This is a genomic window from Bradyrhizobium sp. 25ACV (assembly GCF_054863005.1).
This window is the reverse complement of sequence record NZ_JAVAYO010000004.1, coordinates 455876-571218: the sequence shown is the minus strand read 5'-3', so window position 1 is coordinate 571218 and position 115343 is coordinate 455876. Positions and strand designations below refer to the sequence as shown.

General features: G+C 65.2%; 104 protein-coding genes and 1 other RNA gene (2 of these 105 running past the window's edge). 41 read left to right on the top strand and 64 right to left on the bottom strand.

Annotated features, from left to right (window positions below):
• A protein-coding gene (locus RAD04_RS12695) for an ABC transporter substrate-binding protein (RefSeq protein ID WP_461624059.1) crosses the window boundary here: on the top strand, positions 1-303 show its end. Its footprint begins 678 nt before the window's first position; the window shows 303 of its 981 coding nt (coding positions 679-981); its start codon lies beyond the left edge, outside the window; the stop codon is at positions 301-303.
• Between the two features lie 351 nt (positions 304-654).
• On the opposite strand, the gene RAD04_RS12690 is transcribed toward RAD04_RS12695, so the two are convergent.
• The gene (locus RAD04_RS12690; RefSeq protein WP_461624058.1) at positions 655-1113 is read right to left on the bottom strand and encodes a hypothetical protein; all 459 of its coding nucleotides are present in this window, start codon (positions 1111-1113) and stop codon (positions 655-657) included.
• A 367-nt stretch (positions 1114-1480) separates the two neighbouring features.
• Between RAD04_RS12690 and glgC the strand changes: the two genes are divergently transcribed.
• From glgC to RAD04_RS12675, 3 genes are read left to right on the top strand one after another with little or no spacing between them, the layout of a single operon-like run.
• The gene (gene glgC, locus RAD04_RS12685) at positions 1481-2743 is read left to right on the top strand and encodes a glucose-1-phosphate adenylyltransferase (protein ID WP_461624057.1); all 1263 of its coding nucleotides are present in this window, start codon (positions 1481-1483) and stop codon (positions 2741-2743) included.
• Positions 2740-4194, top strand: a complete 1455-nt coding sequence (glgA, locus tag RAD04_RS12680) for a glycogen synthase GlgA (protein WP_461624056.1) — start codon at positions 2740-2742, stop codon at positions 4192-4194. The genes glgC and glgA overlap by 4 nt, the downstream gene beginning before the upstream one ends.
• 37 nt (positions 4195-4231) lie before the next feature.
• Complete coding sequence (locus RAD04_RS12675; RefSeq protein WP_028145410.1) at positions 4232-4492, top strand: SemiSWEET transporter; 261 nt, start codon at positions 4232-4234, stop codon at positions 4490-4492.
• A 121-nt stretch (positions 4493-4613) separates the two neighbouring features.
• Here RAD04_RS12675 and RAD04_RS12670 read toward each other — a convergent pair whose 3' ends face one another.
• Positions 4614-5408: a DODA-type extradiol aromatic ring-opening family dioxygenase gene (locus tag RAD04_RS12670; protein ID WP_461624055.1), complete on the bottom strand. Its 795-nt coding sequence runs from the start codon at positions 5406-5408 to the stop codon at positions 4614-4616.
• A 151-nt stretch (positions 5409-5559) separates the two neighbouring features.
• On the opposite strand from RAD04_RS12670, the gene RAD04_RS12665 reads away from it, so the two are divergent.
• Positions 5560-5739 (top strand): hypothetical protein, encoded by a 180-nt coding sequence (locus RAD04_RS12665; RefSeq protein WP_028145412.1) that lies wholly within the window; start codon positions 5560-5562, stop codon positions 5737-5739.
• 7 nt (positions 5740-5746) lie between these two features.
• Here RAD04_RS12665 and RAD04_RS12660 read toward each other — a convergent pair whose 3' ends face one another.
• Both RAD04_RS12660 and RAD04_RS12655 read right to left on the bottom strand, forming a co-directional pair.
• On the bottom strand, positions 5747-7249 hold the full coding sequence (locus RAD04_RS12660) for a carboxylesterase/lipase family protein (RefSeq protein WP_461624054.1): 1503 nt from the start codon (positions 7247-7249) through the stop codon (positions 5747-5749).
• An 81-nt stretch (positions 7250-7330) separates the two neighbouring features.
• Positions 7331-7540 (bottom strand): hypothetical protein, encoded by a 210-nt coding sequence (locus RAD04_RS12655; RefSeq protein ID WP_104463219.1) that lies wholly within the window; start codon positions 7538-7540, stop codon positions 7331-7333.
• A gap of 227 nt (positions 7541-7767) precedes the next feature.
• Between RAD04_RS12655 and RAD04_RS12650 the strand changes: the two genes are divergently transcribed.
• On the top strand, positions 7768-10455 hold the full coding sequence (locus RAD04_RS12650; RefSeq protein WP_461624053.1) for a flavin-containing monooxygenase: 2688 nt from the start codon (positions 7768-7770) through the stop codon (positions 10453-10455).
• A gap of 86 nt (positions 10456-10541) precedes the next feature.
• On the opposite strand, the gene RAD04_RS12645 is transcribed toward RAD04_RS12650, so the two are convergent.
• On the bottom strand, positions 10542-11930 hold the full coding sequence (locus tag RAD04_RS12645) for an MFS transporter (RefSeq protein ID WP_461624052.1): 1389 nt from the start codon (positions 11928-11930) through the stop codon (positions 10542-10544).
• Between the two features lie 81 nt (positions 11931-12011).
• Here RAD04_RS12645 and RAD04_RS12640 point away from each other — a divergent pair, with 81 nt between their 5' ends.
• The 3 genes from RAD04_RS12640 (at position 12012) to RAD04_RS12630 (ending at position 13798) form a co-directional block, all read left to right on the top strand.
• Complete coding sequence (locus RAD04_RS12640; RefSeq protein ID WP_461624051.1) at positions 12012-12956, top strand: LysR substrate-binding domain-containing protein; 945 nt, start codon at positions 12012-12014, stop codon at positions 12954-12956.
• 139 nt (positions 12957-13095) lie between these two features.
• Positions 13096-13368 carry a hypothetical protein gene (locus tag RAD04_RS12635; RefSeq protein ID WP_461624050.1) on the top strand — a complete coding sequence of 91 codons (273 nt, stop codon included), beginning with the start codon at positions 13096-13098 and terminating at the stop codon, positions 13366-13368.
• Between the two features lie 85 nt (positions 13369-13453).
• Positions 13454-13798, top strand: coding sequence for a hypothetical protein (locus tag RAD04_RS12630; protein ID WP_091961321.1), 345 nt, complete (start codon positions 13454-13456; stop codon positions 13796-13798).
• Here the strand turns inward: RAD04_RS12630 and RAD04_RS12625 are convergent.
• From RAD04_RS12625 to RAD04_RS12535, 19 genes are all read right to left on the bottom strand, one after another.
• Positions 13770-13925, bottom strand: coding sequence for a hypothetical protein (locus RAD04_RS12625; protein ID WP_177236955.1), 156 nt, complete (start codon positions 13923-13925; stop codon positions 13770-13772). The genes RAD04_RS12630 and RAD04_RS12625 overlap by 29 nt on opposite strands.
• A gap of 103 nt (positions 13926-14028) precedes the next feature.
• Complete coding sequence (locus tag RAD04_RS12620) at positions 14029-14547, bottom strand: septal ring lytic transglycosylase RlpA family protein (RefSeq protein WP_461624049.1); 519 nt, start codon at positions 14545-14547, stop codon at positions 14029-14031.
• 166 nt (positions 14548-14713) lie between these two features.
• On the bottom strand, positions 14714-15877 hold the full coding sequence (locus RAD04_RS12615; protein WP_461624048.1) for a serine hydrolase domain-containing protein: 1164 nt from the start codon (positions 15875-15877) through the stop codon (positions 14714-14716).
• 170 nt (positions 15878-16047) lie between these two features.
• The gene (locus RAD04_RS12610) at positions 16048-17298 is read right to left on the bottom strand and encodes a DUF1501 domain-containing protein (protein WP_461624047.1); all 1251 of its coding nucleotides are present in this window, start codon (positions 17296-17298) and stop codon (positions 16048-16050) included.
• 2 nt (positions 17299-17300) lie between these two features.
• The gene (locus tag RAD04_RS12605; RefSeq protein WP_461624046.1) at positions 17301-18773 is read right to left on the bottom strand and encodes a DUF1800 domain-containing protein; all 1473 of its coding nucleotides are present in this window, start codon (positions 18771-18773) and stop codon (positions 17301-17303) included.
• 144 nt (positions 18774-18917) lie between these two features.
• Positions 18918-21434 (bottom strand): M56 family metallopeptidase, encoded by a 2517-nt coding sequence (locus RAD04_RS12600; protein WP_461624045.1) that lies wholly within the window; start codon positions 21432-21434, stop codon positions 18918-18920.
• Complete coding sequence (locus RAD04_RS12595) at positions 21431-21823, bottom strand: BlaI/MecI/CopY family transcriptional regulator (protein WP_018319749.1); 393 nt, start codon at positions 21821-21823, stop codon at positions 21431-21433. The genes RAD04_RS12600 and RAD04_RS12595 overlap by 4 nt, the downstream gene beginning before the upstream one ends.
• A 290-nt stretch (positions 21824-22113) precedes the next feature.
• Positions 22114-23766 carry an NAD-dependent malic enzyme gene (locus RAD04_RS12590; protein WP_461624044.1) on the bottom strand — a complete coding sequence of 551 codons (1653 nt, stop codon included), beginning with the start codon at positions 23764-23766 and terminating at the stop codon, positions 22114-22116.
• Positions 23767-23928: 162 nt separating this feature from the next.
• Positions 23929-24921, bottom strand: coding sequence for a Bug family tripartite tricarboxylate transporter substrate binding protein (locus RAD04_RS12585; RefSeq protein ID WP_461624043.1), 993 nt, complete (start codon positions 24919-24921; stop codon positions 23929-23931).
• Positions 24922-25024: 103 nt separating this feature from the next.
• Positions 25025-27364 (bottom strand): mechanosensitive ion channel domain-containing protein, encoded by a 2340-nt coding sequence (locus RAD04_RS12580; RefSeq protein ID WP_461624042.1) that lies wholly within the window; start codon positions 27362-27364, stop codon positions 25025-25027.
• A gap of 803 nt (positions 27365-28167) precedes the next feature.
• Positions 28168-29205 (bottom strand): patatin-like phospholipase family protein, encoded by a 1038-nt coding sequence (locus tag RAD04_RS12575; RefSeq protein ID WP_461624041.1) that lies wholly within the window; start codon positions 29203-29205, stop codon positions 28168-28170.
• The gene (locus tag RAD04_RS12570) at positions 29202-30131 is read right to left on the bottom strand and encodes a polyphosphate kinase 2 family protein (RefSeq protein ID WP_461624040.1); all 930 of its coding nucleotides are present in this window, start codon (positions 30129-30131) and stop codon (positions 29202-29204) included. Before RAD04_RS12570 ends, RAD04_RS12575 begins: the two co-directional genes overlap by 4 nt.
• Positions 30091-31110: a branched-chain amino acid ABC transporter permease gene (locus RAD04_RS12565; RefSeq protein ID WP_461617853.1), complete on the bottom strand. Its 1020-nt coding sequence runs from the start codon at positions 31108-31110 to the stop codon at positions 30091-30093. The genes RAD04_RS12570 and RAD04_RS12565 overlap by 41 nt, the downstream gene beginning before the upstream one ends.
• Complete coding sequence (locus tag RAD04_RS12560; RefSeq protein ID WP_461624039.1) at positions 31107-31988, bottom strand: branched-chain amino acid ABC transporter permease; 882 nt, start codon at positions 31986-31988, stop codon at positions 31107-31109. The genes RAD04_RS12565 and RAD04_RS12560 overlap by 4 nt, the downstream gene beginning before the upstream one ends.
• Positions 31989-31993: 5 nt before the next feature.
• Positions 31994-32698 (bottom strand): ABC transporter ATP-binding protein, encoded by a 705-nt coding sequence (locus RAD04_RS12555; RefSeq protein WP_038971199.1) that lies wholly within the window; start codon positions 32696-32698, stop codon positions 31994-31996.
• Positions 32699-32700: 2 nt separating this feature from the next.
• The gene (locus RAD04_RS12550; RefSeq protein WP_461624038.1) at positions 32701-33468 is read right to left on the bottom strand and encodes an ABC transporter ATP-binding protein; all 768 of its coding nucleotides are present in this window, start codon (positions 33466-33468) and stop codon (positions 32701-32703) included.
• Positions 33469-33483: 15 nt separating this feature from the next.
• A complete protein-coding gene (locus tag RAD04_RS12545; protein WP_461624037.1) occupies positions 33484-34794 on the bottom strand; it encodes an ABC transporter substrate-binding protein in 1311 nt (436 codons plus the stop codon).
• A 93-nt stretch (positions 34795-34887) separates the two neighbouring features.
• On the bottom strand, positions 34888-35592 hold the full coding sequence (locus RAD04_RS12540; protein WP_461624036.1) for an NUDIX hydrolase: 705 nt from the start codon (positions 35590-35592) through the stop codon (positions 34888-34890).
• A 30-nt stretch (positions 35593-35622) separates the two neighbouring features.
• Positions 35623-36648, bottom strand: a complete 1026-nt coding sequence (locus tag RAD04_RS12535) for an ABC transporter substrate-binding protein (protein WP_461624035.1) — start codon at positions 36646-36648, stop codon at positions 35623-35625.
• A 138-nt stretch (positions 36649-36786) separates the two neighbouring features.
• On the opposite strand from RAD04_RS12535, the gene RAD04_RS12530 reads away from it, so the two are divergent.
• A complete protein-coding gene (locus RAD04_RS12530; RefSeq protein WP_091961381.1) occupies positions 36787-37236 on the top strand; it encodes a cupin domain-containing protein in 450 nt (149 codons plus the stop codon).
• Between the two features lie 47 nt (positions 37237-37283).
• Here the strand turns inward: RAD04_RS12530 and RAD04_RS12525 are convergent, their stop codons facing one another.
• Positions 37284-38072: an ABC transporter permease gene (locus RAD04_RS12525; RefSeq protein ID WP_461624034.1), complete on the bottom strand. Its 789-nt coding sequence runs from the start codon at positions 38070-38072 to the stop codon at positions 37284-37286.
• Positions 38072-38890, bottom strand: coding sequence for an ABC transporter ATP-binding protein (locus RAD04_RS12520; RefSeq protein ID WP_461624033.1), 819 nt, complete (start codon positions 38888-38890; stop codon positions 38072-38074). The genes RAD04_RS12525 and RAD04_RS12520 overlap by 1 nt, the downstream gene beginning before the upstream one ends.
• A gap of 280 nt (positions 38891-39170) precedes the next feature.
• Here RAD04_RS12520 and RAD04_RS12515 point away from each other — a divergent pair, with 280 nt between their 5' ends.
• Entirely contained in the window at positions 39171-39953 is a 783-nt protein-coding gene (locus RAD04_RS12515; RefSeq protein WP_461624032.1) for an ATP-binding cassette domain-containing protein, read from the top strand.
• The gene (locus RAD04_RS12510; protein WP_461624031.1) at positions 39950-41509 is read left to right on the top strand and encodes a glycine betaine ABC transporter substrate-binding protein; all 1560 of its coding nucleotides are present in this window, start codon (positions 39950-39952) and stop codon (positions 41507-41509) included. Before RAD04_RS12515 ends, RAD04_RS12510 begins: the two co-directional genes overlap by 4 nt.
• 158 nt (positions 41510-41667) lie before the next feature.
• Here RAD04_RS12510 and RAD04_RS12505 read toward each other — a convergent pair whose 3' ends face one another.
• The 10 genes from RAD04_RS12505 to miaA form a co-directional block, all read right to left on the bottom strand.
• Entirely contained in the window at positions 41668-43380 is a 1713-nt protein-coding gene (locus tag RAD04_RS12505; RefSeq protein ID WP_461624030.1) for a sulfatase-like hydrolase/transferase, read from the bottom strand.
• Positions 43381-43773: 393 nt separating this feature from the next.
• Positions 43774-44622: an SDR family oxidoreductase gene (locus RAD04_RS12500; protein WP_461624029.1), complete on the bottom strand. Its 849-nt coding sequence runs from the start codon at positions 44620-44622 to the stop codon at positions 43774-43776.
• A 146-nt stretch (positions 44623-44768) separates the two neighbouring features.
• Positions 44769-45788 (bottom strand): ketol-acid reductoisomerase, encoded by a 1020-nt coding sequence (gene ilvC / locus RAD04_RS12495; RefSeq protein WP_461624028.1) that lies wholly within the window; start codon positions 45786-45788, stop codon positions 44769-44771.
• Positions 45789-45922: 134 nt separating this feature from the next.
• A complete protein-coding gene (locus RAD04_RS12490) occupies positions 45923-46525 on the bottom strand; it encodes a LysE family translocator (RefSeq protein ID WP_461624027.1) in 603 nt (200 codons plus the stop codon).
• A gap of 7 nt (positions 46526-46532) precedes the next feature.
• Positions 46533-47423 (bottom strand): EamA family transporter, encoded by an 891-nt coding sequence (locus tag RAD04_RS12485; RefSeq protein WP_461624026.1) that lies wholly within the window; start codon positions 47421-47423, stop codon positions 46533-46535.
• Between the two features lie 46 nt (positions 47424-47469).
• Positions 47470-48165, bottom strand: coding sequence for a class I SAM-dependent methyltransferase (locus tag RAD04_RS12480; RefSeq protein WP_091961418.1), 696 nt, complete (start codon positions 48163-48165; stop codon positions 47470-47472).
• A gap of 3 nt (positions 48166-48168) precedes the next feature.
• Positions 48169-48711: an acetolactate synthase small subunit gene (gene ilvN, locus RAD04_RS12475; RefSeq protein WP_011089241.1), complete on the bottom strand. Its 543-nt coding sequence runs from the start codon at positions 48709-48711 to the stop codon at positions 48169-48171.
• A 23-nt stretch (positions 48712-48734) separates the two neighbouring features.
• Entirely contained in the window at positions 48735-49706 is a 972-nt protein-coding gene (locus RAD04_RS12470; RefSeq protein ID WP_461624025.1) for a threonine dehydratase, read from the bottom strand.
• A gap of 4 nt (positions 49707-49710) precedes the next feature.
• Positions 49711-51486 carry an acetolactate synthase 3 large subunit gene (locus RAD04_RS12465; protein ID WP_461624024.1) on the bottom strand — a complete coding sequence of 592 codons (1776 nt, stop codon included), beginning with the start codon at positions 51484-51486 and terminating at the stop codon, positions 49711-49713.
• 329 nt (positions 51487-51815) lie between these two features.
• Positions 51816-52772, bottom strand: a complete 957-nt coding sequence (gene miaA, locus RAD04_RS12460; RefSeq protein WP_461624023.1) for a tRNA (adenosine(37)-N6)-dimethylallyltransferase MiaA — start codon at positions 52770-52772, stop codon at positions 51816-51818.
• Positions 52773-52783: 11 nt separating this feature from the next.
• Between miaA and serB the strand changes: the two genes are divergently transcribed.
• Positions 52784-53689 (top strand): phosphoserine phosphatase SerB, encoded by a 906-nt coding sequence (gene serB, locus RAD04_RS12455; RefSeq protein WP_461617834.1) that lies wholly within the window; start codon positions 52784-52786, stop codon positions 53687-53689.
• A 95-nt stretch (positions 53690-53784) separates the two neighbouring features.
• Here the strand turns inward: serB and RAD04_RS12450 are convergent, their stop codons facing one another.
• From RAD04_RS12450 to RAD04_RS12395, 12 genes are all read right to left on the bottom strand, one after another.
• A complete protein-coding gene (locus tag RAD04_RS12450; protein ID WP_461624022.1) occupies positions 53785-55302 on the bottom strand; it encodes a Do family serine endopeptidase in 1518 nt (505 codons plus the stop codon).
• Positions 55303-55443: 141 nt separating this feature from the next.
• Entirely contained in the window at positions 55444-55650 is a 207-nt protein-coding gene (locus RAD04_RS12445) for a DUF2065 domain-containing protein (protein WP_028145452.1), read from the bottom strand.
• Positions 55651-55718: 68 nt separating this feature from the next.
• On the bottom strand, positions 55719-56615 hold the full coding sequence (gene hflC / locus RAD04_RS12440; protein WP_461617832.1) for a protease modulator HflC: 897 nt from the start codon (positions 56613-56615) through the stop codon (positions 55719-55721).
• Positions 56612-57748: an FtsH protease activity modulator HflK gene (hflK, locus tag RAD04_RS12435; RefSeq protein WP_018319714.1), complete on the bottom strand. Its 1137-nt coding sequence runs from the start codon at positions 57746-57748 to the stop codon at positions 56612-56614. The genes hflC and hflK overlap by 4 nt, the downstream gene beginning before the upstream one ends.
• A 152-nt stretch (positions 57749-57900) precedes the next feature.
• The gene (locus tag RAD04_RS12430) at positions 57901-58413 is read right to left on the bottom strand and encodes a dihydrofolate reductase (RefSeq protein ID WP_461624021.1); all 513 of its coding nucleotides are present in this window, start codon (positions 58411-58413) and stop codon (positions 57901-57903) included.
• Positions 58413-58898, bottom strand: a complete 486-nt coding sequence (locus RAD04_RS12425; protein WP_461624020.1) for a GNAT family N-acetyltransferase — start codon at positions 58896-58898, stop codon at positions 58413-58415. The genes RAD04_RS12430 and RAD04_RS12425 overlap by 1 nt, the downstream gene beginning before the upstream one ends.
• A 5-nt stretch (positions 58899-58903) precedes the next feature.
• Positions 58904-59698, bottom strand: a complete 795-nt coding sequence (locus RAD04_RS12420) for a thymidylate synthase (RefSeq protein ID WP_461617829.1) — start codon at positions 59696-59698, stop codon at positions 58904-58906.
• Between the two features lie 171 nt (positions 59699-59869).
• The gene (locus tag RAD04_RS12415) at positions 59870-60850 is read right to left on the bottom strand and encodes a tripartite tricarboxylate transporter substrate binding protein BugD (RefSeq protein ID WP_461624019.1); all 981 of its coding nucleotides are present in this window, start codon (positions 60848-60850) and stop codon (positions 59870-59872) included.
• Positions 60851-60993: 143 nt separating this feature from the next.
• Positions 60994-62508: a tripartite tricarboxylate transporter permease gene (locus RAD04_RS12410; RefSeq protein ID WP_461617827.1), complete on the bottom strand. Its 1515-nt coding sequence runs from the start codon at positions 62506-62508 to the stop codon at positions 60994-60996.
• Positions 62509-62515: 7 nt separating this feature from the next.
• Positions 62516-63277 (bottom strand): tripartite tricarboxylate transporter TctB family protein, encoded by a 762-nt coding sequence (locus tag RAD04_RS12405; RefSeq protein ID WP_461617826.1) that lies wholly within the window; start codon positions 63275-63277, stop codon positions 62516-62518.
• Between the two features lie 94 nt (positions 63278-63371).
• A complete protein-coding gene (locus tag RAD04_RS12400) occupies positions 63372-63902 on the bottom strand; it encodes a chromate transporter (protein ID WP_091961468.1) in 531 nt (176 codons plus the stop codon).
• A complete protein-coding gene (locus RAD04_RS12395) occupies positions 63899-64516 on the bottom strand; it encodes a chromate transporter (protein ID WP_461624018.1) in 618 nt (205 codons plus the stop codon). Before RAD04_RS12395 ends, RAD04_RS12400 begins: the two co-directional genes overlap by 4 nt.
• A gap of 96 nt (positions 64517-64612) precedes the next feature.
• Between RAD04_RS12395 and ssrA the strand changes: the two genes are divergently transcribed.
• From ssrA to RAD04_RS12355, 8 genes are all read left to right on the top strand, one after another.
• Positions 64613-64977: a transfer-messenger RNA gene (gene ssrA / locus RAD04_RS12390) on the top strand.
• A 115-nt stretch (positions 64978-65092) separates the two neighbouring features.
• Positions 65093-65611 (top strand): SspB family protein, encoded by a 519-nt coding sequence (locus tag RAD04_RS12385; protein ID WP_461624017.1) that lies wholly within the window; start codon positions 65093-65095, stop codon positions 65609-65611.
• 88 nt (positions 65612-65699) lie between these two features.
• Positions 65700-67148 carry a class II fumarate hydratase gene (gene fumC, locus RAD04_RS12380; protein ID WP_461624016.1) on the top strand — a complete coding sequence of 483 codons (1449 nt, stop codon included), beginning with the start codon at positions 65700-65702 and terminating at the stop codon, positions 67146-67148.
• A 281-nt stretch (positions 67149-67429) separates the two neighbouring features.
• Positions 67430-67618 (top strand): DUF4169 family protein, encoded by a 189-nt coding sequence (locus tag RAD04_RS12375; protein ID WP_461617823.1) that lies wholly within the window; start codon positions 67430-67432, stop codon positions 67616-67618.
• The gene (locus tag RAD04_RS12370) at positions 67615-67866 is read left to right on the top strand and encodes a ribbon-helix-helix domain-containing protein (protein ID WP_063202285.1); all 252 of its coding nucleotides are present in this window, start codon (positions 67615-67617) and stop codon (positions 67864-67866) included. Before RAD04_RS12375 ends, RAD04_RS12370 begins: the two co-directional genes overlap by 4 nt.
• Positions 67867-67981: 115 nt before the next feature.
• Positions 67982-68257: a FeoA family protein gene (locus tag RAD04_RS12365; protein ID WP_018319701.1), complete on the top strand. Its 276-nt coding sequence runs from the start codon at positions 67982-67984 to the stop codon at positions 68255-68257.
• A 37-nt stretch (positions 68258-68294) separates the two neighbouring features.
• Positions 68295-70166: a ferrous iron transporter B gene (gene feoB / locus RAD04_RS12360; protein WP_461624015.1), complete on the top strand. Its 1872-nt coding sequence runs from the start codon at positions 68295-68297 to the stop codon at positions 70164-70166.
• A 419-nt stretch (positions 70167-70585) separates the two neighbouring features.
• The gene (locus RAD04_RS12355; RefSeq protein WP_461624014.1) at positions 70586-71035 is read left to right on the top strand and encodes a hypothetical protein; all 450 of its coding nucleotides are present in this window, start codon (positions 70586-70588) and stop codon (positions 71033-71035) included.
• A 646-nt stretch (positions 71036-71681) separates the two neighbouring features.
• On the opposite strand, the gene RAD04_RS12350 is transcribed toward RAD04_RS12355, so the two are convergent.
• Positions 71682-72443: an outer membrane protein gene (locus RAD04_RS12350; protein ID WP_461624013.1), complete on the bottom strand. Its 762-nt coding sequence runs from the start codon at positions 72441-72443 to the stop codon at positions 71682-71684.
• A gap of 657 nt (positions 72444-73100) precedes the next feature.
• Here RAD04_RS12350 and RAD04_RS12345 point away from each other — a divergent pair.
• The 5 genes from RAD04_RS12345 (at position 73101) to RAD04_RS12325 (ending at position 78676) form a co-directional block, all read left to right on the top strand.
• Positions 73101-73382 carry a hypothetical protein gene (locus RAD04_RS12345; protein WP_461624012.1) on the top strand — a complete coding sequence of 94 codons (282 nt, stop codon included), beginning with the start codon at positions 73101-73103 and terminating at the stop codon, positions 73380-73382.
• Between the two features lie 94 nt (positions 73383-73476).
• On the top strand, positions 73477-74580 hold the full coding sequence (gene cax, locus RAD04_RS12340) for a calcium/proton exchanger (RefSeq protein WP_461624011.1): 1104 nt from the start codon (positions 73477-73479) through the stop codon (positions 74578-74580).
• 163 nt (positions 74581-74743) lie between these two features.
• Positions 74744-75241: a GNAT family N-acetyltransferase gene (locus RAD04_RS12335; RefSeq protein WP_461624010.1), complete on the top strand. Its 498-nt coding sequence runs from the start codon at positions 74744-74746 to the stop codon at positions 75239-75241.
• A 217-nt stretch (positions 75242-75458) separates the two neighbouring features.
• Complete coding sequence (locus tag RAD04_RS12330; protein ID WP_461624009.1) at positions 75459-76973, top strand: ATPase domain-containing protein; 1515 nt, start codon at positions 75459-75461, stop codon at positions 76971-76973.
• Positions 76970-78676 carry an ATP-binding protein gene (locus RAD04_RS12325; protein WP_461624008.1) on the top strand — a complete coding sequence of 569 codons (1707 nt, stop codon included), beginning with the start codon at positions 76970-76972 and terminating at the stop codon, positions 78674-78676. The genes RAD04_RS12330 and RAD04_RS12325 overlap by 4 nt, the downstream gene beginning before the upstream one ends.
• A gap of 40 nt (positions 78677-78716) precedes the next feature.
• Here the strand turns inward: RAD04_RS12325 and RAD04_RS12320 are convergent, their stop codons facing one another.
• The 4 genes from RAD04_RS12320 to RAD04_RS12305 all read right to left on the bottom strand — a co-directional run bounded on the left by RAD04_RS12320 (position 78717) and on the right by RAD04_RS12305 (position 85457).
• Complete coding sequence (locus RAD04_RS12320) at positions 78717-78959, bottom strand: hypothetical protein (RefSeq protein WP_092253357.1); 243 nt, start codon at positions 78957-78959, stop codon at positions 78717-78719.
• Positions 78960-78993: 34 nt separating this feature from the next.
• Positions 78994-80115, bottom strand: coding sequence for a DUF2336 domain-containing protein (locus RAD04_RS12315; RefSeq protein WP_461624007.1), 1122 nt, complete (start codon positions 80113-80115; stop codon positions 78994-78996).
• A gap of 361 nt (positions 80116-80476) precedes the next feature.
• On the bottom strand, positions 80477-84085 hold the full coding sequence (locus tag RAD04_RS12310; protein ID WP_461624006.1) for an AsmA family protein: 3609 nt from the start codon (positions 84083-84085) through the stop codon (positions 80477-80479).
• A gap of 142 nt (positions 84086-84227) precedes the next feature.
• A complete protein-coding gene (locus RAD04_RS12305) occupies positions 84228-85457 on the bottom strand; it encodes a cytochrome P450 (protein ID WP_461624005.1) in 1230 nt (409 codons plus the stop codon).
• A gap of 127 nt (positions 85458-85584) precedes the next feature.
• Between RAD04_RS12305 and RAD04_RS12300 the strand changes: the two genes are divergently transcribed.
• Both RAD04_RS12300 and RAD04_RS12295 read left to right on the top strand, forming a co-directional pair.
• Positions 85585-86211 carry a TetR/AcrR family transcriptional regulator gene (locus RAD04_RS12300; RefSeq protein WP_461624004.1) on the top strand — a complete coding sequence of 209 codons (627 nt, stop codon included), beginning with the start codon at positions 85585-85587 and terminating at the stop codon, positions 86209-86211.
• Positions 86212-86344: 133 nt separating this feature from the next.
• Complete coding sequence (locus RAD04_RS12295; RefSeq protein ID WP_461624083.1) at positions 86345-87268, top strand: catalase; 924 nt, start codon at positions 86345-86347, stop codon at positions 87266-87268.
• Positions 87269-87290: 22 nt separating this feature from the next.
• Here RAD04_RS12295 and RAD04_RS12290 read toward each other — a convergent pair whose 3' ends face one another.
• Complete coding sequence (locus RAD04_RS12290; RefSeq protein WP_461624082.1) at positions 87291-88223, bottom strand: helix-turn-helix domain-containing protein; 933 nt, start codon at positions 88221-88223, stop codon at positions 87291-87293.
• A gap of 423 nt (positions 88224-88646) precedes the next feature.
• On the opposite strand from RAD04_RS12290, the gene RAD04_RS12285 reads away from it, so the two are divergent.
• From RAD04_RS12285 to RAD04_RS12265, 5 genes are all read left to right on the top strand, one after another.
• Positions 88647-89585 (top strand): helix-turn-helix transcriptional regulator, encoded by a 939-nt coding sequence (locus RAD04_RS12285; protein ID WP_461624003.1) that lies wholly within the window; start codon positions 88647-88649, stop codon positions 89583-89585.
• Between the two features lie 32 nt (positions 89586-89617).
• Positions 89618-89941, top strand: coding sequence for a helix-turn-helix transcriptional regulator (locus RAD04_RS12280; protein WP_461624002.1), 324 nt, complete (start codon positions 89618-89620; stop codon positions 89939-89941).
• A 97-nt stretch (positions 89942-90038) separates the two neighbouring features.
• Positions 90039-90359 (top strand): hypothetical protein, encoded by a 321-nt coding sequence (locus RAD04_RS12275; protein ID WP_461624001.1) that lies wholly within the window; start codon positions 90039-90041, stop codon positions 90357-90359.
• A gap of 123 nt (positions 90360-90482) precedes the next feature.
• A complete protein-coding gene (locus RAD04_RS12270; protein ID WP_461624000.1) occupies positions 90483-91688 on the top strand; it encodes an NAD(P)/FAD-dependent oxidoreductase in 1206 nt (401 codons plus the stop codon).
• A gap of 75 nt (positions 91689-91763) precedes the next feature.
• Positions 91764-92717: an MBL fold metallo-hydrolase gene (locus RAD04_RS12265; protein ID WP_461624081.1), complete on the top strand. Its 954-nt coding sequence runs from the start codon at positions 91764-91766 to the stop codon at positions 92715-92717.
• A 77-nt stretch (positions 92718-92794) separates the two neighbouring features.
• Here RAD04_RS12265 and RAD04_RS12260 read toward each other — a convergent pair whose 3' ends face one another.
• The 3 genes from RAD04_RS12260 to RAD04_RS12250 all read right to left on the bottom strand — a co-directional run bounded on the left by RAD04_RS12260 (position 92795) and on the right by RAD04_RS12250 (position 99329).
• The gene (locus RAD04_RS12260) at positions 92795-95377 is read right to left on the bottom strand and encodes an EAL domain-containing protein (protein ID WP_461623999.1); all 2583 of its coding nucleotides are present in this window, start codon (positions 95375-95377) and stop codon (positions 92795-92797) included.
• Between the two features lie 157 nt (positions 95378-95534).
• Positions 95535-96836: an MFS transporter gene (locus RAD04_RS12255; protein WP_461624080.1), complete on the bottom strand. Its 1302-nt coding sequence runs from the start codon at positions 96834-96836 to the stop codon at positions 95535-95537.
• A gap of 102 nt (positions 96837-96938) precedes the next feature.
• Entirely contained in the window at positions 96939-99329 is a 2391-nt protein-coding gene (locus tag RAD04_RS12250) for a bifunctional diguanylate cyclase/phosphodiesterase (protein ID WP_461623998.1), read from the bottom strand.
• Positions 99330-99657: 328 nt separating this feature from the next.
• Between RAD04_RS12250 and RAD04_RS12245 the strand changes: the two genes are divergently transcribed.
• Complete coding sequence (locus tag RAD04_RS12245) at positions 99658-100824, top strand: ABC transporter substrate-binding protein (protein ID WP_461623997.1); 1167 nt, start codon at positions 99658-99660, stop codon at positions 100822-100824.
• 6 nt (positions 100825-100830) lie between these two features.
• Here RAD04_RS12245 and RAD04_RS12240 read toward each other — a convergent pair whose 3' ends face one another.
• The 3 genes from RAD04_RS12240 to RAD04_RS12230 are packed head-to-tail and all read right to left on the bottom strand — an operon-like array spanning position 100831 to position 104726.
• Entirely contained in the window at positions 100831-101808 is a 978-nt protein-coding gene (locus RAD04_RS12240) for an NAD(P)-dependent oxidoreductase (RefSeq protein ID WP_461623996.1), read from the bottom strand.
• A gap of 12 nt (positions 101809-101820) precedes the next feature.
• The gene (locus RAD04_RS12235) at positions 101821-103695 is read right to left on the bottom strand and encodes a TRAP transporter large permease (RefSeq protein ID WP_461623995.1); all 1875 of its coding nucleotides are present in this window, start codon (positions 103693-103695) and stop codon (positions 101821-101823) included.
• Positions 103695-104726, bottom strand: coding sequence for a TRAP transporter substrate-binding protein (locus RAD04_RS12230; protein WP_461623994.1), 1032 nt, complete (start codon positions 104724-104726; stop codon positions 103695-103697). Before RAD04_RS12230 ends, RAD04_RS12235 begins: the two co-directional genes overlap by 1 nt.
• A 427-nt stretch (positions 104727-105153) precedes the next feature.
• On the opposite strand from RAD04_RS12230, the gene RAD04_RS12225 reads away from it, so the two are divergent.
• Complete coding sequence (locus RAD04_RS12225) at positions 105154-106632, top strand: caspase family protein (protein WP_461623993.1); 1479 nt, start codon at positions 105154-105156, stop codon at positions 106630-106632.
• 52 nt (positions 106633-106684) lie between these two features.
• Here the strand turns inward: RAD04_RS12225 and RAD04_RS12220 are convergent, their stop codons facing one another.
• The 3 genes from RAD04_RS12220 to RAD04_RS12210 form a co-directional block, all read right to left on the bottom strand.
• Positions 106685-107056: a hypothetical protein gene (locus RAD04_RS12220; protein WP_461623992.1), complete on the bottom strand. Its 372-nt coding sequence runs from the start codon at positions 107054-107056 to the stop codon at positions 106685-106687.
• Positions 107057-107090: 34 nt separating this feature from the next.
• The gene (locus RAD04_RS12215; RefSeq protein ID WP_461623991.1) at positions 107091-108401 is read right to left on the bottom strand and encodes a Spy/CpxP family protein refolding chaperone; all 1311 of its coding nucleotides are present in this window, start codon (positions 108399-108401) and stop codon (positions 107091-107093) included.
• A gap of 133 nt (positions 108402-108534) precedes the next feature.
• Positions 108535-109959 carry an FAD-binding oxidoreductase gene (locus RAD04_RS12210; protein WP_461623990.1) on the bottom strand — a complete coding sequence of 475 codons (1425 nt, stop codon included), beginning with the start codon at positions 109957-109959 and terminating at the stop codon, positions 108535-108537.
• A gap of 84 nt (positions 109960-110043) precedes the next feature.
• Here RAD04_RS12210 and RAD04_RS12205 point away from each other — a divergent pair, with 84 nt between their 5' ends.
• Complete coding sequence (locus RAD04_RS12205) at positions 110044-110550, top strand: thioesterase family protein (RefSeq protein WP_461623989.1); 507 nt, start codon at positions 110044-110046, stop codon at positions 110548-110550.
• A gap of 16 nt (positions 110551-110566) precedes the next feature.
• Here the strand turns inward: RAD04_RS12205 and RAD04_RS12200 are convergent, their stop codons facing one another.
• A complete protein-coding gene (locus RAD04_RS12200) occupies positions 110567-110740 on the bottom strand; it encodes a DUF1328 domain-containing protein (RefSeq protein ID WP_018319670.1) in 174 nt (57 codons plus the stop codon).
• Positions 110741-110977: 237 nt separating this feature from the next.
• On the opposite strand from RAD04_RS12200, the gene RAD04_RS12195 reads away from it, so the two are divergent.
• The 5 genes from RAD04_RS12195 to RAD04_RS12175 all read left to right on the top strand — a co-directional run.
• Positions 110978-113590: an ATP-dependent helicase gene (locus RAD04_RS12195; protein WP_461623988.1), complete on the top strand. Its 2613-nt coding sequence runs from the start codon at positions 110978-110980 to the stop codon at positions 113588-113590.
• A gap of 9 nt (positions 113591-113599) precedes the next feature.
• Positions 113600-113887 (top strand): type II toxin-antitoxin system HicB family antitoxin, encoded by a 288-nt coding sequence (locus RAD04_RS12190; RefSeq protein ID WP_461623987.1) that lies wholly within the window; start codon positions 113600-113602, stop codon positions 113885-113887.
• An 88-nt stretch (positions 113888-113975) separates the two neighbouring features.
• Positions 113976-114392: a hypothetical protein gene (locus RAD04_RS12185; RefSeq protein WP_028145495.1), complete on the top strand. Its 417-nt coding sequence runs from the start codon at positions 113976-113978 to the stop codon at positions 114390-114392.
• Entirely contained in the window at positions 114392-115063 is a 672-nt protein-coding gene (locus RAD04_RS12180) for an OmpA family protein (protein WP_461623986.1), read from the top strand. The genes RAD04_RS12185 and RAD04_RS12180 overlap by 1 nt, the downstream gene beginning before the upstream one ends.
• Positions 115064-115235: 172 nt before the next feature.
• On the top strand, positions 115236-115343 hold the start of the coding sequence (locus RAD04_RS12175) for an Mpo1 family 2-hydroxy fatty acid dioxygenase (protein WP_461623985.1). It continues 411 nt past the right edge of the window; only the first 108 of its 519 coding nucleotides appear in the window; its start codon is at positions 115236-115238; its stop codon lies beyond the right edge, outside the window.

The following is a 115343-nucleotide window of genomic DNA, read 5'->3' as shown; positions in this document are numbered from 1 at the left end:
GCCACCAAGCGCGCGGCGGTGCAGGATCTGGTGCAGCGGCTGAACAAGGCGCGGCTGTGGTCGCTGGATCACGTTTCCGAATATGCCAAGAACACCGCCGAGCTGACCAAGCTGCCGGAAGACGTGCTGCTGTCAGCCTATACCGCGCAGCGTACCAGCCCGATCGTGATCGACGAGAACGTGGTGAAGGAGGTGCAGGAAGCCTCCGACCGCTCGACGCGTTACGGCATCCTGCCCAAGAAGCTCGACGTTAGCAAAGCCGTCGACCGCAGCTTCACCGCTGCGGCCGCCGGCTCGAATTGACTCCCCAATGGATGAACTCAACGCCCCAACAAAGGTGCGTTCCCTAACCCCTTGTGGGGGAGGGTTAGGGAGGGGGGTAGCCCAAGAAGAGGTGCGAGTGATGACGCACAGAGGACGGGCGCGACGGAGAGAATCCCCGTGTGGCACCCCCCTCCCTGCCCCTCCCCCTTGTGGGGGAGGGAACGGAGAGAGCGCTGCTGTTGTCCGAACTCAGTTCGACTTCGATCCTTCGCGCTCTAAACGCTGGCAGGCCTCGCTTCAAGCCCGGCCCGCTGCATCTCGCCGCGATCGTGCTCATGCATTTCGCCTGCATGAGCCTGATCGTGTGGCTCTCGCTCTAGCTTCGCGCGATCACCAATATCCGCGATAATAAGGCCTGTAGTACGCGCGAGGCCGGTAATAGCCATAGCGGTAGCCGTAGTACGGACGGGGACGGTAATAGGAACGATATCCATAACCGTAACCCGGACCATAGGCGTAACCCGGTCCATAGCCACCATAATAGGCAGGCGCATAACCATAGCCATAGCCGCCGTAATACGGGCCGCCGCCGTAATAGCCGTAGCCATAAGGCGCGCTGCTGGCGATGGCGCCGCCGATGATCGCGCCGGCCGCAAGGCCGCCAAGACCCCAGCCCCAGCCCCCGCCCCAGCCTCGGCCGCGCCAATGCACCTGCGCGACATCGTCACCAACAGCGGCCTTCATGGTCGCGACGTTGGTCGGCAGCGGGGCCGCTGCCGTCTGTTGAATTTGACCGGCGATGACCACACCGGCGACCGAACAGGCAATTGCCGTTTTCCAGATCCTCATCGACTTGCTCCCTGTCTGACGTCTTGCTTGGAAAAGGATCGCAGCGGCATGATCGGGCATCTTTGCGCCAAGTCAAAGCCCGGATTTTCAAAGCCCGGATTTGCGTGCGGCGCACAAGCCTCATCCATGCCTCGCTGCGAGCCGGCTGCCGGCCTGCGAGGCGGACCAACGCGCCCGCTCTGCCCGACGTGACACCGGCGCGATGCCGGAGCCCTGCGGCCAAGGCGAAGCATTAAGCTTCCCGCCCGCGCAACCAACAACCTACTTCACGATTGACTATTCGTACCGTTACTATCGGTTCCAATGGCGCGAGGCTTCTCGCGACAAATAGCCTCGGCCTGCGCCGGGTGGGAGTGGGAGGAATGACATGAGTGCCGCGAGACCCGAGCCGCTTGCCCGTCAGGCGCTGGCGTTCGTCCTGGCTGGCGGACGCGGCAGCCGGCTCCTGGAGCTGACCGATCGCCGCGCCAAGCCGGCCGTCTATTTCGGCGGCAAGTCCCGCATCATCGATTTCGCGCTGTCGAATGCCGTCAATTCGGGCATCCGCCGCATCGCAGTCGCCACCCAGTACAAGGCGCACAGCCTGATCCGGCACCTTCAGATGGGCTGGAACTTCTTCCGCCCGGAGCGAAACGAGAGCTTCGACATCCTCCCCGCGAGCCAGCGCGTCTCCGAGAACATGTGGTATGTCGGCACGGCGGATGCGGTCTACCAGAACATCGACATCATCGAATCCCACGCTTGCCGCTTCATCGTGGTGCTGGCCGGCGACCACATCTACAAGATGGATTATGAGGTGATGCTGCGCCAGCACGTCGACAGCGGCGCCGACGTCACGGTCGGTTGCCTGGAGATGCCGCGGACGGAATCCTCGGGCTTCGGCATCATGCATATCGACGAGAACGGCTGGATTAAGGAGTTCCTGGAGAAGCCGAAGGATCCGCCGCCGATGCCGGGCAAGCCGGACGTCTCGCTCGCCAGCATGGGCATCTACGTGTTCGACGCGAAGTTCCTGTTCGAGGAGCTCAAGCGCGACGCCGAGGACCCGAACTCGAACCACGATTTCGGCAAGGACATCATTCCCTACCTCGTCAAGAACGGCCGCGCGATGGCGCACCAATATTCCACCTCCTGCGTGCGTTCCGGCAGCGACCCGCGCGCCTATTGGCGCGACGTCGGCACGGTCGATGCCTATTGGGCCGCCAATATCGACCTCACCGACGTCGTGCCCGAGCTCGATTTGTTCGACAGCTCCTGGCCGATCTGGTCCTATGCGGAGATCACGCCCCCGGCGAAATTCGTTCATGACGAGGAGAGCCGGCGCGGCCAGGCCGTGAGCTCGCTGGTCTCGGGCGGCTGCATCATCTCCGGCGCCTCGCTGCGCCGGTCGCTGCTGTTCACCGGCGTGCGCATCAACTCCTATGCCAATGTCGAGAACGCCGTGATCATGCCCTATGTCAGTGTCGGCCGCGGCGCTCGCCTGAAGAACGTCGTGATCGACCGCGGTGTCGAGATTCCGGAAGGACTCGTGATCGGCGAGGACCCGGCGTTCGATGCCAAGCGCTTCCGCACCACCGAGCAGGGGATTTCGCTCGTCACTCAGCCGATGATCGACAGGCTCAATACATGAGGCCTGTTCGCGTCCTCGCGGTCGCTTCTGAAGTCTATCCCATCGTCAAGACCGGCGGCCTCGCGGATGTCGCCGGCGCGCTGCCGATCGCACTGAAGGCGCATGGCGTCGAGATGCGCACCTTGATGCCGGGCTATCCCGACGTGACGCGGATCGTATCGAACGCGGAGGAGATCCGGAGCTGGCCGGATTATTTCGGCGGGCCGGGCCGGCTGCTCGCGGGCTCCCATGACGGGCTCGACCTGTTCGTGCTCGACGTGCCGCATCTCTATGCGCGGCCGGGCAATCCCTATGTCACCACAGAGGGTGTCGACTGGCCGGACAATGGCGTGCGCTTCGCGGCGCTGTCGCGCATCGCCGCCGATATCGGCCACGGCCTCGTCCCCGCCTTCGTACCCGATGTCGTGCACGCCCATGACTGGCAGGCCGGGCTCGCGCCGGCCTATCTGCACTATGACAATCGCCCGCGACCCGGCACCGTGATGACCATCCATAACATGGCCTATCAGGGCAAGTTCGCTCCCGAGCTGATCGGTGCGATCGGCCTGCCCTGGCGCGCGTTCACCGTCAACGAGATCGAATATTTCGGCGGCATCAGCTTCTTGAAGGCGGGCCTGCAATTCGCCGATCGTATCACGACGGTGTCGCCGACCTACGCGCAGGAAATCCAGAGCGACGAAGGCGGCATGGGGTTCGGTGGCCTGCTGCGCGCACGCGCGAACGTGCTGAGCGGCATCCTCAACGGCATCGACATCTCGGTGTGGAATCCGCAGGACGATCCGCACATCGCCTACCGCTACGGCGCCGAGGACCTGACGTTCCGAGCCGCGAACAAGGCGGTGCTTCAGCAGCAGTTCAATCTCGATTCCTCCGACGAGGCGCCGCTGCTCGGCGTCATCAGCCGGCTGTCCTGGCAGAAGGGGCTCGATCTGCTGCTGGAGGCCATTCCGACCATTCTGGCCGAAGGCATGCAGCTCGCGCTGCTCGGCAGCGGCGACCGCGATCTCCAGGATCGCTATCAGGCCGCAGCCCGCGCCAATCCCGGCCGGATCGGCGTCGTGATCGGCTATGACGAGATTTTGGCGCACCTGCTCCAGGCCGGCTCGGACGCGCTGATCGTGCCCTCGCGCTTCGAGCCGTGCGGCCTGACCCAGCTCTGCGCGCTGCGCTACGGCGCCGTTCCGATCGTCTCACGCGTCGGCGGGCTCGAGGACACCATCGTCGATATCAGCGAGGCCGACGCCGCCGACCGCGATGCCACCGGTTTCAAGTTCGCACCCGTGACGGCGGAGGCCCTCGCCGGCACGCTGCGCAAGGCCAACACCGCCTTCCACGACAAGCCGACCTGGCGCCAACTGCAACGACACGGCCTTGCGACCGACGTCTCCTGGCGCAACCGCGCCGGCGACTATGCCTCGCTTTATCGTGGGCTCATGGCGGAGCGCGCCTGAGGCATGACCGTCGTCGAATCCATGCTATAGAGCCGGCATGGACCCGTTCGTGATCAAGCTGATCGGCTTTGCCGCCGCCACCTGCACCACCGTGGCTTATGCGCCGCAGGCCATCAAGGTGTGGAAGACCCGCTCCACCGGCGACATCTCGCTTGGCATGTTTCTGGTCATGGTGCTGGGCCTCGCGCTCTGGCTGATCTACGGCCTGCTCTCGGGCGATGCGCCGCTGGTCGCCGCCAACGCCATCACCATGCTGCTCGCCGGCGGCATTTTGTTCATGAAGCTGAAATACGGGTGAGCTTGCGCGATGCGTAGGGCGGATTAGCCCTTGGCTGCGCGAAGCGCAGTCCGCGGGCGTAATCCGCCACCTCTATTGCCGCACGATGGCGGATTACGCTTCGCTAATCCGCCCTACGAATTCATCCAAACACATACGACGCCATCGCGACGCCTGCGACCTCGTCGACGAAGACGCGCTTGCCAACATCACCGCCGGCGGCGCCGGCGGCCACCATCAGCGGCAGCAGATGGTCCTCGCGCGGATGCGCCAGGCGCGCGCTCGGTGCATTCTCCCAATCGACCAGCATCGCGTTGCGGCGGGCCGGATCGGGGTTGCTGATCGCCTCGTTCAGATAGGCCTCGAAGTCAACCGAGACCGGCTTGGACTCCGGCCGGTTGAAGCCGCGCATGTTGTGATAGGTCAGCCCGCTGCCGACGATCAGGATGCCTTCATCGCGGAGCGAGGCAATCGCCTCGCCGACCTTGACGTGCTCGGCGGCATCGTAAGCAGACTTCAGCGACAGCAGCACGATCGGCATGTCGGCGTTCGGATACATCAGGCCGAGCGGCACGAAGGTGCCGTGATCGAAACCCTGGTTGGGATCTTCCCGGCAATCGACGCCCGCGCCCCCGAGCAGCGTCTTCACTCTCGTCGCAAGCTCGGGCTTGCCCGGCGCCGGATATTTGAGGTGGTAGGTATGCTCGGGGAAACCGTAATAGTCGTACACCATCGGCGGCTGCGCCGAGGTCGACACCGTGAAGGCATCGGCCTCCCAATGGCCGGTGATGACGAGCACGGCCTTCGGCCTCTCCGGGAGAAGCTGCGGCAACCGGCCGAACTCTTCGGCGGTCCTGGCATATTGCACCCGCCGGTCCTCCATGAAGGGCCAGGGGCCGCCGCCATGCGACAGGAACAGGGTCGGAAATCGCGTCATGGGGCTCGTCTCATCGGCACTCTGCGCGCGTGCCCGCGCGTCCGGCGGCGAGCATAGGCAAACCGGCATGGTTAGCAAGTCGTTAACGATTTGCCGCCCAAAATCCCCGGCGTGGCCGAAGCAGTCGGCCTGAAGACAAGTGAGACGTGAGATGAAGAAGTTTGCGCTGGGGGACGTCGTCAACAGTGACAAGGGCCGCCGCGGCATCGTTCGCGCCGCCTTCAAGTCGCGCGAAGGCCAGCAGTTCTACGCCGTCGAGAAGGACGGCGCGATGGACTATCTGGAGGAAGGCCGGCTGACGCCGGCGCCCCGCGTCGAGCTCGCCGCTTAAGTCCAACTCATTTTTTGCTCTCGCCTGCGATCCGGTCGAGACGCTCCGACCAGGGGTCGTCTCCGCTCGCGATGTGATCGTTCGCGATCAGCAGCAGGCGATCGCCGCCCGCGGCTGCGTCCCAATGCGGCAGACCGGGACCGTTGGGATCGCCGCTTCTGGCGAAGTTGATCCAATAGGACCGCATGCGGCTTGCGACCTCGCGATCAGCCCGCGAGAAGATGCCCGCTCCCGGCACGCCTTCCGCACCGAAGATGAACTGCAGCTCGCGCCCGTGCCCGGGCCCGGGATTGGCGCGACGCGCCTCGGGCACATAGGCGAAGCGATAGCGAAAGGCCGCCGCGCCGCTTGGGGCATGCAGGCGCGCCAGCAGTCTTGCGGGCTCGGAAAAAACTTTGTCGGTGTAGAACCGTGCCGCAAGATCCGAAGGCTTGGCGAGAGAAGGCTTGTCGAGAGAAGGCTTGGCGAGATCAGGATAGAGCTTGCGCAGCTCATCGCTTGTGAGGCCTGACGCTTCAAGCTCCTCCTTGGCATCGAACTCGCCGTCGAAGCCGGTCTCGTCGTCGTTCGAGCCGATCATCAGGGGAATGCGGCTTTGATGTCCGGCCGCAAAGCCTGCAGCGATATCCTCGGTCGCCAGAGCTCCGTCCATCATCGGCGCGAAGCCCTGCCGCGATTGCTCCAGCAGACGGCTTTCGGCGGCAAGCAGGCGTCGCGGTCCGGCGGCACGCAAATCCGCCTGCGGTCCAAGCGCCGCCACGAACTGCCGGCCCATGGCCTGCGCATCCTGCACCGAGCGCAGGGGCGCGCGAGCGGGCACCGATTGCAGAATGGCCTTCTGGAACAGATCGCGCGACTGCGCAGACAGCATCAGAAGCGCGATCGATGTCGCGCCCGCGTCGCTGCCAAACAAGGTGACGTTGTGCGGATCACCGCCGAAGGCTGCGATGTTGTCATGAACCCAATGCAACGCGGCGATCTGGTCCATCAGGCCGTAATTGCCGGAACCGCCGTCCGTCAACGCGGGATCAGTGAGCCAGCCGAGCACGCCAAGGCGATAATTTGCGGTGACCACGATGAGGCCGGCCTGCGCCAGCCTGGCACCGTCGAACAGCCGCTCATTCGCGGTGCCACCGATGAAGCCGCCGCCATGGATAAACATCATCACCGGCAGCGGGCCGTCGACCCCGAAAGGGCGGAACACGTTCAGCGTCAGGCAATCCTCGCTCGCATCAGGCAAGGACGGCTGAAGGCACGGCGCGCCGTAATCGTAGGCGGTGTGCATCTCCGAACTTTCGGGCGTCGGCTGTGGCGGGCGCCAGCGCAATGCGCCGACCGGCGGCGCCGCATAGGCCAGTCCCTTGAACGAGGCCACCTCACCTTCGACGGCGCCGAGAATCTGTCCTTCACGCGTCAGCGCGAATGGAAACTGTCCGACCGGCTGCGCCACGGCCGAGCCGGCGCAACACAGGACAATGGAGGCCGCAAGAAGCGCGAGCAGGGATCGCATCTTCGGTGCATCTCGATGCGCGGAACGGTTTCCTGCAGGTTACGTCCGCCGCCGTCGGCGGGGCAAGCCTGCCGGCTCGCACTAACCGCGCTTTGCGAGAATCTCCGCCAGCGCGTGCCGCGCGACGATGCCGAGCTCGCCGAGCGTGGAGTGCCCGGCCCGCGCCGCTTCGATCAGGCGTTCGGCGATGAACCTGCGGCTGTCGTGATCGCCGCCATGCGGCAATTGCCGGCACGTCTGCTCCAGGACGACGTCCATGTTCGCTTTGGTCCGCTCACTCAACTCTGGCATGACGCTCGATCGTTACGCGTGGCTTGTAACCGCAAGCATACACAGGCGGATCGGGCATGATTAGCCCGGGCAATCACGGCCATTGTGCATCGCGGTGCGTGTAGTGCCGCAACATTCACGCGCCACGGTGACGCCGCAAACGCCTACCGAAGATTGCACTTGCTGTGATGACAAGCCGTGCATGTGGCGATAGCCTGCCGGCAAAACAAAACATACGGGAGGATGCCATGCCAGATGCGATGGTTGCCACACGTGCCTCGGATGAGCGCGGAACCGCTCAGCAGGTCGATGTCGCCGTGGTCGGCGCCGGCTTTGCCGGCCTCTATCTCCTTCATCGCCTGCGCAAGGCCGGCCTCTCGGCGGTCGGCCTCGAAGAGGCCGGCGACGTCGGCGGCACCTGGTACTGGAACCGCTATCCGGGCGCGCGCTGCGACATCCAGACCATCGACTACAGCTACACCTTCGATCCCGAGCTCGAGACGGCCTGGACCTGGTCGGAAAAATACGCGACCCAGCCCGAAATCCTGCGTTATCTCGGCTTCGTTGCGGACCGCTACGACCTCAGGGGCGACATCCGCTTCAGGACCAAGGTCACCGAAGCCAAATGGGACGAGAAGGCCGAGCGCTGGCAGCTGACCACGGACAATGGCGCGCCGGTCTCCTGCCGCCATTACATCATGGCCACCGGCTGCCTCTCGGCGCCGAAGCCGCCGGAGATCGACGGCGTCAAGGATTTCAAGGGCGAAGTCTATTTCACCGGACGCTGGCCGCATGGCGGCGTCAACCTCGCGGGAAAACGCGTCGCCGTGATCGGCACCGGCTCGTCGGCGATCCAGTCGATCCCGCTGATCGCCGAGCAGGCCGCGCATCTGACCGTGTTCCAGCGCACGCCGAACTTCGCACTGCCTGCCCATAACGGCCCGGCACCATCCGACCGCATGAGCCTGCTGCAGTCCGATCGCCCGGCCTATCGCGAGCAGGCGCGCCAGTCGATGGCCGGCGTGCCCTATCCGCAGCAGACGGTCGTGAGCTGGCAATTGAGCGATGCCGAGCGTCGCGAGCGGTTCGAGCGTGCCTGGGCCGCCGGCGACCTCGTCCACATCCTGACCCAGCTCTGGGCCGACCAGGCCGTCGACGTCGACGGCAACAAGATCGTCCAGGACCTGATCCGCGAGAAGATCCGGGCGGCAGTCAAGGATCCCGAGACAGCGGCTGCGCTCACGCCGCACGATCATCCCTTCGGCGCCAAGCGCCCCTGCCTCGACACCAATTATTACGCCACCTACAACCGGCCGAACGTCACGCTGGTCAATCTGCGCCAGGAGCCGATCAAGGCGATCACGGCGAGTGGCATCTCCACGAACGGCCGCAGCGTCGACGTCGACGTCATCGTGTTCGCGACCGGCTTCGACGCCATGACTGGCGCGATCCGCGCCGTGCACCCGATCACGGGGCGCGGCGGCAAATCGCTCACCGATGTGTGGGCCCACGGTCCGCAGACCTATCTCGGGCTCACGGTGGAAGGCTTCCCGAACTTCTTCATGATCACCGGACCCGGCAGCCCGTCGGTGCTGTCGAACATGGCGGTCTCGATCGAGCAGCATGTCGACTGGGTCGTCGACCGCCTCGCCGCGCTGCGCGATGCCGGCTTCACCACGATCGAGCCGACCGAGATGGCGCAGGCCGGCTGGAACAGGCACATGGCCGACTGCTCGATGCTGACGCTGCACCGGCTCGCCAACACCTGGTACACGGGCGCCAACGTCCCAGGCAAGGTGCAGGGCCTGATGCCCTATACCGGCGGCGTCGGCCCCTATCGCAGCATCTGCGACGAGGTGACGAGCCGCGGCATGCTCGGCTTCAAGCTCACCGGCCCCGGCGGTGCCGCGCAGTGCAATGACGGCGAGGTGGTGCGCCTGCAGCCGGACGTGCGGCTGGTGCTGAACCTCTTGGCCACGCTCAACCTGCCGCCGATCGAGTCGATGGGCGCGGCGGGCGCACGCGCCTTCGTCAACGAGTTCAACAAGGGCCGCCCCGCCGGACGCTTGATCGGCGAGATCGTCGACGGCACCCTGCCCGGCATCGACGGTCCGCTGCCCTATCGCATCTTCAAGCCTGCAACGCCCGGCCCGCATCCGGTCGTGGTCTACTTCCACGGCGGCGGCTGGGTGCTCGGCGACGAGCAGTCGGACGAGCCGTTCTGCCGCGACATGGTGCGCAGGACCGGCATGATGTTCGTCAGCGTCGGCTATCGCCACGCCCCCGAGCATCGCTTCCCGGCCGCGGCGGAAGACGGCTATGCGGCAACGCGCTGGATCGCCGAGCACGCCGCCGAGCTCGGCGGCAAGCCCGGGCCGGTGCTGGTCGCTGGCTGGAGCGCCGGCGGCAACATCGCCGCCGTCACCTGCCAGCTCGCGCGCGACCGGGGCGGGCCGGAGATTGCAGGCCAGCTCCTGATCTGCCCCGTCACCGACTGCACCTTCGACCGTCCCTCCTACAACGACAATGCGACCGGCTATTTCCTGACGCGGTCGCTGATGTACTGGTTCTGGGACCTCTATTGCTCACCGGCCGACCGCACCGACCCGCGCGTCTCGCCATTGCGCGGCAAGGTCGAGAAGCTGCCGCCGGCTTTCGTCGCCACCTGCGAGTTCGATCCGCTGCGCGGCGAAGGCATCGCCTATGCCGAGGCCATGGCGGCGGCGGGTGTCCCGGTCGAACAGTTGAAAGCGCACGGCCATTTCCACTCGTCCTTCACGATGGTGGACGTGGTGATCACCGGTGTGCAGGGCCGCGTGCAGATGGCCGAAGCCTTGCGGCGCTTCGCCGGGCTGCCGCCGGGGGTCAGCCGCGGTGACGAGGACAGTCACGGCGACGCCAGCCCGGGGAACAAAATCGCGGCGGCCGCGAGTTGAGCCGAAACGAAGCGGCCGGGAACCGTTTCCCGGCCGGCGTGGCGATTGGTGTGGCCCCGTCAGCCGGCTGTATCTGCCAGATACAGCTACGGCTGATGGTCAGGCAGCAACATCGATGCGGCGATGAGGCCGCCTGCTGATCCAAAAGCGGCAACAAGCCAGGGCCAGGCGTAATCGGCAGGCGTCCCTTCGTCCGATAGCATCGCACCGAGCGTTGCGATGCCGAGCGCAAATCCGGCCTGCCTCATGACCACGGTGACTGCCGAAGCCATACCCGTTTGGGCCGGAGGCACCAACGCAACGACAGCGCTCGACAGTTGCGGATGCGCGAGGACTGCGCCAATCCCGGTCAACAGCATTCCGGTTGCCGCCGCAGCGAGAACGACTTGCGCGTTCGGGAGCCAGCCGCTCGCCGCTAGCACCAGAATGAGATCGCCTGCCAGCAGCGCCAGCATCGCCGTCGCGAACAGCCGGCGCCAGCCCCAGCGTTTTGCCAGGCGAGCACCATAGGGCGGCAGCAGAAGCATCGGCAAGGTCGCGAAGAGCATTGCGAAGCCAACGGACGGGCCTGGCCAGCCGAACGCTGCACTCAGGAACGGAGGCAGATAGACGAGAACCGCCCAGTATCCAACAGAAACGGCAATCAGCAGCGAGGAAATGCCGACCATGACCGGCCGAATGAACACAGCGGGGTCGAAAATCGGCACGGGCCGGCGCCGCTGCTGCATCACGAAGATGGCGAGCAGACACGCGCTCAGCCCGAGGCCCGCTGCAATCCGGGCCGGCATTGCACCTCCCGTCAGCAGGCTCTCGATTGCAATACCAAGCGCAAACGTGAGAAGCACGACGCCGCTCCAGTCCAGCGGGCGGCCGGCAGGATCACGCGACTCTGCGACCAGCCGCGGAACGGCCAGAAGCGCGAGCAGACAAAGCGGGATATTGGCCAGGAAGATCCAGCGCCATCCGAACCAGGCCGAGACAAGTCCCCCGAGCGTTGGTCCGAGCGCCATGGCGATGCCTGAGAGCACACCCATGAACGCAAAGGCGCGGGCGCGCTCGTCAGGCCGAGCATAGGCACTCGCAAGCAGCGCAATGCCTCCAGTGATGACGAACGCCGCGCCAAGGCCTTGAATTGCACGCGCGGCCCACAGCATTGGACCGGCCGTCGCAAAGCCGCAAATGATCGATCCGACCAGAAACACGACGTTGCCGCCAAGCAGAGCGCGTCGACGTCCATATTTGTCGGCCAGCGCGCCGGCGGCGAGCAGCCCACCGGTAAATGCCAGACTATAGGCATCCATCACCCAGGCATAGGCAGCGCCGCCGAAACCGAGTTCGGCGGCCATAGCCGGCATCGCGACAACAACCGCGGTGACGTCGAATTGCGTCAGAAAGGCCGCCATGCCGAGCACCATCGCTGGCAGCGAGTCGTGCCAACGGCGTCGGGGCTGCATATCGGGTTCAGGCGTGATCATCGTTGTCCCATCGTGAAAGCGTCTGGTACCGATATGCATGCCAGGCCGAGGCCTGCGCCAATGCGATGTATTCACATCGGCATGAAAATATTTCATGATGATGCAATGCGCTCATTTCCTCCCTTCGACGGGCTGATTGCGTTCGAGGCCGCCTTGAGACATGCGAGCGTCACGCGCGCTTCCGCAGAGCTCGGGCTCACGCAGAGCGCGGTCAGTCATCGGCTTCGCAAACTCGAGGACTTCGTCGGGACGCCCCTCCTCATTCGGCAGCCGAGCGGCTTATGCGCCACGCCCGCCGGTACTGCCCTCTCGAACGAGTTGGCCGGTTTGCTCGACAGGATGGCGGATTTTCGTGCGCTCTGTCGCGCCGCTGCTCCGCCTCCGGCCTTGAAAGTCGGCGTCGGTGCAGCGCTTGCCGACTATTGGCTCGTGCGCCGCTTGCCCGATTTTGCGCAGACGCATCCCGGCATACCGGTTGAGCTGGCCGTACGTGAAGCCGACGCACACGCGAGGTCGAACGATCTTGACGTCGCGGTGCTGTGGCAACCAGCGGCGGGCTTGAGGCCAACGTCCACGCAACGTTTGCTATTTCGCGAGCATGTTTACCCCGTCTGCCACCCACGCCTGCTGCCTGGCCAGCGACCACTGACCGACGTGACGCGCCTCAAATCGTTGCCGCTCCTGCACAAGGGCCGGGCCGGCGAAGACCGTGGGGTCGAGTGGTCATGGAGCACCTGGTTCGAACGATTGGACCTCGGCCGCCCGCCACCCGCCGAGATACGTTTTGCAACGATAGCTACCGCCATAGCCGCCGCCCTCGCCGGCAACGGGATCGTGCTCGCGCGTTCGCTGCTGGTCCAGGATGCGCTCAAGGACGGGAGACTGGTTCGGGTGCTTCCGCAATCGTGGGACTTGCCGTCGAGCAAGGCTCAAATCGTGCGCTGGCCCCCGGCAATGGCCAAAGATCCCCGCGTGAAGGCGTTTGTCCGCTGGATATTGCAAACTCCGAAGATTCCCAACGATTGAGCCTTACGCCGTAGCGGATTAGCCGGGAACCATTTCCCGGTCATCGCGTTGGGTGCCTGTGGCATTGAGATGCAGCGACAGGTATGGGCCCCGGCACGCAAATCCGCGTGCTGGGGTGTTTTTTGCGTGAGGTGGGACGATGGGGGACGCGGTTGCGGATTCAAAAGTCGATTTCGATGCGCTTGCGGCCCTGCATAAATGGCCATCATTGGCAAATCAGCGCCGGCCGGACCGGGAATCCTACCCGATAAGGGAAGGTACCCTCGACGAGTGCATCTCGGCGTTCATGGGGAAGCCGGCGACGACCCGGCATCTCTATGAGATCCGGACAGCGGCGCAGCCGCCGCTCGTGACCGGCATTCTCTCGCCCGAACACGTCATCGAGCTCTCGCGCTGGAGAGAATTTCTCTGACGGCGCTTCACATGCAGGCGCGTAGGAACCTTCTGCCGGTTTTTCCCGTTGGTGGAGATCGGAAGTCAAGCCGCGAGTGCCTCACATGCTTGAAGCTGGCGTACCACCCCCGGTCGTGCCCTATGGCGCAGACCAGACCCTGTTCGTGGTGATCGATCGCCTCGACCAGGCGACGGAGATTCGCATTGAACGAAGCGATCTCGAAGCCACAATCGGCGAGCTCGTCGCCGGCTGCTTCAACGACCCCATCAAGGTGATTTCGTTCAACACGCTCGAACATTGGATGAAGGACATCTCGACCGATGTCGCCGGCGCGATAAAGGCACGCTGCGACATCTATGGCATAGAGCTACCCGACTATCTCAGCGACTTCATCGATAGCCATAGCATGAATGCGGGAGTTATGCGCGCCGATATTTGCCGGCGATGACTTCGATCTCGCGACGGCGCTCGTCGGCGAAGGCCTGGAGCTTTTCGATCGTCAGCGTATCCGTGATCCGTTTGGCGAGTCGCTCGGCGCGCGCGGCTTGATCTTCGAGATATCGGATCGTGTTCAAGCGCCCGCCTCCCCAACAGCCCCAAATTGTTCGGACAGACATGGTGCTTGAGAAGCCGCTAACACCCGGTTAAGCGCGGCGGGCCGAACGCGGTGTCTCGAACTCATTGCACGACGTCGAGCCGGACATTGGTGATGCCCCTGTCGACCATGCCGAGCGCCTCGGCCGCGGAAGGCGAGACGTCGACGACGCGTCCGCGGATATAGGGACCGCGATCGTTGACCCTGACGGTCACGAAGCGGCCGGAGGAAACGTCGGTGACGCGCAGCTTCGTGCCGAATGGCAGGGTCGGATGGGCCGCGGTCAATTCGTTCTTGTCGAACTTCTCGCCGCTCGCCGTCTCCGTATCCGAATAGAAGCTGGCAACGCCGTGCGAGGCCGCTTGCTTTGCATCGCGATCGGGAATGCGCACCCGGCTGATCGGCCTTGGATGCAGCGCCGCCACCCGGTGCGGCCGCTCGACCGCGGCCTGCCGGCCGGTGGCCCCGAGATCGGCCTTCTGGCGGCCGACCGGCGATTGCGCGCAGGCGGCGAGCGAGGCGGCCCCGACGATGGCTAGCAGCAGCCGGCTCGAGGTTGCCAGCGAAATCCGGGCAGTTTCGGCACGTGCAATGCAAGACATGATGCGCCCTCCGAACTGCCCGGAGTTTCGGTGGGCAATGAGGGCAGAACCTTGTCGGAACAAAAGCGGGCCTGGGGCCGCCGCCGTTTCGCGTCAACTGTGACGATTCCATCACAGTGACGCGTCCTGAATCGGGACAGAAGCTGCCCCAGTGGCCGGCTCCGGCTCAGGCCGGAGGCGGGATCGCGCGCAACACGTCCCGGAAGACGCCGAACTGCAATCGAAACGCTTGCGAGCTGTAGTCCTGATAGTAACCCGCAGTCACTGCGACGACGAGATCGAGCTCCGGGACGATGCGGATCGACTGCCCGCCGCGGCCCAGCGCACCGATCCAGCTGATCTTGCGGTCATTGAGGCGCGTTTGGCCGCGCCACCACAGATATCCGTAGGATTGAGCGTCCGTCGCCTTGATCTTCTCTGCCGTCGAAGCCTCGATCCACGCCTTGGAGACGATCTGGCGGCCGTTCCAGCGACCGCCCGCAAGCACGAGCTGGCCGATCTTGGCCATGTCGCGCGGTCGCAAGCGCAATCCTCCTCCGGCATCGGTATCTCCCCTGTACCGGCCCCACGCCGTGCCGGTGATACCCAGAGGCTCGAACAAATTCTCGCGCGCGAATTCGTCGAGCGGACGGCCGGTCGCCTTGCGGATGATGGCCGACACAAGCGTGAGCGCGCCGGTGTTGTAGAAGAACTCCTGCCCCGCTGCGGCGGTCACGGGAAGACCGAGAACGTAGCGACACGGATCCCATGCCATATGCATGCACGTCTCGTCATTGTCGTCGTCTCCCGTCGCGGGCGTCGCCTCGACCCACTTCAGGCCCATCGACATGGTGAGCACATCCACCAGCCGGATGCGGTCCTTTTCGGGAGAACGCAAGTCGGATAGCTCGGGGAAGAAGCTGAAGATCGGCTCGTCGACGCCGCGTATCAGCCCGCGATCGATCGCGATCCCGACGACGAGTGATGCAACGCTCTTCGAAACAGACTTCATGTTGTGCAACATGTCGGCATCGAAGGCGATGGTTTCCACCCGGCGGCCGTAGTTGTAGCCGGGTATCTCGTCGGCGCCCTTGAAGTAGCGCTCGAACGCCAGCTTGCCGTCGCGGGCGACCAGCACCGCATGGATATTGGCATCGCTCGTGGCGAGCCGGTCGGCCATCCCGCACAGCGCCTCGCGATTGACGAGACTGTCGCCAGCGACGGAGCCGCCCGGCCAGCCGTCGCCCCGTTCGGACGGAACACCGCAGCCGTCGGCTGCGTTCGCGCAGACCGCGGAGAGCGGCGCCAGTGCGGCGCCGCCGAGCAGCGAAATGAACTGGCGCCGCCTCATGCGAGCCTCATCCCTGTTGCGGCGCAGAGCCAGCTTCGGCGCCGGCATATCGGGGCTGCGCGTTCTCTCTGAGGATGCGCGCGAATTCACGCCAATAGAGCCTTCGCCAGTTCGTCTTCAAGCTGGCGAGAAAATCGAGCTCTCTTTGCGTCAGCGTGCACATCGCGGCTTCAGGCCACAAGGCCCCCCATCGGCTTGACGTCGGCGCTGCCGGGGAAAACCACATCCGCCAGCACCTTCTCCTCGACGCGCAAATGATCTTTGAGCAGGCCCTTCAGCACGGCGCGCAGATCGGTGGTCGGCTTGAGATCGCGATCCTCGAACAGTTGCGCCGGCTTCAGCCCCGGCCAATCCGCGATGACGCGGCCGCCGGCGAGCCCGCCGCCGATCAGGAATGCGACCGTGCCGGTGCCGTGATCGGTGCCTTGCGTTCCGTTGATGCGCGCGGTGCGACCGAACTCGGTGACCACGGCGACCACGGTCTCGCCCCAGGCGTCGCCCATGTTGCTCTCGATCGCGGCAAAGGCGCCGTCGAGCGCGCCGAGCAGATTGTAGAGCTGGCCCGAGGCCGCGCCTTCGGCGATGTGCGTATCCCAACCGACGAAGCCCATGGCGCCGACGCGCGGACCGTCGGGCTTGGCGAGATAGCGAGCGGCGGTGCCGGCGGCGTCGGCGAAATAGGCGCGCACGCGCGCGATGCCGGGCGGCGCCAGGGTCGGATCGTCCGACATGGCGTCGCCCGCGCCAGGTGCCCCGCTGAGCGAAGCGAGCTTCATGCGCGCCTGCAGCACGGTCGCGAGCTTCGGGTCGGTGTGCTGGTAGAGATCGAGCAGGCGGCTCTGCGTGTCCTCGCTCGCCGGGAGCAATTTCTGCGGTACCCATGTCATGACCGGCGCCGAGCCGCGCACCACCAGCGGTGTCACCGAGCCGATCCCGAGCGCGCGGCTGCCGCGCGGATCGACGCGGCCGCCCGATTCCAGAGCGAGCAGCGCGCGGTTGAGCCATCCGGAGCTGGTCATACCGGGCTTGACGAGCCCGCTCTCCAGCACGTCCTGGCCATCGAAATGCGAGCGCTCGCGATAGGGCGTCGCAACTGCGTGGACGATCGCCGCCTTGCCGCTCTTGTAGAGCCGGTGCAAATTCGGCATCGCCGGATTGAGCGCGAAGAAGGCATCGAGCGGCAGCGCCGGCGGCTTGCCGTCCAGCAGCAGCGCGCGATCGCCGCGCAAGGAGATCCAGTCGGGATCGCCGACCGGAGCGACGGCACCGAGACCGTCGAGCGCACCGCGCAGCACGATGACGAGCAGGCGCGGATCGCGGCCTTCGGCGCGCGCGATCCTGGGCATCTGGCTCCATGCGAACAGCGCACCGGAGCCGACCAGAAGCTCGCGTCGCGTGGGCAAATGATTGACGACGCCCATGCTCACCTCCTCTGAAAATCCGCCGACATGAACAACAGCGCCAGCGCCTGCTGCCGGCTCTCGGCGCGGCCGACCGCCTGCTTCACCTCGGGGGCGATCTGCGATGCAAAGACGTCCTTGATGATGGCTTGCGGATCGGCCATGCCGGTGATGCGCTCCGCGAAATTGTTGGCCACGTCGAGCCGCCGGCCGACGCCGTCGATCCAGCTTGCTTCATCATCCGGATGACCCTTGGGCGCGGGCGGACGCCACAGCGCCTCTCCCAGCAGCTCCTGGCCGCCGGTGAAGCGGACGGGATCGACCTGCGTGATGCCGGTTGCGCGCACCATGCCGACGACCCATTCGCCGGGACGCTTGAGCTTTGACGGCGGCGCGCGCCACGCCTCGTCCGACGACACCATCAGGGTCGCGACCTGCTTGAGATCGCCGTCGCTGTCGCGGAACGCCTTCGCCATCTGCTCGACAAGGGCCGGCGGCGGTTCGTCGGCGACGAAATGGCGCGCGAGCTTGGTCGCGACATGGGTCGCCGTTGCCGGATGCACCGCGAGATCGCGCAGCACGGCGCGGCCCTGCTCGACGTCCTCCTGCTCATAGCGCTTGCCGAGCACGGTCTGTCCGCCGGGCTCGTGCAGCCGCGGATTGAAGGTGAAGTCGCCGCCATGCTGGGGATCGGCCCCCGGCGGCACCAGCGTCCAGCCGGTCAGCACGTTGGCGAAGCTGATGACGTCGTCCTGGGTGTAGCCTGTGCGCACGCCGAGCGTATGCAGCTCCATGATCTCGCGGGCAAAGTTCTCGTTGAGGCCGCTGCTGCGGTTGATGCCGGCGGTCGAGTTCGCCCCCATCGAACCGAGATTGTCGAGATAGAACAGCATCGCCGGATGGCCTTCGACGGCCAGCAGGAGGTCGACGAACCGGCCAAGCGCATTGGCGCGAACCGCCTCGCGTTCATAGGCGCCGGACATGCTCTGGATCCGGTTGGCCGAGATGCAGAAATGATTGGACCAGAACCAGACCAGCCGCTCGGCAAAGCCGATATCGGCGGCAAGCGCCGCCTCCGTGCGCAGCTTGGCTTCCTGCAAATACATCGGGCGTCCGGGATCAGGAATAGCGTCGGCGGCCTGCTTCGCCGCCATCTCGGCGGCGTCCTTTTCCTGGCCCGCTTGCCCCTGCGTCCGCGATTGCGGCTGAGCCTGGTCGTCAGCTGCGGTGGGCGCCGACGCCATCTGCTGCTTCTTGGCCTGCTGCTGCGCCTGCTTGGCCCGCGCCGTGCGCCGAGCATTGGCATCGGCCACGATGCGATAGGCTTTCGCACTGGAGGGCAGGCTGGCCGCCGCGGCGAGCACGAGCGGCCGGTCGAGCTCGGCAATCAGCGCGCCGCGCGGGTCGCTTCCCAGCGCGGCAATCGAGCCCGGCCGCGGCCCCATCCCGAAGCGATGGAGCGCCAGCACGGCGTCGGCCTTTGCGGAATTGCTCATGGCAAATGCCCAATTCTTCGAGCCCGCCCGACGGCATCGCTCGAGGCTACGAATTGTAATGCTACAGATCGTAGCATTCGTGGGACTGGCAGACAAGCGGAGATTGAAACACCTCCATCAAGACATCGGGAGCGGCCGCCGCCCTCAGAAATTCGGCCCGAGCGCGATCTTCGTGATGGTGTCGTGCCTGACGCCGATGCGCCATTCCGCCGAGCCATTGGCGAACTGGGCGATGTAGATGTCGCTGTCGAGCGCGGTGACGCCGCGGAAGGAGACCGCACGCAGCGCACCGAGCCGCGCCAGGATCGCCTGGTCGAACGGCAACTGCTGACGCGTGATGTCGGCCACTTCCGAAGTCATGTGCTCGTAGTCCGGCTGTCCTCTGCCGACGCCCTCGATATAGCGGCGCAGCATCGCCTCGCCATTGGCGATCGGAACGGCGCGGCGGGCGGCGCGCCCCGGACGCACGCCGAGGTTTGAAGCTTCGACATTGTGGAAGCGGGTCTGCCGGCCCGGCATCAGGATCTCCAGACACCGTCCCGACTTGTCGGCAATCATCCAGGGATTGTTCACGGTGGTGGTGGTGAACCAGGTCATGTTGGGCCTGACGATCTGCGCCCTGCGATTGCCGTCCGCGTCCAGATTGACCACCTGGATGTCGTCGGTCATCTCGTTGTAGAGCATGATCCTGATCGGCGAGGTGCCGGCGCGGCCGCGAACGCTCGCCTCCTCCGCGCAAGGCACGATGCCGCCGAGCTCCTCATTGCCGTCGGCCCGGAACAGCACGTCGCCGGCCTTGCCGTCCGGCTCGATCATCAGGCGAAATTCCGCCGTGCCGTTCTCGAACTTCGCGCCATAGATGTCGTAGCCGCCGGGGCCGACGCCGCGGAAGAAGATCGACTCCACCGCGCCGAGCGCCACGAACGTCGCCCGCGACTCACTGAGCTGCCGGTGAACCTTGGCCGCCAGCGGCGCACTCATCCGATCGTAGTTCGGCGTACCGCGGCGAAGATCCTCGATGCCGCGCAAGATCATCTCCTTGCCGCCGGGCGCCGGGACCTGCTCCCGGAATCGGTCAGGCACTTCCGCAAGGCGGCGCGCGAAATCCGCCTCGATCGCCTGAGCCACCGCCGCATCGATCCGGGGCGCCAAGCGGGCGCCAAAGACCGAATTCTGCACCAGCACGCGCGAGACCTTTGATTGCTCGTCACGCAGGAAGATCAGGAGATTTTCGCCACGGATTGAGAAGATGTCGGCACCTTCGGCGAGGAGCGTCGCCGGGCCCAGCACGGTTTCCTGCACCCGGAGCCGATCACCGTCACGCCGCACCGTCAGCACGCGGTTTGGCGCAATCCTGTACCAACCGACATACGGATCGAGCGATACCGGCTCGGCTACCGCCGCCGGCATCTCGGCGACACGAACCGCACGAATGTCGCGGCCGTTCATGCGCAGCGTCAGCTCGGACGAGCGGCGCTCCGCATCGAGCGCGAAGGCGATCTCGCCGGACGAGGCCGCGTAGGACGTCGTGCCGTCATTGCCGACCGTGAGGCGCAGCTTGCGCTGGCCCGTGAGCTGGCCGTAGAGCTCGTCCCCCTCACGGAAGATGGCGAACACCGAGGCCGGACCCATCGCGTAGAAATTGACGAACGGGCGGTAATGCTGGGCGGGCACCTCGCCGGCATCCGCGGCGACGGGTGCCGCGTCCGGCGTGCGATAGGCGATCATGCCGGCGGACACGATCACCACCGGGACGATCGCAGCCGCGATCCACAGCCGCTTGCGCCAGCTGACCGCGACGGGCATGGCAGCAGCCGCGATGATGCGCTCGACACGGGCGCGCACGGTCGAGGCCCGCGCCATCGCAAGCTCGACCGGCCTTGGCTTCACGGTGCTGGCGAAATCGAGCAGGATTTCCGCATAGGACAGCCGGTCGTCGATCACCTCGATCGCCTCGGCATCGCTGATGATCTCGGCGAGCTCGGCAAGCCGCGCGAGCTGCCACCACGAGAACGGGCTGAACCAGAACACCGCGCGGTTGAGCGATGCGAGCAGGAGGACGTAGAAATCACGGTTGACGACATGCGCGCCTTCATGCGCGAGCACCGCGAGGCGCTTCTTCGCGTCCCAGCTGGCGAATTGCGGCGGCACCAGAATGGTCGAGCCGAAGGTGACGGGGCCGCCGACATCGCGGCTGACGCGCACGTCGGCGTCGATCATCTGCAGGCCCTTCATCGGCTTTGCCGCGCGCGCCAAACGCCAGGTCAGGCAGAGCCCGATCGCGAGCCGCAGCAGCAACAGGCCGGCGATGCCGGCATAGATCGCGGTGGCAACGAGCCACCAATTGATCGAGAGCCCGCTTTTGGCTTGCGGCGCGATAGCAATGCCGGGCGCGACTGGCAGCGCGGGCTGCGGCGTCTCCAGCATCGAGATGTCGGCCGGCAGAAAATCATCCGGCACGGCGACCGGCAAAGGCAGCCGGGTGATCGTGAGCGTCGGCCAATGCATCACGAAGGGCATCGCCAGCGAGGCCAGCAGCACGACGACCCAGGCCGTCATGTGAACGTGCGGATTGCGCACGCGAAACAGATTGAGACCGAACCAGACGACGCCTCCCAGCACAAGGGAGCGCAGTGCCGCCTCCGCCAGAGTTGCGATCATTCTTTCTTCACTCCCCTCGCCTTCTTCGCCTTGGCCACCTGGTCGGCCAGCGTACGCAATTGCTGCTGGTCGAGCATCTTGTTGTCCACCATGCCGACGAGGACCTCCTCGATCGAGCCGTTGCAGAACCAGTCGACGATGCGCTGCACCGCCTTGGCCGCAACCTTCGCGCGCGGCTCGGCGGCCTGGTAGACGTAGGTACGTCCGTCCACGGTGTGGTTAGCATAGCCCTTTTCTTCGAGCCGACGCAGCACCGTGCGCACCGTCGATTCCTTCAGACGCCGCGACAAGCGCTCGCGCACGATTTCGGCCGTGACAGGACCATGGGCCCAAACCAATTGCATGACCTCGTGCTCGAGGTCGCCCAGTTCGGGCAAACGATCGTCCATGGCGACTTACCTTGCGGATTGAGTTTTCTTGTAACGCTACAGATTGTCGCATATGCGGCCGCGCGGCACAACGGCGATTCCACCTGGGATGGTGTCGGTGTGCTGACCTAGTTGCCGGTTCGTGATTTGAGGGAAGCGAAATATGCGAGGTCGTCATGCCCGGGCTTGTCCCGGGCATCCACGTTCTTTCGTACCGCGCGTCAAGACGCGGATGGCCGGGACAAGCCCGGCCATGACGAGGCGGACACGTGACGCGCCCTAACCGCGCCGCTTGGGCGGGGGATGGCGGCTTAGTAATGCGGTTCGTACATCTGCGACTGCACGAGAGCCTTGACGTCGTTGGGCGCGGGTCCGTCGGCGAGCCCGCGTTGATAGGCGACATCCGCAACGGCGGCGGCAATGCGGACCGAGACTTCGCGGATGCGCGGCAGGGCCGGATAGAGGCTGCCCTGCGCGAGGTCCTCCTTGCCGACGCAATCGGCGAGCGTATGGGCCGCCGCCATGAACATCTCGTCGGTCACCAGCTTCGAGCCGCTGGCGATGACGCCGAGGCCGACGCCGGGGAAGATGTAGGAGTTGTTGCCCTGGCGCGGCACGAATCTGCGGCCGTCGAGCGTCACCGGGTCATATGGGCTGCCGCAGGCGAACAGCGCGCGCCCATCGGTGTATCGATAGGCGTCCTCCGCCGAGCATTCGGCCTTCGAGGTCGGGTTGGACAGCGCGAACACGATCGGCTGTTCGTTGAGCTCGGCCATCGCCTTGAGCACCTCGGGCGTGAAGGCGCCGCCGACCGCGGCGACACCGATGATCGCGGTCGGCTTCAGCGTCTTGATCGCGCTGAGGAAGTCGCTGATCGGCGCCTGGTCGGCGTGGGCGTAGCGCAGCTTGTGGCCGGAGAGGCCTTCGCGGCCGCCGACGACGAGGCCGCGGGAATCCACCAGCCAGTTGCGCTGCAGTGCTTCGGCTTCCGAAGCACCCTCCGCCATCATCGCGGACACCACGAGATCGGCGATGCCGGTTGCCGCTTCGCCTGCCCCTAGGAACAGGATCTTCTGATCCTTCAGCTTGCCGCCGTTCACGCGCAGCGCCGAGAACAGGCCGGCGAGCGCGACCGCCGCGGTGCCCTGGATGTCGTCGTTGAAGACGCAGGCCTCGTCGCGATATTTGTGCAGCAGCTTGAACGCCGAATGATTGGCGAAATCCTCGAACTGGATCAGCACGCCCGGAAAGGTTTTTCGTGCAGCTTGCATGAATTCGTCGACGAAGCTGTCATAGGCTTCGCCCGTCAGCCGCCGCTCGCGCAGGCCGAGATAATAGGGATCATTCAAGAGCTCTTCGTTGTTGGTGCCGACGTCGAGCACAACAGGCAGGCACGCTTCCGGATGCACGCCCGCGCAGGCCGAGTAGAGCGAGAGCTTGCCGACCGGGATGCCCATGCCGTTGGCACCGAGATCGCCAAGTCCCAAAATGCGCTCGCCGTCGGTGACGACGATCAGCTTGGCCGGATAGGGCCAGTTCTTCAGAATCTCGGCGATCTGGCCGCGGTCGCGCGAGGAGATGAACATGCCGCGCGGCCGCTGGAAGATCAGGCCGAATTTCTGGCAGGCGAGCCCGACCGTCGGGGTGTAGATGATCGGCTGGATCTCGTCGATGTTGTCGACGACGACGCGGAAGAACAGCGCCTCGTTGCGGTCATGCAGCGCGTTCAGCGCGACGTACTTCTCCAGATCGGTCGGCAGCGTGCGCAGATTGGTGAGGACGCGCTGAGCCTGCGTCTCCATCGTCAGCACGCAAGGCGGCAGCAGGCCGCGCAGGCCCAGGGCCTCGCGTTCGGCTTCCGTGAAGGCGGTGCCCTTGTTGAGCAAGGGATCGCGCAGCAATGTCATGCCTTGCGGCGGATTGGACGACGTCGATTGGGCAACGACCCGGGCAGGTCTATTCACGAATTCCCCCAAGAAGCTTCATATTGAACCGCGGACATTGTCGGCCAGCGCTCTATTGAGATCAAGGACGTAGCGACTGAGGCATCGATTGTGATCTCGCACCGCAGCGAGAGTTTCGCGAACGACTGGCAGTCGCGCGCGAGAAAAGGTTAACGCCGCGCACTATTCCGGCTTGATATCGGCCGCCTTCACGATCGGCCACCATTTCTCGGTTTCGGCCTTCTGGAACGCCGCAAGCGCTGCCGGCGTCTGCTGCACTGGTAGCGGTATCTCCTGCCCCAGTTCGGCAAAGCGCTGCTTGACGGCAGGCTCGGCGAGCACGGCGATGATGGCCGCGTTGAGCTTGGTGACGATGTCCTTCGGCGTGTTCTTCGGTGCCCAGATGCCGTGCCAGTAGGAGATGTAGAGACCCGGCAGGCCCGCTTCGTCGACGGTCGGCACATCGGGCGCAGATGCGAGCCGCGTCGGCGAAGTCACCGCGAAGGCCTTGATCGCGCCGTTCTTGACGTGCGGCAGCGAGTTCGAGGCCTGGTCGAACATGATGTCGATCTGCCCGGCGACGAGATCGATCATGGCGGGTCCTGCGCCGCGATAGGGCACGAACTGGAAGTCGGTGCCGGTCTTGTCCTTGAAGAAGACGCCGGCGACATGCGCGCCCGTACCGGCCCCGGCCGTCCCGGCGGTGGCCTTGCCGGGATTGGCCTTCAGCCAGGCGATCATCTCTTTCAGGTTGTTCGCCTCGAGCGACTTCCTGCCGACGATGAGCTGCGTTCCCATCGCGATCATCGCGACCGGCTCGAAATCAGCGATCACGTCATAGGGCAGCTTGAAGATCGCGCCGTTCAGCACATGGGTGCCCCAATGGCCGATCGTGATCGTGGTGCCGTCCGGGGTCGCACGCGCCACGCGCGCACCGGCGATGCTGCCGGAAGCGCCGGCCAGGTTCTCGACCACGACCGTGGTGTGCAGCTCGGCGGCGATCCGCTCGGACAGGATCCGCGCCAGCGTGTCGGTCGGGCCGCCCGCCGCGAACGGTACGATGAGGGTGATCGGGCGCGATGACTGGGCCCTTGCCGGTGCGCACCACATCGCGCATCCGATCAACGCGCCAACGACGATCACATGGCCGCGCAATACGGCCCACAGCCCCCGCATCAGCCTCTCCCACCCTTTTTGCCGCCCGCATGTTGTCAGCGGGCTGGAGGGCGAGTGAACGCTGCCGGACGGGCGGAGGCAAGCCGGAAGTTACAGCCGATGGCTATCCGGCCGCCCGCCGCGGCGTCAGATTGGCCGCGCCATCTGCCGGCGGCACGACGTGCATCAGGATGGTCTGGGTGGCGGATGCGACGTCGATGCCGTTCTGCTGGAAGCGCAGCTTCATGCGGCGGTTGAATTCGCGCTGGACCGGCCAGCGCCCGGCCTCGGTGCAGCGGATCTGGCCGACGATCGACACCATCGCGCCGTCGACCTTGTCGATGCCCCACAGATCGAGGTCGCCGCGGATCAGCGGGCGGAATTCCGGTTCACGGCGCATCTCGTCGACGATGTCCTTGAGGATCTGGCCGGCGCGGTCGGTGTCTTCCTTGTAGGCGACGTTGACGCTGACCGAGGCGTTGCCGGCGCCGCGGCTGGCATTGGTGATGGTCGTGACCGCGCTGAACGGCACGATGTGCACGGCGCCGTCGCCGGCGCGCAGACGGATGGTGCGGATCGAGACGTTCTCGACCACGCCAGACAGCCCCGACACGCTGACATTGTCGCCGACCTGGACCGTGTTCTCCAGCAGCAAAAAGAGACCGGTGATGAGATCCTGCACCAGCTTCTGCGAGCCGAAGCCGATGGCGATGCCGACGATGCCGGCGCCTGCCAAAAGCGGCGCGACGTTGACGCCTATCTCGCTCAGCGCGGTGAGGCCGACGACGGTGGCGATCAGGCACAGCAGCGCCGTTCGCAGCATCGGCTGAAAGGTGCGCAACCGCGCGGCACGGGCGTAGTGCCCGTCCCGCGACAGCGTGTTGATCTGGCGGTCCAGCAGCGCGTTGCTGGCTTCCCAGATCGCCGCCGCGATCAGGACGGCGAGGCCGATCGTCACCACGGCCGAGATCAGCCGGCTGCCGATCTGGCCGCCATAGAACCAGACGATGGCGTCCACGCCCCAGACCTCGAGCACGGCGACGAAGCCGATGAAGCCGATCACGCCGGATACGATCTTGCGCAGCAGCGGCAGATAGCGGTTGGCGCGGATCTCGAGACCGGGAAAGCGCTGGAGGATCTCCGGCTTGATGCGGAAGCCGCGGTCGATCAGGCTGAGCGTCAGCATGATGGCGACGCGCGTGACCAGCGCCACCACGACCGTACCGACGAAATACTGCAAAAGCAGCGAATAGCCGTTGCGGATGTTGAGCGCCCACACGGCCCACAGCGCAAGATCGAGCGCGATGGCGAGATAGTGCCATCCGCCGGCGACGCGGTTGCGCAGGCGGGCCGCGATGCCCTGCCGCTCGGCCGGCGCACGGATGGCCTCGGCGACCTGCCGGCGGCATTGCAGGATGATGACGACGATGAAGAGGTGCACGACCAGCATTACCATGCGCAGCAGCGCCGCATAACCGGTACGATGCAGGCCGAGCAGCAGGGCCACATTGGCAAAGGCGATGCCGGAGACGCCGACGCCGACGATGCGGCGCGCCCAGATCTCGATATAGGCCGCGGTCTCGGCTCGGACCGGAAATAGCCCGAACGGTCCCGCGAGCGCCCGGATCACGCAGATGAGTCCGCGCGAGAAGGCGTAGGCATTGACCACCGCGAGGATCACGAGGCGAACGGTCGTGGGCTCGCCGATCTCGGTGCCGAGCAGCGCGGTGGCGACGCCGACGAAGATGACCACCGGCAGCAGTTCGAGCACGAGACGTCCCAGTACGAAGGGCAGCCGCAACAGGACCTGCCACACGCGCGCGAGGCTGTGGCGTCGCTTGTTCAAGTCGGGCGCGGGCGTGACATCGGCCGTTGAGGACGGCGGGTCGGCAATGGGGATCACCTGTGCCGGCAGGTGCGCGGTTTGCGGCACGCGTCCTTCCAGGAACGCGACCGGGCGGCGGATCAGGCGAAAGATCACCCACTCGGCCGCAAGGGCGCAGCCGAGCACCAGCGCCAGCTTCCAGGCGATCTCGATCAGGAGATTGTAGGCGGCAGGATCGTTCGCAGTCCGCAGGAACCAGTAGTAGAAGGCCGGGAAGTGCGTGAGCGTCCGCGCCATGCTGGCGATCTCGCTCGAGATCGCGCCGATCTCCTCCGACACCGTGAGCAGGAGTTGCGCGCCGAGGCCGTCGGCCGCCAGCGGAATTGGCGATTTATGCTCGGGCGCGGGCGGCGCAGGCTGCTGCTGACCGGACGCACTCGCGATCGCGCGCAGCGTATCGATCATCTGCGCGCGCTTCTTGTCGTCCTGGAGCGTCTCCAGCGCGCGCCTGGCTTCGTCGGGCGACAGTGCGGCGGCATTGTTGGTCGCCGGCCGAGGCGTTTCGGCGCGGACACCGGAGAAAGAGGAGATCGCGAGGAAGAGAGCGGCGAGGACCGCCGGGGCAAGCTTATGCGACACGAGGATTCCCTGGAAAAAATGAATGAGCCGGCGGCGTCGGGACCGTCACCGCCGAAGCACATGCGTCATGTCGGATCGCAGCTATTCGCCTCCGGCCTGTGTCGGAAGTTGGCCTTTGAGGCGACATTCTCTTGGCATTTGCCGCAATGCGAAGATCGGGGAACCATCGGCGCGGGTCAGTGGCCTGGCAATTGCGCTGCGGCCATCCTTTGAGACGCGCTCGGGCCAGCCGAACTGCCATGCAACACCCTCCGTCATTCCGGGAGGCGGCCCGGAATGACGGCAAGGAGGAAGGTGGAGGAGAAAAGCAGGATGTCAAAATCACCTGTCGCGGTCGCCTCGACACGGCCATCCGGACACGATCGATGTGATGCAAAATACAGCGCCGGGAAGGTAGGGGCTTTGCCTCACTGATGCAGCCCGCTAAACCTTGACCCGGCGTGCCGTTCGCGGTTTCCGCCGCTATGCGATAGTCCGAACGAGCTCCATCGCACTTAACGCGGCTGGATTTGCGGAGGTGGAGTCATAGACCTCCCCTTGCTCATGAGGTGGACGTTGCGCGTCGCTTATTGCGACCAGCGGAATGCTCCTCCTGTGCCACAAAACTGTCAAGCGGGATCGACAAGTGCGCGATCACAATTGGAGGCGTCAGTTCCGCAGGGGTTGGCACAGCATCTATTTTGCCCGACGCATCAAGTTGATTTCGTAAAATCCGCATTTATGTGACACCCGCCGGCAAGCCATTGATTCCGCTACGCCCAGCTACTGTGCATGGGGTCGTTTTCGTAGTTTTTGTCTGTGGCCTAGAGAAACATGTCGGCAAGGTCCACCGTCGAGGCCGTCCCGACCCGGTCGAAGTTGCGCGCCAGCCAGCTTCGCGCCGCCGAACGGCCCTCGTCGCGCAGGCGGCACAACAGGCTCCATTCGGGATGGAATTGCGTGGCCGTGCCGAGCTGCGACATCAGTTGGTCATTGCCGATCCAGTGCATGTACATGCGGCTGTGCTTGCCGCTGTCGAGCTCGCCATCGTCGATCAGCCGTGTGGCGAAGGCGATCGCGCGCATCTCGCGCATCAGGGACGAATTGAAGCTGATCTCGTTGATGCGATGGAGGACGTCGGCCGCGCTCGTCGGCAGCTCGTCGCGCCGGATGGCCGTGACCTGCACGACGATGACGTCGTGGCTGCCCTTGCGGTAGATCAGCGGGAAGATCGCGGGATTGCCGAGATAGCCGCCGTCCCAATAATGCTCGCCGTCGATCTCGACGGCCTGGAAATAGGGCGGCAGGCAGGCCGAGGCCAGTACGGTCTCCGCGGTGAGATGCGGGCTCTGAAATACCTTGATCTTGCCGGTGCGGACGTTGGTCGCGTTGAGGAACAGTTGCGGCGCCGCGGGCGAGGAATTGAGCCGATCGAAATCGACGACCCGCTGCAAGAGCGACCGGAGCGGATTGAAATGAAAGGGATTGAGCAGACCCGGCGGTAGCGTGTGCGTCAACGTGTGGATGACGGCGTGAACCGGATGATATTCCGGCGGCAGCTTCAGGGCCTGGATCCACTGATTCAGCGGCGACATCAAATCGTACGCCATGTCCATGCGAGACACTTCGTACCAGAATGCGTGCAGGCTCTCCCGCGCGGCCTCCGCGCCCCCGTGCGCCATGCCGGAAGCCATCGCCACCGCATTCATGGCGCCGGCACTGGTCGCGCTGACCGCCTCGATCGCGAGCCTGCCGTCTTCGAGCACCTGGTCGAGCACGCCCCAGACGAAGGCGCCGTGCGCGCCGCCGCCCTGGAGCGCGAAATTGACGGTCTTGCGGTCGGCGGTCCGATTGGCTGTCACTTTGCTTTCTTCTTGCCTCCCGTCCCCTCTTTCTCCAAGGCCTTGCGCACCTCGTCGAACTCCGCCACCGAGGCCTTGTCGGCGCGAGGGAAACGCAGGTCGAGCTTTTCGAGCGCGGCATTGATCACCGAGCCGATCACGACGCGCGCGAACCATTTGTGGTCCGCGGGCACGACGTACCACGGCGCATGCGGCGTCGAGGTGTGCCGGACGATGTCCTGGTAGACCGCCTGGTAGCGCGGCCACAGCGCGCGCTCCTTGATGTCGTCCATGGAGAACTTCCACTGCTTGGCCGGATCCTCCAGCCGATCGAGGAAGCGCTCGCGCTGCTCGTCCTTGGACACGTTGAGGAAAAACTTCAGCACCACGGTGCCGTTGCGGCAGAGATACCGCTCCCAGGCGGCAATGTCCTCGAACCGCTCCTTCCAGATGTTCTTGGTGACGAGCTTTTGCGGCAGCTTCTCCTTGGCGAGGATCTCCGGGTGCACGCGCGTCACCAGGCATTCCTCGTAATGGGAGCGGTTGAAGATGCCGATATGGCCGCGTTCGGGCAGCGCGATCGCGTGGCGCCAGAGGAAATCGTGGTCGAGCTCCTTGCTGCTCGGCGCCTTGAAGGCATGGACCTCGCATCCTTGCGGATTGATGCCCTCGAAGATCGCCTTGATGGCGCTGTCCTTACCGCCGGCGTCCATGGCCTGAAACACGATCAGAAGCGACCAGCGGTCCTGGGCATAGAGCTTCTCCTGAAATCCGATCAGCCGCTTCTTGTTGGCGTCGAGAAGCGCCAGCGCCTTCTCCTTGTCGAGATCGCCCTTCTCGTCGGTCTTGTGCGCCTTGAGATGAAACTTGCCCGAGCCGTCATAGCGGAACGGCGTGATGTAGCGGTCAAGTTCCTGGGCGAGCGATTTGGACGGCTTCTTGCTCATGAGCGCGGGGCACCTTGCGTTGCGGCTTCAGTCGGTCGAGCAAGCTACCAAGGATGCCCTTGGGAAGGAATATGATGAAAAGGACCAGCAGCACGCCGTAGACGAGATTGTCCCAGCCGACCGCCTTGGTGCCGAAGCCGATGCGAAGGGTTTCCGCCAGCAGGATGGTGATCACGGCGCCAAAGGTCGGGCCGAGCGAGACGAACAGGCCGCCCACGATGGCCGCGAACACCATCTGCAGCGACACCGCGATGCCGCTGACGGTGTCGGGCGTGATGAACATCTGGTACTGGCAGTAGATCGCGCCCGCGAGCGCCGTCATCAGGGCACTGAGCAGCGTGATCTTCAGCTTCTCCGCGGTGACGTCGACGCCGGCGGCGGCGGCTGCGTCCTCGTCCTCCGAGATCGCCTCCAGCGCGTAGCGGCTCATGCTGCGGTCGACCCAGTGCCAGACCACGATGCCGAACAGCCAGACCCCGAGCGCAATCAGATACCAGGTGATCTTGTCGTCGAACTGCAGTGCCAGCAGCTTGTTGCCCGAAGTTCGATTCGGCGTGTAGCCCAGCGAGCCGCCGGTGTAGTCGCGCGTCGCCGTGATGACCTGGAGCACGATGCCTGACAGTGCCAGCGTCACCAGCACGAAATAGTGTCCGGTGATGCGGAATCGGAAGCAGGGGTAGCCGACGATCAGGGCCAGTGCGCCGGCCGCGACCATGCTGACGGGAATGCCGATCCAGGGCGACACGCCGAGGTGGTTCCAGAGCAGCGCAGTGACATAGGCGCCGATCCCCATGAAGCCGCCATGACCGAGCGAGACGAGGCCGAACCGCCCCATCATCGACCACGACGTGTAGGCGAACGACCAGATCAGGATCAGCACCAGGATGTGCAAATGATAGGGATCGCGATAGACGAAGGGCAGCGCGACCAGCGCCGCCAACCCAATCCCCCATGCTGCAAGCCGTCCCTGCCCCATCATCGGCGCCTCGCGAGCAGGCCCGCGGGCCGGATGAACATCATGACGATGAAGAAGGCGAAGGCGAGCACATAGCCCCATTCCAGATCGGAGAACAGGCCCCCGAGCGAAATGATCTCGGCAAACACGAAGGCGGCGATGAAGCCGCCGATGAAATTGCCGAGCCCGCCGAGCACGCAGATCAAGAAGGTGATCGGCCCAAAGGAGAGGCCGACGAAGGGATGCACGTCATATTGCAGCACCAGGAGGCAGGCGGCGAGCCCGGCCAACCCGCCGCCGATTGCAGAGGTGATGAGATAGATCCGCTTGGTGTCGACCCCCATCAACGCCATGATCTGCCGGTCCTGCGAGATGGCGCGGATCGCGGTGCCGGTGAAGGTGCGGGTCATGAACAGATAGACGGCGACCATGCCGACCAGCGCGGCCAGAAACGACAGCAACCGCGCGTAGCTGAAATTCATGTCGCCGAGGGCGAGCACCGGCAGGCGGATGCCGAGATTGCGGAAGTCGATGCCGAAGGCGACGGTGGCAAAGCTCTGCAGCACGAACAGCACGCCGCCGGTGGCGAGCAGCTGGTTGATCGGCGGCGCGGTCAGTAGCGGCGCGATCACGAGGTAATGCAGCGCGGCGCCGAGGATCGCGACCAGCACGATGGTGAGAGGCGCGGCGACGAAATAGCTGACGCCGTAATACTGCACCATGAAATACATGGCGTACATGCCGATCATCACCAGCTCGGCATAGCAGATCCAGGTCACGTCGATCACGCCGAAGATCAGGTTCAGCCCGAGCGCGAGCAGCGCCAGCACGCCGCCGAGCAGGATGCCGTTGATCACGGCCTCCAGAAGATAGATGTCGAAGACGTCCAAGAATGCCTGCATGCCCCTCACACCCCGAGATACGCTTCCTTGACCGTGTCGCTCGCCAGCATCTCGGCGGACGTGCCGGACGCCCGGATGGTGCCCGCCTCGATCAGATAGGCGCGATCGACCACTTTCAGCACTTGCTGCACGTTCTGCTCCACGATCAGCACGGTCAGCCCGCTGGCGCGGATCCGCTTCACCAGCTCGAACACCTGCTGCACCACGACCGGCGCCAGCCCCGCCGAGGGCTCGTCGAGCAGCAGCAGCTTTGGATTGGACATCAGCGCGCGGCCGATCGCGCACATCTGCTGCTCGCCGCCGGACATGGTGCCCGCCATCTGGTGGCGCCGTTCCTTCAGGCGCGGAAACAGGCCGAACACCACTTCGAGCCGATCGGCATAGTGGCTGCGCGCCTCCTTCATGAAGGCGCCCATCTTGAGATTGTCGTCGACCGAGAGCTGCGGAAACAGTCGCCGGTTCTCCGGCACATGCGCAATCCCGAGGCTGACGATCTTGTGCGGCGGCGTTGCCACGACGTCGGTCCCCTCCATCCGGATCGACCCGCGCGAGGGCCGGATCAGGCCGGAGATGACACGCATCAGGGTGGTCTTGCCGGCGCCATTGGGGCCGATGACGCCGACGGCTTCGCCGGCCTTCACGTCGAGATTGACATCGAACAGCGCCTGGAACGTGCCATAGCCGGCATTGACGGCGCGGAGCTCCAGCATGCCTAGCCTCCCGCGCGGCGGCGCGCTTCGGCGGCCGCGGCCTGCGTGGTCTCGGCATCGGTGCCGAGATAGACCTCGATCACGCGCGGGTCGCCCGCGACCGCGCTCGGCAAGCCTTCCGATATCTTCTCCCCGTGATCGAGCACCATGACGCGATCGACGACGCGCATCAGCACGCCCATGATGTGCTCGACCCAGATGATGGTGATGCCGAGCTCGTCGCGGATGTTGCGCAACATGTCGGCGGCCTGATCCATCTCGGTTTCGTCGAGACCGCCGAGGCTCTCGTCGGCCAGCAGCAGCTTTGGCGCCGTGGCGAGCGCTTTCGCAAGCTCGAGCTTCTTCAACCCCGCTGCGCCGAGACCGTCGACGCTGGCATGGCGATCGGTCGGCAGGCCGACCATCGCGAGTGACCGTTCGGCCGCTTCCTCGGCCTTGACGCGGCTGTGGCGGCCCTGGCCGTAAAAGCCGGCGAGCGCGACGTTCTCGAAGATGGTCAGGCGGCGGAACGGCCGCGGAATCTGGAAGGTGCGGCCGACGCCGCTGTTGATGATGCGGTGCGGTGCGAGGCCCGCGATCTCGGAGCCGCCGAACACGATCGAGCCCGATGTCGGCGCCAGCGTGCCGGAGAGCATGTTGAAGATCGTGCTCTTGCCCGAACCGTTCGGCCCGATCAGGCCGAGGATCTCGCCCTGATCAACCTGAAACGACACGTTGTTGACGGCGGTGAAGCCGCCGAACCGCTTCACCAGCCCACTGACCTCCAGCACCAGAGCACTCCGCCGCTATTGGTTGCTGTAGGTGGTGCCTTTCGGCAGCGGCAGCACGGCTTCGCGCTGCGCCTGGCTCTTCGGCCACACCACGGAGGATTTGTCGTCGATATACTGGATCACGACGGGGAACGAGCGCTCGTTCTGCCCGGCCATGGGGCTGCCCTCGCCGTAGAACTTCACGCCGAAGCCGAGCATGGTGCCGCCTTCGGGGATGTCAGTGTCGAGCGCCGCCTTGCGCAGCGCATCGGGATCGACGCCGCCGTACTTCTTGATCGCGCGCGGCAGCACGTCGGCCATGAACACGTAAGTGTTGGACGCGCCGATGCCGACATGGGCGGAGCGGATGGCAACCCCGGGCCGGATCTTGTCGAACTCCTCACCGACCATCTTGATCACGGGCGGGAGCTTCGGATCCATGGTCTTCTGGTTGGCGAGCCAGATCGAGGTCGGGTCGGCGTTGAAGATGTAGGTGGCGTCGGCCCCCATGCCTTCCTTCAACTTCTCATAGACGCCGTAACCCGCGCCATGCCCCATCAGCGCGCCGAACTTCAGGCCCTGCTCGCGGGCCTGGCGGAGCAGCAGCGTGATGTCGGGGTTGTAGCCGGTGTGGAAGATCACGTCGGGCTTGGCGCGCTTCAGCTTGGTCACCAGTGCGGACAGATCGGGCGCCGTCGCCGAATAGCCCTCCTTCATCACGACGTTGAAGCCGGCTTTCTTCGCGCCTGCCTCGTTGCCCTTGGAGACGTCGACGCCATAGGCGCCGTCCTCGTGGATGATGGCGACGCGCAGGTCCTTTGGCTCCTTGTCGAACTTCGCCTTGGCGTTCTGCGCGATGAAATCCATCGTCATCATGCCGAACTGGTCGCCGCTCGCCTGCGGGCGGAAAACGTATTTGTAACCCTTCTCGTTGAACACGGCGGACGAGATGCAGGTGGTCATCCACATGAACTTCTTGAGCTGCTCGACGCGAGCGGCCACCGGCACGCACTGCGCCGAGGAGAAGAAGCCGAGCACCATGTCGACCTTCTCCTGCTCGAGCAGGCGGACGGATTCGTTGATGGCGATGTCGGGTTTGCTCTGCGCATCGGCATAGACCGCCTCGATCTTGTAGCCTTCGACGCCGGTCTTGGCGAAATGGTCGAGTATGATCTTTGCGCCGATATAGCCGAGTTCGGAACCGCCGCCGGCCAGAGGTCCGGTCAAATCAAAAACGACGCCGATCTTGATCTTCTTGTCCTGAGCCTGGGCGGCCACCGCCAGGCTCGTCGCGGATATCGCGATCACCAGCCCACGTACCAATCGGGCAGCCATGCGCAGGCGCATCAAAACCTCCCTGGACGATTGTGCATTGCATTCGTCTTGCTTTTGGTTGCCCCCATCACATGGGCAGAGCGCAGGGATGTCAAGCCTCGCGCATCAGCGCGAGGCGAACTGCTGCTCGATAAAGGCCGTGACAAATCGCGGCATGGTCGGCGTGAGATCACCCATCCCGCGCACGAGATGAATCGCCGACAATTCAGGCTCGTCCTCACAGGCGAGATTGGCTTCGATCCGGGCGCGAGCCTCGTCGCCGGGCATATCGAGGTTGAGCACCTGCATCATCGCAATCGTGGGGCCGCTGACGACGCAATACCAGTCCGGCTCGGCCTGATAGTCCGCCGCCGTCAAGCCGGTCTCCTCCTGAATTTCGCGGACGACGCTGCCGGGAATATCAAGCGTCCCATCCCTGACATCGTCGAGATCGGGCGTGCCCGACGGGAAATAGATGCGGCCTGCGTTCGCGGTGTGCTGCGCCATCTCGCCCATCAGGAAGGCGCCGTCGGACGTGCGCAGCGCGCCCATGCCAAACCCGTTGAATACGGGAGCGCCGGGAAAGCCCCAGTCGCGCCAGGCGAGGAAGCTTGCGAAATCGGTCTCGAAATAGGTCGAGGAGAAATGGCCGTCCGTGAACACGGGATCGCACCCGAGCAGGACGCGGCCGTTCCAGATCTTCGGCCGCTCACGCTGCTTTTCGGCGAAGTGCGCCGCGATCTCGTCGCGACGCTCCTCGGCGAACGGCCAGAGGATCGGCCGCACGGCAAGAGCAAGCGTCGTGACGCGATGAATGATCGGTGACATCATGAGGGGGCGTCTACCACGCCTTCGCGTCAGCTATTTGGCGGTCCCCGTGGTCTTCTTGGCCTGTTCGACGAACTTGTTGGTGAAGGTCTTGCTGACGTCGATCTTGGCGTTGGCCACCTCGGGCGAGCCGACGCTGAACACGGCGAGCACGGCATCCGCGCCCTTCGGGTCCATCTTGCCGGTTTCGGAGAACATCGGGATCGTGTTCTTCAGCGCGGCGAGATAGAGATCCTTGTTCTTGCCGACCGTCTCTTCCGGCATTTTCGCCATGATCTCCTCTGGCGAATGCGAGTGGATCCAGGCGAGCGTGGCGAGGATCGCGTTGGTGAGCGCCTGGGTCTCCTTCTCGTGCTTGGCAACCCAGGCGGCGGTCGAGTACAGCGCGCCGCCGGGATATTCGCCACCGAAAGTCTCGAGCGTATCCTTCTGCGTGCGGGTGTCGGACAGGATGCGCAGATCCTTGTGGCTGCCCTGGAGCACGGTGACGGAGGGGTCGAGCATCACGGCCGCGTCGATCTGGCCCTGCTCCATCGCGGCGACCGCGGTGGCGCCGAGGCCGACGCCGATCACGGCGGCGCTGGTCGGATCGATGCCGTTCTTCTTGAGCATGTACTTCAGGAAGAAGTCGGTCGAGGAACCGGGCGCGCTGACCCCGACCTTCTTGCCGGCGAGATCCTTGACCGACTTGATGTCGTTGGTGCGCGAGGGCGCGACCACGAGCACGAGGCCGGGATAGCGGTCATAGACCACGAAAGCCTGGAGCTCCTGCTTCTTGGCAGCCAGATTGACGCAATGGTCGAAATAGCCGGACACGACGTCGGCACTGCCGCCGAGCACGGCCTTGAGCGCGTCCGAGCCGCCCTTGAGGTCGACCAGCTCGACATCGAGGCCGGCCTTTTCGTATTCGCCGAGCTGCTTGGCCAGCACCGTCGGCAAATAGCACAGGCAGGAGCCGCCGCCGACCGCGATGGTGACCTTGCTTTGCGCCGCGGCAAATCCGGTGGTGAGCGTCAGCGCGAGCAGCGCCGCGGCGAGCCTGGCAATCGTGTTCTTCATTGGTTTCCTCCGTTCGGCCGGCGGCACCATAGAGCAGCGCGACAGGCTTGAGAAGCGTGGCCTAAGGCACTGGCCATCGGCCTTTTGGCGCAATAGCATGCGGGTACAACAACAAACTCGTGATGGGGAGGATCATCCATGAATCGCCTTGCAATCGGGCTGTCGATCGCCGCCGCCTTTGCCGCCGGATGCGGCGCGAACCAGCTGCTCCGGCCGGCGCTCGCCGCCGAGAACATCACCGCGCAGATCATCCACACCGGAGAGATGGAAGGCGATGCGCTCGGCGCCGCCAACAATGTCGGCTTCCGCTCAAAAATGTTCGCGAGCGCCGACGGCGCCACGATCTCGATCCAGGTCGGCAATGTGCCCAAGCACATGCATCCCAATACCAACGAGATCCAGTACATTCTCGACGGCACCGGCACGATCTGGCTCGGCGACAAGGAGGTCACGGTGAAGCCGGGCGACCTCGTCATCATCCCCAAGGGCACGCCGCATGGCGGCACCAAGCCGATCAGCGGACAGGTCAAGGCCATCGCGATCAAGACGCCGCCCCAGGCGCCCGACGACACCAAGCTGCTGGATTGATGCTTCGCGATGGGGGCCCGCGCTGATACGCGGGTCCCGCCTCGCGCCTAGCCGCGCCCATCCGATGCCGTCGGCCGCCACACCAACAGGCGCCGCTCCACCAGCGTGACCCCATAGTCGATCAGGATGACGAAGGCCGACAGCACGAACATGCCGGCGAACACGCCGGCGACGTCGAACACGCCCTCGGCCTGCTGGATGAGATAGCCAAGGCCCGCCGCCGAACCCAGATATTCGCCGACGACCGCGCCGACCACGGCGAAGCCGACCGAGGTGTGCAGCGAGGAGAACATCCAGGACAGCGCCGAGGGCCAATAGACGTGCCGCATCAGCTGCCGCTCGCTCATGCCGAGCATGCGGCCGTTGTCGAGCACGGTGCGGCTGACCTCCTTGACGCCCTGATAGACGTTGAAGAACACGATGAAGAACACCAAGGTCACGCCGAGCGCGACCTTGGACCAGATGCCGAGCCCCAGCCACAGCGCGAAGATCGGCGCCAGCACCACGCGGGGCAGTGCGTTGACCATCTTGACGTAGGGGTCGAACACCGCGGCGACCAGCGGCTGGCGCGCGAACCAGAAGCCGACCAGCACACCGCCGAGCGAACCGATCACGAAGGCCAGGATCGATTCCGCTAGCGTGATGCCGAGATGCTTCCAGATTACGCCGGAAGAGAACCACTTCACGATCTGGCTGAACACGTCGAACGGGTTGGAGAAGAAGAACGGCGGCAGCAGGATCTTGCCGAACACGGGAACGGTCGATAGCACCTGCCACAGCACGATGCAGACGACCGCGACCAGGACTTGCAGCGCAAACAGCGTCGGACGCGACATCAGACCGCCTCCGCCGCTTGGGTGGATTGCGCGTAGCCCTTCATCACCTCGTCCTTGAGCACGCTCCAGATCTCGCGGTGGAGCGCGTGGAACTCCTTGTCCAGCCGCACCTCGAAGATGTCGCGCGGGCGCGGCAGGCTCACGCGCCAGTCGCCGATGATGCGCGAGGACGGCCCAGCCGACATGATCACGACGCGGTCCGCGAGCGCGATCGCCTCTTCGAGATCGTGGGTGACGAACAGCACGGCCTTGCGGTCGGCATTCCAGAGGTCGAGCAGCAGATTGCCCATGACCTGGCGGGTCTGCGCATCGAGCGGTCCGAACGGCTCGTCCATCAAGAGGATTTTTGGATTGCGGATCAGCACCTGGGCCAGCGCCACGCGCTTGCGCTGGCCGCCCGAGAGCATGTGCGGATAGCGACCCGCGAACGCGCCAAGGCCGACGGAGGTCAGCCATTTCTGCGCGCGCGGCAGTGCCTCGGCGCGCGGCGTGCCTTTGATCTCGAGCCCGATCGCGACATTGTCGAGCGCGGTCTTCCACGGGAACAGCGCGTCGGCCTGGAACAGGTAGCCAGCATCCCGGTTCAGCCCCGCCAGCGGCCGGTCGAATATCCTGACGCTGCCGGCGGCCGGCTTCAGCAGCCCGGCCGCGACGTTGAGCAGCGTGGATTTCCCGCAGCCCGTGGGCCCGACGATGGCGACGAACTCGCCTTGCGCCACCGCGAGATGGGCCTTTTCCACCGCCGTATAAACCCGCCCGTCCCCGAGCCGGAACGCAACCTTGGCATCTTCCAGCGCCACTGCCGTTGGCGTTGACATGTATTCCCTCCAAACTTGGCCCGATGCCTTAGCCGCTCGCGCGGCCAAGTTCAATCAAGCCGCCAAGCGTGCTACGCATGGGTCTTGCCGTGCTCTTACCCTCCCCTGGAGGGGGAGGGTCGGTCCACATTGAGCGCAGCGATATGTGGGCCGGGGTGGGGCGACGGTGTCTCCTCATCCAACAGTGCCCGACTGGTTAGATCACCCCACCCCGCTCGCGCTACGCGCGATCGACCCTCCCCCTCCAGGGGAGGGTAAGAGAAAAGCGAGCCCACCCGCGATGCCTTCCAAGCTGGCGATCAGCTACCAGCACGTCACCAAGAGCTTCGGCTCCCTCACAGCCGTGGACGATTTGTCGCTCGACATCGCCGAGGGCGAGTTTGTGGCGATCGTCGGCGGCTCGGGCTCCGGCAAGACCACGCTGCTGCGGCTCGCCAACCGGCTGATCGAGGCCGATGGCGGCACCATCACGATCGAAGGCGAAAACGTGCAAAGCGTCGATCCGGTCGCGCTACGGCGGCGGATCGGCTATGTGTTCCAGAGCGGCGGGCTGTTTCCGCATCTGAGCGTCGCCGACAACATTGGGATCACGCCGAAACTGCTGGGCGAGCCGGCGGCCGATATCGCAGCGCGCGTCGATGAGCTGCTGGAGCTCGTGCAGCTCGACCGCAACGCGCATCGCAGCCGTCTGCCGGAGGCGCTCTCCGGCGGCCAGCGCCAGCGCGTTGGCGTGGCGCGCGCGCTGGCGGCAAGGCCGCGCATCGTGCTGATGGACGAGCCGTTCGGCGCACTCGATCCCCTGACCCGCGATGCCCTCGGCGAGGATTATCGTTCGCTGCATCGCAAGCTCGGCCTGACCACCGTGATGATCACCCATGACATGACGGAAGCGATCCTGCTCGCCGACCGCATCGCGGTGATGCGCAGCGGGAGGCTGCTCGCGCAGGGCACGCCCGCCGAGCTGTCGAACAGCAGCGACGCTTACGTGCTGGAGCTGCTGCGCACGCCGCGGCGTCAGGTCGAGCGGCTGAACGCGCTGCTGCCGCAAAGCGGTGCGGCATGAGCCTGTTTTCCGATCCACGCTGGGGCGAGGCGCTGGCGCATCTGCCCGATTATCTCGGCAATCATGTGCGGGTGAGTCTTGCCGCGCTCGCGCTCGGTCTTGCGGTCAGCCTGCCGCTGGCGATCCTGACGCGCAATCGCCCGGCGCCGCGAGCCATCCTGCTCGCAATCGCCAGCATTGTGCAGACCGTGCCGGGTTTGGCGCTGCTCGCGCTGTTCTATCCGCTGCTGCTGCTGGCCGCCTCGGTGACGCTGGCCTGGTTCGGCGTGTCCTTCTCGGCGTTCGGCTTCCTGCCGGCGATGCTGGCGCTGGCGCTCTATTCGATGCTGCCGGTGCTGCGCAACGGCATCACCGGGCTCAACGGCATCGATCCCGCGCTGATCGAGGCCGCCAAGGGTGTCGGCATGACCGCGCGGCAATCGCTGGTGATGGTCGAGCTGCCGCTGGCGCTGCCGGTGATGATGGCGGGCATCCGCACCGCCGCGGTGTGGGTGATCGGCACCGCGACGCTCTCGACGCCCATCGGCCAGACCAGCCTCGGCAATTACATCTTCGCCGGGCTTCAAACCCAGAACTGGGTGTTCGTACTGTTCGGCTGCTTTGCCTCGGCCCTGCTCGCGCTCGCCGTCGATCAGCTGCTCGGCCTGATCGAGGGCGGCCTGCGCCGCCGCAGCCGCGCCCGCACCGCGCTCGGCGCGGCCGGAATCGCAGCGCTCGTCGCCGCAACGCTGGTGCCAACGATGGGACGCTCGTCGCACGGCTATGTCGTCGGCGCCAAGACCTTCGCCGAGCAATATGTGCTGTCGGCCCTGCTCAGGAACCGCCTCCAGGCCGCCGGTCTGCCCGCGACGGCGCGCTCGGGCCTCGGCTCCAGCGTGATCTTCGGGGCGTTGAACGCCGGCGACATCGATCTCTATGTGGATTATTCCGGCACGCTCTGGGCCAACCAGCTGCATCGCACCGACATCAAGCCGCGCGCCGAGCTGTTGACGGATTTGAAGACAAGTCTGGCAAAGGACAACATCACCCTGCTCGGCGAGCTCGGCTTCGAGAATGCCTATGCGCTGGTGCTTCCGAAGAAGCGCGCCGAAGCGCTTGGCATCCGCACCATTGCCGATCTCGCCGCGCACGCATCGACGCTGTCGATCGCCGGCGACTACGAGTTCTTCTCGCGGCCGGAATGGGCGGCGCTGCAAAAGGCCTATGGTCTTTCGTTCCGCGCCCAGCGCCAGATGCAGCCCGACTTCATGTATGCGGCAGTTGCCAGCGGCGAGGTCGACGTGATCGCCGGCTACACCAGCGACGGGTTGATCGCGAAATACGATCTCGTCGCGCTCGACGACCCCAGGCACGCGATTCCGCCCTACGACGCCATCCTGCTGCTGGCCCCGAAACGTGCCGGGGACGAGCGGCTCAAGACAGCGCTGCAACCGCTGCTCGGCAAGATCGACATCGCCACCATGCGCGAAGCGAATTTGCGCGCCAGCGGCAACGACGCGAATTCCTCGCCGGATGCGGTCGCGAAGTGGCTGTGGGGGAAGGTGGGCGGGCGGTAGGTTGAGATTTCGTAGGGTGGGCAAAGGCGCGTAAGCGCCGTGTCCACGGTCTCTGGATACGTGTGAGCGGTGGTGGGCACGCTTCCGCCTTCGCTCTTCGAGATACGGCGGACAAGTCGCTTTGCCCACCCTGCGGATTCTCAGGATGGCGGTAGAGCCTACAGCCCCCTGATCATCCCCGCGTTGATCAGCAGGCGGTTCAGCCGCCGCGCTTCGGCGCCGTCCTGGCAGCTGTAGAACACGCCCTTGCAGCGGAGCATGATCTCCTTCTGCTCGGCGAAGGACGGATCGAGCGGGATGCCGGCGGCCTCCTGGATCACCAGCGGCAGATAAGGACCGTCGATCGTGTCCATCACGGCCTTGCTTCTGACCGGCTCGAAATTGACGGCATCGATCGCATAATAGGTCGCGTAGAGGCGCGGATCGTAGGCGTCCAGCCTCTTGCCGAGAGCGCCCTCGTCGAGCCCGGGCTCGAGGATAGCAGGTGCAAACTCCGGCTGATGATCGCCATAGCGCACGATCAGGAAGGGCTCGCCCGGGAACGTCTTCTTCAGGCCCGCGACGAACGCCTTGTATTGCTCGGCGCTGATCGCCTGCCGGCGCAGATATTCGTCGATGGACGGCACATTGCCCGGCGCGCGCCAGTTCGGCAGCAGGTCGGGACGGAAGCGCGTCTCCCAGGGGAAATGATTGGCGCCGAGATAGATGAAGGTGAACAGCGGCTTGTTGGGCGGCTGCTGGCCCATCAGCTGGAGCGCCTTGTCGTAGAAGAAGCCGTCGGGCTCGACGTCCTTGGCACCGAGGTCCTTGGCATCGAGGAAGCGTTCGATGCCAGTCGTCAGCTGGAAGCTGCGCGCGGCCATGAAGCCGCCATGGGCGGGATACAGCGACATCGTGTCGTAGCCGCAACGGCGCAGCGCCAGCGGCAGGCCGCGCTCGACGCGGTTCGAGGCGATGCGTGTCACGAAATAGGCGAAGCGGCCGAATGAGCGCGAGGAGAGACCAGCGAGCACGTTGTATTCGGTGAACCAGCTCGGCCCGCCATTGCTCTCGGCCAGGAACGTGCGCTGCCTGCCGTCCCAGGATTTGAAGTGACTGCCATAGCCCTGCGGCACCTTGATGCCCTGGGCGGCGCGGATGTCGAAGCTCGATTCATCATGGATCATGATGATGTTCGGCCGGCGCCCGGCAGGATGGCAGGAATCGACCAGCGGCATGTTGAGCCGCTCGTTGGTCGCGGCGGCCGATTCCATGAAGCCGTATTGCACGAAATCGGAGACCGAGCTGACGCCGGAGCGGAAGAATTTCGACAGATAGCCGTCGTCGTAATAGCCGCGCCAGGCTTCGTCCGGATGATAGAGCGAATAGCCGACCAGCGCGGCAAGGCAGGCCAGCTTGCAGGCGAACGCCGGCAGACGGCGGATGCGGAACGGATCGAGCCACCACAGCGCATACATCAGCGGCAGCGTGACGAAGCCGGCCAGGATCACCGACCAGCGCAAATTCGGGAAGATCGTGAACAGGAACGCGACGGTGTCGCGGTCGATCATCATCAGGTCGATGAAGTTGACCGTCATCTGGACGACGTCGTGCTTGAGCCGCGACAGCAGCACCAGCACCACGACCATGGTCAGCGACAGCGCGCCTGATAGCGCCGGCCGGCGCAGCAGCGTGATCCAGAAAAAATTGAGGATGCCCCAGGCCAGCGCGAAGGAGAGGCGCGAGCCGAAATCGGTCTCGGTCTGGTACATCAGCGCGAGCGCGGCCAGATGCGGCGCCGCAACCGCGAGCAGCCGCCAGATGCCGAGCGCGGCGACGCTGGCGAGGACGGCGGTGGCGGCCGAAGGACCTGGATTGGGCGCGGACGCCATCGACGACACGCAACTTCTGGTCCGGCGCGATGATACCCAGCGTCTGGCCGGCCCAAGGGCTGAATAAGGGCGGCTAGGGCTCCCGGCGCAGCCGGAAGCCTGCACCATGTCATAAAACTGTAACGGAACGGTCAAGGACAGGCAACGCGCGCCGTGATCCGACCTTCGCTTAATGTTAGCGAGCGGCGATGGGCCGCACGGCGGCCGCCCCATGAGGGCATCGCGGCTCGCAAGTGCTGGAACGGCGCGCCCAGTGACACCGCAGCCCAGCGCGCGCCCTCACGACAGAGACATACGATCCCTCCGCCGCCAATTGCAGCGCAGCATCGATCAGGACACGGCGGAGGTCGCCGTGCTGACACGGTCGGGCCTGGGCTAGGCTGAGCGCCCGCCTTATTGCGGCAGCAGTCCGAGACGCTTGGCGTAGATGCGGTCGACGGCCCGCTTGGGCAGCATCGCCTGCATCATATGCCTCATCGGGTCTGGCGTGACCTGGTAGCGCACCCGTGGCTTGGCCGTCGTGAGCGCCTCGACCACGACTTCGCCAATCCGCTCTGCCGGCAGACCGGCTTCGCCGAGCTTCGTCATGAAGGCCAAGACCTTGTTGAGCGCCGGGAAATAGGGCGAGTTCTTGTAGACGGAGAGATCGATCTGCTCAGCCTTGTCCCAGATCGGGGTCTTCACGGCGCCGGGCGCGACGATGATCACGTCGATGCCGTACAGCATCAATTCACGGCGCAGGCTTTCGGATAGTCCCTCGACCGCGTGCTTTGAGGCGCAATAGGGCGCGGAAAAGGGATTGCCGTTCTTGCCGGCGACCGAGCTGATCATCACAATCCGGCCCTTCGGTCCCTTGAGCGATGGATCAGAGCCGAGCAGCGGACCAAAAGCCTGCGTCGCGATCACAGGACCGATGACGTTGATGTCCATCTGGCGGCGGAATTCATCCGCTGACAGCTCCAGCAGCGGCCCGGCCACGGCGATCCCGGCATTGTTGACGAGGCCGGCAAGCGTCTCGCCGCCCAGCGCCTCACGCACCTGGCGACCGGCGGCAAGCACCGCGGGTTCATCGGTGACGTCGAACATCAACGGAACGAAATTGGCACCGAACTCGGCCTTGAGCCGATCCGCATCGGCCTGCTTGCGGACGCTGCCGAAGACGCGGAAGCCGCGCCCGAGCAGAACTTTTGCAGTAGCCCACCCGATGCCGGTGGACACGCCTGTGACGACGACAGATCGCATGGTCCCCTCCCCTCAAGGTTTCCGCGATCATGTCGGAAAACGGCGGTGGTGCGAAGGGGGAGCGCAGAAGCCGAGACCCAGGAGCCGCAATGGACCCCGGATCAGCAGCGCACCACTTGCGTGATGCGCTGCGTCCGGGAGACGACTTAGTTCTTGGACTTGTCGACCAGCGCGCCCTTCTTGATCCAGGGCATCATGTCGCGCAGCTTGGCGCCGACTTCCTCGATCGGGTGCTGGGCGAGCTTGGCGCGGGTCGCCTTGAACGAGGTCTGGTTGACCTTGTTTTCGAGCATCCAGTCGCGGGCGAACTTGCCGCCCTGGATGTCGGCGAGAACGCGCTTCATCTCGGCCTTGGTCTCCGCGGTCACGATGCGCGGGCCGGTGACGTACTCGCCGTACTCCGCGGTATTGGAGATCGAGTAGTTCATGTTGGCGATGCCGCCTTCATAGATCAGGTCGACGATCAGCTTCACTTCGTGCAGGCACTCGAAATAGGCCATCTCGGGCGCGTAGCCGGCTTCGACCAGGGTCTCGTAGCCGCCCTTGATCAGCTCGACCAGGCCGCCGCAGAGCACGACCTGCTCGCCGAACAGGTCGGTCTCGCACTCTTCCTTGAAGGTGGTCTCGATGATGCCGGCGCGGCCGCCGCCGACGGCCGACGCATAGGACAGGCCGAGGTCATGGGCGTTGCCCGAGACGTCCTTGGCGATCGCGATCAGGCAGGGCACGCCGCCGCCGCGCTGATACTCCGAGCGCACGGTGTGGCCGGGGCCCTTCGGCGCGATCATAAGCACGTCGAGATCGGCGCGCGGGTCGAGCAGGTTGAAGTGGACGTTGAGGCCGTGCGCGAACACCAGGGCGGCGCCCTTCTTCATGTTGTCGTGCAGGTGCTCGCGGTAGATGTCGCCCTGGAGCTCGTCCGGGGTCAGCATCATGACGAGGTCGGCCCATTTGGCGGCTTCGGCGACTTCCATCACCTTGAAGCCGGCGGCTTCTGCCTTCTTGACCGAGCTCGAGTCCTTGCGCAGCGCAATGGCGACGTCCTTGACGCCGGAATCCTTCAGGTTGAGCGCATGGGCGTGGCCCTGGCTGCCATAGCCGACGATGGCGACCTTCTTGCCCTTGATCAGGTTCAGGTCGGCGTCGCGATCGTAATAAACACGCATGGGTCGTTTCCTCGTTCAGGTGGCCAGAATCGGCCGTTGGTCAGGTCTTGGCAGTGAAATTTGCGGATTTCGGGGGCTGTCTAGAGCATTTTCAGCCCCCTGGGAAACCCGTTTCTGCATGGAAAACTGCGGCATCATGCATCCATGAAGACGGGGTAGAGGGAGACCAGCAGCAGGATCGCCATCAGGATATTGAAGGCGCGGACCAGCCGCTCGGAGGTCAGGACCGGCCGCAACGCGGTACCGAACAGCGCCCAGACCACGCACGACATTGACCCCACCAGCAGGCTGATTAAAGTCTGGATCGCGATGTTGAGCGGGAATTGGGCGATGGCCGCAAAGGCGGTGATGGTGCCGATCACGATCACCCAGCCCTTGGCATTGATCCACTGGAACATGGCTGCGCCCCAGAAGGTCATCGGACGGCGACCATCACCTTCACCCGGCCTGGTCGGGCCGGACATGGCGATCACGGCAGCAAGATAAACGAGATAGGCCGCACCGGCATATTTCAGGAGAGTCTGGAGGATCGGGTAGGCCAGGAACACCGAGCCGAGCCCGAGGCCGACGGCGGCGATCATGAAGGCGAAGCCGATGACGACGCCGACAATGTGGGGGATGGTGCGCCGGAAGCCGTAGGTCAGGCCCGAGGACAGCAGCATGATGTTGTTCGGCCCGGGCGTGAAATACATCACGACCATGAAGATGAGGAAGGCATAGAGCAGCGACTGGGACATGTTCACCTCACGCCGTTTTCGGCAACGGTTCTTCGGGTAACGCCTTGGGCCGCTTCGCCAGCACCATCACAGCGATACCGCCAATCACGGTCAGCATGCCGGCGAGGCGCAACGGGCCGAACCGCTCGCCGAACACGATGCTGGAGGCGGCCGAGCCGACGAACGGGACCAGCAGCGCAAACGGCACCACTTGCGCGGCGGGATAGTCACGCAGCAGCCGGCCCCAGAGCCAGTAGGCGATGCTGGTGGAGATGCCGCCAAGCGCCAGCATGCAGAGAGCCGCTGTCAGCGACATGTGGCTCAGCGATGTCCATGTCGGCGCGGGACCATTGGCGATCAGCGCCAGCACGAACAGCGGCACGGCCGCGGCGAGGCACAGCCATGCGAACAGGTCGAACATCGGCACGCCGCGGGCGCCGCGCAGCAGCAGATTGCCGACGGCAAAGCTGACCGGCGAGATCATCAGCACCGCAAACGCGGCGACGCTGAAATCATAGCCGACCGTACCGCAGATCATCAGAAGGCCGATCGCAGCGACACCAACGCCGAGCGCCTGCATCGGCGTCGGCCGCTCGCCAAAGGCGATCGCGGCAAAGCCGATCGTGAACAGCGCCTGGCTCTGCACGACGACGCTGGTCAGCCCCACCGGCACGCCATGGGCGATGCCATAGGCCTGGCTCAGGAACTGACCGAGGAACAGCGTAAAGCTGATCGCGATCAGCAGCGACCAGGCAACCTTGGGCTTGCGGATGAACAGGCATGGGATCGCAGCGACGCCGAAACGCAGCGCCGTCATCAGCTCCGGCGAAAGCTCGTCGAGCGCGATCCGGCTCGCCACGAAGGCAAGCCCCCAGATGATCGCCACCAGGATGGCGATGAGGATATCGGCCGGCTTCATTGTTGTTCTCGGTTCTGCCCTGTCGTGCAGCCCTGTTGTTATTGGTCTAGCCTTGCTCGCCGGCTCTTGGTTTGCGCAGCAGATACGTGCCGTGCATCGGTGCGTGGTAATCGGCCGAGACCAGCGCGAAGCCGACGTCGGTCAGCATCCGCTCCATCACCCAGCCGAACGTGGAGTATTCGTCGCGCATATGCGTGACGACGCCTTCGCGCGAAAAATCGTGATTCTTGATCTGGTAGTCGGCCCATTGCTCGACGTCGCGCTCGATCGCGTCGGGCATGGAGGCATAGACGATGTCGCGCAGATAGAAGCTCGCGCCCGGCTTCAGCGCACGATAGATCCGCGACATCGCCACCGCCTTCCAGAAATCCGGCAGGTGGTGCAGCGTGAATTCGCTGACGATCAGGTCGTAGGATTCCGGCCGATAGGCGAAGCTGAGCAGGCCGGCGGACTGGGTGCGCACGGGCGCCTTGCGATCACGCGCGTAGATCTCGGCAAGCGCCAGCATCGCCGGCGAGATGTCGATGGCGTCGACCTCGGCGCCCAGCAGCGCGGCTTCGGTCGCCAGCACGCCGTTGCCGCAGCCGATGTCGGCGATGCGCCAGCCGCGCTGGACACCCAGCATTTTCAGCGCGGCGCGCGCCCGCAGATCGGCATCGTCGTGGGCGTCGTAGATCGAGGCGACGGCGGGCTCGATCCCCATCCGGTTCCGCTCGTTATAGTACCAGTCGCGCGCCAGCATGGTTCACATCCCTTCAGGCCCGCGGCCGATCGCGGCAACGCCGGTGCGCGACACCTCCACGAGGCCGAGCGGGCGCATCAGGTCGATATATTGATTGATCTTGTCCGTATTGCCTGTGATCTCGAACACAAAGCTCTCGGTCGTAGCGTCGATCACCCGGGCGCGGAACGCATCCGCGAGCCTGAGCGCCTCGACCCGATGCTCGCCCTGCCCGCGCACCTTCACCATGGCGAGCTCACGCTCGATCGAGCGCTTGGTCTGGGTCATGTCGACGACGCGGTAGACCGGGATCATGCGGTCGAGCTGGTGCTTGATCTGCTCGATCACCATCGGCGTACCCGTGGTGACGATGGTGATGCGCGACAGGTGCTTTTGGGCCTCGGTCTCCGAGACCGTAAGGCTTTCGATGTTGTAACCGCGGCCCGAGAACAGGCCGATGACGCGCGCGAGCACGCCCGGCTCGTTCTGCACGAGCACCGAGAGCGTATGCGTCTCGTTGGGATCGTGGCGGTCCTCGATGAAGTAGGCGGATGCGGGCTGGTTCATTGTCGTCCCCTCTTGTCTCTTCCTCACGCCATCGCTGACGCGTCCGTCCCGACCCAACGGCGGAACAGATCGAAATCGATATTGCCGCCGGTCAGCACGAGACCGACGCGCTTGCCCTTCAACTTGCTCTTTTCCTGTAGCGCCGCGGCGAGCGCGGCGGCGCCCGCGCCTTCGGCGAGATTATGCGTGTCGGTCCAGAGCGCACGGATTGCGGCCGCGACCTCAGCGTCGGTGACCTGGACGATGCGCGAGGCGCCCTTGCGGATCAGCGCGAACGCCTCGGCGTCCGGAATGCGCGTCGCCATGCCGTCGGCGAGCGTGTTGCTGGTCTCGGTCGTCACGATCTTTCCGGCCGCAAACGACAGCGCGTAGGACGGAGCTTCCGTCGACTGCACGCCGACGATCTCGGTCTTCAGGCCGAGCAGGTCCCGCGCCATGATGCAGCCGCAGATGCCGGAGCCCTGCCCGATCGGCACATAGAGAATGTCGAGGTCCGGCGCGGTCTTGAACAGCTCAAGCGCATAAGTGGCGACGCCGAGCACGAGGTCGGGGTGGAACGACGGCACCATATGGAGCCCGGTAAACTGCGCGCGGCGCGCGGCTTCCTCACGCGCGGCCTGGAAGTCCTCGCCATGCTCGACGAGCTCGGCGCCAAACGCCTTCATCGCGCGATTCTTCTCGGCCGAATTGCCTGATGGCACGTAGATCACCGCGGGCACGCCGTGGCGGCTCGCCGCGAACGCCAGGCTCTGGCCGTGATTGCCGCGCGTTGCCGAGATGATGCCGGGCGTGTTCGGCCGCTCGCGCTTCAACCGCTCGAGATAGACCAGCCCGCCGCGCACCTTGAAAGCCCCGATCGGCGTGTGGTTCTCGTGCTTGACCACGACCTGCGCGCCGAGCCGCTCGGCGAGCAGCGGCCAGGCGTGCGCCGGCGTTGCCGGCACCGCCTGCCCCACGATCGCATGTGCGCGCTCGAGCTCGGTCAGGTCGAACATGGCCTCACACCAGCGCCTTGCCGCCGGCGAAGGCCTTGGCGGTGGCCTCGTCGTTGGCCTGCTCCGGCAACAGCATCTCGTTGTGCGCCTTGCCGGAGGGGATCATCGGGAAGCAGTTTTCGAGCGCGGCGACGCGGCAGTCGAACAGCACCGGGCGCTTGACCGAGATCATCTCCTGGATGGCGCCGTCGAGATCGCCGGGCTTGTGCACCTGGATGCCGACGCCGCCATAGGCTTCCGCGAGCTTGACGAAGTCCGGCATCGCCTCCGAGTAGGAATGCGACAGGCGGTTGCCGTGCAGCAGCTGCTGCCACTGCCGCACCATGCCCATGTATTGGTTGTTCAGGATGAAGATCTTGATCGGCAGCTCGTACTGAACCGCCGTCGACATCTCCTGCATCGTCATCTGCACCGAGGCATCGCCCGCGATGTCGATGACGAGGCTGTCGGGATGGGCCACCTGCACGCCGACCGCCGCCGGCAGGCCGTAGCCCATGGTGCCGAGACCGCCCGACGTCATCCAGCGATGCGGCTCCTCGAAACCGAAGAACTGCGCCGCCCACATCTGGTGCTGGCCGACTTCCGTCGTGATGTAGGTATCCCTGCCGCGCGTCGCCTCGAACAGGCTCTGGATCGCATGCTGCGGCAGGATGACGTCGTTGCTCTTCCTGTAATAGAGCGAGTTACGGGCACGCCACTGTGCGATCTGCTGCCACCACGCCTTGATGTCGGGCTTCTTCGCCTCCGCCTTGAACACCTGGAGGATGTCGCCGAGGATATTGCCGCAATCGCCGATGATCGGCACGTCGACGCGGATGTTCTTGTTGATCGAGGATGGGTCGATGTCGATGTGGATCTTCTTCGAGCCCGGCGAGAACGCGTCGACCCGGCCGGTGATGCGGTCGTCGAAACGCGCGCCGACGCACAGCATGACGTCGCAATCATGCATCGTCATGTTGGCCTCATAGGTGCCGTGCATACCGAGCATGCCGAGCCAATTCTTGCCCGACGCCGGATAGGCACCGAGGCCCATCAGCGTCGAGGTGATCGGGAATCCGGTGACCTCGACCAGTTCGCGCAGCAGCTTGGTCGCCTCGGGGCCGGAATTGATGATGCCACCGCCGCTGTAGATCACGGGGCGCTTGGCATTGGCGAGCAGCGCCACGGCCTTGCGGATCTGGGTCGCATCGCCCTTCACACGCGGCGCGTAAGAGCGATGCACGTCGGATTTGCGCGGCGGGTGGTAGGTGCCGGTCGCGAACTGCACGTCCTTGGGCACGTCGACGAGCACCGGGCCGGGACGGCCGGTCGTCGCGACATAGAAGGCCTCGTGCAGCACTTTGGCGAGATCGTTGACGTCGCGCACCAGCCAATTGTGCTTGGTGCAGGGACGCGTGATGCCGACGGTGTCGCATTCCTGAAACGCGTCGTTGCCGATCAGATGCGTCGGCACCTGGCCGGAGATGCAGACCAGCGGGATCGAGTCCATCAGCGCGTCGGTCAGCGGCGTCACCATGTTGGTGGCGCCGGGGCCGGAGGTCACCAGTGCAACACCCGGCTTGCCGGTCGAGCGCGCATAGCCTTCGGCCGCATGGCCCGCGCCCTGCTCGTGGCGGACCAGGATGTGCTGGACCTCGCTCTGCTGGAAGATCTCGTCATAGATCGGAAGCACCGCGCCGCCGGGATAGCCGAAAATGTCGGTCACGCCGTGATCGATGAGCGCGCGGACGATCATCGCGGCGCCGGTCATCTGGTTCGGATCGTGGCTCTTGTCGCTCATTGGCTTGCTCCGGATGCGCTGTTGTCAGCGGCTTCGTTCGTGTCTGGTTCGGGAAATAAAAAAGGCCCCGAAGAGGGCCCATGCACACCGCCTGTCATGTGGATGGCAGCTAGCCACCCCCGGCGGTGTGCCTGGGTACGACGGCGATAAGGAGTTTGGTAATAATGTTACGCATGGCAGGCGCCCGGCTTCCCAAAGGTTGCGCGAAACATAGCGGCCAAAGCCTGGATGTCAAGGCGATGCGGCCGTCCCCGCGCGATTTTGGCAGTGTAGCGGTGTTCCCCGGGTTCGGCGAGAGGTAAATTCTGGAACCCGGACAGAAAAGCGGCTCAGGCGGGATCGCGGGCCGCGTTCACAACGGCGGCGAGCCATCCCCCCGCCTCCCCGGGCTTCACCCATTCGAACTCAGGCAATTGGTGCCGGAACCAGGTGAATTGCCGCTTGGCATAGTGGCGGGTGTCGGCGCGGCCGATTCCTGCGGCGTCCCCCAGGCTGAGCTCACCGCGCAGATGCCGGATCAGGGCCGGCACGCCGTGCGCCTTCATCGCCGGCAGCAGCGGATCGAAGTTTTTGGCGGCGAGCTGCTCGACCTCCTTCAACGCACCGGCGCCCAGCATGGCATCAAAGCGGGCATCGATGCGGGCGTAGAGTTCGTCGCGCTCGGGAGCGAGAAATACCGCATGAAAACTGTCCTTCGGCAGCAGCGGCGGCTGACCCTCCCGGTGCCAGTCGAGCAGCGAACGGCCGGTCGCCTCGACCACCTCGAGCGCGCGCGCGATCCGGGTGCGGTCGCGCAGATTCAATCGCCCGGCCGCACTGGGATCACGACGCGCCAGTTCCGCATGAAGCGCCTCCGCGCCGTTGCGTTCCAGCCGCGCGCGCACATCCTCGCGCACCTCGGCAGGAATTGGCGGCACCACGGAGAGCCCCACCGTCAGCGCTTTGAAATAGAGCCCGGTGCCACCGATGAAGATCGGCAGACGGCCTTCCGCTTTCGCCTCGTCGAGCGCCTTGGCGGCATCACTCACCCAGGCACCGGCCGAAAAATTCACGGCTGCATCGACATGACCGTACAGGCGATGCGGCGCGCGCGCTTCCTCGCTTTGTGTGGGGCGCGCCGTGATGACCCGCAGGTCGCGATAAACCTGCATGGAATCGGCATTGATGACGACCCCGCCCGTGCTGAGGGCAAGCTCCAGCGCCAGCGCCGACTTGCCGCTGGCGGTCGGGCCTGCGATAAGCACGGCCTTGCCAACATGGCTTCTGCTGACTTGCCCCTCGCTCACGAAAACCTCAAATGTCCCTCGTCGCCACGCTGATCTGCAATCCCGACAATCCCGCGCTCGACTCCACCATCGTCGATGGCGCCCGCGCCGTGCTGCCTCAGGCGGCTCCCGCGCACTGGCTGTTCGACGGGGTTGCGGTCGACATTCCCTTCGGCGCCGACAGTAACCTCGAAGGCGACCGTCACGCCATCGAGCAGCGGCTCCGCGAGCTTCGCGGCGACCTGCCCGTCGACATCGTCGTGCAGCCAGTCGGCGCCCGGCGCAAGAAGCTTTTTCTCGCCGACATGGATTCCACCATGATCGGCCAGGAATGCATCGACGAACTCGCCGATCTCGTCGGGATGAAGGCCCACGTCGCCGCCATCACCGAACGCGCGATGCGAGGCGAGATCGAGTTCGAGCCGGCGCTGCGAGAGCGCGTCGCGCTGCTGAAGGACCTGCCCGCCGGCGTCGTCGACGAGGTGCTGGCCAAGCGCATCACGCTGACCCCGGGCGGCCGCGAACTGGTCGCGACCATGCGCGCCCACGGCGCCTATACCTGCCTCGTCTCCGGCGGCTTCACGCTGTTCACGACCGCAGTCGCCGCCAAGATCGGCTTCCAGGAGAACCGCGCCAACGAGCTGGTCGTGCGCGACGGCAAGTTCACCGGCGAGGTGAAGGAGCCGATTTTGGGCCGCGCGGCGAAGCTCGCGACGCTGGTGGATCTGATGGAGTCGTTCGATCTCGACGACATCGACTCGGTCGTGGTCGGCGACGGCGCCAATGATCTCGCGATGATCCAGGCCGCGGGGCTGGGCGTCGCCTATCACGCCAAGCCGGCCGTAGCGGCGGCTGCGGCGGCGCGGATCGATCACGGCGACCTCACAGCGCTGCTGTATGCGCAGGGGTATCGGCGGGACGAGTTCGTGGAGGGGTGACACTATCGTCGGTCCGGGATGGTGCGAAGCACCAGACCCGGAACCTCGAGATTCCGGGTTCGATGCTTCGCATCGCCCCGGAATGACGGATGAAGTTACTGCACGCTCAGCGCCACGAACCGCAGCTCGCCGTCGGCGTTCGACACCAGCAGCAGCACCGACTTCTTGCCGTCCTTCTTGAGCTGGTCGACCCGCTTCTGGATGTCGGCGCCGCTGGTGACCGCCTCCTGCGCGACCTCGACGATGACGTCGCCGGCTGAGAGGCGCTTCTCGGCGGCGTCGGAATTGGCGTCGACATTGGTGACGACCACGCCCTTGACGCTCTCCTTGATCTTGTAGCGGGTGCGCAAATCCTTGCTCAGGCTTGCCAAATCCAGGCCGAGCGCCTTCTGCGTCACTGGCTTCTCGGGCGCGGGCTCGTCGGTCTTCACCGCGGCCTGCACCTTCTCGGGATCCTGGAGGCGGCCGAGCGTGACCTTCTTGGTTTCTTCCTTGCCCTTGCGGATGATGATGACGTCGACTTCCTTGCCGACCGCCGTGTCGGCGACGACGCGGGACAGGTCCTTCGGATCCTTGACGTCCTTGCCGTCGAACTTGACGACGACGTCGCCCGGCTCGATGCCGGCCGGCTTGGCCGGGCCCTTGTCGTCGACGCCCGCAACCAGCGCGCCGCGCGCCGGCTTGATGTTGAGGCTTTCGGCGATCTCGTCGGTAACGCTCTGGATCCGCACGCCGAGCCAGCCACGGCGCAGCTCGCCGAACTGACGGAGCTGGTCGACGACGCCCGCAACCGTCTTCGAGGGCACGGCGAAGCCGATGCCGATCGAGCCGCCGGAGGGCGAGATGATCAGCGTGTTGACGCCGATGACGTCGCCATCGAGGTTGAACAGCGGACCGCCGGAATTGCCGCGGTTGATGGATGCGTCGGTCTGGATGTAGCTGTCATAGGGACCCGAGGAGATGTCGCGGTTCTTGGCCGAGACGATGCCGGCCGTCACCGTGCCGCCCAGGCTGAACGGGTTGCCGATCGCGACCACCCAGTCGCCGAGACGCAGCTTGTCGCTATCGCCGAACTTCACCGCGACCAGCGGCTTGGTCGGCTTGAACTTCAGCACCGCGAGATCGGTCTTCTTGTCGACCCCGACCAGCTCGGCCTTGATCTTGGTACCGTCGTTGAGAATGACGTTGATCTCGTCGGCATCCGCGATGACGTGGTTGTTGGTGACGACGACGCCCGATGTGTCGATGATGAAGCCGCTTCCGAGCGAGTTGGTCTTGCGCGGCGGCGGGCCGCTGTCGCCGCGCTCGCCACCCTTGCTGCTGCCGCCCGGACCTTTGCGGTTCTTGAAGAAGTCGTCGAAGAACTCCTCGAAGGGCGAGCCGGGCGGCAATTGCGGCATGGCATTGCTGCCGCCGCCCTTGGCCTCGACGGTCTGCGAGGTCGAGATGTTGACGACCGCGTCGATCACCTTCTCGGCGACGTCGGCGATGCCCTCCGGTCCGCGCGCATAAGCCGGCGTGCCGAACGCGCTGAAAGCAGCGACGGCGAGCGCGGCCAGCCCAATTCGCACACCAAGTCGCGAGCGGGACGGGGCAATGGTGGCAGCGGTCATTGTGATCTCCAGAGAAAGGGATTCGGCGCCAGACTGCGCTTGACGGGGGGACGGCGCAAGCGCGGAGCTTAACGGGCCTCAAGACCCCGATAATACGGCGAAAACCGGTCTCTCGCCTTCACTTTGGCGTTGGCGCGCCGCCTAAATGGGGCGCCGCATGACCCAGATCAGGACCAGGCCGACGACGGCCGAACCGATCCCGACCGCCCGCAGGATGTTGTCCGGCGTGGCGATGGCGCTCTTCATGGCCTTGCGCATCCAGTTGGGACTTGCCGCGAACATCAAGCCTTCCAGCACGAACAGGATGCCCAAGCCGATGAGGAAGTCGGCGAACGCAATGGACCTCATCGGATTGGAACCTCCCGTTATGCTGTTCTTGTCTGGACGAAGGGCGGCGAGATCCGCCGCCCTCTAGCTTACGGCTTAGCCGGCGTCTCGGTCGCCGTCTTGCCGGACGGGTTACTAAAGTACCGGAAGAAATCCGAGTCCGGCCGCAGCAGGAAGCGGGTGTCGTTCGAACGCAGCCCGTTCTCGTAAGCCGTCATCGACCGGTAGAAGGCGAAGAAGTCGGCATCCTTGCTGTAGGCTTCGGCGAACAGGCGGTTGCGCTCGGCATCGCCGGCACCCCGGGTCTGCTCGGCCTGCGAATTCGCCTCCGCGACGATGACGGTCGCCTCACGATCGGCCTTGGACTTGATCTCCTGGGCCTTCTGACCACCCTGCGCGCGGAACTCGGCCGCCTCGCGCTCGCGCTCGGTCTTCATGCGCAGATAGACCGCCTGGCTGTTCTGCTCCGGCAGGTCGGCGCGGCGGATCCGCACGTCGACGACCTGGATGCCGTAGCCGTCGGCCTCGCGATCGAGCTGGTCGCGGATGCGCTGCATCAGCTTCTCGCGGTCGTCGCGCACCACGTTGATGAAGGTGACCTCGCCCAGCACGCGGCGCAGCGCCGCGTTCAGGAGCGTGGTGAGCTGGATGTTGGCAGCCTGGATCGAGCCGACGCTCTGATAGAAGCGCAGCGCATCTTTGATGCGGTAGCGCGCGAAGGCATCGACCACGAGACGCTTCTGATCGGAGGCGATCGCTTCCTGCGACGGGTTCTCCAGATCGAGGATCCGCTTGTCGATGTTGATCACCGAATTCCACGGCGCCTTGAAGTGCAGACCGGGTGCGGTGACGACGTCGACGGGCCGGCCGAACTGGAGCACGATGGTCTGCTCGGTCTGCTGCACCGTGAACAGCGACATGTAGCCGACGATCACGACGAGCAGGAGCCCAAGCAGCGTGACGATACCTGTGACCGGGGACCTCATCGGTTGCCTCCGCTCGACTGCGGACCGGTGGTAGGCGGCCGCTTGGTCGTCAGCTCGCCGAGCGGCAGATAGGGCACAATGCCCTGGCCCGAGGGCCCGCCGTCATAGACCAGCTTGTCCGCGCCGCCGAGCACGCGCTCCATCGTCTCCAGATAGATCCGTTCACGCGTCACGTCGGGCGCCTTCTTGTATTCCTCGTAAACCTTCAGGAAGCGCGCGCTCTGGCCCTTGGCCTCGGCGACCGCCTGCTCCTTGTAGCCTTCGGCGTCTTGCAGGATCTTGGCCGAGCGGCCGCGCGCCTGCGGCACCACCTGGTTGGCGTAGGTCTGCGCCTCGTTCTGCAACTGCTCGAGATTGGCGCGCGCCGCCTGGACGTCGCGGAACGCATCGATCACCTGCGCCGGCGGATCGACCTTCTGCATCTGCACTTGGGTGACCTGAATGCCGGCGCCATAGCTGTCCAGCGTCCTCTGGATCAGCTCCTGCACGCCCTGCTCGGTGACGTTGCGTGCGCCGGTCAGGATCGGCTGGATCTGCGAGCGGCCGATCACCTCGCGCATCGCACTCTCGGAGACCGCCTTCACGGTGCCTTCGGGATTCTGGATGTTGAAGAGGAAGTCGCCTACGCCGTCCGGCTTGATGCGCCAGAGCACCGTGAAGTCGACGTCGACGATGTTCTCGTCGCCGGTCAGCATCAGGCTCTCTTCCGGCACGTCACGAATGGAGCGGCCGCGCCGCGCCGGATCGTCGATCAGCGTCATGCCGATCGAGATGGTGTTGACGCGCAGCGCCTTGGGCAGCAGCACTGTCTCGATCGGATAGGGCAGATGATAGTTCAGGCCCGGCTGCACGGTGCGAACATGCTTGCCGAAGCGCAGCACGACGCCGAGCTCTTCGGACTGCACGCGGAAGAAGCCCGACAGCAGCCAGAACGCGACGATCAGCAGCACGATCAGCGTGATGCCGATGCCGGAGAAATAGCCGCCCGGCATGATCTGCTGGAGGCGGTCCTGGCCGCGCCGCAGAAGGTCTTCCAGATCCGGCGGCCTCGGCCCGACCGGTTGCGGGCCTGAGCCCCATGGTCCCTTCGGACCCGAGCCCCATGGGCCACCGCCCTGATTCTTCCACGGCATTCGACGCTCTCCTCGGCAGGGTGGAATTGCCCCCGCCCGCTTTGTCCGGTCCGCTTTATAGGGGACAGGCAAGTCCCTTACAACGCAGCGGTGACCGTCTTCCGAGCTATGCTCGGGCACGAAAAAGTCAATGTAAACATTGAAGAAAGCGGTTAATGGCCGCGCCGCCGACGATATGTCACATAGGAGTATTCGGCGCTGTCTTCGCCTGCGGCAGGATGGCGGACACGCGCCACCTCGTCCCATTCCGCCTTGTCGATGTCGAAATACGTGTCGCCTTCGGGTCGCGCATGCACTTCGGTGATTTCGAGGCGATCGGCGCGATCGAGCCATTGCCGAAAGATCTCGGCGCCGCCGATCACCGCGATCTCGGCGACCGAACGCCGCAGGGCATCGCCACGCGCGACCGCGTCGGCGTCCGCGGCCGATGTCGTGACGACAGCGCCATTGGCGCGATAACCCGCATCGCGCGTGATGACGATATTCGTGCGGCCCGGCAGCGGACGGCGGGGCAATGATTCAAAGGTCTTGCGGCCCATGATCACGGGCCTGCCGATCGTCAGCGCCTTGAAGCGCTGCATGTCGGATTTCAGTCGCCACGGCATCGCGTTGCCCGCGCCGATGACGCCGTTCTCCGCAATCGCGACGACGAAGACGATCTCCATCAGGGCGCACTCCCGGCAAGCCGCGTCAGCGCCGGCCCGGTGACGCGGCACAGCGTCCAGTCGTCCATCATGACGGCGCCGAGCGACTTGTAGAACGCGATCGACGGCGCGTTCCAGTCGAGCACCGCCCATTGCAGGCGCGACCAGCCGTTCTCGACGCATTCCCTTGCGAGATAGACCAGCAGCGCCTTGCCGAGGCCCCTGCCCCGATGCGACGGCCGCACGTAGAGATCTTCGAGATAGATGCCGTGGCGGCCGCTGAAGGTGGAGAAATTCGCAAACCACACCGCGAAGCCGACCGGCTCGCCGTCCCACTCGGCGATCGCGCAATAGAGTTGCGGTCGCTCCCCGAACAGCGCGTCAGTGATGTCGGCTTCGGTCGCCTCGACCTCGTGCGAGAGTTTTTCGTATTCGGCGAGTTCTCGGATGAAAGCGAGAACGAGCCCGGCTTCGCCCGGGCGCACACGGCGAATGTTGAGCGACATCGGCGCTAAACCGCGACTTCCGCCTTGATGTGCGGATGCGGATCGTAGCCGACGAGCTCGAAATCCTCAAAGCGGAAGGAGAAGATGTCCTTCACATCGGGATTGATCCGCATCACCGGCAGCGCGCGCGGCGCGCGCGAGAGCTGAAGCCGGGCCTGCTCCAGATGGTTGGAATAGAGATGGGTATCGCCGAACGAATGCACGAAGTCACCGGGCTTCAGGCCGGTGACCTGCGCCACCATCATGGTCAGCAGCGCATAGGAGGCGATGTTGAAGGGCACGCCGAGGAAGACGTCGGCCGAGCGCTGATAGAGCTGGCAGGACAGCTTGCCGCCTGCGACGTAGAACTGGAACAGGCAATGGCATGGCGGCAGCGCCATCTTGTCGACTTCGGCTGGATTCCACGCCGAGACGATCAGGCGGCGCGAGTCCGGATTGCGCTTGATCATGTCGACCACGTTCGCAATCTGGTCGATGCTGCGGCCGTCAGGCGCCGGCCAGGAGCGCCATTGATGACCATACACCGGGCCGAGATCGCCATTGGCGTCCGCCCATTCGTCCCAGATGGTGACGCCGTTGTCGCGCAGATATTTGATGTTGGTGTCGCCCTTCAGGAACCACAGCAGCTCGTGGATGATCGCCTTCAGCGGCAGCCGCTTGGTGGTCAGCATCGGGAAGCCGGCCGACAGATTGAAGCGCATCTGATGGCCGAACACCGAGAGCGTGCCGGTACCGGTCCGGTCGGTCTTTTCGGCGCCGTCTGAAAGAATCCGCTCGAGCAGGTCCTGATACTGGTGCATGTGCGACTTAGCCTTTGGGGAGCCGGCGAACTTAGCGGCCGCCCCCGCGCTGCAACAGCGGCGATTCGCTGTCCGCTCCGATTATACCCGGAAAAGTGAGCGGTCCCGACGCAAACGACAAGGGGCGGAACTTAACGTCCCGCCCCTCGCCTATCGGCTTGAAAGTACTGCTTAAGTGGCCGGCTTCAGCACCGGGGTCCATTTCGCGATCTCATTCTTGACGAGGGTGGCCAGCGCCTCCGGCGTCCGCTCCGCAGGGCCCGGGATGACGCTGCCAAGCTCGAGCAGGCGCTTCTTCACGGTCTCGTCGTCGAGCGCCTTGTTGGCCGCAGCGTTCAGGCTGGCCAGGATCGCCGGCGAGGTTCCCTTGGGCGCGAACATCGCATTCCAGGCCTGGGCCTGGAATTTCGGCAGGCCCGCTTCCGCCGTGGTCGGCACGTTCGGCAGCGACGGATTGCGCTCCGGCGTTGCGATCGCATAGGCCTTGATGGTGCCGGCATTGATCTGCGGCACGGCGTTGACAATCTGGTCGCACATGTAGTCGACCTGGCCCGCCACCAGCGCGTTCATCGCAGGTCCCGTGCCGTTGAACGGCACGCCGACCGGCTTGATGTCGAGGATCGAGTGCAGAAGCTCGCAGGAGACGTGCGAGACCGAGCCGACGCCGGCATGGGCAGCGTTCACCTTCTCGGCGTTGGCCTTCACATAGGCCACGAACTCCTTCAAATCCTTCGGCGGAAAGTCCTTGCGCGCGAGGATCAGGATCGGGGTACCCGCGAGCAGCGCGATCGGCTCGAAGTCCTTCTCGGGGTGATAGGCGAGCTTGGGATAGAGCGGCACGGAGGCGGCATGGGTGCCCATATGCCCGGTGATGAGCGTATAGCCGTCATTGGCCGCGCGCGCGCCGCGGGTGGTTGCGGTGGTGCCGCCGGCGCCGACCACGTTCTCGATGATGATGCTCTGTCCCAGCGTCTGCGCCATATGCCCGGTGACGATGCGCGAGATCACGTCAGTCGGTCCGCCAGCCGCGAACGGTACGATCATGGTGATGCTGCGCGTCGGATAAGTCTGCGCATCGGCCGGCGCAACAAAAGCGCACAGCGAGGCGAGCGCTGCGGCACATGCGCTCGTGAGCGCGCGAATGAAGGTCATGTCGATCCCCGTCGTTCCCTTGGACACAGCAAAATGCCGGCCCAAAGGCCGGCATTTTCATTTCACGAAGCTGTAACACAAGTCGATTCGACTTCCGAATGCGGCGTGCCGACGCAGGAGCGCAGCGCCGACGCAGAAGCCCCCTAGTTCTCGGACTCGGTGAACACCTGATCCCGCTTCGACCGCAACACAGGCAGCACCGTGAGCAGCAGCAGGCTCGCCGCGATCGCGAGCAGCACCGCCGACAGCGGACGCGTCAGGAACACGCTCCAGTCGCCGCGCGAGATCAGCAGCGCACGACGCAGGTTCTCTTCCATCAGCGGTCCGAGCACCATGCCGAGCAGCAGCGGTGCCGGCTCGAAATCGTGCTTGATCAGCCAGTAGCCGACGAGACCGAACACGCCGGCAAGGATGACGTCGACCGGCGCGTTGTTCACCGAGTAGATGCCGATCGCGCAGAAGATCACGATCGAGGGGAACATCAGCCGGTACGGCACGCGAAGCAACCGGACCCAGATTCCGACCAGCGGCAGGTTGATGATGATCAGCATCAGATTGCCGATCCACATCGAGGCGATCATGCCCCAGACGAGGTCGGGCTGCTTCTGCATCACCTGCGGACCCGGCACGATGCCGTGGATGGTCATTGCGCCCACCATCAGCGCCATCACCGCGTTCGGCGGGATGCCGAGCGTCAGCAGCGGGATGAAGGAGGTCTGCGCCGCAGCGTTGTTGGCGCTTTCCGGCGCCGCCACGCCCTCGATCGCACCGCGGCCGAACCGCGACGGGTTCTTGGCGAGCTTCTTCTCGAGCGTATAGGCCGCAAACGAGGCGATGACCGCGCCGCCGCCCGGCAGGATGCCGAGGATCGAGCCGAGCACGGTGCCGCGCAGGATCGGCGGCGTCGAGTCGATCAGATCCTTCTTGGTCGGCATCAAGCCGGTGATCTTCTGCTGCACGAGATCGCGGTTCATCTCCGCGCCATGGTCGAGGTTGCGGATGATCTCGGCGAAGCCGAACACGCCCATCGCCACCGTCGCAAAGCCGAGGCCGTCGGCAAGCTCCGGAATGTTGAAGGCCATGCGCGAAGCGCCGGTCTCGATGTCCGAGCCGACCATCGACAGCAGCAGGCCAAACACGATCATCGCGATCGCCTTCAGCACCGAGCCCTTGGCCAGCACGACCGCAAAGATCAAGCCGAGCACCATCAGCGAGAAATACTCGGCCGGGCCGAACGCCAGCGCCAGCTTGGTCAGCGGCGCGCCGAGCACGGCAATCAGCACGGTCGCAACGCAGCCGGCGAAGAACGAGCCGATCGCCGCGATCGCGAGCGCCGGGCCGGCGCGGCCCTGCTTGGCCATCTGGTGACCATCGATGGCGGTGACGACCGATGTCGCCTCACCTGGAATATTGACCAGGATCGACGTGGTCGAGCCGCCATACTGGGCGCCGTAATAGATGCCGGCGAGCATGATCAGCGCGCCGACCGGCGGCAATCCGAAGGTGATCGGAAGCAGCATCGCGACCGTGGCGATGGTGCCGATGCCCGGGAGCACGCCGACCAGGGTGCCGACCAGCGCGCCAATCAGGCACATCAGCAGGTTGATCGGAGACAGCGCGACGGCAAAACCGTGAGCGAGGTTGGCAAAGATATCCATCACACCCTCACTGGATCAGGAAACGCGGGTACATCGGCATCGGCAACCCGAGCACGTAAGGGAAGAGGATCGCGCAGCCGATCGTCAGGCAGGCGCCGACGATGGCGGCCTCCAGCCAGCGCGTCTCATGCGATCCCGTCGCGGCGATCATGAAGCTCGCAAAGGCCGTGACCACGAGGCCGAGCGGCCGGATCGCCAGCGCGAAAAACAGGATCGCGGCCATCACGAACATCGGCCCGCGCCACGAGTAATGGGCCATCGCCGGCCCATCGGTCAGAAGTCCGGTCAGGGCGATGCCGGCGGACAAGGCGACCAGCAGCCCGCCGAACATTCGCGGCGCGGTGCCGGCGCCGAAGGAGAAGCCGCGCATCCCCTGCAGATCGCTCGAGGCCCACAGCGCAAACAGGGCCAGCGCCATCAGGATGACCCCGCCGACATAGTCCTGCGCCGACCTGATGGTCATGAACAGCGTGAGGATCGCCACCGCAAAGATCGGATAGGAATAGATCAGCGCGAGCAGCACCTCGGACGACGCCTTCTTGGTGTCACCGGTGGCCGCTCCCATCAACGTACTGGGCGCACCGACGAGTAACGCGGTGGCGTGGCTGATCACGACCGTGGCCGGGCCGCGGCCCGCGCCCCAACCGAAAATCGTCCCTATCGACCAGATGAATTCGAAAATCTGCGGCGCAATCGCCAGCAGACAGAAGCCGAGCGCCACCGATGTGTTTCGGGTGGCAGTCGCCGAGTGGCCCATCGTATCGGCCATGCATGTCTCCTCCGCGACCCGTAAGTCACGAGCACTGTTGTTCTAAATCGGCTGGAAATGGATCCCCCGCCCGACCACTGCCTAGCGATTTTCATTACACAATGCCAGCAAAACCCAACAGTCCCCCGGCGAGCAGGAGCCAGAGTGGATTGATGCGCGAGACCGAGGCGATCACCGCAACCATTGCGGTCAGAAGCACTGCAGCAATTGTGCGATCGGTCGACTGGGCCAGGATCAGGGCACTCGCCGCCATCAATCCGATCGAAAGCGGAACCAGTGCAGCCTGGATCAAGCCGGGCCAACGCGATTTGCTGGGCCGATTCAGGAGGCGGCTGACATAATAGGCAAGCAGCGCAGTCGGCAGACACATCGCAAGCGTCGCCGCCAGCGCGCCGGGGATGCCGGCGACGGCATAGCCGATTAACGTCACGATAAGCACGTTCGGACCTGGCGAGAGCTGCGCGATCGCATAGGCGTCGGTGAACTGCTTGTCGGTCATCCAGTGATGCACCTCGACCGCGATGCGGTGCATCTCTGGCACCGCCGCCGCGGCGCCGCCGACGGCGAACAGCGACATCAGTCCAAAGGTGGAGATCAGCGCCCAGATCGGATTCTCGGGCGTCATGCTGCTACTTTCCGCCGCAGGAAAAAAGTGGCGCCGACGCTGATGGGGATCGCGACCAGCAGCACCGCCGGAAGCGGCAGGCGGAGCACGCCGATGGCGAGGAACACGCCGGCCATCAGGATCAATGCGAGGGGATCCGTCCGCTTCAGCAGCGGCGTCATCATGCGGAACACCACCGCGATCAAGAGACCGACCGCCGCGCAGGAGATGCCGGCGAGGCTGCGGCGCAGCACGTCGAGGTCACCGAAACGGGCGTAGATGATCGCAAGCACCATCATGATCAGCGTCGGCGGCAGCAACAGGCCGGCAAAGGCGGCAACCCCGCCCGCGATGCCGCGCAGCCTTGATCCGAACACCATGGACAGATTGACGATGTTGGGTCCGGGCAGGAAATGGCAGAGCGCAAAGGTCTCGTTGAATTCGTCCGCATTCATCCAGCGGTGCTGCTCGACGATCGCCCGCCGGGCGAACACCAAGACCCCGCCGAAACCGGCCAGCGACATCCTGGCAAAGGCCAGAAACAGCGCGAGCAGGCCGGGCGGAGCGGCGCCGGCGGCCGGATGGTCCTGCACCTGATCTGTTTCTTGGGCGGCCGGTGCGGAATCCTCGGGCATCTCAGGAGCTTAGAACGCCGGTCGCCACGCGGCCAAGCTCATGCCCCCGTCGGCCCGGAACCAATCCAAAGGGAACATTGCGAGGGCCGCTCAAAACCCCTGTTTTTCGAAACCTTTGCGCCCTATATTGGGGCTGCCGGTTCGCCGGCTATGGAAATAAACGGTCGTCGCAATAAACCATTCGGACCCGGGGGCGGTACCCGGCGCCTCCACCAAAGCCCACCAGCGGGTTATCCCGAAGCGGGCTTTGGCGGGGGCGAAATAGGATCGACGAGGGCGTAAAGGGCGAACTTTTTCCCGGTATTGTTCCGCCGTTATCGGGCTATGCAATAGTTGCCAACGACAACTTTGCTCCGGTTGCTCAGGCTGCGTAACGCAGTTTGAAAGACCATCTTAAAGTCCTAACGGGTTAAGCTCCGTTAGGCGGGGTTCGGAGGCACCTGGCAACAGAAGCCTCCACTTTACTCTTGATTTCTTCCCCGGCTGGGACTCCTGCTGACCCGTCAGGCGCGGTATTATTGCGGCTTGGCGAGTCGGGCCGGCACGGTCCGGCTTCGGGGATGCAACAGGACCACCATGGCGACCGATCATATCCGATACGATGTGCTGGCCCGCGACGCGCTGCGCGGCGTGCTGCGGAAGGTGCTGACCGATGCCGCGGCCCAGGGCCTGCCGGGCGAGCACCATTTCTTCATCACTTTTGTGTCGAAGGCCGAGGGCGTGAAGCTGTCGTCGCGGCTGCTGGCGCAATATCCGGAAGAGATGACGATCATCCTGCAGCATCAGTTCTGGGACCTGACCGTGCTCGAGGATCGCTTCGAGGTCGGCCTGTCCTTCGGCGGCATTCCGGAGCGGCTGATCGTGCCGTTCAGCGCCATCAAGAGCTTTCTCGATCCGTCCGTGAAGTTCGGCCTGCAGTTCGACACGTCCGACGTCGCCGAGGTCGCGCCCGAGACGCTGCCGGCAGCTCCCGCGCCATCCGCCGTCGCCGTGCAGACGCCCGCCCCTGAAACGGCGGACAGCACGGAGGAGCCGGCGGCCCCGAACCAGGGCGGCGCCGAAGTCGTGCGGCTCGATCGTTTCCGCAAGAAATGATCTAGGTTGGGGCCGAAGCCATCGCGCCCGGCCAAACTGCCTATATAGAAGAGCACATGAAACGGCCGCGCGGCATTCGGGCGGCAGGATGGATGTGCTCATGGCCAAAACTGCCCGCTCGAAGACTGACCGATCGAAGACTGCCCGCCCCGACACCCGCATCGAGACCGACAGTTTCGGTCCCATCGAGGTTCTCGCCGATCGCTATTGGGGCGCGCAGACCGAACGCTCGCGCCAGAACTTTCGCATCGGCACCGACCGCATGCCGATCGCGCTCGTGCACGCGCTCGGCATCGTCAAGCTCGCGGCCGCACAGTCCAACCTCGAGCTCGGCCTGCTCGACCGGCGCCGCGCCAATGCCATCATCCGCGCCGCGCGCGAGGTGATCGAGGGCAGGCTGGACGATCATTTTCCGCTGGTGGTGTGGCAGACCGGCTCGGGCACCCAGAGCAACATGAACCTCAATGAGGTGATCGCCAACCGCGCCAACGAGCTGCTCGGCGGCGAGCTCGGCGCCAAGAAGCCGGTGCATCCCAACGATCACGTCAACATGAGCCAGTCGTCGAACGATTCGTTCCCGACCGCCATGCACATCGCGGCCGCAAGCCGCATCAATGCCGACCTCATTCCTGCGCTCGATGAGCTGCTCCGCGCACTGCGCAAGAAGGAGAAGGCGTTCGCAAACATCGTCAAGATCGGCCGAACTCATACGCAGGATGCGACGCCCCTGACGCTCGGCCAGGAGTTTTCCGGCTATGCCGCGCAGGTCGAAAGCGGCATCGCCCGGCTCAAGGTCGCGGTGAAGGACCTCTATCCGCTGGCGCAGGGCGGCACCGCCGTCGGCACCGGCCTCAACTCGAAGCCGCGCTTCGCGAAGCTTTTCGCCAAGCACGTGGTCGGGATCACGAAGCTGCCCTTCACCAGCGCCGCCAACAAATTCGAGGCACTGGCCTCCAACGACGCCTATGTGCTGGCGCACGGCGCCATCAACTCGGTCGCGACAGGGCTGTTCAAGATCGCCAACGACATCCGCCTCTTGGGATCGGGCCCGCGCTCAGGCCTAGGCGAGCTTGTCCTGCCGGAGAACGAGCCGGGCTCCTCGATCATGCCGGGCAAGGTCAATCCGACCCAGTGCGAGGCGATGACCATGGTCTGCTGCCAGGTGTTCGGCAATCACACCGCGATCACGGTGGCCGGCAGCCAGGGCCATTTCGAGCTCAACGTCTACAAGCCCGTGCTCGCCTACAACATGCTGCACTCGATCCGCCTGATGGCGGATGCCGCGCGATCCTTCACCGAGCATTGCGTGAGCGGCATCCGTGCCGACGAAAAGCGCATAAGTGAGCTGATGCAGCGTTCGCTCATGCTGGTGACGGCGCTCGCCCCGAAGATCGGCTACGACAACGCCGCCAAGGTGGCCAAGACGGCCCATGCCAACGGCACCACGCTGAAGGAGGAGGCGCTGCGGCTCGGCTTTGTCTCGGCCGACGAGTTCGATCGCCTGGTCCGCCCCGAGAAGATGACCAGCCCGGGATAGAACTCCGAATTCCGATAGCCATCCGTAATGATACGGACGCTCGCCGCCCTAGAAATGTGCGGCTTTGGGGGCGGGATTTGATTACCGTCAATGTTCCGGCAGGACGGCGTGCTACGCAGCCCTTCCGCCCCTCGACGGGGGCGAAATTCATCGTTTGATGGCCCGAGAGGCCGATTGACGAGGACAAGCGAATGGCGATCAAGTCTTGTGGGGCGCAGTGCGGCACCCTGTTTCTGAATGTTTCATCCTGCCTGGAAAGGATCGGATGATGGAGACGCGGCATGGGGAACGTCATCAACCTGAATCGTTTCAGGAAGCGCGCCGAACGGGAAACCTCGGCGAAGCAGGCGGACGCCAACCGGACGAAGTTCGGCCGCACGAAGGCGGAACGGTCGGCGCAGGAGACGCGCGCGGACAAGGCGAAGGCGCACCTGGACCAGCACCAGATCGATCGCGAGGAGCAGCCATGAAGTCGCCCGTCGTGAAACGGTCGATCGTCGTCGCCGGGCACAAGACCAGCGTCAGCCTGGAAGAGGCGTTCTGGAACGGCATGAAGGAGATCTCCGGCTTGCGCAACATGACGTTGTCCGAGCTGGTCGGCGAGATCGACAACAACCGCCAGCAGGGCAATTTGTCGTCGGCGATCCGTCTGTTCGTGCTGGACTACTTCAAGAGCCGGGCCATGGCCCCCCAGCCGGACAAGGTCCCGGCCCAGTAGCCGTCGGGGGCGCTTTCGACGGCGCTCCGCGATCTGCACTTTAAAATCACTCTAAGGTGCGGTTTCAGCGAGCGCGCGCGCTTGACCTCAATGCCTTGCGTTGAAAATACAGGGCATGACCGACACCAATGACACGCGCCCGCACATGCCGCTGGGTCTGGCCCAGCGCGGCTATACCGGCGTCATCCAGCATCTTTCCGCTCGCGAGGCGGGCTCGGCGCTCTCGGACATCGAGCTCGAGAGCCGTCTGATCGAGCTCGGCTTCGTCGAGGGCGCCCGGGTCGAGGTCCTGCACGAGGGGCTGGTCGGGCGTGACCCGATCGCCGTGCGGGTCGACAGCATCACGATTGCGGTCCGACGCCGCGAAGCCATGGCCATCATCGTCGCCTAGACAGCGACCGGACCTCTGATCCCGGACCAGTGATTCCATGGAATTACCCCTGCTGCATCTCGCCCTGGTGGGCACGCCGAACAGCGGCAAGACCTCGCTGTTCAATGCCCTGACCGGCAGCCGGCAGAAGGTCGCGAACTATCCGGGCGTCACCGTCGAGCGCAAGGAAGGCTTCTTCGTCACTCCGCTGGGACGTCAGGTCTCGGTGGTCGACCTGCCCGGCACCTATTCGCTGCGCGGCCGCAGCCCGGACGAGGAGATCACCCGCGACTTCGTGCTCGGCAAGGCCTCCGGCGAGACCGTGCCCGATCTCGTGCTGTGCGTGGCCGATTCCACAAATCTGCGGCTGACCATCCGGCTGCTGCTCGAGCTCAAGCGCACCGGACGGCCGATGCTGCTCGTGCTCAACATGTTCGACATCGCGGCCCGCCGCGGCATCACCGTCGACACGGAGCGGCTCGCCAAGGAGCTCGGCCTGCCCGTGGTCACCTCGATCGCGGTGCGCAAGGACGGCACCGCCGACCTCTTGAAGCTGACCGACGAGGTCTCGGCAAAGCTCGCCGCCGAGGCGGAGGCGAACAGCTGGCGCGCGCTCAGCGTCTCCGAATTGCGCGCGACCCAGCGCGAGGCCGACCGCATCATCGCCGACTGCGTCAGCCTGCCTGCTAGGCCCGACACCTGGACCGCGCGGATCGACGCGATCGTGCTGCATCCGGTCGGCGGCCTCATCGTGCTCGCGCTGATCCTGTTCGTGATGTTCCAGGCGGTGTTCGCCTGGGCGCAACCGGCAATGGACGTGCTCAAATCCGGCTTCGACGCGCTCGGGGAGCTCGTGCAGGCCACCCTGCCCGACGGCCTGTTGCAGAGCTTCCTGCAGAACGGCGTGATCTCCGGCGTCGGCAGCGTCATCGTGTTCCTGCCGCAGATCATCCTCATCTTCCTCTTCATCCTGCTGCTGGAAGATTTTGGCTACATGGCGCGCGCCGCGTTCCTGATGGACCGCATCATGGGCGGCGCCGGCCTGCACGGCCGCGCCTTCATTCCGCTGCTGTCGAGCTTTGCCTGCGCCATTCCCGGCATCATGGCGACGCGCGTGATCGACGACAAGCGCGACCGGCTGACCACGATCCTGATCGCGCCGCTGATGACCTGCTCGGCGCGCATTCCAGTCTACACGCTGATCATCTCGGCGTTCATCCCTGCGAAGGACGTCTGGGGCTTCATCAACCTGCAGGGCCTCGTGATGTTCGGCCTCTATGCCTGCGGCATCATCAGCGCGCTTCTCGTCTCGTTCCTGATCAAGTTCTTCATGCTGCGCGACTATGCGCCGGCGCCGTTCATGCTCGAGCTGCCGGACTACAAGATGCCGCGGCTGAAATCGATCGTGATCGGCATCTTCACCCGCGCCAAGATGTTCCTGTACCGCGCCGGCACCACGATCTTCTCGATGATGGTGCTGATCTGGTTCCTGGCCTCGTTCCCGCAGCCGCCGGCGGGCGCCACCGAACCCGCCATCGACTTCAGCCTCGCCGCGATCATCGGCAAGGCGCTCGAACCGCTGCTCGCGCCGGTCGGCTTCAACTGGCAGATCGCGGTCGCGCTGATCCCGGGCATGGCGGCGCGCGAGGTCGCGGTCGCGGCGCTTGGCACCGTCTATGCGATCGAAGGCGGCAAGGAAGCGGCCGAGCAGATCGGCCAGGTGCTGGCGACGAAATGGTCGCTCGCCACCGCGCTGTCGATGCTGGCCTGGTACATCTTCGCCCCGCAATGCGCCTCGACGCTGGCCGTGATCCGGCGCGAGACCGGAAGCTGGACCTGGATGGCCGTGACCTTCAGCTACATGCTGGTGCTGGCCTATGCCGCGAGCCTCCTGACCTACAACGTCGCGGTGGCGCTGGGAGCGGGCTAGCAGCCCCTCCAAACAAAATTCGCGAAAACAACCCCATGCACAGTAGACGGGGGTTGTGAAATCAATGGCTTACGCGCGGGCGAGAGTCGTCTCGGTTGCCTGGTCGGGCGAAAAACTGGCACGATGCCATTCTCCCGAAAATGATCGATGCCGCACAGGCCTGGCTTGCAAGTCACGAGCTGTGCCGACGCGCGACCAGGCTGCTCGGAAGCCGCGGCAGCGCTCGATTTGCATGCTGCTTCCGAGGGGCGGCATCGTCGGGCAAAGCATTGATCCAATGACATCATCAAAGATGCGCCAGGACCAGGTTGGAGATATTTCGCGCGCTTGATCTGGATCAAGCTACCTCGCGCAACGAGTCGGAGACTGGCGGAACGTCGTCGCAAGCTGGGCCATTGTGGGGGCACGGAGCGACCGGGATGCCGTTATTGGCCTATTTCTGGAAGGTCGGAGCGGCGTTGCTCGCGCTCCTGTTCGTTGCGGACTTTTGTCTGCCCGGCGCGCAAGTCGTCGAGAGGACGACCGCGGATCGGGCGACCATACGCATTCACTCGGACCGCAATTTGCCCGAGCGTGTGGTCCTCGATATGACCGCGCCAGTGATCGTGGCGGTCGCATCTGCACCTTCGATCACGGAGCCTCCTTCCCTCGCCCGCACAGAGCCGCCGGTCATTCGAGCGGAGACGCCCGCGGTTGCCAATGCACTCGCGATGGCGCGCGTGGACTCGCCGCCGCGCGAAGCCGTCGAGCACAAGCGACCGCGAAAGCCGCAACACAATGCGCCGCGATCGAAACGACACCCGACGCCGCAGATGGTCCTGGCGGCGCGGCAACCACAGTTCGGGTGGTTTGGCTACCGGGACTGGTGATCGCAACGGCGCTCGTGCGGCACTCGAACGCGCTCGGCGATGCCGGCGCCCGGTGATGATCCGGACGCCGATCTGCATGGCATCTATTCGTACAAGGCGCAGACGCCTCCCTGCCAGCGGAGGCATCGACGCACGGCCCGACGTGTGTGGCGGACCGTCGTCCTTGCGACGCATATGCCGTTGATCCGTGTTCGTCCCGGTCCGCATGCTGCTGCAACCGGCGTGATCATGCTCTCGGGTTGGATAAGCGGCGCGGGGGTCATGCCTTGGGCCGAAGATCCGACCAACAAGGCGAAAGTCACAACAGCGATCCACTTGATCATTGCCCATCTCCTTTTGTCAGGGAACGAAGGCCTGTCGGACGATCCTTTCCAGTCGCGTTGCCATCTGCACGGATGCTCAGACGCATGCGGACCATGGAAAGTCGCAGCATGACTGTGTTGCGCTAGATCAAACCCGAGCCTCCCATCTCACCCGTTTGATCTGCGTCATTCCATCGCATTCGAAGGCGATCAAGCACGAAAGCCTCGAGGCCCTTGCGGACAGAGTGAACTCTAAACGCGCCGGACATCCTCGCGTCTGTTCATCTCCCACGAAAAAGGCCCCGGTCGATGCCGGGGCCTGAGTTCACTGGGAAGACCTGAGATCAGTAGCGAGCCGTGACCGGCGCGCCGTAACCGCCGAAGCGATAGTTCAGCCGAAGTGTGACCATGTCGATATCCTGGGTGACGCCGCTGCCCGTGAGCGCGAGCCCGCCGGGCGTGACCACGCCGGCTGCGAAGGCGGTGTTGTCGCGCCCCATCCAGAGATGGTCGTACTCGACACCGACCGACCAGTTCGGCGTGAAGCCGTATTCCCAGCCGACACCGAGAGCACCGCCCCAGCGGGTGTGACCTGCGGAGGCGAGGCCAACGCCCGTGACGTTGTTGAAGATATCGAAGCGATTACGGGTCACCGCCGCGCCACCCTTCAGGTAGAACAGCGAGGCGTTCCATGCCCAACCTACCTGGGCCGTGAAGAGCCCGATGCCATCTATCTTGCCCGTGGTCGAGACCAGCGGATCAATCAGGCTGACACGCGTGTTCTTGATCTCGGCCCAATCGCCCTGCGCTTCCAGGCCGAGCACAAACTGATTGGTCTGCCAGCGATACCCGAGCTGTCCGCCGATCAAGCCGCCGGAGCGATCGGCGCAACCACTTGCGAGCGTCCCTGCGGCCGTCACGAAGTCCACGCAGCCGTGGCTCTGCCCCCAGCCGCCGTTGGCGCCGATGTAGAATCCCGTCCAGTTATAGACTGCCATCACAGGTACCGGCGGCGGCGCTGCCTTGACAGCCATATCGGCAGCCATGGCCGGAGCCACCATGCTCAGCGCCGCGAAGCCGATCGCAGCTATCGAGAGCTTCTTCATCGTCGTATCCCCTTTTCCTAGATCTCTTCCGTTCAAAAATTGAGCCTTGTGCAGGCTGGCGTGCATATTGCGAACGTCTCGAAGGTTACGCGCGAGGGAGGCTTTGGCCCGTACCAAAATGGCAACACTCAAGCGCCACGTCTGTGCACGACAACGTGCATACTCCCTATTCATCTCGGAGCGAGGTGCTGTCTTGTTCGTCGGCAAGCCAAGCGTGGACGCCGGAGGATGGGATGAGCCGCCTGGGAAGGTGGGGGTTGATCGTGCCTGCAAAGACTGCAAGCCCCTCGTCGAGCCTGGCACGCGCGAACAGCTTGGCTTCATGCTCGGTCGCGAAAGTCTTCGTCTCACGCGGACTCCGCTTTCTCAAAAGTAACCCCCGTTTTCGAACTTCAAAGGTGACGTACCAAGTCGGAATCATCGCTCGCACCAACGCCTCGCCAACCCAGCCCGGTTGCTGTTGTGGTTTGGCCGTGATCGCAGCGCTTGATGCAGATCAACTCGAATGGCTTGTCGAATTCGCCAGCGAGGAAGGCCAGATGCGGCGCCGGGACGATGCTTGCGCCCTACGCGGAAGTTCGACCATTGATCTCGGTCAATGGTCCACCTCATCGGCCTGTCACGCTTTCTCGTCGGCCTGCAGAAGGGAGAGAGCACATGACTGGACATGCCAAGCTGATCGGACTGTTCGTCACCGCCGCGCTGTTCACGGCAGCGCCCCTGTCGTTCCACACCTCGCAGTTGAATCCGCTCGCCGTGTCCGTTGACACCGCCGAGGCCCGCGTGGGGCGCCCGCTCACGCCGGGAAGCGTTGCCGGCGTCAACCGCAGGGTCCATCGGCGCGCCTACTACGGTGCAGCGGCGGCGGGAGCTGCCGCCTATGGCGCCTATGGCTATCGCCGGGCGTGCGGATATCAGCCCTATCCGCCCTGCTATTGAGGCGCCGGTTCAAGGGCGCCTAAGCCGTTGAGCTAGATCAACACCGGGCCCCTCTCCGGCGACAGCGTCGAGGTCTGACCGCGAAGGACGGACCATGAATGCGCTGCTCAGGGAAATCCGGCACAGCCCGCTGCTGTGGCTGCTGATTGTCGTGCCTGTCGTGATCGTGCTCGAGCATGTCATGCCGGACGCGCATACGCTGCTGTTCGTGCTGGCCGTGATCGCCATCGTGCCGCTCGCGAGCCTGCTCAGCCACGCGACGGAGGCCGTGGCCGAGAAGACCGGCGATGCGGTCGGCGGGCTGTTGAACGCCACGCTTGGCAATCTCACGGAGCTCATCATCGCGGTCACGGCGTTGCAGGCCGGTCAATACATGCTGGTCAAAGCCTCGATCGCGGGTGCGATCGTGACCAACTCGCTTTTCATGCTGGGCGCATCGCTTTTTCTGGGCGGATTGAGGCATCGCGTGCAGGAATACAACCGGGCGGGCGGCAGGCTCCATTCCGCGCTGCTGCTGATGGCCACGATTGCCCTGTTGTCACCCTCGGCCGTGGCCGATCTCGACTTTCCCGGACACGAGGCGACGGTGCAGCGCTTGAGCACCGCCTTGGCGGTCCTGCTGATTGCAGCCTACGGTCTCAGCCTGCTGTTCTCGCTGAAGACGCACAAGGATCTGTTTGCAAGCAGCGACCATGGCGACGCAGGCGGCCCGATACTGCCGGTCGCGATCGCCGTTCCAACCCTGGGAGTCGTCACCGTGCTGGTTGCGCTCGTGAGCGAGATCTTCGTCGCGTCGGTGCAGAAGGCGGCCGAAACGCTCGGCATGACCCCCGCCTTCGTCGGGTTCATCGTCGTTGCTCTGGTCGGGGCCGCGGCCGAGATGGCCGTGGCGTTTTCCGCGGCACGCCGCAACCGGCTCGACATGAGCGTGAGCATCGCGCTCGGAAGCGCAAGCCAGATCGCCTTGTTCGTCGCACCCGTTCTCGTGCTGCTGAGCTACGTCGTCGGGCCGCAGCCCATGGACCTTCAATTCTGGCCGGGCGCGGTGACCATGGTCATGATCGCCGCCGTGGTGACGAGCTTCGTCACCAATGGCGGACGCTCGGCCTGGTTCGTCGGCGCGCTCCTGCTCTGCATCTACGCGATCTTCGCGATGACGCTCTACATGGTCCCGCCCGGCTCGCACGGCCCGGTCTAAAGCATGATCCGGAGAAGTGCGCAGCGGTTCTCCGAAAAGATCATGCTTAGACAACAACCTAAAGCGCCGCGAGAGCCGGTTGACCTGTCGGGCAAAACAGCGGCACGATGGCATCATCGACCTCGACAACATCCGGACCAGCTCCGGGCGACACTCTGCTTTCATGGATCGCTTCAGTACCGACAACCTGACCGCAGAGAGGCTGAACGAAAGTCACCTCGCCGACCTCGTCGCGCTCCATCTGGATCCCGAGGCGTCGCGTTATATCGGCGGCGTGCGCTCGGCGGAGGCAACGGAGAAATATCTCGTCGCCAACATGGCGCATTGGGATCAGCACGGCTTCGGCCTGTGGACGCTGCGCACGAAAGACGGCGCATTTGCCGGACGGGCGGGCATCCGGCATATCCTGGTGGACGACGTCGACGAGATCGAGATCGCCTATGCGTTCGTGCGCGGCGCCTGGGGCCGGGGATTTGCCAGCGAGATCGCGACTGCGCTCACTCGGATCGCCCTGTCACAGCTCGAACTGCCGTCCCTCATCGGCATCGTCTATGTCGCAAACGGCGCATCGCGCCGCGTGCTGGAGAAGTCGCATTACCTGCTCGAGCGGAGCACGAACCGTCACGGCGAGAACGTGGTGATCTACCGCATCCGACGGTGAACGTCACAATGAGACGATTGGAGCGCGGTGACCAGACTTGTTGTGTTCAATTTTGAACCGACACAGCGAGAGGGCTCATCACCGAGGCGCGGGGGCACGAGAGCACCAGCCGCCGGGAACTCGGGCACCGCTGGAGAGTTCCTTGTACGGACCTGATCCCAGCCCTCTATGGGCGTCGGGGCGAGTAGCGGTCCTCCGGAATATCGTAGGGGGTTCAATGACCGGTCCATCCAGGGCTGCTCCAGACAGCGACATCAAAGACTTGCCGCGGGTTTCGACGGGCAGTGAAGGCCTGGATGACATCCTGGGCGGCGGCATCGACGCCAACCGGATGTATCTCTACGAGGGCCGGCCCGGCACCGGCAAAACCACGATCGCGCTCCAATTCCTCCTGAGGGGGGTGCGGGACGGTGAACGTGTGCTCTATATCTCCCTGTCCGAAACCAGGCGCGAACTGAACCTGGTTGCGCATCGGCACGGCTGGTCGCTTGACGGCGTCGATATCTTCGAGCTGGTCCCGCCTGAGACGACCCTCGATCCCGACCGGGAGCTTACGGTCTTCCATCCGGCCGAAATGGAGCTGAGCGAAACGACCAGCCTGATCTTCAAGGAGGTCGAAAGCATAAATCCCACGCGCGTCGTTCTCGATAGCCTGTCCGAACTGCGCCTGCTGGCGCAGAATCCGCTGCGATACAGGCGTCAGGTTCTGGCGCTGAAGCACTTCTTCACCAACCGCAACTGCACCGTCGTCCTTCTCGATGATCTTTCGTCGTCTCAGGACGATTTGCAGCTGCATTCGATCGCGCACGGCGTCGTCATGCTGGAACAACTCGCGATCGACTACGGTGCCGAGCGGCGACGGCTTCGCGTGATCAAGATGCGCGGCATTCGGTTTCGCGGCGGCTTCCACGATTTTACAATTGCAGAAGGTGGCCTGCGGATATTCCCGCGGCTCGTCGCGGCAGAACATCACAAAGCCTTTGCAGGCAAGCTCACTCTGAGCGGCAACGCCGAACTCGACCAACTGCTCGGAGGTGGACTGGAGCGCGGTACCAACGCGCTCCTGATAGGCGCTGCCGGCGTGGGCAAATCCTCGGTCGCGCTGACCTATGCGATAGCGGCCGCCGAACGCGGCGAGCACGCCGTGTTCTTTGCCTTCGATGAAGGCCGCGGCACCGTGGAAGCCCGCGCCCGGACGCTCGGTCTCCCGCTCGAAAAGCACCAGGAATCGGGGCTTATTCGATTTCAACAGATTGATCCGGCCGAGTTGTCGCCCGGCGAGTTCGCAGCAGCCCTGCGCAGGAGCGTTGAAGTCGACAACGCCCGCCTCGTTGTCATCGACAGCCTGAACGGTTACCTGAACGCGATGCCGGACGAGCGGTTTCTCATCCTGCAAATGCATGAACTCCTGAGCTACCTGGCGCAGCAGGGCGTGCTCACCATCCTGATCCTGGCCCAGCACGGGCTGGTGGGCCCGATGGATACGCCGCTCGACATGAGCTATTTGAGCGATGCGGTGCTGATGCTGCGCTATTTCGAAGTCGGCGGGACGGTGCGGCGCGCCTTGTCTGTCGTCAAGAAACGCAGCGGTCATCACGAGCATACCATCCGCGAGTTTCGACTCGGCAGCACCGGGATCAAACTCGGCCCGCCGCTCAGGGAGTTCAGCGGCATCTTCTCCGGAAATCCGCGGTATCTCGGCACGGACATCGCGGAAGGTTCGGCGGAATGAGCGAACACCGGGATCACCGCGTTCTGGTTTTTGCTCCAATCGGACGCGACGGTCCGGCCTCGGCCGAGCTCTTCCGCAGCTCGAACCTCGACGCGAGCAACTGCCGAAGCCTCCCCGAACTGGTCACCGAGATGTCCGCCGGCGTAGGCACCGTTTTTCTAGCTGAGGAAGGATTATTCGGGAAAGACACGGCTCCGTTGGCACAATGGATCGCCAGCCAACCGCCCTGGTCCGACCTGCCTTTTGTCATCCTCACCAGCCATCGAGAACAGCCGGCGGTCGTTGCCTGGCGCCGCAGCATTGTTTTGCTTCTCCGCAACGTCTCCCTGCTGGAGCGGCCGGTGCAGCCGATCACGCTGACCAGCGCCGTTCAGTCGGCGCTGCGTGCACGGCGGCGCCAGTATGAGATCCGAGCCTTGCTCGCCGCGCGCGAGCAGACGGCACAGCAGCTCGAAAAGCTCGTGGTCGAGCGGACACGAGCGCTGGAGGAAGCCAACAAGCAACTTCGCCTCGAAATGGAGGAGCGCGCCCGCGTGCAGGAGACGCTTCGCCAGGCTCAGAAGATCGAAGCCATCGGCCAGCTCACCGGTGGCGTGGCTCACGATTTCAACAATCTGCTGATGGTCATCTCCGGCGGCCTCGACATGCTCGACCGCCAGACAGACCCGAACCGCAGGCGCCGCTTGATGGACGGAATGATTCAGGCCGCGCAGCGCGGCGCCAGCCTAACCAAGCAGCTTCTGGCGTTCTCGCGCCGGCAGAAGCTTCGGCCGCAGCCCGTCGACGTGGCCGCGCAAATCGGCGGCATGCGAGAATTGCTCGATCGCAGTCTCAGGGGCGACGTCCATGTCGAGTTCGACTTTCCAGACTCGCTGTGGCCGGTGGAGGTTGATCCGGGCGAGCTCGAGCTCGTCATTCTCAACCTGGCCGTCAACGCCCGGGACGCGATGCCAAACGGCGGCACCATTCTCGTCCGCGGCGAGAATCTGCCCGATCTGAAGGACGAGGAGATCTCCGGCGATTACGTACGGCTATCCGTGATCGACGAGGGCGTCGGCATAAGCCCGGAGATCCTGTCACGCGTGTTCGAGCCGTTCTTCACGACCAAAGACGTCGGCAAGGGGTCGGGACTGGGGCTCGCACAGGTCCATGGATTTGCCACGCAGTCGCGGGGCACGGTCCGAATTCATTCGGAGGTGGGCCGAGGCACCAGCATCGAACTGTACCTGCCGCGATCGTTCGACCTGCCTTTGAGCGAACAACACCTCATCGACCTTACCAGAGTGCGACCGAAGAAGAGCAATCAGGGCCGGATCCTGCTGGTCGAAGACGATGACGAGGTGGCCGCCCTGGTCGGCGAGATGCTCGGTCAGCTCGGTTACGACGTCACCCGTGCCGCGAGCGCGGCCGCTGCTCTCGGCGCTTTGGCCGATGGCCGCTCCGTCGATGTCATTTTTTCGGACATCATGATGCCGGGCGGCATGAATGGGGTTGAACTCGCACAAGAGATCAGACGACGGCGCAGTGACATACCGGTCTTGCTGACCAGCGGCTACGCCGAAGCCTCCGTCCGCGAGGCGCAGGCGGCGGGTATCCGGATCCTGGCGAAGCCCTACCACATCGACGAGCTGTCCGCGGCGCTGGGTGCGGCGAGGTCAAATCCGGGGCTCGATGGAGACTCCAAGCGTTCCAACTCCCGCTGAGATCGGTCCCGGGCCGCGCGGAGCCAGCGGCGGGGAAGGTCTACCTGAAATACCCCAGCACGAGATCGATGTCGGAGCTTCCGGCCACCGTGCCGGTCAGCTCGGCGTCGATGACGCGGCGGCAGGCGTCGATCGCGGCGTGGTCGCCAAGGTCGTTGGCGGCTTCCAGCACGAGCCAGGCCGCGTCCACCGACGCCTTGTCGGGTGCTCCGCCGCCGAGATCGGCGGTGACGGCGCTGTTGAGGTTCTTCTTGCGAACCGCGGTGCCGAATTGAGGCAACATTGCAAATACTCCCCTTTGAAGTCCGGGACGATGCTCAGTGGACCTGAAGCTCGGGCTGACGGCCGCCTGAGGCGGAGTCAGCGGCGGTCTTGCGCGACTGGTAGAACTTCAAGACGCTGCGCGAGGTCTCGATCTTGAGCCGGCCGAAATCGCGCTCGTTTTCGTGCAGCTCGCGCGCCGTGATCAGATGATCCTTGGCGCCGAGGAACAGCAGCGACATGGTCGTGTCCCAGGAGAAGTCGAGCGCCTTGCACAGCACCAGAATCATCTCACGGTTACGGTCCATCATCGCGCGCTCGATCACGTCGACCGGCAACGCCGACAGCAGCGACAGGCCGATCTGCACCTCGTCGAAGCGGTGCTGGCGCGCATAGTTCGAGATCGAATCCTGGTTGAGGTTGCCCTGGCGATACTGCGTCGTCACCACGCGCTTGGCGACGAAATAGCTGCGCGAGGACGGGCCGAACTTGGACTGAAGATCGCCGGTGACCTCGGTCACCGAGCTCTGGATCTGCGCCATCATTTCGGGCCGCTCGGTCTCGAGGCGGCGGCGGACGTCTTCCGACGCCTTCGAGATCAGTTGCTGGAAGATGTGGCGCGGCACGTCCTTGCGCAGGCCAAGCTGCTCGGCGAGGATCGAATCGCCCTCGGCGCGGCGGACCATGTGCAACAGGCCCGAACCGGAGAAGCGCGCGCCCTCGTTCCTGGCCACCGACGTCACGACCTCCTGATCGCCGCGCTTGACCAGCACGTCGGTGACGGCCTCGCCGATCGATTTGCGCTGGGCGATTGCGAGCAGATGCGACTGGCCCTTGGTCATGGCGCTCTCGACCAGCATCTTCTCGTCGAGACGAGTGGAGTCGCGCAGCACGGGACCTGCGACCTCGATCTCGTCGTCGAGCGCCAGCTTTTCGATGACGTTGAGCGGAGCGTGATCGCACGCCGACATCAGCTCCGAGAGCTGCGCCCGCGCAGCGACCTCGATCTCGTCGGCGAGCCGCCCGATGACCTCGCCGAACATGCTGATCTCGTCGTCGCTGTAGCGGCCGGTGATCAGAATGTCGGTCGCATGCCACAACGCCTTGGCCCGGCTCTCGTCAGTGCCGCGCGCGATCGCGTCGTCCAGATCCTGTAGAAGCGTTTTCGCCCCGTTCATCTCGATAACCCCAGTTCTTGGCGAGTAATTCTTGGCAGTTCTTTTGGCGCGCCGCCCCGCCGCTCGTGGCGGGACACCAAATCCCTCTGGGAACTGACGCTAGAGGTCAAACGCGAGAATTCGGTAAAATCGGCAAATCAGTTTTGCCGGGCAAAATTCATTCAAATGCGAGGGAATGGGTTTACGGGCGGACAAGGCGGCTCGGAAGGTGCGCTCCCTCTCCCGCTTGCGGGAGACGGTTGGGGGGAGGGTGTCTCAACGGAGAGACTCCCGAGAGAGCCCCCACCCGGCGCTTCGCGCCGACCTCCCCCGCAAGCGCGAGAGGTTGCCCGTGGGTTCATCTCGCTGAACCAAGTCGCCCTTACGGATTCTGCGGCGTCAGGACCAGTGGCGGCTTGGGCTTGGCGGGCGGCGGACCCGGGGCAGGCTTCACGTCGATGGCCGGCGGCAGCGGCGCAAGCTGCTGGCTGGCAAGCGGCGGGCTTGGTGCGGCGGGCGCGGCCTGCGGAGCCTTTGGCAACGGCGCGGCTTTCGGCTTTGATGGCGCGCGGCGCGGATCCTGGCCCGGTAGCGGCACGTTAACCGGCGCCTGCTCGGGCGCTGCATCCGGAGACACCAGCGTCGGCAGCGCCGCGGTCGCCGGCGGCGGCTCGCCGCGCTCGATGGCGTCGAGCCGGCGCGTCTCGCGGTCGATCGTGCGCACCGCCAGCCACGACGACAGCGGCGCAAGATCGATCGTGCGATTGAGCCTGTCGGGAGGGCCGGCCGCGAACAGCTGGATCTCCGGCGGGGCGCCGGAGAGGCCGGTCATGATCGGCGTCAGGCTGGCGCGGATGTCGGCCTGGTCGGCGGGAATGTCGTAGCCACCGGAGACGATGGCGCGGGCGTTCTTCGCTTCCAGCGACGTGGCGCCGACGCGCAAGCGTCCGTCGCGGATCGTGAACGGGATCTGCGCCGAGGCCACCGCGATCGGCGCGGCGGCAAGCGCGGGCTCGACCAGCTGGCGCAGGCGGTTGTCGTCGGCGACCTGGCCGCCGTCGCTGGCGCGGATCGCGATCTCGAAGGCGCGCGGATTGAGGCCGCCGATTTCCGCGGAGTCCAGTGTCACCGTGCCGTTGCCGGCGAGCGCACCGGTGAGTGCCGCGACGCTGCGGCCCTGGCTGGTCAGCGCCATCTGCACCGTGGCGCGACCCTTCGGCAGCGCGAGATCGCGATAGCGCAGTGTCGCCGCATCGACATTGCTGAGATCTATGCGCGCGTTCAGCGCAAGACCATTCGCGCCGTTGCGTGCGTCGAAGCTCGCCGACATCTCGCCGCCACTGAGGCCGCCCTTCAGTGCATCGAGCGCGAGCGACTGACCATCGCTTCGAAGCGTGCCGCCGAACGGGCGCAGCTCGATGCCACCGGGCAACATCCCGCGCAACGCCTGGAAGGCGATGCGGCCGCGCCAGCCGCCCAACAACCCCGCACTCAGTGGTTCGCCGGACTCATGTCCCGCCGCGCCGATCGCCATCGCCAGCGCCGGCGCCAGATCGAGCGTATCGAGGCCAACTTCGCCGTCGACGCTCCTTTCCTGATCGAGCCTCACCGCCAGATGACCGCGCAAATGCGAGCCGGCCGCATTGCCATCGAGATCGTCGAAGGTCAGGCGGTTGCCGGAGAGCGTGAGGCGGGAGGACAGGCTGACGGCCTGCATCGATTTGTCGGCCGGGCCGGTCCCGAACAGTGGCGCCAGATTAGCGTTGCGCACGCGCAGATTCACGCTGGCTTTCGGCTCCGACAATTCGACGCTGCCCTGCGCATCGGCGTCCAGCCCGCCGCCGCTGAGCTTGGCATTCAATTGCAACGGACGCCGCCATGCACCGGTCAGCTTGCCTTCGAATTGCGAAGCGCCCTGGCCTGCGGCCACCACGCGATCGAGCCCGAGCAGCGCCAGCAGCGCGCCGGCCTGCGGCGTCGATACCTTCGAGTCCAGCGTGAAGTCGCTGTCGCGCAATTTGTCGATGTCGATGCCGTTGACCGCCGCCACCGGCGTCTGCGCAGCCAGCGACGCGGTGGCCTTGAGCTGCGGCGCGTCGAGATCGATCACGACGCGGGCATTGCTGCGATCGGCATGCTCGGCATTCCTGTCGAGGCTGAGATCGAGCTTGAGGCGGGTCGCGCCTGGCAATGTCGGCATGGCATCGAAGCGCGCGCGCACGGCCGGCGCAAACGGCTCGATCAGCGCGGTGAGCTCGCGCAGCGAACTGGCCGAGGATTTCAGCGCGAGCTTGCCGGTGGCTTTGGTGCGGTCGAAGCTGCCGCTCGCCTCCGTGGTCACGCCACTGGCCTGGCCGAAGCGCAGCTGCTCCAGCGACAGCGATGCCGGGCCGTAACCGAGCTTTGCCGCGAACGGCCGCAGCTCCTGGCCGGCGGAGATGGCGCGGCCGATATCGAGCGAGAGCTTTGCCTCTTCCGGCCATTCGCCCTGCGGTCCCGCAAGCGCGCGCACGAAGCTCGCGGCGGCATCGAGGTCGAGCCGGTCGGCCTTCAGCTCGGCGTCGATTCGCGAGCCCTTGCTCGCGCCTGTCTGCACGAAGGCGATGCGGCCCTCGACGGCGCCGCCTTCGATGTCGGCCTTCAGCCTGTCGATGGCGAGATGGTTGGCGGCGATGGTCACGTTGCCGGCAAGGCGCAGCGGCCGCGTGCTGCGGCGGTTGATCTCGCTGCGGCCCTGGAGCCAAGCCACCAGCGCGTCAGGATCGGAGGATTCGACGCTGAGACGGCCGCTGAAACTGTCGGCGCCGGGAGCTGCGCCGTTGAGCGAGAGCTGCGTCATGCCGGGCGCGCGCAGCTCGAGCCGCTGGAAGGTCCAGGATCGTCCATCGGTCTGAAGCTCGGCCGCGATGTTCTGCAGCGGGCGGCCGCCGAGCATGATCTGGTCGGAGTTGAACTCGATCTGCGCCGGGATTGGCGCCTGCGGAATTGCAGCTAACCCCGCGCGCAGCGCCGGCAGGATGCGGAGCGGCTCGGCATCGTCCTTGCCCGCGAGCTTGTCGGCGTCGACCTGGCGCGCCGACAGCACCGCGCGCAGCAGCGGCGAGGCGCCGAATTTGAGGTCGCCGACGCCGCCGAGCTTCAGCGCATTGTCTTCAGCGCCGAAGCTCGCGTCGATCTGCTCGAACTTCGCACCGGCCGGATCCGCCTTGAGCTTAGTCGTGAGCTTCCACGGCGTCGGACCCGCCTCGCCCGCCTTCTTGACCGCCGGCACGGCCAGCGTCAGCGCACCGTCGAATTTCGGCAGGCGGTTGTCGAAGGCGAGCACGCCCTCGAGATCGGCGAGGATGGCGCGCTCGCCGGGATCGATGTTGAGGTGGAGACGGGTGGCGTTGCCGTCGGCGCTCGGGCCGGAGGAGACGCGGAAGGGATAGCGCACCCCGGCGGCGGTGAATCTGCCGTCGCCGCGCACCGAGCCCGCGAGTGAGCGGACGTCGCCGGAGAAGGCGATGTCGTTCAGCTCCAGCGTCGAGCGGCTGGCGGCATCGTGGAGCGCAATGCGGCCGGTGAGATTCAGCCGCTCGATGGCGAGCGACGCCAGATTGAAGGTGCCGCTCGCGGTGGAGGGCAAATCGACCCGCCCCCGGGCATCGAGGCCGAGATCGACCGCCATGCCGCCCACCGAAAGCTCGGTGGCGCGCCATTCGCCGCGCATCAAGGAGCCCAGGCTGAACTCGACGTCGAGCTTGTCGGCGCGCAGGCGGCCGAGATCGTTGTTGCCGCCGAAGGTGACCTGGCGCAGCCGCAGCGTCGGCGCCGGCAACAGCCGCGCGTCGAGCTCGCCCGCGACCCGCACCGGTACGCCGATGATCTTGCCAGCCTCCGCCTCGAACTGGGGCCTGAACTGGTTCCAGTCGAAATAGTAAGGCCCGATCAGCGCGGCCAGCAGCGCAATAATGAAGGCAATCGCCAATCCGAGCAGCGTCGTCTGCACGGGTCTCCCCTCGGCCAAACCGGCATCCGGACCAAACCCTGGCCTTAGTGGACTTCAGGCGTGCCGGAACAGCCCCTTATATAGGGGGAAGTGTGGCGAAGTCACAGCGACTGTTGCGCGCGGAGGTTAATGCCGGGCCGCCTCACCAGCTCGCCGGCAGCCGCTTGAGGCCGCGCAGCACGAAGGTCGGCCGCCATTCCGGGTTTTCGATGTCGTCGATGCGCAAATGGGGCAGCCGCCGCAGCAGCGTAGCCATGGCGATCTCCGCCTCGATGCGCGCCAATTGGGCACCCAGGCAGAAATGGATGCCGCCGCCGAACGACAGCGGTTTCACATTCTGGCGGGTGACATCGAGCCGGTCGGGCCGATCGGGATAGACCGCGGGATCGCGGTTGGCGGAGCCGAGCAAGCACAGCACGGTCTCGCCCTTGGGGATCCTCTTGCCGCCGAGATCCTCGATCTCCTCCAGCGCGACGCGTCCGGTCATCTGCACCGAGGAATCGTAGCGCAAAAATTCCTCGATCGCGCCTGCCATCAGCTCGGGGCGCGCCTCGAGCAGCGCAAGCTGGTCCGGATTGCGGTGGAGCGCGAGCAGGCCGTTGCCGATCAAGTTGACCGTGGTCTCGTGGCCGGCGCCGAACAAGAGGATGATGTTGGCGGTCAGCTCCTCGTTCGTGAGCTTGTTGCCGTCCTCCTCGGCCTGCACCAGCTGGGTGGTGAGATCGTCCCCGGGATTTTTGCGGCGCAGCTCGAACAGCTGCTGGAAATACATCTGCGCCATCAGGTTGCCCTCGTTGCCCTTCCTGATCTCCTCGGCAGTGAGGGGCACGGGATCGAGCAGCCGCCCGCCGTCGCGCGAGCTCTTGTAGAAGACCTCGCGATGGTCCTCGGGGATGCCGAGCATCTCGCAGATGATGGTCACGGGCAGGCGGAAGGCGAAATCCTCGATCAGGTCCATGTGGCCGCGGTCGATCACCGCATCGATGGCCTGGTCGACGATCTGCTGGATGCGCGGCCGCATGTCCTCGACGCGGCGGGCGGTGAAGGCCTTCACGACGAGGCCGCGCAGGCGGGTGTGGTCGGGCGGATCGGCCTGCAGCATCCAATGGCTCATGCTGCGGAACACCGGCTCGTCCATGATGGCGGCGCTATATCGGCGCTTGGAGCGCTCGACGAAATCCTTGCCGAAGCGCTTGTCACGCATCACAAGGCTGACGTCGGCGTGGCGACTGGTGACGAACTGGCCGAACGGCGTCACGTGGATCGGATCGTTCGTGCGCAGCCGTTCATAGTGCGGATAGGGATCGCGGATGAAGTCCGGCGACAGCGGGTTGAACAGCGGTCCGCCGGCGCCTTGCACGTGCTCGTTCATGGTGACCTCAATCGGTTGCCGATGACACGAATACGCCGATCGCAGCCCCACTGCCCGGCGTAACATCCCTGAAATATCAACTCGATACATTGTTGTATCGAGTTGCATTCTGCCCTAACCTCGTCCGATGTCAAGGGTGAGAACCAGGCCGACCAGGGACGATACGCGCGACAAACTGTTCGAGGCGGCCGCGCGCGTGTTCGAGCAGGACGGCATCGGCGGTGCCAGCATCGAGGCGATCGCGGGAGCGGCAGGCTTCACCCGCGGCGCGTTCTATTCCAACTTCAAGAGCAAGGACGAGCTGATCATCGCCATGCTCGAGGACCATGTCGAGCAATCGATCCGGCGCAACCTCGACATCCTCGCCCAGCACGACAATCTGGACGACTTCATCGCGGCGTTGAAAGCGATGGACCGCACGCGGCAGGATCCCCTCGCCCGCTCACCGCTCCTGCACATGGAGATGATCCTGTTCGTCGCGCGCGCCGAGAAGCGCCGTCCTGAGCTTGCCAAGCGCCTGCGCGCGCGGCGTAAGCTGGTGGCCGACATCGTCGAGGCCACGTTGAAGAGCAAGGCGAGCGGCGGCAATCTGAACCCGCCCTGGATTGCCTCCGTCGTGCTCGCGCTCGAAGACGGCTTTCGCCTGCACCGGCTGATCGATCCCGAGACGACGCCGGCGGATAGCTTCTTGCGCGCGATCACGGATTTGCGGCGGAGGATGGGGCTGGCGTCGGACACGAGTGCGTCTTCATAGAGCGCGGTGGGCCCCGAGCAAGCGCGTCGCGAGATTTGTCGCAGGATCGGACAAGGCACGTCCGCTTTGGGAAAGAAGCTCGATCCGCCCTGGGTCACAAACGAGCGCCATCGTTCGAACCCAGGGTTTCGTCCTGCCTCAGTTCCCCAGCGGCGCTGCCACGCCGACGTCTGTTGTCGATGCCCTGAAGGCGGTTGCCGGGCCGCCAAAGGCACGGGCGAGCTTTTCCTGGGGCCAATGCGTTCGCGGCACCTACACCCCGTCGCATCAGGCCAAGGAGATCACCAAATCCCGCAGCTTCACCAAGCCGTCCCGGGTGCTGGCGCGGTTCGCGGCGGATGGCTGCACGCCGGATGCGGTGGACACTGACAGGTGCTCGCTGCGCGGCTTCAGCTTCCGGCTCGGCAACGGGGATCAGCGCTCCGAGATTTTGACCCAGAGCGCCCCGGTTCATTTCGCCAGAACGCTCGACCAGATGCTGGCGTTCCTCCAGGCGCGCATGCCGGGAGCGGACGGCAAGCAGGACATGGCGCAGGTCGAGGCATTCTCCGCCGCCAATCCCGAAACGCTGCATCAGGCAAGCTACCTTGTCGCGCATCCGCCACCCGCAAGCCTTGCCTGCACGACCTATTGGGGCGTGCACGCCTTTCCCGCGACGAACGCAAAGGGCGAGACACGGTTCATCAAATTCAAGGTCGCGCCGGTCGGCGAGGAAGGCAGGCCGCCCGAGGACGCCGCCACAGCCGAGTCCACCGGCTTTCTGCGCGGCGAGCTGGAAGCCCGGATCAGGGCACGCGATGTCAGGTTCAGCGTGATGGCGCTGCTGGACCAGCCCGGCGACCCCGTCATGGATGTGACCGAGCGTTGGCCCGACGAGGATGCGCGCGAAGCGGTACGCCTCGGAACGATCGTGATCACGGGCACAGAATCAAACGAGGCGTGCGACGGGTCCGCGTTCAATCCGGCCAATCTGGCCGACGGCATCGGCCACCCGCCGGACGAGATGTTTGCAGCGCGCAGCGCCGCCTATGCCGTCTCTCAGGCAAGGCGCCGCTGAGCGGAAGGCGTCTTGAGCCCGATCACGTTTCGCTTTCCGGCACGCCCTGCGCCTCGCGGCGCCACATTCCAGGGCTGATGCCGACCACCGAGGAAAATACCCGGGTGAAGTGACTTTGATTGGCGAACCCGGCTGATATCGCAATCTCCGCCAGCGACAGGTCGCGCACCGTCATCAATTGCTTGGCCGTGTCCACGCGCTGGCGCAGCAGCCATTGGTGCGGCGGCAGGCCGGTGGAGACGCGAAATGCACGCGAAAAATGACTGACGGAGAGATCGAACTCGGCTGCGATCTTGTCCAGTGAGAGCTTTCCACGGAGATCGGATTCCAGCCTTTCGCAAGCCCGCTTGATCTGCCATGGGGCAAGGCCGCCGCGCGCCGGCTCGGCGGCGCACCGCAATCCGCCGTAGGTCGTCGCAACATGTGCGGCAAGCGCGAGCATCATGTGGTCGATGAAGAGCTGGTTGGCCTCATCAGGCTGGCGCAACGCCGCCAGGAACGATGCGCCGAGATGGCGGATCGTCATATCGTCATGGCCGACGCCGGGCTGATAGGCGAGTTCGCCAATCCTTGGCGCGCCGCCTTGCCTCGCCATGTCGTCCAGCACTGAACGGGGCAGATAGAACAACAGGGAATGGAAAGGCTTGTCGATCACGTAGCGCGGATCGCGTTTCAGGTCGTACAGGTATGTCGCGCCGGCTTGGATATCGCTCTTGATTACGCAGCGGCCGCGCTCCCAGCACTCGCAATCGGCGAAATCGCGAAATTTCAGGCCAACGAGATAGGCGTCCTCCGAGGGCATCGAATCGGAAAGACGCGGCATGGGATGGTCATCCCGGGTTTCGGTGACGGCGAGCTCGGCGCTGCGCAGCGAACGCGTGGCCAGCGTTGGCGGCGCATCTTTCAGATGCAGAAACCGTTCGACCTTCTGCGCGAAGGCATCTGCCTGTGTCATGGCGGGAATCTCGGGCGTGGATCTCGTGTGAGAGGAGACTTGGGAGCGCGGCGCCATCGCCAAATCACGCCCAATTATCCGACATCGCCAAGCGGCGGTCCAGACCAGCGCGTCGGAGCGACAGCCGCATGACGGCCCGCCGCATTTATTGCCTCAGACCGCCTTTCACGAGCAATTTCAACGGGTTTTGATTCCTCTCGCGCAATCCCGGTCAATGCCTCGGCCAGCGCATCGCCGGTCCATCGTGCGTTTGTGAAAGCGCGCGCCGGCTTGGAGCAGGATCGGACAAAGCATCACCGCTTCAGGAAATACGCGGAACCTTCGCAGCGCATAGAACACGCGCCGACCCGTACAAGTACGGACACTGATCGAAAGCTTGAGCTGATCAGGAGGAGCCACGCAATGACCGGGAGCACTGCACTCATGCGCAATCCCGCGCCCAAGGGCTTGCCACCCCCGCCGGGCTCACAGCCGGACGATCGCTCGAATTCCGAGCGACGCGCCGATGCGGAGATGGCGCGCGTGCTCGGGACCGAGCCACTTCGCATGGCACTGGAATCCTCCGGCGCCGGGATCGCCCACTGGAAACATGATCCGTTGCACGACCTCGTCAAGCCCATGAGCCACCACGTGATCATGGCCCACAACGGCATGGTGCAGCGCATGGAGCGGCGCACAGGAAAATCGGTTGCGATCGGCACGTTTCGTCGCGGGGTCGTGGTCATCATTCCGGAAGGATCAAGCTCCCGCTGGGACATTCCGAAGCCCGTGGATGTGGTTCAACTGTATCTTCCCGATGCAACGTTGAAGCGCGTTGCTCGCGAAGCCGAGATCACGGGAACGAACGAGCTGCTGGAGCGGACGGCGCATCCTGACCCCATTACGTCTCGGCTGCTCCTAAGCGCGGCAGATGCGCTGGGAGGCAATGAAGCCCTGGATACGCTGTTCCGGCATCAACTGACGGATCTTCTGGCCACGCGCCTGCTGGTTGCGCACACGGGTTCGCCAACCACGCTGCAGCCGACAATGGGCGGGCTGTCGCCGAAGATCCTGCTCCGTGCGATCGAACGGTTGCGCTCGGACAGCGATGCGGACGTCTCGCTAGATGCTCTGGCTTCCGATGCCGGACTATCGCGCTTTCACTTCTGCCGCGCCTTCAAGGAGAGCACCGGCCTTTCCCCGCACTCCTGGCTACGCCAACACCGGCTCGAGCAGGCCATGAGCATGCTGCGCGACAGCGACGAAGCGGTCGTCTCGATCGCTGCGGCGCTGGGCTATTCGTCGCAGACGGCGTTCGCAGCAGCCTTCAGGAAGCTGACCGGCGAGACGCCGAGCGACTGGCGCAAGCGGCACGCGCGCTAACGAGGCCCACTGATCTCTCCGTCATCGGCGGATTGTCAGCGACGATACTGAAACGCGCGGTCCAGCGCCTGCGGTCCGAAGTCGAGACGGACCTCTCACTCGCCACGCTGGCGTCGGATGCCGGCCTGCCGCGCTTCCATTTCTGCCGCGCGTTCAAGAAAAGCACCGGGCTTTCGTCGCGTGCCTGGCTGCGCCGGCACCGGTCTGAGCAAGCCGTGAATTTGCTGCGCGACTCCGACGATTCGATCGTCTCGATCGCAGCTGCGCTTGGCTATTCCTCGCAAACGGCGTTCGCAGTCGCCTTCAGAAAGCTGACCGGCGAGAGGCCGAGCGACTGGCGCAGGCATAAGCGTTAGCAGCAATCGCGATGCAACCACGGCAATCGCTCTGGCGCAGCGGCAGATTCGATCCGCTAGACCATCACCATGCCAGACCAATCGACGGAGACCGAAGATGACCTGGAAAAACTTCATCAGCCGGCGGGTGATCGCTTCGCGACGCCGAGGCCTTGCGACCGCAACATTGTACGGACTCTCGCTCGCCGTTCGCTTCACGTCGGCGACGGGCGAGCAGGTCGAGATTCCGGCGCAAGCCATGCATCCGACCTACCCGCTGGTGTCCATCATGACCCGGGATGGCTCCGGTCTTCCCTACCAGGACTGGGGCCCGAGGACGACTCAGCCGGTCGTCTTTCGTCAAGGTTGGTTACGCCAAAGTTCGTTGCACCAAGGCTGGCCATCGAGTTCGCCGCTGTCGCGCTGCGAAGCGCCTTAACACCGGCGATTCACTTCACCTCTTCGTGTCGTCACCGGACGCTGCCTTGAGCGGAGCAGCGACGGCGCGCGCACGGACTTTCGAAACGCAGAGATCGAAACGCAGAGATCAAGGAGTAAACTCATGCGACTAGTCATCATCGGCGCCGGCTTCGCCGGCATGTACGCCGCCCTTTCCGCAGCCCGCCTGCGCGAGATCCAGGGCATCTTGCCAGACCAGCTCGAGATCGCGCTGCTTGCCCCCGAGCCGACGCTCGTGGTTCGCCCGCGGCTCTATGAACGAAAGCCGGAGACCCTGACGGCGCCCTTGCTCGACGTGCTCAGGGCCATCGATGTTACCTATGTGCAGGGCATTGCCGAGACGGTCGACACCAGATCAAGCATGGTGAAGATCGCCACGGCGAAGGGCACGAAGAAGACCCTCTCCTACGACCGCCTCGTCGTGACCACCGGCAGCCGACTGTTTCGCCCCAACATTCCGGGCCTTGCCGAGCACGGCTTCAGCGTCGATTCGCTCGCGGATGCGATCACGCTGGACAGGCATCTGCATGGCCTCGCCAAGCGGCCCGCCACGAACGGGCGCGACACGGTCGTCGTCGCCGGCGGCGGCTTCACCGGCATCGAGGCGGCCACCGAAATGCCGGGGCGGCTTCGCGAAATCCTCGGCACGAGCGCAAAGACTCGCGTCATCATCGTCGAGCGCAACAATGCGATCGCGCCCGACATGGGCGCAGGCCCCCGCCCGGTCATCGAGGAAGCCCTGCGCAAGGTCGGCGTGGAGACACGGATCGGCGCCGGCGTCGCCTCGCTCGATCAATCCGGCGTCACGCTATCGAGTGGCGAGCACATCGAAACCGAGACCGTGATCTGGGCGGCGGGCATTCGCGCCGCGCCGTTGACGACGCAGATTCCCGCCGAGCGCGACAGTTTCGGCCGGTTGCTTGTCGGCCGCTGCCTGCAGGTGACAGGCGTTCAGGGCGTCTTCGCCGCCGGCGATGCGGCGCGTGCGGCCTGCGACGACGAGGGCAATTACGCGCTGATGTCGTGCCAGCACGCCACGCGGATGGGCGCCTTCGCCGGCAACAATGCCGCGGCCGAGCTGCTCGGCCTCGCGACCAGGCCCTATCACCAGAAAACCTACGTCACCTGTCTCGACCTCGGCGAGGCCGGCGCGCTGTTCACGCGCGGCTGGGAGCGCAACGTCGAGATGGTCGGCGACGTCGCCAAGAAGACGAAGCGGGAGATCAACACGGTCTGGATCTATCCGCCACGCGCCGAGCGCGCCGCCGCGCTCGCGTCAGCCGATCCGGAACGCGTGACTGATCTCTAGACGTCCGCCTGACGATGACCGCGCGCCCCGCCGCAGCCTTTCCGCAATCCACAGCATGAAGAGGAGACTTCAATGATGAACCAGACGATCCGCAACACTCAGGAGACGAACATGAACCTGCACAACATCACACGCCCCGGCGGGCCCGGGCCCCAAGAGCTGGTTCCTTCGCGCTACGCGCTGAAGATCGGCGAGATCGACGTGATGGTAATCAGCGACGGCGTACTGACGCTGCCAGGCGCGATGCTGGCCCACAACGCCGACCCGGCCGTCCGCGCGGCGTGGCTGAAGGACATGTTCCTGCCGCCGGATGCGTTCGATTGGGCGCTGAACGTGGTGGTGGTGCGTAGCGGCGACCGGACCATCCTCGTCGACGCCGGACTGGGATCCGACCCGGACTTGCACCTGCCGCGAGCCGGTCAGTTGAGCAAGCGACTGGAAGCCGCCGGTATCGATCTTGAGTCCGTGACCGACGTGGTGTTGACGCACATGCACATGGACCACATTGGCGGGCTGCTCGTCGACGAGGTGAACGAGCGGCTGCGCCCGGACCTGCGCATCCATGTGGCAGCTGCCGAGGTCGCGTTCTGGGAGGCGCCCGATTTCTCCCACGTCTCGATGCCGCCGGGATTCCCCGACGCGCTTCGGGCGACCGCCAAGCGGTTCGCGAAAGAATACCACAACCAGCTGCGTACCTTCGAGGACGAGCACGAGGTCGCGCCGGGAGTGGTGGTCACGCGCACCGGTGGCCACACCCCCGGGCACAGCGTGGTCCGCCTGGCATCCGGCGGCGATCGGCTGACATTCGCCGGCGATGCCGTGTTCACCGTCGGGTTCGACCACCCCGACTGGTACAACGGCTTCGAGCATGATCCCGAAGAGGCGGCCCGTGTCCGGGTCCGCCTTCTGCGGGAGCTGGCAGCGAACGGAGAGCTCCTCGTCGCCACGCACATGCCGTTCCCTTCCATCGGCCGGGTGGCGGTCGACGGCGACCACTTTCGCTGGGTGCCGGCCTTCTGGGACTACTGACCGCTCGTCAGGTAGAGCCGAACCGGGGTGCGTACTCACCGCATGCGTGAGTTCGCACCCTGTTCTCGAACCTGCCTCTAAGCCGACCGCCTCACGACGTCGCTGCCCGCCGCCCCAACATCCAGCCGCGCCCGCATCGCCCTCGCCTGCTCGGCGCAGTGCTCGATCAGCCAGTGCTCGAACGCGACGGGGGGAAGTGCGGGGGCGTAGAGGAAGCCTTGCACGACGTCGCAGCCGAGCTCGGCCAGGGTCTTGCGCTGGCCTTCGGTCTCGACGCCCTCGGCGACGACGGTCATGCCGAGGCCCTGACCGACGCGCACCACGGCAGTGGCGATTGCGAGCGCGCCCGCGTCACGCTCGATGTCGTGCATAAAACTGCGGTCGATCTTCAATTCGCGGATCGGCAGATGCGCGAGACGGCTGAGGCTGGAATAGCCGGTGCCGAAATCGTCCACGGAGAGCCCGACGCCGAGCTCGCGGATCGCGTTCATGGTCTCGAGCGCGGCGACGCCGTCCTGCATGAATGTGCCTTCGGTGATCTCCAGCATCAAGGCGTTCGCCGGCAGATCGTATTCGGCGAGGATGTCCTTGAGCCGCGCCGCCAGCGTGACGTTGCGGAAATTGATCGGCGACAGGTTGACCGACACGCTGGGGATGTTGAGCCCGGCGCGGCGCCAGCTCGCCATCTGCCGGCAGGCCTCGCGTACCGACCACAGGCCGATTTGCTCGATCAGGCCGCACTCCTCGGCGAGCGGGATGAACTTTGCCGGCGAGACGTCGCCGAGCACGGCATCACGCCAGCGCGACAGCGCCTCGACGCCGTGGATGGCGCCGTCGCAGCTGCGGATCTGCGGCTGGTAGCTGAGGGTCAGCGCGCCTTCGGCGATGGCACGGCGGAGCGCCGCAATCAGCGCCAGCCGCTGCTCGGTGAGCCCGTTCATCTCGGCGCTGAAGATGCGATAGGTCGAGCGGCCCGCCTGCTTGGCCATGTACATGGCGGCGTCGGCCTGCTGCATCAGGGTGTCGATGTCGGTGGCATGGTCGGGATAGAGGCTGATGCCGATGCTGGCCGACATCGGCATCAGCTTCGATCCAAGCTTCAAGGGTGCAGCCAGCGCCTCCGTGATGTCGGCCGCGACGCGAGCGGCGCTCTCGGCGTTGCGTTGCGGCAGCAGGATGACGAACTCGTCGCCGCCGAGCCGTCCCAGCATGTCCTCGGGGCCAATCTGCTCGCGCAGGCGCTGGGCGAGCTGGATCAGGAGCTCGTCGCCGGCGGCGTGGCCGAGCGTGTCGTTGACGTCCTTGAAATGATCGACGTCGAGGAAGGCTAGCGCGACATGGCTGCCGGTCGGGCAGGCATCGATCGCCGTGGTGATCAGGTGCCGCAGCTGCGCGCGGTTCGGCAGGCCGGTGAGGATGTCGTGATAGGCGAGCCGCGCGATCTCGGCGCGCGCTTCCTTGCGCTCGATCGCGAAGGCGCCGAGATTGACGCAGGCCTCGACGATGCGCCGGTGCCAATTGCTCGGCGCGCGGGGTTCTCGATAGTAGAAGGCGAAGGTCGCGATGACCCGGCCGTCCTTGGCCTTGACCGGGGTCGACCAGCAGGCGCGCAGGCCGATCGCGAGCGGCATGGCCTTGTAGGGCTGCCAGCGCGGATCGGTCTCCAGATCGGTCGCCAGCACCGGTTCGCCGTAGAAGGCGGCGGTGCCGCAGGAGCCGACGTCGGGGCCGATGGCCACGCCGTCCAATGCGCGGGAATAATCATCGGGCAGGCTCGGGCCGCCGAGCGGATGGATCAGGCCCACGGCATCGACGTGAAGCAACGAGCAGACCACGTGGGGCGCGATCTCCTCGACGCGACGGCACAGCCTGTCGGCGATCTCGCCGATCGGCACCTCGTCGGCGAGCGCGCCCATGATGAGCTGCTGCAGCGAGCGCAGCTGCTTGGTCTCGGTGATGTCCTCGAGCAGCGCGAAGATGTGCTTGACCCGGCCCTTCGTGTCGCGGAAGACATCGATCCGGGCGCAAACCCAGATCTCCTCGCCGTCCTTGTCGTAGGTCAGCACCTCGGCCTCGCCGCGGCGACCGCCCTGCATCAGGCGGTTGATGAGCTTCGCGATGGTCTTGCGATCGGTGTGCCGGCCGGCAATCAGCTCGCCTGCGCGGCGACCCTCGGCCTCCGCGTTGGTGTAGCCGAACAGCGCCGTGAAGGCGGAATTGACGTAGACGATGTTCTGCTCGGTGTCGCTGATGATCACCGCCCGGTTGGTCTGGTCGGAGACGGCGTGGAGAAGCCCGATCCTGACGCGGCGCTCGGCTTCGATGGTGACGTCACGCGCAAACACGATGTAATGATTGGCGCCGCCGATTTTCACGGAAGACAGCGCGATAGCCGCTCTGATGCGGCTGCCGTCACGGCGCACGAGACTGATCTCGTCCCGGAGATCGGCCACCGGATCGGCCTGAAGGCCCTTGAGGGCGAGAATTTCGGCATCGCGACCGAGCACGTCGGTGCGTGCCAGCTTCCAGATGCGCTCCGCCGCGGCGTTGAAATGGGTGATGCGATGGTCGTCATCGACGATGACGACGCCATCGTCGGCGCGTTCGAGCGCGGCCCGCAACACGTCCGGAATTTCAGTGAGACAATCGAAGGCGGACATCGTTTGACCCGGCGATATCGGGAAAATACGGCAAGCGGTCCGACGCTAACGCTGCGATGGTGTCCAAGACGTTTTTGCCGCGCCATCGCCCCTCGCCAAGAAGCGGCATGCTTAACGATCCGCGAAAACGACGACGGTATGTTGATGCGTGCGGAACCTAATCCGCGCCGGTTCCGGCGTGGAGCTTGTGCAGCCGGCCGGCGACGGCCCGCACCTTCCCCGGCGCGGCCTGCCAGATCGAGAGCGCCGACAAGGCGCTCACGATCATCGCGATGGCGAAGGCGAGCGTGTAGTCGCCGGTGCGATCGTAGAGGAAGCCGGTCACCCACGGTCCGGCCGCACCGCCGGCCAGCGCCGCCAGCATGATCGTGCCGAAGATGCTGCCCTGGTGCTTGCCCTGGAAAATCTCGAACACCACCGCGCCCATGATCGAGGTGAGGCCGTAGCCGAGCGCGCCTTGCGTGAACACCATCACGTAGACCAGCCACAGCGACGGCTGGAACTTCAGCGCCATCAGTGCCGCAAAGCAGATCACAAAGCCGGCGCAACTGATCGCCCACACCCATTCCCGCCCGATCCGGTCGGAGACATGGCCGAGCAGGATCTGGCCGGGAATGCCGAGCAGGCTGACGATGCCGAGCGCCCACACCGCGACACCGGGACTGAAGCCGATGTCGAGCAGGAATTTGGTCTGGTGCACCTGCACCGCGTACCAGATGTACAGGCCGCAGAAATAGCCGAGTGCGATCCACCAGAATCGCGCGGTCGCGACGGCGCGTTTCAGCGTCCAGTCGGTCTCGACCCAGACGGGATCGACGATGTTCGAGATCGGCTGGGCCGCGCCCGCGACCGGGACGGCATCGCCGTCCGGCTCGAGGCCGATGTCCTGCGGGCGCTTGTGCAGCAGCAGATTGACCGGCGCCAGCACGACCAGGACGAGCAGGCCCATCGCGGTGCAGGCGGTGCGCCAGCCGGTCTGCTCGATCATGTGCTGCACCCAGGGCAGCAACGTCACCGAGCCGATGCCGACGCCGGCGAAAGCGATGCCAATGGCGAAGCCGCGCTTGCGGATGAACCAGTTCGGCAGGAACAGCGACTGGCCGGAATAGCCGAGACACACCGAACCGGCACCGACCATGACGCCGATGGTGACATAGAGATGCCAGGGCGCGCTGGTGAGCGGCGCAAGCAGCAATCCGCCGCCCATCAGCACGACGCCGAGCTCCATCACCGCGCGCGGCCCGGCGCGATCCATCAAGCGGCCGATCAGCGGGCTGACCACGCCCGACACCACGAAGCCGAAGGAGAAGGCGCCCGCGGTGACGCCGCGCTCCCAGCCGAATTCGGAGATGATGGGAGGAAAGAACAGTGAAAAGGCGGTGCGCGCGTTGACGCCGATGGCCATGGTGACGAAGGTCACGGCGACCACGACCCAGCCGTAGAAGAACGGAAGCCGCATGTTTGTATGTTTCATCCCTGGACGGTCTTTCGGACCATCTGGAGATGTCCGGGTCAAGCGCTTTTCACGCATGCCCCTTGAGCGAGATGCGTCGGGGCGATCTCAGGCGGCGTCGCGCCGTGAGGGTTTGGCCGGTGCGTCGAATAGGATCCGCTCGATCGGCTGCGGGCGTCCAAACAGATAGCCTTGCGCGAAATTGACGCCGAGCGCCTTCAGCCGCTCGTACTCCTCGCGGGTCTCGACGCCCTCGGCGGTGACCGACATGTCCAGCCCACGCGCCAGCGTCACGATCGAGGAAATGATGGCGGAGCTGCGCGGCTGCTGGGTGAGGTTGCGGATGAACGACTTGTCGATCTTGATCTTGTCGAACGGGAACGCCGTCAGATAGCTGAGCGAGGAATAGCCGGTGCCGAAATCGTCGAGCGCGAGCTCGACGCCGAGCTGCTTCAGCCGCTGCATGAAGGCGTGGTTCTCGCCGCCGCGCTCCAGCAGCACGGATTCCGTGATCTCGATCTCCAGCCGCTGGGGCGGCAGGCCGGAATCGGCGAGCGCCGCGCAGATCACCTCGAACAATCGGGCCTCCTTGAACTGGATCGGCGACAAATTGACGGCGACCGCGAGATCCGATGGCCAGCCGGCCGCATCCGCGCAGGCGCGCCGCAGCACGAATTCGCCGAGCGGCACGATCAGCCCGGTCTCCTCCGCAAGCGAAATGAACTGGTCCGGCGGAATCAATCCGCGTGTCGGATGCCGCCAGCGCACTAGCGCCTCGAAGCCGCGCCGCGCGCCGCTGAGGGCGTCGACGAACGGCTGGTAGTGCACCTCCAGCTGGCACCGCGCGATGGCATCGCGCAGATCCCCCTCCAGCGTGTTGCGGGCCTCCAGCTCGGCCGACATCGCCTCGTCGTAGATGGTGAAGCAGTTGCGGCCTGCCGATTTCGAACGATAGAGCGCAAGGTCGGCCTTCTTCAGCAATTGCTCCTGATCGCTGCCGTGATCCGGCGCGATGGCGATGCCGATGCTGGTGCCGATCTCGACGCGATGACCGGGCAGCAGGAACGGTTCGGTCAAGAGCTTGGCGATCCGCGCCGCCAGCTCGGTCGAGCAGGCGCGCTGATCCTCGCCGGCTTCCTGGATGACGGCGAACTCGTCGCCGCCGAGGCGCGCCAGCACGTCGTTGGCGCGCACGGCGGATTTCAGCCGCTGCGCTACCTGGCGCAGCAATGCATCGCCTGCGCCGTGACCGAGGGAGTCGTTGACGTTCTTGAAGCGGTCGAGGTCGAGCATCAGGATCGAGAACGGCAGGCCCCGCACGCTCAGCTGGCTGTTCATCTCGTCGAGCCGGGTGAGGAAGAAGGCGCGGTTCGGCAGTCCGGTCAGGATGTCGGTCTGGGCGAGCTCGAGCACTCGCCGGTTCGCCAACGACAGCCGCCGCGAATTGCGGCTTGCGAGCATGAGATAGGTCGACAGCGACAGCGTCAGCAGCAAGCCGACGATCAGCACGGCGCCGGCGCGATCGTATGTCGTCTCCAGCGGACCGCCCGCGGTTGGGACCGCCCGCACCTGCCAATCGGTGTCGCCGATCTTGAGAGTGCCCGACCAGTGCAGCGCCCGCGCGACGTCCCGCATCGACTGCGGTGCCGTGGCCGCCGAGGAATAATCCGGCAGCATCTGCTCCAGGCTGACGATCTGCGCCGTGAAGGGTGGGTAGACGTTCATGCTGACCGCCGGGCTTGCCCCGGTCGTGACGCGAATGGCCTGGATCAGCAGCGGCAGGTCGAAGACGCCGACCACGAAGCCGGCCAGATTGCGGCGCCGGTCCGCAACCGTCTCGCGCGACGTTCCCTTGGCGTAGACGGGAATGGCAACGAGGACGTCAGGCAGCCGGCCCCCCTCCTTCGGCTCGAACAGGCGCGTGCGAATGGCCGCGACCTTGTCATTGTCGCGCGCCCGCTCCAGCACCGCGCGGCGCTCCGGGACGGTGGCGTAATCCATGCCGTAGACCGCCGAGGTCTTCGGCTGGGTCGAGTAGAACACCGGAAAATACTCATCGGTCTGCGGCGCCGTCGCAAAGCCCGCGCTCTGGAGCGACTTGATGCGATAGCCGGATACGCCGTCCGCGATCGCCGCGGTCTCGTATTCGGCGCGTTCCTTGCGGTTGACGCGCGGCAGCCAGGCAATGCGCAGCATGCCGGGATGGCGCTCGAACAGGCGGGCGCTGAAGGTCTCGAACTCGCTGCGGGTGACCTCGTCGTTGGTCGATTCGAACAGCGTGCGCAGCGCGACGAGCCTGGAGATGTATTCGCCCATTCCGTTCTGCACGACGATCGCTTCGGTTTCGGCCGCGTTCTCGAACTCGATCCTGTTGACGCGATCCTCCCACCGCGCCACGGCGGCCGCGCCCACGACCGAAAACAGAAGACCGACGCCGACCGCGACGAGCGCAGGGCGATACAGCCCGAGCAGCGGCGCGGCACGCCACCATCCGGTCATACGCCTCCGATCCTGATCGTTCTGATCGCGATCGCCCATCTTGAAGCCGCCGTCCCCCTGTCCCCGACGAACCGAACCTCTGGTTGAGGTGCCGGCGCCGCTATCGGAACAAGACCGCGGTTAAGAACTGCACAATTTCGGAACCACTCCATTCCGCAACGCGTGAATTAGTTAATGAAGTGCCCGAATGATCCGGCATTGTGGAAACAAGTTGCCGGTTTTGCCCGGAGTAATACGGGCTGCCGACACGTCGCCGGTTAGCGAGCTATTCAGGCTCGCGGGAATATGTTGCGCGAGGCTCCTCCCATCATTCGGCAAGACGTCCCCGATGTATCGATTTCGATCAGCGACATCCCTCGTCCTGACCGTCGCACTCCTCGCCGCGACCATGCTCGCAGCCAGAGCCGACGAGGCCGGCGTCAGCGAGGATGCGATCCTGTTCGGTCAGGCCGCCGCGCTGGAGGGCCCCTCCTCCGCACTCGGACAGCGCATGCGGCAAGGCATCGTCGCGGCATTCACCGAGATCAACGCCAAGGGCGGGGTCCACGGCCGCAAGCTCCAGCTCATCAGCCGCGACGACGGCTACGACCCCGATCGTTCGGTGGCGCAGACGCTGCACCTGATCGAGGACGACAAGGTGTTCGCGCTGATCGGCGCGGTGGGTACGCCGACCGCGATGGCGACAATTCCGATCACCAGCGCCAGGAACATCCCCTTCATCGGCCCATTCAGCGGCGCCGAATTCCTGCGCGACCTCGAGCTTGCCAACGTCGTCAACATCCGCGCGAGCTATGGTGCGGAGGCCGAGGCGTGGATCAAGCACCTCACCGAGGATCGCCACTTCACCCGCATCGGCATCTTCTACCAGGACGATTCCTTCGGCCGCGACGGTCTGAGGGGCGTCAAGCGCGCGCTCGCCAAGCGCGGCCTCGAGCTTGCCGCCGAAGGCACGTTCGAGCGCAACACCCGCGCGGTCACCGCGGCCTGGCGGGTGATCAGGCGCGCCGAACCCGAGGCCATCGTGATGGTCGGAACCTATGGGCCCTGCGCGGAGTTCATCAAGCTCGCGCACCGCAGCGGCTTCCATCCGACCTTCGTCAACGTCTCCTTCGTCAGCGCCAATGCGCTGGCCCGGGAGCTCGGTCCCGACGGTGAAGGCGTCATCGTCTCGCAGGTCGTGCCGTTTCCATGGGATCGCTCGCTCAAGCTCGTCGCCGACTACCAGGCGGCGCAGAAAGCGTTCGATCCGACGCTGACACCGGACTTCGTGTCGCTGGAAGGCTATCTCTCCGGTCGCCTCGCGGCCGCGGCGCTGGAGAAGGCCGGACCGAACCCGACGCGCGCGAGCCTGCTCCGCGCCATCAACGATGTCGGCCGCTTCGACATCAGCGGCAGCGTTGTCACCGTCGGCCTGCGCATGATCGACACGCCGCCGAAGGTGTTTTTGACGGTGATCCAGAAGGACGGGACGTTCAAGGCGGTGGACCGGCTATGAGGCCGCTCACGGCCGCCGCGTCCAGCGCGCGGCGTTGACCGCGCCCGGCGGGATCTCGCCCTTGACGATCGCTTCCACCTGCCGAACCGTTTCCAGCGATTGATATTCGATCGCCTGCGGCGTTAGCCCGCCGACATGGGGGGTGGCGATCACGTTCGGCAGCTTTGCCAGCTCCGGGGTCGGCATCTGGTCCGGCGCGCGGCCGACGTCCATCGCGACGCCGGCGATGCGGCCTTCGCGCAACGCCTTCGCCAGCGCTGCCTCGTCGACGAGATTGCCGCGCGAGAGATTGACGAAGACCGCGTGTTTCTGCATGCGCCCCAGCGCCGCTTCGCCGATCAAATTCTCGGTCTGCTCGTTGGCGATCGCGAGGCAGACGACATAGTCCGACGCCGCGAGGAGCTCGTCGAGACCGACCTGCCTGATGGCGCTGTCGCCGACGTTGGCAAAGGGGTCGGTGACCAGCACCTCCATGCGCAGCACTTTTGCGACCTCGGCGAGATAGCAGCCGATGCTGCCGTAACCGATGATGCCGATTTTGCTGCCGGCGAGCTGGCGGCCCATCCGCGCCTCGACCTTGCGGCCGGCCTGGTAGTCCGCCGTCGCCCGCGATACGCCGCGGGAGAGATCAACCATGAAGCCGAGTGCGAGCTCAGCGACCGCCTGCACGAAGCCGGGCCCGGCGCGGGTCACGAGCACGCCGGCTTTTGAGGCCGCTTCCACATTGACGTTACGGATATCGACGGCACAGCGGACGAAGGCCCGCAGGCGCGGCAATTGCGCAAAGATCTCGCCGCGGCCTTCGGTCATGCGATCGGCGACGATGATGTCGGCATCCTGCGCAGCGCGCACGAGCCCCGCAGCGTCCAAGGTTTCATCGCTCTCGTGCAGGATCACCTCGGCGGCCGCGCGCAGGCCGCTCAGGCTGCGATCGCCATAGTAATTGCGCCGCATCTCCGGCGTGTGAGCGAGCAGAACCTTCACGACAAAACTCCTTCAGTAGCCGAATGCCCGCGGCAGCGCGGTGCTCAGCCATGGCACGAAGGCGATGACGAGCAGGCAGAGGAACAAGAGGCCGAGATAGCCCATGATCGGCTTCACGGTCTGCTCGATCGGCACATTGCCGATCAGGCAGGCGCCGTAGAGCCCGAGCCCGAGCGGCGGCGCGAACAGGCCGATGCCCATGGCGATGACCAGCACGACGCCGAAATGCAGGGGATCGACGCCGAGCTGCACCGCGACCGGCAACAGCAGCGGCCCGAAGATGATCAGCGCGGCCGCGCCCTCCAGCACCGAGCCCATCACGATCAGCACGGCGATCGCGAGCAGAATGAACAGCCAGACGCCTGAGGTCTTCGACAATCCGAGCATGAAATCCCCGACCGCATGCGGCACCTGCTGCAAGGTGAGCGTGAACGCGAGCGACTGCGCGGCGGCGACGATGAACAGCACGAGACCGGCGCGCGTCGCCGCCTGCACGAAACTATGCGCGGCCGATTTGAAGCTGAGCTCGCGGAACACCACGCTGCCGACCACGAGCGCATAGGCCACGGCGAAGGCCGAGATCTCGGTCGCGGTGGCAAAGCCGCTCTTGAAGCCGAAGAAGATCATGAAGATCAGGCCGAACGAGGCGATCGCGCCGCTCCACAGCCCCGACACCGGCATTTGCGGCTCGACGTCCTCGACCTTGTCCGGCCGCTTGCCGAAGATGATGGAGACCGCGATCAGCACTAGCGCCATCAGCGCGGACGGCAAGAGCCCGGCGACGAACAGGCCGCCGATCGACAAATTGGCCACAAAGCCCAGAATGATGAGGTTGATGCAGGGCGGAATGGTCTCCGCCATCACCGCCGACGCCGCCAGCAGCGCCACCGCGCCGCCAGGGTTCTGCTTCGATCGGCGCGCAGCCGGGATCAACACCGAGCCGACCGCGGCGACATCGGCCATCTTCGAACCCGAGATGCCCGAGAACAGCACCATGGAAGCGACCATGACGACGTTGAGGCCGCCGCGCATGCGGCCCACCGCGCGCTGCAACAGCTCGATCAACCGCACCGACATGCCGTTGGCTTCCATGAGGTAGCCGACGAGAATGAAGAACGGGATCGCAAGCAGCACGAAATTGTCGATGCCGCGCGCCATCTGCTGGGCGAAGATCACGCCGGGCAGCGCGCCCTCGACCCAGATGAAGATCAGCGCGGCGAGCGCCAGCGCAAAGCCGATCGGCAAGCCGCCGAACAGTGTCACGAAGAAGCCGATCAGCATCAAGCTGCCCGCCGACGGCACCGAGGACGGCGACAGATAATCCCAGGCAAGATAGAGCCCGGTGACGACGATGATCGCAACGAGCCCCCTGACGATGTCGGGAAGCGGCCTCGCGCAGAGATGGTCGATCGCGAACACCGTCATGAACAGCGCGCCGATGCCCATCGGATAGAAGGTCAGCTCCAGCGGCAGGCCGGAGCCGGTGGTCTGGCCTGCGGTGAGCGAACCCAGCTTGATGGCGTTGTAGGCGACGTAGCCGGAGATCAGCACGACCAGCAGCGCGCCGGCGGCATCGACCAGCGCGCGCAGGCGCAGCGGCAGGAGATCGCGGAAGAAGGAGACACCGACATTTTCGCCGCGCGCGAGCGCGCTCGCGGCACCGAAGAAGGCCGAGCCGACCATCAATCCGCGTGCGACGTCGTCGGACCATTCGACCGGCGCGTTGAAGAAGAAACGCAGCAGCACCGAGACGCAGACCACCACGAGATCGGCGGCGAGCAGGATGGCCGCGATCGCATCGCTGAGCCGAAGCAGCAGGGCGATGCTGCCGTGGCGGCCAGCCGAAACGGGCACGGCGGCCGTCACCACCATCTCAGACCTAGCCATCAGGCTTGCGTCGCGCGGATGATGTCGATGACGGCCTTGGACTCCGGACGGGCCTTGATGAAGTTCTCGATCTGCGGCGCGACCCGCTTCTTGAAGGCCTCGCGGTCGCATTCGGCAACCGTCACGCCCTTCTCGGTCAAGGCCGCCAGCGCCTCCTTCTCGACCGCAAGCCCATGGGCACGCGTGTCGGCCGCGGCCTTCTTCGCAGCATCGAGAAAGCCCTCGCGCAGCTTCGGGTCCATGCGGTTGTAGGTCATGTCGCTGAAATAGATCGCAAGCGGCGAGAAATTATGCTGCGTCAGGGCGTAGAATTTGGCTGTCTCGAAGAACTTGCTGGCCAGGATCGTCGGCGGATCGTGCTCCAGGCCGTCAAGCACGCCGGCCTGCAACGCCGTGTAGATCTCGCCGAAGGCCAGCGGCGTCGCGGCGGCGCCCATCAGCCGCAGGCATTCCGTGATGACTGGGTTGGGCAGCGTCCTGATCTTGAGCCCGGCGAGATCTTCCGGCGTCTTCACCGGCTTCTTCGCCAGCACGCTGCGCGAGCCGAAATTATAGGCCCAGGCGATGATGCGGATGTTGCCGCCCTTGAGCAGGGCTTCCTCGATCGGCTTGGCGGCGCCGGCATCGAACGCCTTGGTCTGCTGCGGGAAGCTGGAGAACAGAAAGCCGAGATCGTAGGTGCCGACCAGCGGCACCAGATTGGCCGAGATCGAGGATCCCGACACCATGAGATCGATGACGCCGAGCTTCACCGAGTTGATGACGTCGATCTCCTGGCCAAGCTGATTGTCAGGGAAGAAAGCGACCTCGATCTGCTCGCCGAGCCCGTTGCCCTTCAAATTCTTGACGAGGTTGTCGTAGTAGACGCGGCCGTTGGCAAATTTGGGATCGTTCGGCAGCGAGGAGGAGCATTTCAGCTTGAGCGTCGCGGCTTCGGCGCGGCCGATGATGGCGGGGGAGAGCACGAGGCCGGCGGTGACCGCCGCCGATGACTTGATGAACGCGCGACGGTTCACGGGCACGATGGTCATGGTGCGGTCTCTCCCACATTATTTTTTGTGAGCCGCGGTCGTTGCCGTGGCCTGTTGCGCGGACTGTATGGCCAAAGCGACGGCGCAGGCAAGCGTGGCAGTCGGCCACCGAAGAGCGCGCCCGCGGCGCGTTCCGTCAGTCCGTGAGCGCTCCGAAACGACTATGATTCCCGGGATTTGCGAGGAGGATCGGCTTGTGGCCTCATCTGCGCGAGGGCGCTTTCGCGTGGGCCCGGCATCGATCCAATTGGAGCATGGATCAATGCGCAATTCACATGGATGAGCCCAGAACGATGCCCTTCAGGCTCCGGCGGACACCCTGCCCCATTTTGCCGCACACCGAGCGTGATCCAGTGCACAGACAGGCGCATGGCGGCCTCCTAGAAAAAGTGACATCATCGCGCGTATTGCCGATGGAGGTGACATCATGCGCCGTCCAGCCTTTCCCAATTTGCTTCTTGCATCCGGTTTTCTTGCGCTCGCACAGTTGATGACACCGACGGAGGCCGCGGCCGAAGCGCGGCTCGCACTGGTGATCGGCCAATCCGCCTATCGCACCGTGCCCGAGCTGCCCAACGCCGCCAACGACGCCAAGGGCATGACGGAGCTGCTCGGCAATGCCGGCTTCAGCGTCACCACGGCCGCCAACCTGGCGCAGAACGAGATGCGCGCGGCGATCTCGGATTTCGCCGGCAAGGTCAGCGCCAGCGGCGCCGACACGGTGGCACTGGTGTTCTATGCCGGCCATGGCCTGCAGATCGACGGAGAGAACTACCTGGTGCCGGTCGATCTCGATCCGAAGCGCGAGGCCGACATTCCGCTCCAGGGCGTGCGGCTGAACGACATGCTCAACACGCTCGGTGCGCTGCCGACGCGAGCGCGCATCTTCATGCTCGATGCCTGCCGCAACAATCCGTTCCCGGCGCTCAGCGGCGCCGGCCACGGGCTTGCGATCGTCGACACCAAGGCCGGCGCGCCGGGCTCCTTCATCTCCTACTCGACCTCGCCCGGCGCCGAGGCCGAGGACGGCAGTGGCATCGACAGCCCCTACACCACGGCGGCGCTGACCGTTGCCAAGCAGCCCAATTTGCCGATCGAGGAAGTGTTCAAGCGCATCCGCGTCGCCGTCGCGCAATCGACTGACGGACGGCAGATCCCCTGGGAAAGCTCCTCGCTGACGACCGACTTCAAGTTCTTCGGCGAGAGCAGCGGCAGCCGGCCGGCCATGCCGGGCGCGTCCTCGATGGCGCTCGCCAGCGGCACGCGCAGCGTCGAGGACTGGCGCAGGGACTTGCAGGGCAAGCCGGCCATGGTCGCCTATGAACTCGTCATCACCGACGACACGGTGCCGGCGTATCAGGCCTATATCGAGCTGTACGCACAGGACACCCGCACGCCGCGCGTGCGCATGGTGCTGGAACGGCGGCGCCAGATGCTGGCCTGGGAGCGCGCAACCGCGATCAACACCCGCGCTTCGTTCGAGGCCTATCTCGCCAACTGGGACAACAGCGATCTCGCGGCAACCGCGCGCAGGCTGCTGCTCCGCGTCCAGAACCGCAACTACGGCCTGCCTGTCGCCGCCGCCGCGAGCCCTGCCCCGGTCGCCGTCGCGATGGCGCCGACCTGCCCGTGCTCGACGCCGTCGAGCCCGGCAACGCCCGTCAATCCGAGCGTCGCGCCCGTGATCAAGAAGCGCGTCGACGACACCCCGCCCAAGCGCAAGGTGGTCGAGACACCGCCGAAGCGCCGGCCGCCGCCTGAGGAAGTGGTCTACGAGCGCGCGCCGCCCCCGGGGCCGCCGCCAGCCGCCGTCATGCAAGGCATCGGCGTCGGTATCGGGATCGGCATTGGAATGGGCGGCCGCGGCGGCGGCGACCATTATCGCGGCGACTACCGCAGATACTGAGACTGTCCAGCATTGACATTGATCCGGCTCGCGCCCGACGCACGAGCCGGATCTACTGCGCCAGCGCCGGATAGTCGTGTTGGACGGCCTCCCGGATCCAGCCCGCCTGGATCGCGCGAAACAGGATCTGCGCCGTCTTGATATCATTTGCCTTCACGCAGAGGTCGACGATTCGGCGGACCGCATCGTCGCGCATCAGATCGTCTGCGATCTTCATCGCAATTTCCATCGCGACGCGGGCTGCACGTTCAAAGCGCTCACGCTCGCGCTTATCGGCCTGTGCGGAGCCTCCGAGGGCCTCCGCGCCCGCTCTCGCAGCCTCGCAGATGTTACGAATGCGCTCCGCCGCGTCGATATCGCCGATCGGTCCCTGGATCGGCTCATCCCAGATGTCGGCCGGCTGCCGCCTTGCGAACCACTTCATTGCCCCCACCCCTGGCCTTTATGGCTTGCACCGTTCAGGACGTGCGGCGCGGCCCGATCGCCTCGAACTGCGCCTTCTGCTCGTCGTTGAGCGTGGCATAGAAATCATCGAGCGCCGCGCGCACCGACTTGATCCCGTCCAGCATCGCATCGAGCCGTTTGCGGATTGTGGCCATGCGTGCCGGCGGTGTCATCACGTCATTGGGCTCGCAGCCCGCCTTGAGCGATGCGCTGACCTTGGCGCTTGTATCCTGGAGCACCTGGAGCGCCGCGCGCTGGGTGTCGCTCGGACGAAGCCGCTCATCGATCGCAGCACCGGGCCAATCGAACGCGGCGGTCACATTGCAAGACTGCACCGACACTTCCCTCGCATTGTTCGATGCCGTCGCACGGCGCTGATCCTCGGCCAGCGCATTGAAGCGCGCCTTCTGCTCGTCGTTCAGCGAGCCATAGAATTGGTCGAGCGCGGGCTGGACCAGCTCGACAGCCTTCTGCATCGCCTCGATGCGCTGCTGCATCGCTGCGAGCCGGCCGGGCGCCGTCGCTGCGGCCTGCGTCGGACAGGATGTGCGGATCAGCGCTGCCGCGTCGACTGAGGCATTGCCGAGCGCATCGAGAGCGGCGCCCTGCGCATCTGTCGGCTGCACCGCGGATGCGATCTGATCGATCGGTAGTCCGGCGATGGCACGGCGGTCACTGCCGCAGAGCTGATCGAGCGGTGCGCTACGCGCCCGTCGTCGTCCCTGCGGTTGCTGCGGCAGATAGGCCGACAGGCGATCATAGCCATAGGGGCCGAAAATGCCTGCATAGATGTCGGGGTAACCGTAACCCCAGAAGCCGAGCCCGTCGCCCCAGATCGTGTAGTCGTAAAGGTCGTTATAGGCGAACGGCCAGAACAGCGGCCCGACCCAGCCATAGCCGCCGCCCGCATGCTGCCACCATCCGCTGCTTGCGCCGCTCCAGCCGGCCAATGCGGCCGCTGCCACGAGCTGTGCACGCGCTGCCGGATTGCTGATCAGCCGGCCATTCCGGAATGCGCTGGTGTTCAGGGCGTTGCGGAAGCTCGCGGGGCGGATCGCCGCATTGCGGATCTGACCGAAGTTGGGCCCGCCGCGTCGGACCCCGGACGTGAACCGCATGCCGCGATGATGCCCGCCGGCATGCCCATGTCCACCGCCGTGGCCACGGAAATGTCCGCCGCCGTGATGGCCACCGCCGTGCCCGCCTCCATGGCCACCGCCATGTCCGCCCCCATGTCCGCCCCCATGGCCGCCCTTGGCCAGAGCCGCGCCCGCCAGCATGCAGGCAAGCGCCATCGCGGCAATTCCAATGACCGGTCGCACCATCGCATCCTCCCGCAGAGCCGCGCCATTGAGGCATCGGAACTTGGCGGGAATTGGAACCGACAGGATTGCCGAAAGTTCCCGCCCCCGACCGGTGGACGGCATCGCCTTGCGGCGGCTTTGTTGTGCCGAAGGCCTACGCGTCGGGCACAATCTTGCCGGGATTGAAGATGTTGAGCGGATCGAGTGCCTTCTTCAGTGCCCGCATCGCATCGAGTGCCTCGGGGCCGAGCTCTGCCTGGAGGTATTTCTGCTTGCCCTGGCCGATGCCGTGCTCGCCGGTGCAGGTGCCGTCCATCGCCTGCGCGCGCTCGACCAGGCGATGCATGAATTCTTCCCCGCGCGCCATCTCGGCGGCATCCTTGGTGTCGCAGACCAGCGAGCAATGGAAATTACCGTCGCCGACATGGCCGACGATCGGCGACAGCAGGTTGAGCCGCTTGAGATCTTCTTCGGTCTCGCTGACGCAATCGGCGAGCCGCGAGATCGGCACGCAGACGTCGGTCGCGACCACGCCGATGCTATCACCTGGCCGCAGCGCCTTCACGGACCAATAGGCATCGTGCCGCGCCTGCCACAGTTTCGTGCGGTCCTCCGGCTTGGTGGTCCAGGAGAATTCGCCGCCGCCGCAGTCCTTTGCGATCTCGCCAAAGGCCTTGGACTGCTCGGCGACTTCGATCTCGCTGCCGTGGAATTCCATCAGGAGCAGCGGCGTCTCCGGCAGCGTCAACTTCGAATAGGCGTTACAGGCTTGCACCTGCGCGGCGTTGAGCAGCTCGATGCGCGCCACGGGAATGCCGGTCTGGATCGCCAGGATGACGGCCTGACAGGCCCCGTGCACGCTCTCGAACGACACCGCACCGGCCGCGATCGTCTCGGGGATGCCGCGCAGGCGGATGGTCAATTCCGAGATGATGCCGAGCGTGCCTTCGGCGCCGACGAACAGATGGGTGAGGTCGTAGCCGGCGGATGACTTCTTGGCGCGCGTGCCCGTGGTGATGATCTCGCCGTCGCCGCGCACCACCTTCAGCGCCAGCACGCTCTCGCGGATGGTGCCGTAGCGCACCGCATTGGTGCCGGAAGCGCGGGTCGAGGCCATGCCGCCGAGCGAGGCATCCGCGCCGGGATCGATCGGGAAGAACAGGCCCTGGTCGCGTAGATGCTCGTTGAGCGCCTTGCGGGTGACACCGGGCTGGATCACGCAATCGAGGTCCTCGGCATGCACCGCGAGCACCTTGTTCATGTCGCGCAGGTCGATCGAGATACCGCCGGCGGGCGCGTTGACCTGGCCCTCGAGCGAGGTGCCGGTGCCGAAAGGAATGACGGGGACGCGGTTTTTGGCGCAGATCCGCACCACGTCCTGGATGTCGGCGGTCTCCTGCGCCATCACCACGCCATCAGGCGGCTGGTTGGGGATCCAGGTGGTGGTATGGCCATGCTGCTCGCGCACGGCCTGCGAGGTGATGAGGCGGTTGCCGAAGCGTGCGGCAAGCTGCTCCAGCGCGCTCGCGAGGGCTTTCGGCTCCGGCCGCGGCGGATTATTGGTGATGGTGGTACCCACGGACATTCCTCCCGACAGAAGAACCGTGGCAAAGGATATAAAACCGGTCAAGTCAAGCGACCGGACGCATAGCTGGAAGGAAACATGCCGGAGACTGCCGCCTCAGCGCCCAAAGCCGAGCCGTTCCGCGCCTCGATCATGCAGATCGAGCCGCAATGGATCGACTATAACGGCCATCTCAACATGGCCTATTACAACGTGATGTTCGACCGCGCGATCGACCAGCTCTGGGCCGAGCTCGGCATCGGGCCGACTTACATGAAGGAGCGAGGCGGTTCGACCTTCACAGCCGAATGCCATGTGCGTTACTTGCGCGAGATCCACCTCGGCGATCCCGTACAGATCCTGGTCTGGCTGCTGGAGGCCGACGACAAGCGGCTGCACACGTTCGAGGAGATGCGGCACGCGACCGAAGGCTGGCTGTCAGCGACGTCCGAGAACATGTCGCTTCACATGGACATGAGCTCGCGCAAGGTTGCGCCTTTTCCGCCGGATATAAGCGAGCGCATCGCTGCGGTCACAAAGGCCCACAGCGCGGTCTCGCGCCCCGAGGGCATCGGCCGGAACGTGGCGATGCCCTCGAAGCGGTAGCGCGTGATCCGGCGGCCTATACCCTGTTGCGGCCGCGGGCCAGGCCGACCACGGCCGAGACCAGGAACAGAACGACCGCGATGAAGAAGATGATCTTGGCGATCTCGATCGAAGCGCCGGCGATGCCGCCGAAGCCCAGGATGCCGGCGATCAGTGCGATAACCAGAAACGTCACAACCCAGCCAAGCATGGTCAAACCCTCGTCTTGATGTCTGTCTGCGTCTGGCGCGGCTGGCCGCGCCACCTGTCCAGACAATCTCGAGGCGGGAACGATGGTTCCGGCCCGGACCGGGTGGAAATTCGCGAGGACCGCTGGAACAAATTGACGTGCCCCGCACGTGGAAAACCTCGTGCCGCCGCCCCATATAGGCACCAATCCCTGTTAGAAGGCTCCCTTCCGCCACCCCGCGGTGCCATCGTGGGGCCCATGATTCGCATGACCGAGCCGAGCAAGATCACATCCCAGAACGTCCCCGACCACCAGCCCGCAGCCGGCGGCATAGCCGCGCGCGCGCGCGCCTCGGTGGGCCCGAAATATCTGTCCGGGCTCAATCCGGAGCAGCGCGAGGCCGTGGAGACGCTGGAGGGCCCGGTCCTGGTGCTCGCCGGCGCCGGCACCGGCAAGACGCGCGTGCTGACGACGCGTATCGCCCACATCCTGAGCCAGGGCCGCGCCCGCCCCGCCGAGATCCTGTCGGTGACCTTCACCAACAAGGCGGCGCGCGAGATGAAGCACCGGCTCGGCCAGATGCTCGGCCACGCCGTCGAGGGCATGCCGTGGCTCGGCACCTTCCACTCCATCGGCGGCCGCATCCTCCGCGTCCATGCCGAGCTGGCGCAGCTCAAGTCGAATTTCACCGTGCTCGATGTCGACGACCAGGTGCGGCTGCTGAAGCAGCTGCTGCAGGCCGAGAACATCGACGAGAAGCGCTGGCCGGCACGCATGCTCGCCGGCCTGATCGACGGCTGGAAGAACCGCGGCCTGATGCCGTCGCAGGTGCCCTCCGGCGAAGCCGCCATGTTCGCCAACGGCAAAGGCGGCAAGCTCTATGCGAGCTATCAGGAGCGACTGAAGATTCTGAACGCGGCCGATTTCGGCGATCTGTTGCTGGAGAACATCCGCATCTTCCGCGAGCACCCGGATATCCTCAGGCAGTACCAGCAGCGTTTCAAATATATTCTGGTCGACGAATATCAGGACACCAACGTCGCGCAATATCTGTGGCTGCGGCTGCTGTCGCAGGCGCCGGCGCCGGCGTCCGGCTCGTCATTGCCGGGCTTGACCCGGCAATCCATCGATTCTTCGCAAGATGGATCACCGGGTCTCGACGCTTCGCGTCGGCCCGGTGACGACGAGCAAAACACTGCAGCCCCTCTTCCCGCCAGCGAAAGAGCTCACGTCAAAAACATCTGCTGCGTCGGCGACGACGACCAGTCGATCTATGGCTGGCGCGGCGCCGAGGTCGACAACATCCTGCGCTTCGACCACGATTTTCCTGGCGCCAAGGTCATTCGCCTAGAGCGCAACTATCGCTCGACCGGCCACATCCTCGCCGCTGCATCGCATCTGATCGCGCACAACGAAGGCCGGCTCGGCAAGACGCTGCGCACCGAGGACCAGGACGGCGAGAAGGTCACGGTCACGGGCTCGTGGGATTCGGAAGAGGAAGCCCGCGGCATCGGCGAGGAGATCGAGCAGATCCAGCGCCGCGGCGAGAAGCTCAACGAGATCGCGATCCTGGTGCGCGCCTCCTACCAGATGCGCGAATTCGAAGACCGCTTCGTCACGCTCGGCCTGCCCTATCGCGTCATCGGCGGCCCACGCTTCTACGAGCGCGCCGAAATCCGCGACGCGCTGGCTTACCTGCGCGTCATCAACTCGCCGGCCGACGACCTTGCCTTCGAGCGCATCGTCAACGTGCCCAAACGAGGCCTCGGCGATGCCACCGTGCAGATGCTGCACGACCATGCCCGCAAGCGCCGCATTCCCTTGTTCGAGGCGGCACGCGCCGTGGTCGAGACCGACGAGCTGAAGCCGAAGGCGCGCGGCTCGCTTCGCGAGGTCGTCGCCCAGTTCGACCGCTGGCGCGCCCAGCGCGAGGTCACGGCGCACACCGACCTCGCCCAGATCGTGCTCGATGAGAGCGGCTATACCGAGATGTGGCAGAAGGACCGCTCGGCGGACGCCGCGGGCCGGTTGGAGAACCTGAAAGAGCTGGTGCGCTCGATGGAGGAGTTCGAGAACCTGCAAGGATTCCTCGAGCACATCTCGCTCGTGATGGACCGCGACGGCGGCGCCGAGGACGACGCGGTGTCGCTGATGACGTTGCACTCGGCCAAGGGGCTTGAATTCGACAACGTGTTCCTGCCGGGCTGGGAGGAAGGCCTGTTCCCGAGCCAGCGCACGCTGGACGAACAGGGCCGCGCCGGCCTCGAAGAGGAGCGTCGGCTCGGCCATGTCGGCCTGACCCGCGCCCGACGCCGCGCCATGATCTATTTCGCCACCAACCGCCGGATCCACGGCACCTGGTCGACCACGATCCCGTCGCGCTTCCTCGACGAACTGCCGGCGGCCAATGTCGAGATCACCGAATCCAAGGGCGGCTCGGCCTGGGGCGGCACCGGCGGCTACGGCGCCTCGCGTTTCGACGACATGGAGGCGTTCGGCTCCACCTATTCGACGCCGGGCTGGCAGCGCGCGCAGGCCAACCGCAACCGGGGCGGCGGCCGCAATGGCGGCGGGGGCGGTGGCGGCAGAAGCGGCGGCTTCGAGGAAGAGGCTGCGACGTTCTCCTCCTCCTCGTCATCAGGTCCCGACTTCGGCAGCTTCTCCTCGCGCCGCCGCGGTCCCCTGACGATCGAGGGCGAGCTGGTCGCCAAATCGACCGGCACCACCTCGGAATTCTCGCTCGAAGATCGCGTCTTCCACCAGAAATTCGGCTACGGCCGCGTCACCAAGATCGACGGCAACAAGCTCACCATTGCTTTCGACAAGGCCGGCGAGAAGAAGGTCGTGGACAGCTTTGTGCAGCGGGCGTGAGCGCCCGATATGGCTCAGTATGTTGCCATCATCGAAGACACCGATCCCAACGCTGTCAGCCTATGGTTTCCCGACCTGCCCGGCTGCATTTCCGGCGGCGACGATGTCGAGGAGGCCCTGGAGAGTGCACCCGAGGCACTCGCCTTCTATGCGCAGGAGCTGATCGCGGACGGCCGGCAGCTTCCTCCGCCCAGAACATTGGACGAGCTCAAGGCCGAGCCTGAGTTCGCCGACGACCTCAGGAAACACACGGTCGCCCTGATCGAATGGCCGCCCCGCGAAGACGCCGACGAGTGAGGACTGTTCGCCGCACTCGCCGGACGTTCGACAGTTCTCGCCCGAACAGGTCTTGACCATCGCGAACTTCCCCGTATCAGATGCAGCCATGGTCCGGGGCTCCATCACACTGATCTTGCTGGCATTGGGGATGCCGTCGCTTGCGGCGGCGGAGACCATGAGCTTTGGCGATTCGATTGGGCTCCTCGCCAAGAGTTGCGGTGCGGAAATCGTCGCCAATTGCCGCGGCGTCAACCCGGATTCGACCCGCCTGAAGGAGTGCCTGTCGCGAAACCGCGACGTGCTGTCCCAGCAATGCGCGAGCGACTATCTCGGCGCGTTCGACGCCATCCAGAAGCGCGTCGCCGCGCGCGTCACGGTGGCGAACGCCTGCCAGCGCGAGATCGTCAAGGTCTGCGGCGGCTCGACCAAGGAGACCAGCAAGTCGATTCCCTGCCTGGTTTCGACGCCCAAGGGCATCAGCAACAACTGCCTGAAGGCCGTCGACGACGCGGGGTACCGCTGATGCGCGCGAGCAGGCTCTTCAATGCCGGAACCGCGGTCGCGCTCGGTCTCGCTTTGCTCGCGGGCACGGCCGGCGCCCAGACGGCGGCGCCGACCCGCGACGACATCGTCGGCAAGCTCAACCATTTCGAAGAAGCCGCCGAAGTCGACCTTCCCGCGCTGAAGCAGCAGGTGATGGAGCGCGCCAAGGCCAGGATCAAGAACGATCCGGGTCCGGTGAACCGGCCGCCGATCGCGCCTGATCTCGCCAAGCTGCCCGCCTTCAACGCGCAGATCCAGTTCGATGCCGACACGCCGATCATCCAGCCGGGCTCCTACCAGACCGTCGGCCGCATCGCGGACGCGCTGGTTCATTCCTCGCTGCTGCCCTACACGTTCCTGATCGTCGGCCACGTCGAATCCAACTCGAAGACGCGCGAGGCCAACGCGATCCTGAGCCAGCGCCGCGCCGACGCGATCCGCGACGTGCTGGTGAACACGTTCAAGATCTCGACCAAGCGGCTGCATCCGATCGGGCTCGGCGAGGAGCAGTTTCTCGACCGGGCCAAGCCGACCTCGGCCGTCAACGGCCAGTTGCAAATCCTGACCTACGCCAAGGTGCCCGAGGACGCGCCTGCGCATCCGGCTGCGGCGCCTGCGCCTGCGGCGAAAAAGCCCGCCAAGAAGCGCTGAGCGAACGCAGCTTCGCACCCGACGGAACCCTTTGAAGTCCTGATCGTTTTGTAGCCTGTCCGGGGCGCACAAATACGGTTTGACGCGACAAAAGCGCCGGTTTGTGCACCGCCCGGTCCAGTGCTATAGCCTCTGTTCGCCCTTCCCCGACCCCGTGCTGCATGAGACCGAAATGGGTGGCTATTTTCAGCGCCAACTTGCCGTTTATGTCGAGTACCATCGCGACCCCCGGAACACGGCGATGCATGTGGTCGGTATTCTCCTGTTGTTCACCGGCGCC

Bases quoted from the DNA above. Each gene is read 5' to 3' on its own strand.
- RAD04_RS12690 (WP_461624058.1), bottom strand. From the start codon at position 1,113: ATGAGGATCTGGAAAACGGCAATTGCCTGTTCGGTCGCCGGTGTGGTC.
- glgC (WP_461624057.1), top strand. From the start codon at position 1,481: ATGAGTGCCGCGAGACCCGAGCCGCTTGCCCGTCAGGCGCTGGCGTTC.
- glgA (WP_461624056.1), top strand. From the start codon at position 2,740: ATGAGGCCTGTTCGCGTCCTCGCGGTCGCTTCTGAAGTCTATCCCATC.
- RAD04_RS12675 (WP_028145410.1), top strand. From the start codon at position 4,232: ATGGACCCGTTCGTGATCAAGCTGATCGGCTTTGCCGCCGCCACCTGC.
- RAD04_RS12670 (WP_461624055.1), bottom strand. From the start codon at position 5,408: ATGACGCGATTTCCGACCCTGTTCCTGTCGCATGGCGGCGGCCCCTGG.
- RAD04_RS12665 (WP_028145412.1), top strand. From the start codon at position 5,560: ATGAAGAAGTTTGCGCTGGGGGACGTCGTCAACAGTGACAAGGGCCGC.
- RAD04_RS12660 (WP_461624054.1), bottom strand. From the start codon at position 7,249: ATGCGATCCCTGCTCGCGCTTCTTGCGGCCTCCATTGTCCTGTGTTGC.
- RAD04_RS12655 (WP_104463219.1), bottom strand. From the start codon at position 7,540: ATGCCAGAGTTGAGTGAGCGGACCAAAGCGAACATGGACGTCGTCCTG.
- RAD04_RS12650 (WP_461624053.1), top strand. From the start codon at position 7,768: ATGCCAGATGCGATGGTTGCCACACGTGCCTCGGATGAGCGCGGAACC.
- RAD04_RS12645 (WP_461624052.1), bottom strand. From the start codon at position 11,930: ATGATCACGCCTGAACCCGATATGCAGCCCCGACGCCGTTGGCACGAC.
- RAD04_RS12640 (WP_461624051.1), top strand. From the start codon at position 12,012: ATGAAAATATTTCATGATGATGCAATGCGCTCATTTCCTCCCTTCGAC.
- RAD04_RS12635 (WP_461624050.1), top strand. From the start codon at position 13,096: ATGGGGGACGCGGTTGCGGATTCAAAAGTCGATTTCGATGCGCTTGCG.
- RAD04_RS12630 (WP_091961321.1), top strand. From the start codon at position 13,454: ATGCTTGAAGCTGGCGTACCACCCCCGGTCGTGCCCTATGGCGCAGAC.
- RAD04_RS12620 (WP_461624049.1), bottom strand. From the start codon at position 14,547: ATGTCTTGCATTGCACGTGCCGAAACTGCCCGGATTTCGCTGGCAACC.
- RAD04_RS12615 (WP_461624048.1), bottom strand. From the start codon at position 15,877: ATGAGGCGGCGCCAGTTCATTTCGCTGCTCGGCGGCGCCGCACTGGCG.
- RAD04_RS12610 (WP_461624047.1), bottom strand. From the start codon at position 17,298: ATGGGCGTCGTCAATCATTTGCCCACGCGACGCGAGCTTCTGGTCGGC.
- RAD04_RS12605 (WP_461624046.1), bottom strand. From the start codon at position 18,773: ATGAGCAATTCCGCAAAGGCCGACGCCGTGCTGGCGCTCCATCGCTTC.
- RAD04_RS12600 (WP_461624045.1), bottom strand. From the start codon at position 21,434: ATGATCGCAACTCTGGCGGAGGCGGCACTGCGCTCCCTTGTGCTGGGA.
- RAD04_RS12595 (WP_018319749.1), bottom strand. From the start codon at position 21,823: ATGGACGATCGTTTGCCCGAACTGGGCGACCTCGAGCACGAGGTCATG.
- RAD04_RS12585 (WP_461624043.1), bottom strand. From the start codon at position 24,921: ATGCGGGGGCTGTGGGCCGTATTGCGCGGCCATGTGATCGTCGTTGGC.
- RAD04_RS12570 (WP_461624040.1), bottom strand. From the start codon at position 30,131: ATGAGCAAGAAGCCGTCCAAATCGCTCGCCCAGGAACTTGACCGCTAC.
- RAD04_RS12565 (WP_461617853.1), bottom strand. From the start codon at position 31,110: ATGATGGGGCAGGGACGGCTTGCAGCATGGGGGATTGGGTTGGCGGCG.
- RAD04_RS12560 (WP_461624039.1), bottom strand. From the start codon at position 31,988: ATGCAGGCATTCTTGGACGTCTTCGACATCTATCTTCTGGAGGCCGTG.
- RAD04_RS12555 (WP_038971199.1), bottom strand. From the start codon at position 32,698: ATGCTGGAGCTCCGCGCCGTCAATGCCGGCTATGGCACGTTCCAGGCG.
- RAD04_RS12545 (WP_461624037.1), bottom strand. From the start codon at position 34,794: ATGCGCCTGCGCATGGCTGCCCGATTGGTACGTGGGCTGGTGATCGCG.
- RAD04_RS12540 (WP_461624036.1), bottom strand. From the start codon at position 35,592: ATGATGTCACCGATCATTCATCGCGTCACGACGCTTGCTCTTGCCGTG.
- RAD04_RS12535 (WP_461624035.1), bottom strand. From the start codon at position 36,648: ATGAAGAACACGATTGCCAGGCTCGCCGCGGCGCTGCTCGCGCTGACG.
- RAD04_RS12530 (WP_091961381.1), top strand. From the start codon at position 36,787: ATGAATCGCCTTGCAATCGGGCTGTCGATCGCCGCCGCCTTTGCCGCC.
- RAD04_RS12525 (WP_461624034.1), bottom strand. From the start codon at position 38,072: ATGTCGCGTCCGACGCTGTTTGCGCTGCAAGTCCTGGTCGCGGTCGTC.
- RAD04_RS12520 (WP_461624033.1), bottom strand. From the start codon at position 38,890: ATGTCAACGCCAACGGCAGTGGCGCTGGAAGATGCCAAGGTTGCGTTC.
- RAD04_RS12515 (WP_461624032.1), top strand. From the start codon at position 39,171: ATGCCTTCCAAGCTGGCGATCAGCTACCAGCACGTCACCAAGAGCTTC.
- RAD04_RS12510 (WP_461624031.1), top strand. From the start codon at position 39,950: ATGAGCCTGTTTTCCGATCCACGCTGGGGCGAGGCGCTGGCGCATCTG.
- RAD04_RS12505 (WP_461624030.1), bottom strand. From the start codon at position 43,380: ATGGCGTCCGCGCCCAATCCAGGTCCTTCGGCCGCCACCGCCGTCCTC.
- RAD04_RS12500 (WP_461624029.1), bottom strand. From the start codon at position 44,622: ATGCGATCTGTCGTCGTCACAGGCGTGTCCACCGGCATCGGGTGGGCT.
- ilvC (WP_461624028.1), bottom strand. From the start codon at position 45,788: ATGCGTGTTTATTACGATCGCGACGCCGACCTGAACCTGATCAAGGGC.
- RAD04_RS12490 (WP_461624027.1), bottom strand. From the start codon at position 46,525: ATGTCCCAGTCGCTGCTCTATGCCTTCCTCATCTTCATGGTCGTGATG.
- RAD04_RS12485 (WP_461624026.1), bottom strand. From the start codon at position 47,423: ATGAAGCCGGCCGATATCCTCATCGCCATCCTGGTGGCGATCATCTGG.
- RAD04_RS12480 (WP_091961418.1), bottom strand. From the start codon at position 48,165: ATGCTGGCGCGCGACTGGTACTATAACGAGCGGAACCGGATGGGGATC.
- ilvN (WP_011089241.1), bottom strand. From the start codon at position 48,711: ATGAACCAGCCCGCATCCGCCTACTTCATCGAGGACCGCCACGATCCC.
- RAD04_RS12470 (WP_461624025.1), bottom strand. From the start codon at position 49,706: ATGTTCGACCTGACCGAGCTCGAGCGCGCACATGCGATCGTGGGGCAG.
- RAD04_RS12465 (WP_461624024.1), bottom strand. From the start codon at position 51,486: ATGAGCGACAAGAGCCACGATCCGAACCAGATGACCGGCGCCGCGATG.
- serB (WP_461617834.1), top strand. From the start codon at position 52,784: ATGTCCCTCGTCGCCACGCTGATCTGCAATCCCGACAATCCCGCGCTC.
- RAD04_RS12450 (WP_461624022.1), bottom strand. From the start codon at position 55,302: ATGACCGCTGCCACCATTGCCCCGTCCCGCTCGCGACTTGGTGTGCGA.
- RAD04_RS12445 (WP_028145452.1), bottom strand. From the start codon at position 55,650: ATGAGGTCCATTGCGTTCGCCGACTTCCTCATCGGCTTGGGCATCCTG.
- hflC (WP_461617832.1), bottom strand. From the start codon at position 56,615: ATGAGGTCCCCGGTCACAGGTATCGTCACGCTGCTTGGGCTCCTGCTC.
- hflK (WP_018319714.1), bottom strand. From the start codon at position 57,748: ATGCCGTGGAAGAATCAGGGCGGTGGCCCATGGGGCTCGGGTCCGAAG.
- RAD04_RS12430 (WP_461624021.1), bottom strand. From the start codon at position 58,413: ATGGAGATCGTCTTCGTCGTCGCGATTGCGGAGAACGGCGTCATCGGC.
- RAD04_RS12425 (WP_461624020.1), bottom strand. From the start codon at position 58,898: ATGTCGCTCAACATTCGCCGTGTGCGCCCGGGCGAAGCCGGGCTCGTT.
- RAD04_RS12420 (WP_461617829.1), bottom strand. From the start codon at position 59,698: ATGCACCAGTATCAGGACCTGCTCGAGCGGATTCTTTCAGACGGCGCC.
- RAD04_RS12415 (WP_461624019.1), bottom strand. From the start codon at position 60,850: ATGACCTTCATTCGCGCGCTCACGAGCGCATGTGCCGCAGCGCTCGCC.
- RAD04_RS12410 (WP_461617827.1), bottom strand. From the start codon at position 62,508: ATGGATATCTTTGCCAACCTCGCTCACGGTTTTGCCGTCGCGCTGTCT.
- RAD04_RS12405 (WP_461617826.1), bottom strand. From the start codon at position 63,277: ATGGCCGATACGATGGGCCACTCGGCGACTGCCACCCGAAACACATCG.
- RAD04_RS12400 (WP_091961468.1), bottom strand. From the start codon at position 63,902: ATGACGCCCGAGAATCCGATCTGGGCGCTGATCTCCACCTTTGGACTG.
- RAD04_RS12395 (WP_461624018.1), bottom strand. From the start codon at position 64,516: ATGCCCGAGGATTCCGCACCGGCCGCCCAAGAAACAGATCAGGTGCAG.
- RAD04_RS12385 (WP_461624017.1), top strand. From the start codon at position 65,093: ATGGCGACCGATCATATCCGATACGATGTGCTGGCCCGCGACGCGCTG.
- fumC (WP_461624016.1), top strand. From the start codon at position 65,700: ATGGATGTGCTCATGGCCAAAACTGCCCGCTCGAAGACTGACCGATCG.
- RAD04_RS12375 (WP_461617823.1), top strand. From the start codon at position 67,430: ATGGGGAACGTCATCAACCTGAATCGTTTCAGGAAGCGCGCCGAACGG.
- RAD04_RS12370 (WP_063202285.1), top strand. From the start codon at position 67,615: ATGAAGTCGCCCGTCGTGAAACGGTCGATCGTCGTCGCCGGGCACAAG.
- RAD04_RS12365 (WP_018319701.1), top strand. From the start codon at position 67,982: ATGACCGACACCAATGACACGCGCCCGCACATGCCGCTGGGTCTGGCC.
- feoB (WP_461624015.1), top strand. From the start codon at position 68,295: ATGGAATTACCCCTGCTGCATCTCGCCCTGGTGGGCACGCCGAACAGC.
- RAD04_RS12355 (WP_461624014.1), top strand. From the start codon at position 70,586: ATGCCGTTATTGGCCTATTTCTGGAAGGTCGGAGCGGCGTTGCTCGCG.
- RAD04_RS12350 (WP_461624013.1), bottom strand. From the start codon at position 72,443: ATGAAGAAGCTCTCGATAGCTGCGATCGGCTTCGCGGCGCTGAGCATG.
- RAD04_RS12345 (WP_461624012.1), top strand. From the start codon at position 73,101: ATGACTGGACATGCCAAGCTGATCGGACTGTTCGTCACCGCCGCGCTG.
- cax (WP_461624011.1), top strand. From the start codon at position 73,477: ATGAATGCGCTGCTCAGGGAAATCCGGCACAGCCCGCTGCTGTGGCTG.
- RAD04_RS12335 (WP_461624010.1), top strand. From the start codon at position 74,744: ATGGATCGCTTCAGTACCGACAACCTGACCGCAGAGAGGCTGAACGAA.
- RAD04_RS12330 (WP_461624009.1), top strand. From the start codon at position 75,459: ATGACCGGTCCATCCAGGGCTGCTCCAGACAGCGACATCAAAGACTTG.
- RAD04_RS12325 (WP_461624008.1), top strand. From the start codon at position 76,970: ATGAGCGAACACCGGGATCACCGCGTTCTGGTTTTTGCTCCAATCGGA.
- RAD04_RS12320 (WP_092253357.1), bottom strand. From the start codon at position 78,959: ATGTTGCCTCAATTCGGCACCGCGGTTCGCAAGAAGAACCTCAACAGC.
- RAD04_RS12315 (WP_461624007.1), bottom strand. From the start codon at position 80,115: ATGAACGGGGCGAAAACGCTTCTACAGGATCTGGACGACGCGATCGCG.
- RAD04_RS12305 (WP_461624005.1), bottom strand. From the start codon at position 85,457: ATGAACGAGCACGTGCAAGGCGCCGGCGGACCGCTGTTCAACCCGCTG.
- RAD04_RS12300 (WP_461624004.1), top strand. From the start codon at position 85,585: ATGTCAAGGGTGAGAACCAGGCCGACCAGGGACGATACGCGCGACAAA.
- RAD04_RS12290 (WP_461624082.1), bottom strand. From the start codon at position 88,223: ATGACACAGGCAGATGCCTTCGCGCAGAAGGTCGAACGGTTTCTGCAT.
- RAD04_RS12285 (WP_461624003.1), top strand. From the start codon at position 88,647: ATGCGCAATCCCGCGCCCAAGGGCTTGCCACCCCCGCCGGGCTCACAG.
- RAD04_RS12275 (WP_461624001.1), top strand. From the start codon at position 90,039: ATGACCTGGAAAAACTTCATCAGCCGGCGGGTGATCGCTTCGCGACGC.
- RAD04_RS12270 (WP_461624000.1), top strand. From the start codon at position 90,483: ATGCGACTAGTCATCATCGGCGCCGGCTTCGCCGGCATGTACGCCGCC.
- RAD04_RS12265 (WP_461624081.1), top strand. From the start codon at position 91,764: ATGAACCAGACGATCCGCAACACTCAGGAGACGAACATGAACCTGCAC.
- RAD04_RS12260 (WP_461623999.1), bottom strand. From the start codon at position 95,377: ATGTCCGCCTTCGATTGTCTCACTGAAATTCCGGACGTGTTGCGGGCC.
- RAD04_RS12255 (WP_461624080.1), bottom strand. From the start codon at position 96,836: ATGCGGCTTCCGTTCTTCTACGGCTGGGTCGTGGTCGCCGTGACCTTC.
- RAD04_RS12250 (WP_461623998.1), bottom strand. From the start codon at position 99,329: ATGACCGGATGGTGGCGTGCCGCGCCGCTGCTCGGGCTGTATCGCCCT.
- RAD04_RS12245 (WP_461623997.1), top strand. From the start codon at position 99,658: ATGTATCGATTTCGATCAGCGACATCCCTCGTCCTGACCGTCGCACTC.
- RAD04_RS12235 (WP_461623995.1), bottom strand. From the start codon at position 103,695: ATGGCTAGGTCTGAGATGGTGGTGACGGCCGCCGTGCCCGTTTCGGCT.
- RAD04_RS12230 (WP_461623994.1), bottom strand. From the start codon at position 104,726: ATGACCATCGTGCCCGTGAACCGTCGCGCGTTCATCAAGTCATCGGCG.
- RAD04_RS12225 (WP_461623993.1), top strand. From the start codon at position 105,154: ATGCGCCGTCCAGCCTTTCCCAATTTGCTTCTTGCATCCGGTTTTCTT.
- RAD04_RS12220 (WP_461623992.1), bottom strand. From the start codon at position 107,056: ATGAAGTGGTTCGCAAGGCGGCAGCCGGCCGACATCTGGGATGAGCCG.
- RAD04_RS12215 (WP_461623991.1), bottom strand. From the start codon at position 108,401: ATGGTGCGACCGGTCATTGGAATTGCCGCGATGGCGCTTGCCTGCATG.
- RAD04_RS12205 (WP_461623989.1), top strand. From the start codon at position 110,044: ATGCCGGAGACTGCCGCCTCAGCGCCCAAAGCCGAGCCGTTCCGCGCC.
- RAD04_RS12200 (WP_018319670.1), bottom strand. From the start codon at position 110,740: ATGCTTGGCTGGGTTGTGACGTTTCTGGTTATCGCACTGATCGCCGGC.
- RAD04_RS12195 (WP_461623988.1), top strand. From the start codon at position 110,978: ATGATTCGCATGACCGAGCCGAGCAAGATCACATCCCAGAACGTCCCC.
- RAD04_RS12190 (WP_461623987.1), top strand. From the start codon at position 113,600: ATGGCTCAGTATGTTGCCATCATCGAAGACACCGATCCCAACGCTGTC.
- RAD04_RS12185 (WP_028145495.1), top strand. From the start codon at position 113,976: ATGGTCCGGGGCTCCATCACACTGATCTTGCTGGCATTGGGGATGCCG.
- RAD04_RS12180 (WP_461623986.1), top strand. From the start codon at position 114,392: ATGCGCGCGAGCAGGCTCTTCAATGCCGGAACCGCGGTCGCGCTCGGT.